Source organism: Sphingomonas sp. GC_Shp_5, from assembly GCF_026540855.1.
In the GTDB taxonomy this organism is placed as follows: Bacteria; Pseudomonadota; Alphaproteobacteria; order Sphingomonadales; family Sphingomonadaceae; genus Sphingomonas.
Map to the genome: position 1 here is coordinate 1 of NZ_JALNUP010000005.1, position 110,998 is coordinate 110,998.

The 110,998-nt window shown below is 68.2% G+C and carries 117 protein-coding genes (1 of these 117 cut by a window edge); 59 read left to right on the top strand and 58 right to left on the bottom strand.

Features of this window, described 5'->3' with window-relative positions:
- Positions 1 to 222 precede the first annotated feature (222 nt).
- On the top strand, positions 223 to 1,716 hold the full coding sequence (locus tag OXR60_RS05145) for a lipopolysaccharide biosynthesis protein (RefSeq protein WP_267394700.1): 1,494 nt from the start codon (positions 223 to 225) through the stop codon (positions 1,714 to 1,716).
- Between the two features lie 27 nt (positions 1,717 to 1,743).
- Here the strand turns inward: OXR60_RS05145 and OXR60_RS05150 are convergent, their stop codons facing one another.
- From OXR60_RS05150 to hisS, 5 genes are all read right to left on the bottom strand, one after another.
- Entirely contained in the window at positions 1,744 to 2,172 is a 429-nt protein-coding gene (locus OXR60_RS05150; protein ID WP_267394701.1) for a CBS domain-containing protein, read from the bottom strand.
- Positions 2,173 to 2,329: 157 nt separating this feature from the next.
- The gene (locus OXR60_RS05155) at positions 2,330 to 3,403 is read right to left on the bottom strand and encodes a DUF4167 domain-containing protein (RefSeq protein WP_267394702.1); all 1,074 of its coding nucleotides are present in this window, start codon (positions 3,401 to 3,403) and stop codon (positions 2,330 to 2,332) included.
- Positions 3,404 to 3,666: 263 nt separating this feature from the next.
- Entirely contained in the window at positions 3,667 to 4,500 is an 834-nt protein-coding gene (gene prmC, locus OXR60_RS05160) for a peptide chain release factor N(5)-glutamine methyltransferase (protein ID WP_267394703.1), read from the bottom strand.
- 17 nt (positions 4,501 to 4,517) lie between these two features.
- Entirely contained in the window at positions 4,518 to 5,594 is a 1,077-nt protein-coding gene (gene prfA / locus OXR60_RS05165; RefSeq protein WP_267394704.1) for a peptide chain release factor 1, read from the bottom strand.
- Positions 5,591 to 6,841 (bottom strand): histidine--tRNA ligase, encoded by a 1,251-nt coding sequence (gene hisS, locus OXR60_RS05170; RefSeq protein ID WP_267394705.1) that lies wholly within the window; start codon positions 6,839 to 6,841, stop codon positions 5,591 to 5,593. The genes prfA and hisS overlap by 4 nt, the downstream gene beginning before the upstream one ends.
- A 51-nt stretch (positions 6,842 to 6,892) precedes the next feature.
- On the opposite strand from hisS, the gene OXR60_RS05175 reads away from it, so the two are divergent.
- From OXR60_RS05175 to OXR60_RS05190, 4 genes are all read left to right on the top strand, one after another.
- Positions 6,893 to 7,540, top strand: coding sequence for a DUF1345 domain-containing protein (locus tag OXR60_RS05175; RefSeq protein WP_267394706.1), 648 nt, complete (start codon positions 6,893 to 6,895; stop codon positions 7,538 to 7,540).
- A gap of 77 nt (positions 7,541 to 7,617) precedes the next feature.
- Positions 7,618 to 9,549, top strand: a complete 1,932-nt coding sequence (locus tag OXR60_RS05180; protein WP_267394707.1) for a peptidase M61 — start codon at positions 7,618 to 7,620, stop codon at positions 9,547 to 9,549.
- A gap of 21 nt (positions 9,550 to 9,570) precedes the next feature.
- Positions 9,571 to 10,149 (top strand): inorganic diphosphatase, encoded by a 579-nt coding sequence (ppa, locus tag OXR60_RS05185; protein ID WP_267394708.1) that lies wholly within the window; start codon positions 9,571 to 9,573, stop codon positions 10,147 to 10,149.
- 27 nt (positions 10,150 to 10,176) lie between these two features.
- Entirely contained in the window at positions 10,177 to 10,860 is a 684-nt protein-coding gene (locus OXR60_RS05190) for a TIGR02466 family protein (RefSeq protein ID WP_267394709.1), read from the top strand.
- A gap of 9 nt (positions 10,861 to 10,869) precedes the next feature.
- Here OXR60_RS05190 and OXR60_RS05195 read toward each other — a convergent pair whose 3' ends face one another.
- From OXR60_RS05195 to ispG, 3 genes are all read right to left on the bottom strand, one after another.
- Complete coding sequence (locus OXR60_RS05195; protein WP_267394710.1) at positions 10,870 to 11,340, bottom strand: GNAT family N-acetyltransferase; 471 nt, start codon at positions 11,338 to 11,340, stop codon at positions 10,870 to 10,872.
- Complete coding sequence (locus OXR60_RS05200) at positions 11,337 to 12,224, bottom strand: DMT family transporter (protein WP_267394711.1); 888 nt, start codon at positions 12,222 to 12,224, stop codon at positions 11,337 to 11,339. The genes OXR60_RS05195 and OXR60_RS05200 overlap by 4 nt, the downstream gene beginning before the upstream one ends.
- A gap of 200 nt (positions 12,225 to 12,424) precedes the next feature.
- On the bottom strand, positions 12,425 to 13,567 hold the full coding sequence (ispG, locus tag OXR60_RS05205; protein ID WP_267394712.1) for a flavodoxin-dependent (E)-4-hydroxy-3-methylbut-2-enyl-diphosphate synthase: 1,143 nt from the start codon (positions 13,565 to 13,567) through the stop codon (positions 12,425 to 12,427).
- Positions 13,568 to 13,629: 62 nt separating this feature from the next.
- Between ispG and OXR60_RS05210 the strand changes: the two genes are divergently transcribed.
- The 3 genes from OXR60_RS05210 to OXR60_RS05220 all read left to right on the top strand — a co-directional run bounded on the left by OXR60_RS05210 (position 13,630) and on the right by OXR60_RS05220 (position 16,706).
- The gene (locus tag OXR60_RS05210; protein WP_267394713.1) at positions 13,630 to 14,787 is read left to right on the top strand and encodes an acyltransferase; all 1,158 of its coding nucleotides are present in this window, start codon (positions 13,630 to 13,632) and stop codon (positions 14,785 to 14,787) included.
- A 16-nt stretch (positions 14,788 to 14,803) separates the two neighbouring features.
- Entirely contained in the window at positions 14,804 to 15,733 is a 930-nt protein-coding gene (locus OXR60_RS05215; protein ID WP_267394714.1) for an isoaspartyl peptidase/L-asparaginase, read from the top strand.
- Between the two features lie 100 nt (positions 15,734 to 15,833).
- A complete protein-coding gene (locus OXR60_RS05220; protein WP_267394715.1) occupies positions 15,834 to 16,706 on the top strand; it encodes a S1/P1 nuclease in 873 nt (290 codons plus the stop codon).
- A 127-nt stretch (positions 16,707 to 16,833) separates the two neighbouring features.
- Here the strand turns inward: OXR60_RS05220 and OXR60_RS05225 are convergent, their stop codons facing one another.
- From OXR60_RS05225 to ybgC, 9 genes are all read right to left on the bottom strand, one after another.
- Positions 16,834 to 17,076 (bottom strand): hypothetical protein, encoded by a 243-nt coding sequence (locus OXR60_RS05225; RefSeq protein WP_267394716.1) that lies wholly within the window; start codon positions 17,074 to 17,076, stop codon positions 16,834 to 16,836.
- A complete protein-coding gene (locus tag OXR60_RS05230; protein ID WP_267394717.1) occupies positions 17,069 to 17,278 on the bottom strand; it encodes a toxin-antitoxin system HicB family antitoxin in 210 nt (69 codons plus the stop codon). The genes OXR60_RS05225 and OXR60_RS05230 overlap by 8 nt, the downstream gene beginning before the upstream one ends.
- A 4-nt stretch (positions 17,279 to 17,282) precedes the next feature.
- On the bottom strand, positions 17,283 to 18,188 hold the full coding sequence (locus OXR60_RS05235) for an SPFH domain-containing protein (protein ID WP_267394718.1): 906 nt from the start codon (positions 18,186 to 18,188) through the stop codon (positions 17,283 to 17,285).
- Positions 18,189 to 18,365: 177 nt separating this feature from the next.
- Positions 18,366 to 18,887, bottom strand: a complete 522-nt coding sequence (gene pal, locus OXR60_RS05240) for a peptidoglycan-associated lipoprotein Pal (RefSeq protein WP_267394719.1) — start codon at positions 18,885 to 18,887, stop codon at positions 18,366 to 18,368.
- A 53-nt stretch (positions 18,888 to 18,940) separates the two neighbouring features.
- Positions 18,941 to 20,329 (bottom strand): Tol-Pal system beta propeller repeat protein TolB, encoded by a 1,389-nt coding sequence (gene tolB, locus OXR60_RS05245; protein ID WP_267394720.1) that lies wholly within the window; start codon positions 20,327 to 20,329, stop codon positions 18,941 to 18,943.
- Between the two features lie 49 nt (positions 20,330 to 20,378).
- Positions 20,379 to 21,404 carry a cell envelope biogenesis protein TolA gene (locus tag OXR60_RS05250; protein ID WP_267394721.1) on the bottom strand — a complete coding sequence of 342 codons (1,026 nt, stop codon included), beginning with the start codon at positions 21,402 to 21,404 and terminating at the stop codon, positions 20,379 to 20,381.
- Positions 21,404 to 21,865 carry a protein TolR gene (gene tolR / locus OXR60_RS05255; RefSeq protein WP_267394722.1) on the bottom strand — a complete coding sequence of 154 codons (462 nt, stop codon included), beginning with the start codon at positions 21,863 to 21,865 and terminating at the stop codon, positions 21,404 to 21,406. The genes OXR60_RS05250 and tolR overlap by 1 nt, the downstream gene beginning before the upstream one ends.
- A gap of 1 nt (position 21,866) precedes the next feature.
- On the bottom strand, positions 21,867 to 22,559 hold the full coding sequence (gene tolQ / locus OXR60_RS05260; protein ID WP_267394723.1) for a protein TolQ: 693 nt from the start codon (positions 22,557 to 22,559) through the stop codon (positions 21,867 to 21,869).
- Positions 22,556 to 23,041: a tol-pal system-associated acyl-CoA thioesterase gene (gene ybgC / locus OXR60_RS05265; RefSeq protein WP_267394724.1), complete on the bottom strand. Its 486-nt coding sequence runs from the start codon at positions 23,039 to 23,041 to the stop codon at positions 22,556 to 22,558. Before ybgC ends, tolQ begins: the two co-directional genes overlap by 4 nt.
- 96 nt (positions 23,042 to 23,137) lie before the next feature.
- Here ybgC and OXR60_RS05270 point away from each other — a divergent pair, with 96 nt between their 5' ends.
- Both OXR60_RS05270 and OXR60_RS05275 read left to right on the top strand, forming a co-directional pair.
- Entirely contained in the window at positions 23,138 to 23,572 is a 435-nt protein-coding gene (locus OXR60_RS05270; protein ID WP_267394725.1) for a hypothetical protein, read from the top strand.
- Positions 23,569 to 23,778, top strand: coding sequence for a helix-turn-helix domain-containing protein (locus tag OXR60_RS05275; RefSeq protein ID WP_267394726.1), 210 nt, complete (start codon positions 23,569 to 23,571; stop codon positions 23,776 to 23,778). Before OXR60_RS05270 ends, OXR60_RS05275 begins: the two co-directional genes overlap by 4 nt.
- A 169-nt stretch (positions 23,779 to 23,947) precedes the next feature.
- Here OXR60_RS05275 and OXR60_RS05280 read toward each other — a convergent pair whose 3' ends face one another.
- From OXR60_RS05280 to OXR60_RS05290, 3 genes are all read right to left on the bottom strand, one after another.
- On the bottom strand, positions 23,948 to 24,724 hold the full coding sequence (locus tag OXR60_RS05280) for a hypothetical protein (RefSeq protein WP_267394727.1): 777 nt from the start codon (positions 24,722 to 24,724) through the stop codon (positions 23,948 to 23,950).
- 285 nt (positions 24,725 to 25,009) lie between these two features.
- On the bottom strand, positions 25,010 to 26,029 hold the full coding sequence (locus OXR60_RS05285) for a nitronate monooxygenase (RefSeq protein ID WP_267394728.1): 1,020 nt from the start codon (positions 26,027 to 26,029) through the stop codon (positions 25,010 to 25,012).
- The gene (locus OXR60_RS05290) at positions 26,026 to 27,288 is read right to left on the bottom strand and encodes an aspartate kinase (protein WP_267394729.1); all 1,263 of its coding nucleotides are present in this window, start codon (positions 27,286 to 27,288) and stop codon (positions 26,026 to 26,028) included. Before OXR60_RS05290 ends, OXR60_RS05285 begins: the two co-directional genes overlap by 4 nt.
- 52 nt (positions 27,289 to 27,340) lie before the next feature.
- Between OXR60_RS05290 and ubiG the strand changes: the two genes are divergently transcribed.
- From ubiG to OXR60_RS05305, 3 genes are read left to right on the top strand one after another with little or no spacing between them, the layout of a single operon-like run.
- Entirely contained in the window at positions 27,341 to 28,066 is a 726-nt protein-coding gene (gene ubiG, locus OXR60_RS05295) for a bifunctional 2-polyprenyl-6-hydroxyphenol methylase/3-demethylubiquinol 3-O-methyltransferase UbiG (RefSeq protein ID WP_267394730.1), read from the top strand.
- A 58-nt stretch (positions 28,067 to 28,124) separates the two neighbouring features.
- The gene (locus tag OXR60_RS05300; protein ID WP_267394731.1) at positions 28,125 to 29,540 is read left to right on the top strand and encodes a hypothetical protein; all 1,416 of its coding nucleotides are present in this window, start codon (positions 28,125 to 28,127) and stop codon (positions 29,538 to 29,540) included.
- Positions 29,537 to 30,253, top strand: a complete 717-nt coding sequence (locus OXR60_RS05305; protein ID WP_267394732.1) for a polysaccharide deacetylase family protein — start codon at positions 29,537 to 29,539, stop codon at positions 30,251 to 30,253. The genes OXR60_RS05300 and OXR60_RS05305 overlap by 4 nt, the downstream gene beginning before the upstream one ends.
- Here the strand turns inward: OXR60_RS05305 and OXR60_RS05310 are convergent.
- Genes OXR60_RS05310 through OXR60_RS05320 form a run of 3 tightly spaced genes read right to left on the bottom strand, consistent with a single transcriptional unit; the run spans position 30,232 to position 32,866 of the window.
- A complete protein-coding gene (locus OXR60_RS05310) occupies positions 30,232 to 31,428 on the bottom strand; it encodes a glycosyltransferase (RefSeq protein ID WP_267394733.1) in 1,197 nt (398 codons plus the stop codon). The two genes, OXR60_RS05305 and OXR60_RS05310, sit on opposite strands and share 22 nt — an antisense overlap.
- The gene (locus OXR60_RS05315; RefSeq protein WP_267394734.1) at positions 31,428 to 31,931 is read right to left on the bottom strand and encodes a DUF2141 domain-containing protein; all 504 of its coding nucleotides are present in this window, start codon (positions 31,929 to 31,931) and stop codon (positions 31,428 to 31,430) included. Before OXR60_RS05315 ends, OXR60_RS05310 begins: the two co-directional genes overlap by 1 nt.
- A complete protein-coding gene (locus OXR60_RS05320) occupies positions 31,928 to 32,866 on the bottom strand; it encodes a hypothetical protein (RefSeq protein ID WP_267394735.1) in 939 nt (312 codons plus the stop codon). The genes OXR60_RS05315 and OXR60_RS05320 overlap by 4 nt, the downstream gene beginning before the upstream one ends.
- A gap of 174 nt (positions 32,867 to 33,040) precedes the next feature.
- Between OXR60_RS05320 and OXR60_RS05325 the strand changes: the two genes are divergently transcribed.
- Positions 33,041 to 34,072: a glycosyltransferase gene (locus OXR60_RS05325; RefSeq protein ID WP_267394736.1), complete on the top strand. Its 1,032-nt coding sequence runs from the start codon at positions 33,041 to 33,043 to the stop codon at positions 34,070 to 34,072.
- Here the strand turns inward: OXR60_RS05325 and OXR60_RS05330 are convergent.
- From OXR60_RS05330 to pyrE, 5 genes are all read right to left on the bottom strand, one after another.
- Positions 34,052 to 35,128: an AI-2E family transporter gene (locus OXR60_RS05330; protein ID WP_267394737.1), complete on the bottom strand. Its 1,077-nt coding sequence runs from the start codon at positions 35,126 to 35,128 to the stop codon at positions 34,052 to 34,054. The two genes, OXR60_RS05325 and OXR60_RS05330, sit on opposite strands and share 21 nt — an antisense overlap.
- Positions 35,129 to 36,094: a signal peptidase I gene (gene lepB, locus OXR60_RS05335; RefSeq protein WP_267394738.1), complete on the bottom strand. Its 966-nt coding sequence runs from the start codon at positions 36,092 to 36,094 to the stop codon at positions 35,129 to 35,131. It abuts the gene before it with no gap.
- On the bottom strand, positions 36,091 to 36,501 hold the full coding sequence (gene acpS, locus OXR60_RS05340) for a holo-ACP synthase (protein ID WP_267394739.1): 411 nt from the start codon (positions 36,499 to 36,501) through the stop codon (positions 36,091 to 36,093). Before acpS ends, lepB begins: the two co-directional genes overlap by 4 nt.
- A 61-nt stretch (positions 36,502 to 36,562) precedes the next feature.
- Positions 36,563 to 37,291 (bottom strand): pyridoxine 5'-phosphate synthase, encoded by a 729-nt coding sequence (locus OXR60_RS05345; RefSeq protein WP_267394740.1) that lies wholly within the window; start codon positions 37,289 to 37,291, stop codon positions 36,563 to 36,565.
- On the bottom strand, positions 37,288 to 37,872 hold the full coding sequence (gene pyrE / locus OXR60_RS05350) for an orotate phosphoribosyltransferase (RefSeq protein ID WP_267394741.1): 585 nt from the start codon (positions 37,870 to 37,872) through the stop codon (positions 37,288 to 37,290). The genes OXR60_RS05345 and pyrE overlap by 4 nt, the downstream gene beginning before the upstream one ends.
- A 207-nt stretch (positions 37,873 to 38,079) precedes the next feature.
- Between pyrE and coxB the strand changes: the two genes are divergently transcribed.
- From coxB to OXR60_RS05400, 10 genes are all read left to right on the top strand, one after another.
- Complete coding sequence (gene coxB, locus OXR60_RS05355) at positions 38,080 to 39,207, top strand: cytochrome c oxidase subunit II (RefSeq protein ID WP_267394742.1); 1,128 nt, start codon at positions 38,080 to 38,082, stop codon at positions 39,205 to 39,207.
- A 1-nt stretch (position 39,208) separates the two neighbouring features.
- Positions 39,209 to 40,888: a cytochrome c oxidase subunit I gene (gene ctaD, locus OXR60_RS05360; RefSeq protein WP_267394743.1), complete on the top strand. Its 1,680-nt coding sequence runs from the start codon at positions 39,209 to 39,211 to the stop codon at positions 40,886 to 40,888.
- 90 nt (positions 40,889 to 40,978) lie between these two features.
- Complete coding sequence (locus OXR60_RS05365; protein ID WP_267394744.1) at positions 40,979 to 41,881, top strand: heme o synthase; 903 nt, start codon at positions 40,979 to 40,981, stop codon at positions 41,879 to 41,881.
- Complete coding sequence (locus tag OXR60_RS05370) at positions 41,878 to 42,012, top strand: hypothetical protein (protein WP_267394745.1); 135 nt, start codon at positions 41,878 to 41,880, stop codon at positions 42,010 to 42,012. Before OXR60_RS05365 ends, OXR60_RS05370 begins: the two co-directional genes overlap by 4 nt.
- Positions 42,009 to 42,557, top strand: a complete 549-nt coding sequence (locus OXR60_RS05375) for a cytochrome c oxidase assembly protein (RefSeq protein WP_267394746.1) — start codon at positions 42,009 to 42,011, stop codon at positions 42,555 to 42,557. Before OXR60_RS05370 ends, OXR60_RS05375 begins: the two co-directional genes overlap by 4 nt.
- A gap of 48 nt (positions 42,558 to 42,605) precedes the next feature.
- Complete coding sequence (locus tag OXR60_RS05380) at positions 42,606 to 43,538, top strand: cytochrome c oxidase subunit 3 (protein WP_267394747.1); 933 nt, start codon at positions 42,606 to 42,608, stop codon at positions 43,536 to 43,538.
- Entirely contained in the window at positions 43,498 to 43,908 is a 411-nt protein-coding gene (locus OXR60_RS05385; RefSeq protein WP_267394748.1) for a DUF983 domain-containing protein, read from the top strand. Before OXR60_RS05380 ends, OXR60_RS05385 begins: the two co-directional genes overlap by 41 nt.
- On the top strand, positions 43,905 to 44,507 hold the full coding sequence (locus tag OXR60_RS05390) for an SURF1 family cytochrome oxidase biogenesis protein (protein ID WP_267394749.1): 603 nt from the start codon (positions 43,905 to 43,907) through the stop codon (positions 44,505 to 44,507). Before OXR60_RS05385 ends, OXR60_RS05390 begins: the two co-directional genes overlap by 4 nt.
- A complete protein-coding gene (thrC, locus tag OXR60_RS05395) occupies positions 44,507 to 45,898 on the top strand; it encodes a threonine synthase (protein WP_267394750.1) in 1,392 nt (463 codons plus the stop codon). Before OXR60_RS05390 ends, thrC begins: the two co-directional genes overlap by 1 nt.
- Positions 45,895 to 46,776, top strand: coding sequence for a class I SAM-dependent methyltransferase (locus tag OXR60_RS05400; protein ID WP_267394751.1), 882 nt, complete (start codon positions 45,895 to 45,897; stop codon positions 46,774 to 46,776). The genes thrC and OXR60_RS05400 overlap by 4 nt, the downstream gene beginning before the upstream one ends.
- Before the next feature lie 182 nt (positions 46,777 to 46,958).
- Here the strand turns inward: OXR60_RS05400 and OXR60_RS05405 are convergent, their stop codons facing one another.
- The 3 genes from OXR60_RS05405 to OXR60_RS05415 are packed head-to-tail and all read right to left on the bottom strand — an operon-like array spanning position 46,959 to position 48,582.
- A complete protein-coding gene (locus tag OXR60_RS05405) occupies positions 46,959 to 47,600 on the bottom strand; it encodes a heme exporter protein CcmB (RefSeq protein ID WP_267394752.1) in 642 nt (213 codons plus the stop codon).
- On the bottom strand, positions 47,597 to 48,169 hold the full coding sequence (ccmA, locus tag OXR60_RS05410; protein WP_267394753.1) for a heme ABC exporter ATP-binding protein CcmA: 573 nt from the start codon (positions 48,167 to 48,169) through the stop codon (positions 47,597 to 47,599). Before ccmA ends, OXR60_RS05405 begins: the two co-directional genes overlap by 4 nt.
- Positions 48,166 to 48,582, bottom strand: coding sequence for a metallopeptidase family protein (locus tag OXR60_RS05415; protein ID WP_267394754.1), 417 nt, complete (start codon positions 48,580 to 48,582; stop codon positions 48,166 to 48,168). Before OXR60_RS05415 ends, ccmA begins: the two co-directional genes overlap by 4 nt.
- Positions 48,583 to 48,628: 46 nt before the next feature.
- Between OXR60_RS05415 and OXR60_RS05420 the strand changes: the two genes are divergently transcribed.
- Positions 48,629 to 48,922, top strand: coding sequence for a 4a-hydroxytetrahydrobiopterin dehydratase (locus tag OXR60_RS05420; protein ID WP_267394755.1), 294 nt, complete (start codon positions 48,629 to 48,631; stop codon positions 48,920 to 48,922).
- Between the two features lie 5 nt (positions 48,923 to 48,927).
- Here the strand turns inward: OXR60_RS05420 and OXR60_RS05425 are convergent, their stop codons facing one another.
- Positions 48,928 to 49,200 carry a hypothetical protein gene (locus tag OXR60_RS05425; RefSeq protein ID WP_267394756.1) on the bottom strand — a complete coding sequence of 91 codons (273 nt, stop codon included), beginning with the start codon at positions 49,198 to 49,200 and terminating at the stop codon, positions 48,928 to 48,930.
- On the bottom strand, positions 49,197 to 49,985 hold the full coding sequence (locus OXR60_RS05430) for an SDR family oxidoreductase (RefSeq protein WP_267394757.1): 789 nt from the start codon (positions 49,983 to 49,985) through the stop codon (positions 49,197 to 49,199). The genes OXR60_RS05425 and OXR60_RS05430 overlap by 4 nt, the downstream gene beginning before the upstream one ends.
- A 66-nt stretch (positions 49,986 to 50,051) precedes the next feature.
- Here OXR60_RS05430 and OXR60_RS05435 point away from each other — a divergent pair, with 66 nt between their 5' ends.
- From OXR60_RS05435 to OXR60_RS05445, 3 genes are all read left to right on the top strand, one after another.
- A complete protein-coding gene (locus OXR60_RS05435; RefSeq protein WP_267394758.1) occupies positions 50,052 to 50,816 on the top strand; it encodes an ATP-binding cassette domain-containing protein in 765 nt (254 codons plus the stop codon).
- Positions 50,813 to 52,351 (top strand): ABC transporter permease/substrate-binding protein, encoded by a 1,539-nt coding sequence (locus OXR60_RS05440; protein ID WP_267394759.1) that lies wholly within the window; start codon positions 50,813 to 50,815, stop codon positions 52,349 to 52,351. Before OXR60_RS05435 ends, OXR60_RS05440 begins: the two co-directional genes overlap by 4 nt.
- Before the next feature lie 99 nt (positions 52,352 to 52,450).
- Positions 52,451 to 54,145: an FAD-dependent oxidoreductase gene (locus tag OXR60_RS05445; RefSeq protein WP_267394760.1), complete on the top strand. Its 1,695-nt coding sequence runs from the start codon at positions 52,451 to 52,453 to the stop codon at positions 54,143 to 54,145.
- A gap of 31 nt (positions 54,146 to 54,176) precedes the next feature.
- On the opposite strand, the gene OXR60_RS05450 is transcribed toward OXR60_RS05445, so the two are convergent.
- On the bottom strand, positions 54,177 to 54,992 hold the full coding sequence (locus OXR60_RS05450; protein WP_267394761.1) for a shikimate 5-dehydrogenase: 816 nt from the start codon (positions 54,990 to 54,992) through the stop codon (positions 54,177 to 54,179).
- An 86-nt stretch (positions 54,993 to 55,078) separates the two neighbouring features.
- Complete coding sequence (locus OXR60_RS05455; RefSeq protein WP_267394762.1) at positions 55,079 to 56,407, bottom strand: MFS transporter; 1,329 nt, start codon at positions 56,405 to 56,407, stop codon at positions 55,079 to 55,081.
- Positions 56,408 to 56,521: 114 nt separating this feature from the next.
- On the opposite strand from OXR60_RS05455, the gene cyoA reads away from it, so the two are divergent.
- The 11 genes from cyoA (at position 56,522) to OXR60_RS05510 (ending at position 67,280) form a co-directional block, all read left to right on the top strand.
- Complete coding sequence (cyoA, locus tag OXR60_RS05460) at positions 56,522 to 57,664, top strand: ubiquinol oxidase subunit II (RefSeq protein WP_267394763.1); 1,143 nt, start codon at positions 56,522 to 56,524, stop codon at positions 57,662 to 57,664.
- Between the two features lie 15 nt (positions 57,665 to 57,679).
- A complete protein-coding gene (cyoB, locus tag OXR60_RS05465; RefSeq protein WP_267394764.1) occupies positions 57,680 to 59,680 on the top strand; it encodes a cytochrome o ubiquinol oxidase subunit I in 2,001 nt (666 codons plus the stop codon).
- 4 nt (positions 59,681 to 59,684) lie between these two features.
- The gene (gene cyoC / locus OXR60_RS05470) at positions 59,685 to 60,317 is read left to right on the top strand and encodes a cytochrome o ubiquinol oxidase subunit III (RefSeq protein WP_267394765.1); all 633 of its coding nucleotides are present in this window, start codon (positions 59,685 to 59,687) and stop codon (positions 60,315 to 60,317) included.
- Entirely contained in the window at positions 60,314 to 60,745 is a 432-nt protein-coding gene (cyoD, locus tag OXR60_RS05475; protein WP_267394766.1) for a cytochrome o ubiquinol oxidase subunit IV, read from the top strand. The genes cyoC and cyoD overlap by 4 nt, the downstream gene beginning before the upstream one ends.
- Positions 60,746 to 60,767: 22 nt before the next feature.
- Entirely contained in the window at positions 60,768 to 61,457 is a 690-nt protein-coding gene (locus OXR60_RS05480; RefSeq protein WP_267394767.1) for an SURF1 family protein, read from the top strand.
- Between the two features lie 75 nt (positions 61,458 to 61,532).
- Entirely contained in the window at positions 61,533 to 62,831 is a 1,299-nt protein-coding gene (locus OXR60_RS05485) for an ATP-binding protein (RefSeq protein ID WP_267394768.1), read from the top strand.
- A complete protein-coding gene (locus OXR60_RS05490; protein WP_267394769.1) occupies positions 62,828 to 63,391 on the top strand; it encodes a response regulator transcription factor in 564 nt (187 codons plus the stop codon). The genes OXR60_RS05485 and OXR60_RS05490 overlap by 4 nt, the downstream gene beginning before the upstream one ends.
- 58 nt (positions 63,392 to 63,449) lie before the next feature.
- Positions 63,450 to 64,793 carry an FAD/NAD(P)-binding protein gene (locus OXR60_RS05495; RefSeq protein ID WP_267394770.1) on the top strand — a complete coding sequence of 448 codons (1,344 nt, stop codon included), beginning with the start codon at positions 63,450 to 63,452 and terminating at the stop codon, positions 64,791 to 64,793.
- Positions 64,794 to 64,868: 75 nt separating this feature from the next.
- Positions 64,869 to 65,483, top strand: a complete 615-nt coding sequence (locus tag OXR60_RS05500) for a TetR/AcrR family transcriptional regulator (RefSeq protein ID WP_267394771.1) — start codon at positions 64,869 to 64,871, stop codon at positions 65,481 to 65,483.
- Between the two features lie 307 nt (positions 65,484 to 65,790).
- Positions 65,791 to 66,183, top strand: a complete 393-nt coding sequence (locus OXR60_RS05505; protein ID WP_267394772.1) for a hypothetical protein — start codon at positions 65,791 to 65,793, stop codon at positions 66,181 to 66,183.
- Positions 66,184 to 66,266: 83 nt separating this feature from the next.
- Positions 66,267 to 67,280: a family 43 glycosylhydrolase gene (locus OXR60_RS05510; RefSeq protein WP_267394773.1), complete on the top strand. Its 1,014-nt coding sequence runs from the start codon at positions 66,267 to 66,269 to the stop codon at positions 67,278 to 67,280.
- A gap of 24 nt (positions 67,281 to 67,304) precedes the next feature.
- Here the strand turns inward: OXR60_RS05510 and OXR60_RS05515 are convergent, their stop codons facing one another.
- Entirely contained in the window at positions 67,305 to 67,937 is a 633-nt protein-coding gene (locus OXR60_RS05515; RefSeq protein WP_267394774.1) for a 2-dehydro-3-deoxy-6-phosphogalactonate aldolase, read from the bottom strand.
- A complete protein-coding gene (locus tag OXR60_RS05520) occupies positions 67,934 to 68,806 on the bottom strand; it encodes a 2-dehydro-3-deoxygalactonokinase (protein ID WP_267394775.1) in 873 nt (290 codons plus the stop codon). Before OXR60_RS05520 ends, OXR60_RS05515 begins: the two co-directional genes overlap by 4 nt.
- Positions 68,807 to 69,024: 218 nt before the next feature.
- Between OXR60_RS05520 and OXR60_RS05525 the strand changes: the two genes are divergently transcribed.
- A complete protein-coding gene (locus OXR60_RS05525) occupies positions 69,025 to 69,879 on the top strand; it encodes a manganese catalase family protein (protein WP_267394776.1) in 855 nt (284 codons plus the stop codon).
- A 115-nt stretch (positions 69,880 to 69,994) separates the two neighbouring features.
- Positions 69,995 to 70,513 (top strand): ferritin-like domain-containing protein, encoded by a 519-nt coding sequence (locus tag OXR60_RS05530; RefSeq protein WP_267394777.1) that lies wholly within the window; start codon positions 69,995 to 69,997, stop codon positions 70,511 to 70,513.
- Positions 70,514 to 70,535: 22 nt separating this feature from the next.
- On the opposite strand, the gene OXR60_RS05535 is transcribed toward OXR60_RS05530, so the two are convergent.
- The 3 genes from OXR60_RS05535 to OXR60_RS05545 all read right to left on the bottom strand — a co-directional run bounded on the left by OXR60_RS05535 (position 70,536) and on the right by OXR60_RS05545 (position 73,060).
- Complete coding sequence (locus tag OXR60_RS05535; protein ID WP_267394778.1) at positions 70,536 to 71,921, bottom strand: hypothetical protein; 1,386 nt, start codon at positions 71,919 to 71,921, stop codon at positions 70,536 to 70,538.
- A 113-nt stretch (positions 71,922 to 72,034) separates the two neighbouring features.
- Positions 72,035 to 72,871: an MBL fold metallo-hydrolase gene (locus tag OXR60_RS05540; RefSeq protein WP_267394779.1), complete on the bottom strand. Its 837-nt coding sequence runs from the start codon at positions 72,869 to 72,871 to the stop codon at positions 72,035 to 72,037.
- A gap of 21 nt (positions 72,872 to 72,892) precedes the next feature.
- Positions 72,893 to 73,060, bottom strand: coding sequence for a hypothetical protein (locus OXR60_RS05545; RefSeq protein WP_267394780.1), 168 nt, complete (start codon positions 73,058 to 73,060; stop codon positions 72,893 to 72,895).
- Between the two features lie 175 nt (positions 73,061 to 73,235).
- On the opposite strand from OXR60_RS05545, the gene OXR60_RS05550 reads away from it, so the two are divergent.
- Genes OXR60_RS05550 through egtD form a run of 4 tightly spaced genes read left to right on the top strand, consistent with a single transcriptional unit; the run spans position 73,236 to position 76,311 of the window.
- On the top strand, positions 73,236 to 73,466 hold the full coding sequence (locus OXR60_RS05550) for a twin transmembrane helix small protein (RefSeq protein WP_267394781.1): 231 nt from the start codon (positions 73,236 to 73,238) through the stop codon (positions 73,464 to 73,466).
- 4 nt (positions 73,467 to 73,470) lie between these two features.
- Complete coding sequence (locus tag OXR60_RS05555; protein ID WP_267394896.1) at positions 73,471 to 74,034, top strand: cob(I)yrinic acid a,c-diamide adenosyltransferase; 564 nt, start codon at positions 73,471 to 73,473, stop codon at positions 74,032 to 74,034.
- Between the two features lie 49 nt (positions 74,035 to 74,083).
- Positions 74,084 to 75,334 (top strand): ergothioneine biosynthesis protein EgtB, encoded by a 1,251-nt coding sequence (gene egtB, locus OXR60_RS05560; protein ID WP_267394782.1) that lies wholly within the window; start codon positions 74,084 to 74,086, stop codon positions 75,332 to 75,334.
- Complete coding sequence (egtD, locus tag OXR60_RS05565; protein ID WP_267394783.1) at positions 75,334 to 76,311, top strand: L-histidine N(alpha)-methyltransferase; 978 nt, start codon at positions 75,334 to 75,336, stop codon at positions 76,309 to 76,311. Before egtB ends, egtD begins: the two co-directional genes overlap by 1 nt.
- 28 nt (positions 76,312 to 76,339) lie before the next feature.
- On the opposite strand, the gene OXR60_RS05570 is transcribed toward egtD, so the two are convergent.
- The gene (locus tag OXR60_RS05570) at positions 76,340 to 77,203 is read right to left on the bottom strand and encodes a type II CAAX endopeptidase family protein (RefSeq protein WP_267394784.1); all 864 of its coding nucleotides are present in this window, start codon (positions 77,201 to 77,203) and stop codon (positions 76,340 to 76,342) included.
- A gap of 122 nt (positions 77,204 to 77,325) precedes the next feature.
- Between OXR60_RS05570 and OXR60_RS05575 the strand changes: the two genes are divergently transcribed.
- Together OXR60_RS05575 and OXR60_RS05580 are read left to right on the top strand one after the other, a co-directional pair.
- Positions 77,326 to 78,195 carry a 3-hydroxybutyryl-CoA dehydrogenase gene (locus OXR60_RS05575; RefSeq protein WP_267394785.1) on the top strand — a complete coding sequence of 290 codons (870 nt, stop codon included), beginning with the start codon at positions 77,326 to 77,328 and terminating at the stop codon, positions 78,193 to 78,195.
- Between the two features lie 11 nt (positions 78,196 to 78,206).
- Positions 78,207 to 78,356 (top strand): hypothetical protein, encoded by a 150-nt coding sequence (locus tag OXR60_RS05580; protein WP_267394786.1) that lies wholly within the window; start codon positions 78,207 to 78,209, stop codon positions 78,354 to 78,356.
- A 150-nt stretch (positions 78,357 to 78,506) separates the two neighbouring features.
- On the opposite strand, the gene OXR60_RS05585 is transcribed toward OXR60_RS05580, so the two are convergent.
- Positions 78,507 to 79,766 (bottom strand): NupC/NupG family nucleoside CNT transporter, encoded by a 1,260-nt coding sequence (locus OXR60_RS05585; RefSeq protein ID WP_267394787.1) that lies wholly within the window; start codon positions 79,764 to 79,766, stop codon positions 78,507 to 78,509.
- A gap of 117 nt (positions 79,767 to 79,883) precedes the next feature.
- Here OXR60_RS05585 and OXR60_RS05590 point away from each other — a divergent pair, with 117 nt between their 5' ends.
- The 5 genes from OXR60_RS05590 to OXR60_RS05610 all read left to right on the top strand — a co-directional run bounded on the left by OXR60_RS05590 (position 79,884) and on the right by OXR60_RS05610 (position 83,515).
- Positions 79,884 to 80,519 carry a queuosine precursor transporter gene (locus tag OXR60_RS05590; protein WP_267394788.1) on the top strand — a complete coding sequence of 212 codons (636 nt, stop codon included), beginning with the start codon at positions 79,884 to 79,886 and terminating at the stop codon, positions 80,517 to 80,519.
- Between the two features lie 141 nt (positions 80,520 to 80,660).
- Positions 80,661 to 81,560 (top strand): acetylglutamate kinase, encoded by a 900-nt coding sequence (gene argB / locus OXR60_RS05595; protein WP_267394789.1) that lies wholly within the window; start codon positions 80,661 to 80,663, stop codon positions 81,558 to 81,560.
- 64 nt (positions 81,561 to 81,624) lie between these two features.
- The gene (locus OXR60_RS05600; RefSeq protein WP_267394790.1) at positions 81,625 to 81,933 is read left to right on the top strand and encodes a YggT family protein; all 309 of its coding nucleotides are present in this window, start codon (positions 81,625 to 81,627) and stop codon (positions 81,931 to 81,933) included.
- A gap of 86 nt (positions 81,934 to 82,019) precedes the next feature.
- Positions 82,020 to 82,898 carry a bifunctional methylenetetrahydrofolate dehydrogenase/methenyltetrahydrofolate cyclohydrolase FolD gene (folD, locus tag OXR60_RS05605; RefSeq protein ID WP_267394791.1) on the top strand — a complete coding sequence of 293 codons (879 nt, stop codon included), beginning with the start codon at positions 82,020 to 82,022 and terminating at the stop codon, positions 82,896 to 82,898.
- A complete protein-coding gene (locus OXR60_RS05610; protein WP_267394792.1) occupies positions 82,895 to 83,515 on the top strand; it encodes a MarC family protein in 621 nt (206 codons plus the stop codon). Before folD ends, OXR60_RS05610 begins: the two co-directional genes overlap by 4 nt.
- A gap of 7 nt (positions 83,516 to 83,522) precedes the next feature.
- On the opposite strand, the gene OXR60_RS05615 is transcribed toward OXR60_RS05610, so the two are convergent.
- Positions 83,523 to 85,304, bottom strand: coding sequence for an AcrB/AcrD/AcrF family protein (locus tag OXR60_RS05615; protein WP_267394793.1), 1,782 nt, complete (start codon positions 85,302 to 85,304; stop codon positions 83,523 to 83,525).
- Between the two features lie 58 nt (positions 85,305 to 85,362).
- Between OXR60_RS05615 and OXR60_RS05620 the strand changes: the two genes are divergently transcribed.
- Together OXR60_RS05620 and OXR60_RS05625 are read left to right on the top strand one after the other, a co-directional pair.
- Positions 85,363 to 85,809 (top strand): GtrA family protein, encoded by a 447-nt coding sequence (locus tag OXR60_RS05620; protein ID WP_267394794.1) that lies wholly within the window; start codon positions 85,363 to 85,365, stop codon positions 85,807 to 85,809.
- Complete coding sequence (locus OXR60_RS05625) at positions 85,809 to 86,540, top strand: class I SAM-dependent methyltransferase (RefSeq protein ID WP_267394795.1); 732 nt, start codon at positions 85,809 to 85,811, stop codon at positions 86,538 to 86,540. Before OXR60_RS05620 ends, OXR60_RS05625 begins: the two co-directional genes overlap by 1 nt.
- 114 nt (positions 86,541 to 86,654) lie before the next feature.
- Here the strand turns inward: OXR60_RS05625 and OXR60_RS05630 are convergent, their stop codons facing one another.
- The 7 genes from OXR60_RS05630 to OXR60_RS05660 form a co-directional block, all read right to left on the bottom strand.
- Positions 86,655 to 87,674 carry a glycosyltransferase family 2 protein gene (locus tag OXR60_RS05630; RefSeq protein ID WP_267394796.1) on the bottom strand — a complete coding sequence of 340 codons (1,020 nt, stop codon included), beginning with the start codon at positions 87,672 to 87,674 and terminating at the stop codon, positions 86,655 to 86,657.
- Positions 87,675 to 87,744: 70 nt separating this feature from the next.
- The gene (locus tag OXR60_RS05635) at positions 87,745 to 89,847 is read right to left on the bottom strand and encodes a bifunctional (p)ppGpp synthetase/guanosine-3',5'-bis(diphosphate) 3'-pyrophosphohydrolase (RefSeq protein WP_267394897.1); all 2,103 of its coding nucleotides are present in this window, start codon (positions 89,845 to 89,847) and stop codon (positions 87,745 to 87,747) included.
- Between the two features lie 170 nt (positions 89,848 to 90,017).
- A complete protein-coding gene (locus tag OXR60_RS05640; RefSeq protein ID WP_267394797.1) occupies positions 90,018 to 91,379 on the bottom strand; it encodes an ammonium transporter in 1,362 nt (453 codons plus the stop codon).
- Positions 91,380 to 91,389: 10 nt separating this feature from the next.
- Positions 91,390 to 91,728 (bottom strand): P-II family nitrogen regulator, encoded by a 339-nt coding sequence (locus tag OXR60_RS05645; protein WP_267394798.1) that lies wholly within the window; start codon positions 91,726 to 91,728, stop codon positions 91,390 to 91,392.
- 140 nt (positions 91,729 to 91,868) lie between these two features.
- Complete coding sequence (locus OXR60_RS05650; protein ID WP_267394799.1) at positions 91,869 to 92,069, bottom strand: DUF2007 domain-containing protein; 201 nt, start codon at positions 92,067 to 92,069, stop codon at positions 91,869 to 91,871.
- 162 nt (positions 92,070 to 92,231) lie between these two features.
- A complete protein-coding gene (gene tldD, locus OXR60_RS05655) occupies positions 92,232 to 93,659 on the bottom strand; it encodes a metalloprotease TldD (protein ID WP_267394800.1) in 1,428 nt (475 codons plus the stop codon).
- 73 nt (positions 93,660 to 93,732) lie between these two features.
- Positions 93,733 to 93,972: a zinc-finger domain-containing protein gene (locus OXR60_RS05660; RefSeq protein ID WP_267394801.1), complete on the bottom strand. Its 240-nt coding sequence runs from the start codon at positions 93,970 to 93,972 to the stop codon at positions 93,733 to 93,735.
- A 93-nt stretch (positions 93,973 to 94,065) separates the two neighbouring features.
- Here OXR60_RS05660 and OXR60_RS05665 point away from each other — a divergent pair, with 93 nt between their 5' ends.
- Complete coding sequence (locus tag OXR60_RS05665) at positions 94,066 to 94,989, top strand: ABC transporter ATP-binding protein (RefSeq protein WP_267394802.1); 924 nt, start codon at positions 94,066 to 94,068, stop codon at positions 94,987 to 94,989.
- A gap of 21 nt (positions 94,990 to 95,010) precedes the next feature.
- Here the strand turns inward: OXR60_RS05665 and OXR60_RS05670 are convergent, their stop codons facing one another.
- Positions 95,011 to 95,547 (bottom strand): hypothetical protein, encoded by a 537-nt coding sequence (locus OXR60_RS05670; RefSeq protein WP_267394803.1) that lies wholly within the window; start codon positions 95,545 to 95,547, stop codon positions 95,011 to 95,013.
- A gap of 42 nt (positions 95,548 to 95,589) precedes the next feature.
- Positions 95,590 to 96,567 carry a hypothetical protein gene (locus tag OXR60_RS05675; RefSeq protein ID WP_267394804.1) on the bottom strand — a complete coding sequence of 326 codons (978 nt, stop codon included), beginning with the start codon at positions 96,565 to 96,567 and terminating at the stop codon, positions 95,590 to 95,592.
- Positions 96,568 to 96,879: 312 nt separating this feature from the next.
- Between OXR60_RS05675 and nadB the strand changes: the two genes are divergently transcribed.
- Positions 96,880 to 98,463, top strand: a complete 1,584-nt coding sequence (gene nadB / locus OXR60_RS05680; protein WP_267394805.1) for an L-aspartate oxidase — start codon at positions 96,880 to 96,882, stop codon at positions 98,461 to 98,463.
- Between the two features lie 34 nt (positions 98,464 to 98,497).
- Here nadB and OXR60_RS05685 read toward each other — a convergent pair whose 3' ends face one another.
- A complete protein-coding gene (locus OXR60_RS05685; RefSeq protein ID WP_267394806.1) occupies positions 98,498 to 98,944 on the bottom strand; it encodes a c-type cytochrome in 447 nt (148 codons plus the stop codon).
- Positions 98,941 to 100,725, bottom strand: a complete 1,785-nt coding sequence (locus OXR60_RS05690; RefSeq protein WP_267394807.1) for a thiamine pyrophosphate-requiring protein — start codon at positions 100,723 to 100,725, stop codon at positions 98,941 to 98,943. Before OXR60_RS05690 ends, OXR60_RS05685 begins: the two co-directional genes overlap by 4 nt.
- Positions 100,726 to 100,910: 185 nt before the next feature.
- On the opposite strand from OXR60_RS05690, the gene OXR60_RS05695 reads away from it, so the two are divergent.
- The 3 genes from OXR60_RS05695 to OXR60_RS05705 all read left to right on the top strand — a co-directional run bounded on the left by OXR60_RS05695 (position 100,911) and on the right by OXR60_RS05705 (position 106,606).
- A complete protein-coding gene (locus OXR60_RS05695; RefSeq protein ID WP_267394808.1) occupies positions 100,911 to 102,017 on the top strand; it encodes a serine hydrolase in 1,107 nt (368 codons plus the stop codon).
- 208 nt (positions 102,018 to 102,225) lie between these two features.
- Positions 102,226 to 104,979 (top strand): DNA polymerase I, encoded by a 2,754-nt coding sequence (gene polA / locus OXR60_RS05700; protein WP_267394809.1) that lies wholly within the window; start codon positions 102,226 to 102,228, stop codon positions 104,977 to 104,979.
- Between the two features lie 109 nt (positions 104,980 to 105,088).
- On the top strand, positions 105,089 to 106,606 hold the full coding sequence (locus tag OXR60_RS05705; RefSeq protein ID WP_267394810.1) for an oligosaccharide flippase family protein: 1,518 nt from the start codon (positions 105,089 to 105,091) through the stop codon (positions 106,604 to 106,606).
- Positions 106,607 to 106,720: 114 nt separating this feature from the next.
- Here the strand turns inward: OXR60_RS05705 and purH are convergent, their stop codons facing one another.
- The 4 genes from purH to rpe form a co-directional block, all read right to left on the bottom strand.
- Positions 106,721 to 108,283, bottom strand: coding sequence for a bifunctional phosphoribosylaminoimidazolecarboxamide formyltransferase/IMP cyclohydrolase (gene purH / locus OXR60_RS05710; RefSeq protein ID WP_267394811.1), 1,563 nt, complete (start codon positions 108,281 to 108,283; stop codon positions 106,721 to 106,723).
- Positions 108,284 to 108,388: 105 nt separating this feature from the next.
- A complete protein-coding gene (locus OXR60_RS05715) occupies positions 108,389 to 108,673 on the bottom strand; it encodes a CsbD family protein (protein ID WP_267394812.1) in 285 nt (94 codons plus the stop codon).
- Between the two features lie 80 nt (positions 108,674 to 108,753).
- Positions 108,754 to 110,490: a heparinase II/III family protein gene (locus tag OXR60_RS05720; protein WP_267394813.1), complete on the bottom strand. Its 1,737-nt coding sequence runs from the start codon at positions 110,488 to 110,490 to the stop codon at positions 108,754 to 108,756.
- Positions 110,487 to 110,998, bottom strand: the 3' portion of a protein-coding gene (gene rpe, locus OXR60_RS05725) for a ribulose-phosphate 3-epimerase (protein WP_267394814.1). 151 nt of this gene lie beyond the right edge of the window; only the last 512 of its 663 coding nucleotides appear in the window; the start codon falls outside the window, past its right edge — the gene reads right to left on this strand; it ends in the stop codon at positions 110,487 to 110,489. Before rpe ends, OXR60_RS05720 begins: the two co-directional genes overlap by 4 nt.

The window sequence follows — 110,998 nt, forward strand, 5'->3', positions numbered from 1 at the left end:
CCGACGCTCTATCCAACCCTCCTTGCTAGAAGGGCGATCAGAGCGCCTTATCTGTGGTGACCGAGAAGCGAGCCGTGTGGTCCGTCGCTGCGGTGACGTCCCTCTAGGGGGGTGATCCAAAGCCGTCAAACGCTTTTTGGCAGATTTCTGACATCAGCCGAAAAATCCGCGGTTTTCTGCGGCTTTACGGGTTGTGAACAGCTGGCCCCTATCGCCGTGCCGGTGAACAGCACGACGAATCACGCCGGCCGACCGGCAGAATCGCTGACCAGCCAGGTACGCCGGGCCGTGATCTGGCGCTCCGGCAGCCAGATCCTTGCCCAGAGCGTACAATGGGTAGCGACCTTCCTGGTGATCCGCATCCTCAACCCGCAAGATTATGGCCTCTATGCCATGACCGGCGTGGTGCTGGTGTTCCTCAACATGCTCAATGGCTATGGGCTCGCGAGCGGCCTGATCCGCGACGAGACGGTGACGCCGCTTCACATCCGGCAGTTGTTCGGCATGCTCATTGTCGTCAACGGCGGGCTGGCGCTGGCGCAATTGCTGCTCGCCCCGCTCGCCGCGGCCTATTACCGCCAGCCCGAGGTGGCGCAGCTGCTGCGCGTCCAGGCACTGCTGTACGCGACGACGCCATTTTCGGCGCTGTCTTATGCCCTGCTCAGCCGGCGGATGGATTTTCGCCGCCAGGCCGCCGCCAACATCGCCGGGGCGATGGCCGGCGCGGCGACCGCGCTCACCGGCGCGCTGGCCGGTCTTGGCGTGTGGACCTTGGTGTTCGCGCCGCTCGCGCTCTACCTCGTGAGGGCGACCATGCTCACCTGGGGCGCGCGCGCATTGATGTGGCCGAGCTTCGATTTCCGCGGCACCCGCCACCTCGTCGGCTTCGGCGGGGCGATGGCGACCGGCCAATTCTTCTGGTTCCTGCAGAGCCAGGCCGATGTGTTCATCGCCGGACGCTGGTTCGATCCCCACCGGCTCGGCATCTACACCACCGCCTTGTTCCTCGCCCAGGTGTTCGTCTCCAAGATCGTGCCGCCGCTCAACGAGGTCGCGTTCAGCGCCTATGCGCGTATCCAGCACGACCAGCAGGCGATCGGCGCCGCCTTCGTGCGCGCGGTGCGGATCATCATGGTCGCGGCGATGCCCTTCTATCTTGGCCTGGCCGCCACCGCCGAGCCGCTGGTGCTGACCATGCTCGGCACCAAATGGGCGGACGCGGTGCCAGTGGTTTGGCTGCTCGCGCTCGCCATGCCGTTCATGACGCTGCAGGTGCTCTACTCGCCCGCGTGCGACGCGCAGGGGCGCCCCGGCATCGCCGCGCGCAACGGCGCCGGCGGCGCCGCGATCCTGGCGACAGCGTTCCTGGTAGGGGTGCGCTGGGGCCCCGAGGGCCTCGCCTGGAGCTGGCTGGCCGCCTATCCGCTCTATCTCGCGATCAGCAGCTGGCGGTCGCTGCCGGTGATCGGGGCGAGCCCGCGCGCGCTGGCGGCGGCGATCGCCCCCGCGGTGGGCGCGGCCTTGGTGATGGGCGTCATCGTCCACCTCGCCGATCTCGCGCTGGTGGCCGCGGTGCCCGCCATCCCGCCGCCGCTGCGGCTCGCCGTTCTCGTCGCGATCGGCGCCGTGGTCTATGGCGGCTGGATGCTGCTGCTGGCGCGCGCGACCATGCGCGAGCTGATCAAGGTGATCCGCAAGCAGCCGCTGCCGGGCTGAGCAGCCCGCCAGCGCCGTGCCGCCCGATCAACTGCCCTGGATATAGTCGCGCATCGCCGCCGCATCGGCCTCGATCTGGTCGATGCGAAATTTGACGAGGTCGCCGATCGAGACGACGCCGACCAGCCGCTCCTCCACTACCACCGGCAGGTGACGGATCCGCCGCCGCGTCATCAGCGACAGCGCGCCGAGCACCGCATGGTCGGGCGCGACACTCTCCACCGGCGAGGTCATCACCGCGGACACCGGCATGGCGAGCGCATCGGCGCCCTTGGCCGCGAGGCAGTGGATGACGTCGCGTTCGGAGAAGATGCCGATTACCGCCTCGCCATCCAACACCGGCATCGCGCCGATCCGTCGCTCGGCGAGCAGCGCCACTGCCTGCGCCACCGTTGCCGCGCCGGTGAGCGATACCACCGCATCACCCTTGCCGCGCAGAATCGCTGCGATCGTCATCTCGACCTCTCCTTATGTTTGGGGAGATGAGATCATGTTTGCAGCGCCATGGCAAAGCCTTCGCGCGTCCAGGCCCTCCCCATGACAAAGGGCCGGCCCTTCGCAGGACCGGCCCTCTATCTAGGCGCAGGTGGCATCCGCGGATGCCGGCAGCGGATTACTCCGCCGCGGGTGCTTCCACGGTCGCGCGCGGGGTGCGGCGACGGCGCGGCTTGGGCGCTTCCTCGGCATCGTTGGCCGCGGCGATGTTGAGCGACGGCGGCAGGCGATCGGCCTCGAAGCCGTTGCTTTCGCCACCGGCATCGGTCGCCTGCGGCGCCGGCGCGCCGGCGTCGCCATCGGCCGCAACTACCGGCTGCGCATCACGCCGCGGCCGACCGCGACGGGGACGCTGCAGCGGCGCATCGGCTTCGAGCACGGTCTCGGCGCGGTCGACCAGCGACTCGCCTTCCGCGAGCGGATCCGACCGGCGCTGACCGGCGACCTCGACGGGCTGCTCCTGCTCGAACCGCGGGCGGCGCAGCGGGCGTTCTTCGCGGGGGCGGTCCTCACGGGGCCGATCCTCACGCGGGGCACGCTCGGCGCGCTCCTCGCGGGGACCACGCTCGTCACGGGCGACGCGATCCTCATGCGGCGCACGGTCCTCGCGGGGAGCCTCCCGGTTACCGCCTCGATCTTCCCAATTGCTTCGTGGCTGGCGCGGCTGGTCGCCGTCCTGCGCGGCGCGGCGCGGTGGCTGGCGATCCTGGCGGTCGTCGCGAGCCGGGCGGTCGTCGCGGGCCTGACGGTCATCCCGCGGGCGGTCATCGCGCGACTGGCGATCGTTGCGCTCCTGACGGTCGTCGCGGCTGTCGCCGTCCTGCTCGCCGGCGCGGATCGGCTCGCCTTCGTCGCCATAATCGTCGTCGCCATCGAGCTCGAACGGCTGCTGGCGGCGCGGCTGCTGGTCCTCGAACCGGCCACGCTGGTCGGCGATCACACGGAAATAGTGATCGGCGAACTGCAGATAATATTCGGTGTTGACCCGGTCGCCCTGACGCTGCGCATCGCTGGCGAGATTCTTGTACTTCTCGAACAGCTGATTGGCATTGCCGCGTGCGCGGCTGTCGATCCGGTTGCCATTGTCGGGACGACCCTGGCCGCCACCCTGACGCGGAGCGCCACCACCACCGTTATTATTATTGTTGCCGCCACGACCGCGACGACGGCCGTTCTGCCGATTGTTGATCAAGCTAATGTCCCATGATCAGAGTGTGTGGTGTTCAAAACCAAGTCTGGCCTTTTCCCGGTACCGCGGTGCAATCCTTCGGGCATCGCCTCAGGCGCCAAGCGCTTGCGGTCGAGCCTGCCGCGACCGCCGGGAGCAGCGGTTGCATGACAAAGGATGCGGGCCATCGCCCTTTATTCAACCAACAATGGTGAAGATGCGTGCCCCGTCTCATCATTAGCGGGCGGCGGGCCGGTCCGACAAGTGAAATATTGGGGTGCGGCGGTTCAATTGCAAGGTGTGGCGACAAGGCACCGGTTGCGCCCGCCGAAATCCTGGCGGACGGCGACGGCAAACCCCTCTGCCGCGAGCAGCGCGGTGACGCTGGCCGCCTGGGTGTGGCCGATCTCGATCGCCGCGCAGCCGCCCGGCGCGATCAGCCGGGCGAGTTGCGGCGCGAGCAGGCGATAGTCGTCGAGCCCGTCGGCGCCGGCAAACAGCGCGCCACCCGGCTCGTAGCGCGCGACCTCGGCCGGCAGGACTTCCGCCGTGCCGATATAGGGCGGGTTGGCGAGCACCAGATCGAAGCGCGCGTCGATCGCCGCGGCCCAGTGCCCGATCGCGACATGCGCCCGGCCTTGCAGGCCGAGCGCGGCGGCATTGGCGCGGGCATAGCCCAGCGCCGCGGCGGAGCGGTCGATGCCAAGCCCGATCGCGGCGGGCCATTCGTCGAGCGCGGCGAGCAGCAGCGTGCCGGGGCCGGTGCCGAGATCGAGCACGCTTGCCGGCGCACCGCTGCCGAAATGCGCGGCGGCAGCGATCAGCAGGGTCTCGCTGTCGGCACGCGGCACCAGCGCGCCGGGGCCGACCGCAAGGTCGATGCTCCAGAAGCCGCGGCTGCCGGTGATATAGGCAATCGGCTCGTGCGCCTCCCGGCGCGCGACCAGCGCCGCGAACCCGGGCGGCACCGGGCGATCGAGATCGAGCAGCAGCCGATTTCGCACGATGCCGAGCGCGTGTGCCATCAGCAGCTCGGCATCGAGCCGGGGCGTGGCGGAGAAGCCGAACCGCGCGGCAGCCTCGGCCAGCGCGGCGTGGAGGGTCACGGGGTCCGGTGCCACGATCCTGTCACTGCCCCTCAGGCATCGAGGCTGGCCAGCCGCTCCGCCTCATCCTCGGCGATCAGCGCGCCGATCAGTTCGCCCATCTCGCCCTGCATGATCTCGGGCAGCCGGTGCAGCGTCAGGTTGATGCGGTGATCGGTGACGCGGCCTTGCGGGAAATTATAGGTGCGGATCCGCTCCGAGCGGTCGCCCGAGCCGACCATCGACTTGCGCGCGCCCGCCCGCTCCGAGGCGAGCCGCTCGCGCTCGGCCTCGTACAGCCGGGTGCGCAGCACCTTCATCGCCTTGGCCTTGTTCTTGTGCTGCGATTTCTCATCCTGCTGGATCACCACCAGCCCGCTCGGCAGGTGGGTGATGCGCACCGCGCTGTCGGTGGTGTTGACCGACTGGCCGCCGGGCCCGGACGAGCGATAGACGTCGATGCGCAGGTCCTTGTCCTCGATGCGGACATCGACCTCCTCGGCCTCGGGCAGCACCGCCACCGTCGCCGCCGAGGTGTGGATCCGCCCGCCCGCTTCGGTCGCCGGCACGCGCTGGACGCGATGGACGCCGGATTCGAACTTCAGCCGCGCGAACACGCCCTGGCCAGTCACGCTCGCCACCGCTTCCTTGAACCCGCCCGCATCCGATGACGACGACGAGATCAGCTCGACCCGCCAGCCCTGCCCTTCCGCATAGCGCTGGTACATGCGGAACAGGTCGCCGGCGAACAGCGCCGCCTCGTCGCCGCCGGTGCCGGCGCGAATCTCGAGCATCGCGGCGCGCTCGTCGGCGGCGTCACGCGGCAGCAGCGCGAGCGCGAGCCGGCGGTCCGCCGCCTCGAGCGCGGCGCGATTGTCGTGCAGCTCCTCGGCCGCCATCGCGCGCAGTTCATCGTCGTCGGCATCCTCGGCCATATAGGCGAGGCTGTCGGCCTCCTGGCGCAGCCGCCGCACCTCGCCCGCCGCCTGCGCGACCGGCTCGAGCTCGGCATATTCCTTCGAGACCTGAACAAAGCGGTCGGACGGCAGCTCGCCGGTCGCCATCAGCGCCTGCAGCTCGTCGCGGCGCGCCTCGATCTGGGCGATGCGATCGGGGGAGATGGCGGTCATGCGCCAGCCAGCAGCGGCTCGATGATCGCGGCGACGCGATCGATCTCCGCAGTCTCCGTGCCATAGCCCCTCTGCGAGAATCCGATCACGTCGTCCGCCTGCCTGAGCGTTACGATCTGCCGTGGCGCCAGCTTCAGCGCGCGATCGAACCGCTTTCGCGGGCTGCCAGTGACGACGACTTCCGCCCTCAGTCCCGCGCGCCGCAGGGCCGCCGTCGTTGCCATCGCCGATTGGCTCGTTGCAGCATCCTCGGCAATCACCGCCACGTCGAGGATCTCGACTGCTGGCTCGTCGATCAGCATCGCCAGCCGCTCGACCCCGGCCGCCCAGCCGACCCCGGGCGTTTCCGCGCCGCCGAGCGAGCCGATCAGCCCGTCATAGCGGCCGCCGGCGAGCACCGTACCCTGCGCGCCGAGCCGGTCGGTGACGAACTCGAACGCGGTGTGGCGGTAATAATCGAGCCCGCGCACCAGCCGCGCGTTGCGCGTCCAGGCGACGCCGGCGGCGTCGAGCCCGGCGGTGACGGCATCGAAGAAGGCGCGCGCCTCGGGCGTCAGATAGGCATCGATGTCCGGCGCGGCATCGGCGATCGGCCGGTCGCGCGGGTCCTTGGAATCGAGGATCCGCATCGGATTCTTCTCGAGCCGGGTCAGGCTGTCCTCGGACAAGTCGGCCCGATGGCTCTCGAAATGCGCCACCAGCGCATCGCGCCACGCGTCGCGCGTCGCGGCATCGCCCAGCGTGTTGAGCTGCAGCGTCACGCCGTCGGCAATGCCGAGCTCGCGCAGCAGCTGATCCGCCATCACCAGCAATTCGACATCGGCGGCGGGCTCGGCGGCACCGATCACCTCGGCATCGATCTGGTGGAACTGGCGATAGCGGCCCTTCTGCGGCCGCTCGTAGCGGAACACCGCGCCGCTGGTGGCGATCTTCATCGGTGCATGCTGCTGCCAGCCCTCGGTGAGGAAGGCGCGGGCGATGCCGGCGGTGAATTCGGGCCGCAGCGTGAGCATGTCGCCGCCGCGATCGGGGAAGGTGTACATCTCCTTGGAGACGACATCGGTGGTCTCGCCGATCGAGCGCGCGAACACGTCGGTCGATTCGAACACCGGCACGTCGACGCGCGCGAAACAGTAGAGCGCGCGAACCCGCTCGAACGTGGCGAGCACGTGCGCGAAGCGACGCTGCTCGTCGCCAACAATATCCTGGGTGCCGCGCACGCGCCGCGGGGTCTCTATTCGGGCCATAAGTGGCGGGTATCTAGGCGAGGTGCGCCCGAAGCGCTAGCGCTAGCCGCCATGACCACACAGCAACGTTTCTGGGGTATCGGCAAGCGCATCGCGCCCCCGCGGTTCGTGATGTTTGCGCTGCTCTTCGCCGCAGGGCTGGCTGGGCTGATCCCGCTGCTCGGCAAGGGCCGCGGCACGATGACCGCGTTCGACATCGCCGCCTTCATCTTCCTGGTGTCGCTCGCCACGCTGTTCCGCCACGGCGAGGCGGAGAAGATGCGCCGCACCGCGCGCGGCAACGACGCCAATCGCGCGGTGCTGCTCGGCATCACCGGGGTGACGATGATCGTGATCCTCGTCGCGGTCGCGGCCGAGCTCAAGGGCAAGAACGATGCAATCGCGATCGGGCTGGTGATCGCCACCCTCGCGCTCGCCTGGCTGTTCTCCAACATGGTCTATGCGCTGCATTACGCGCATTTGTTCTACAGCGAGGCAGACGGCAAGGATGCCGCCGGGCTCGACTTCCCCGAGTGCGACGAGCCCGATTACTGGGACTTCCTCTATTTCAGCTACACGCTGGGGATGACCTTCCAGACCTCGGACGTGTCGATCAAGACCCGCCAGCTGCGCCGGGTGGCGATCGGGCAATGCCTGGCGGCGTTCGTGTTCAACCTCGGCGTGCTCGCCTTCACCATCAACGTCATCGGCGGCGGCTGAACGCGACGGCAAAGGGCTGGACGACTGCCCTTTCTGCCGCTCTAACACCTGCGCATTCTCTTGACCGAAAGCCTTCCATGACCGCCAAGCTGTTCGTCGCGTCCTTGCTCGTGTCCGCTGCATCCCCTGCCCTCGCCCAGGTGCCCGCCGGCAACACCGCCCCCCAGCCGGTGCCGTTCGTCGACACCATTCCCGAGGCCCAGGACGTCGCCTATCCCGGCGGCACGATCCGGCTCGACGTCGACGCCACCGACACCGAGCGGGGCATCTTCCAGGTCAAGGAAACGATCCCCGTCGCCAAGAGCGGGCCGATGGCGCTGCTCTTCCCCAAGTGGCTGCCCGGCAACCATTCGCCCACCGGCCAGATCGAGAAGGTCGCCGGGCTGGTGGTCCGCGCCAATGGCCGCGTGGTGCCGTGGACGCGCGATCCGGTCGACGTGTTCGCCTTCCACGTCGACGTGCCCGCCGGCGCCAAGCGGCTCGACGTTTCCTTCCAGTTCATCTCCGCCACCAAGGGCGACCAGGGGCGGATCACGATGACCCCCAATCTGGTCAGCCTCCAGCCCAATTCGGTGAGCCTGTATCCGGCCGGCTATTTCACCCGCCAGATCCCGATCCAGATGACGGCGACCTTCCCGGCGGGCTTCACCGCCGCCGGCGCGGTGCCGGCCAAGCACAGCCAGAGCGCGGCGGGCTCGGTCTACACCTACGACACCACCAATTACGAGATACTGGTCGATTCGCCGGTGCTCGCCGGCCGCTACGGCAAGGTCTGGCCGCTCAGCCCCAAGGTCAATCTCGACGTCTTCGCCGACAGCCCCGAGCAGCTCGCCGCGACGCCCGAGCAGATCGATGCGCACAAGCGCCTGGTCGACCAGGCGGTGAAGACCTTCGGCGCCCAGCATTACGACCATTACGACTTCCTGGTCTCGCTGTCCGACCAGCTCGGCGGCATCGGCCTCGAGCATCACCGCAGCTCGGAAGACGGCAGCCGCCCCAATTACTTCACCGAATGGGACCAGAACGCGCCGGCGCGCAACCTGCTGCCGCACGAGTTCACCCATAGCTGGGACGGCAAGTTCCGCCGCGGCGCCGATCTGTGGACGCCCGACTTCCGCGCGCCGATGCGCGATTCGCTGCTGTGGGTCTACGAAGGCCAGACCCAGTTTTGGGGCTATGTGCTCCAGGCGCGCTCGGGGCTCGTCTCCAAGCAGGACACGCTCGACGCTTATGCCGCGATCGCCGGCAATTACGACAATGCGCCGGCCCGCCAGTGGCGCGACCTGGTCGACACCACCAACGATCCGATCATCTCGCAGCGCCGGCCCAAGGGCTGGACCAGCTGGCAGCGCTCCGAGGATTATTACAACGAGGGCCTGATGGTGTGGATGGAGGTGGACGCCATGCTCCGCCAGAAGTCCGGCGGCACCAAGTCGATCGACGATTTCGCCCGCGCCTTCTTCGGCGTGCGCGACGGCGACTATGGCGAGCTCACCTATACGTTCGACGATGTCGCCGCGACGCTCAACGGCATCGTGTCGTACGACTGGGCCGGCTTCCTCAACCGCCGGCTGACCGAGACCGGCCAGCCCGCACCGGTCAACGGCTTCGCGATGAACGGCTACAAGCTCGTCTACACCGCCGAACCCACCAAATACTTCACCGGCCTCGAGAAGACCCGCGGCACCGACGTGACCTATTCGCTCGGCCTGATGATCAACAAGGAAGGCGAGGTCTCGGCCTCGATCTGGGATTCGCCTGCGTTCAAGGCGGGGATCGATATCGGCACCCAGATCCAGGGCGTCAACGGCGAGGCGTTCAGCCCGGAGCGGATCAAGGCAGCGATCCTCGCGGCCAAGACCTCCAAGGAGCCGATCCATCTATTGGTCAAGAATGGAACACGCTTCCGCGACCTTGCCATCGACTATCATGGCGGCCCCCGCTATCCGCGCCTCCAGAAGGTAGGGAACGGTGATGGCGGCCTCGACAAGCTGCTAATGCCGCGCTGATTTCGTGAACAGGAACCAACTATGCGCATTGATCTGATTCCCACGGGCAAGAATCCGCCCGACGACCTCAACGTGGTGATCGAAGTTCCCACCGGCGGCGAGCCAGTGAAATACGAGTTCGACAAGGCCAGCGGCGCGCTGTTCGTCGATCGCATCCTGCACACGCCGATGCGTTACCCGGCGAACTATGGCTTCGTGCCGCACACGCTGTCACCCGACGGCGACCCGCTCGACGCGCTGGTGATCGCCCGCTCGCCGTTCATCCCGGGCTGCGTCGTCCGCGCCCGGCCGATCGCGGTGCTCAACCTCGAGGACGAGGCCGGCGGCGACGAGAAATTGGTGTGCGTGCCGGTCGACGCGGTATTCCCTTATTATTCGAACGTCGGTGGCCGCGGCGACGTGCCGGAGATCGTGTTCGAGCAGATCGAGCACTTCTTCACCCACTATAAGGACCTCGAGAAGAAGAAGTGGGTCCGCGTCGGCAAGTGGGGCGATGCCGCGGAAGCACGGCAGATCACCATCGAGGCGATCGAGCGCTACAATGCCGAAAAGGCCAAGGGCGACGATCCGATGAACAAGGACGACATGGCGGGTCGCTGAGGCACGCCCCCGGTGGGGAATGAGTCGATGACCAACGCCCCTGCCGCCTCTACCCCCGACCTGCGCGGCGCTGGATGCGATCCGCGTCCGCGCCGCGCAGGTCGGGATGTTCGAAACCCCGATCCTCCATGGCCAGCTCAGCCACGCCGAGGGCATGACCGCGGCGCTCGCCGCGCGATCCGCACCCGCGCCGCTGCCGACACCGGCCTCAACCGCTCCAACGTCGGCGGCTGGCATAGCGCCACCGACATGCTCGACTGGGGCGGCCCCGCCGCCGCCAAGCTTGCCGATCTCGCGATCAAGGCCGCCAAGCGGCTGTCGCATTTCGAAGATCGCGATCCCGCCACGGTGGAATGGACGATCCGGATGTGGGCCAATGTCTCGCCGCCGGGCGCGCTCAACATGAGCCACGCCCATCCCGGCGTGCTGTGGGCGGCGGTCTATTACGTCGACATGGGATCGCCACCCGCGGACGGCGATCCCGGCGGCGAACTGTTCTTCGAGGATCCGCGCTTTCCCGTACCGCTGATGCGGCTCCCAGGCTTTCGGCTCAAAGGGGTGGATGGCCAGCCGCAGCCGGTCGAGCAGCGCCTGCTCACCCGCGCCGGTGACCTCGTCCTCTTCCCCGCCTGGGTGCGCCACGGCGTCCGCCCGCATCATGGCACCGGGGACCGCATCTCGATCGCGATGAACATCGACGTGAAGGGCTGAACGGACCGCCTAGTCGCGTCCCGCAAGCCGCGCGAGCGCAACGCCCTCGACACGCTGGACCGTCCATTCCTCCTGCCCCACCGCGCCCATCGCCCGGTAGAAAGCGATTGCATCGGCGTTCCAGTCGAGCACGGACCATTCGAAGCGGCCGCAATCGCGGTCCACCGCGATCCCTGCCAAATGGCGCAGCAGCGCCGTGCCGACGCCGCGCCCGCGCGTCGCGGGAGTCACGTAGAGATCCTCCAGATACAGCCCGCGCTTGCCCGTCCAGGTCGAGAAATTGTGGAAGAACAAGGCGAAACCCAGCGGCGCGCCATCCTCGGCGATCACCGCCTCGGCCGCCGGCCGGTCGCCGAACAGCGCCGCGTGCAGGCTCGCCTCGGTCGCCTTTTCCGCATCGGGCTCACGCTCGAAGGCGGCGAGATCGCGGATGAAGCCGAGGATCACCGGCACGTCGCTTGGGGTCGCGGCGCGGATCATGCCCCGGCCTCCGTCTGCGGCCCCGGCCCGGGATCGCGCACCGCGATCACGCAGCCGCCGATGATCAGCGCCGCGCCGGCGGTAGTGAACAGCGACACATGCTCGCCGAACACCAGAAAGCCGAACAGGGCCGACCAGACGAAGGCGGTATATTCCACCGGCGCCAGCACCTGCGCCTCGGCGTGGCGATAAGCCCAGGCCAGCGCCAGCGCCGAGATCGAGCCGAGCACGGCGGCACCGAGGATCGCCGGGATCTGCGCCGTCGTCGGCAGGCTGCCGAGCCACGGCGCGCCGAGCAGCATCAGCCCCGCCAGCACCACGCTGGTAAACAGCGCCACCTCCAGCGGGTCGGCGGCCTGCGCCTGGCGCCTGAGTAGGATCAGGCTGCCGGCGTAGAGCACCGAGGCGACGAGGATGGCGAGGCTGCCGAGCACCACCTCGTCCGACGCCCGCGCCCGGACCTCGCCCGCGGCGATCGCCAGCACGCCGAGGCTGGCGACCAGCGAGCCGCCGATCGCGCCGCGGCGGATGCGCTCGCCAAGCGTCGCCGCGGCGAGGAACAGCGCGATCAGCGGCGCGAGAAAGGTCAGCGCCACGCCTTGCGCCATCGGCACGCGGACCAGCCCCCAGAAGAACAGCAGCACCGAGGCGCCGCCGGTCGCGCCCCGCGCGAGGTGCAGCTTGAGCGCCGCACGGCCGGGCCACGGCCGTCGCTGCAGCAGGAATACCGGCGCCATCAGCGCCACGCCCGCAAGCGAGCGCCACAGCACCGCATCATAGGCGCCGCTCGCGATCGACAGCCCCTTCATGATCGCGTCCATCGCCGAATAGATCGCGATTCCCACGGCGGCGACGGCAAAGGCGAGGCGGGCGGAAGGACGCATGCGAGCGGGCTTAGCGGCCTGCGGCGGCCAGGTCACCTGTGGCGGACGCCTATCGCCGGGATCTCATCCTACCCGTCACCCCAGCGAAAGCTGGGGTCTCAAGCGGCTCTGTCCCTGCGCGCCCCACCAAGATCCCAGCTTTGGCTAGGATGACGGACAGCGATGAGATCTGGGGAGGGAGTTCTCAAGCCCGCCCCGCCTCACTCCGCCGCGACCGCCTCCGGTGCCACCGCGGCCAGCGCCTGGTCGGCCGCCTCGATCTCGGCCGCCTTGGCCTCGACCAGATTGACGATGTGATCGATCATCCCGGCGTCCTGGACGTGATGGTCGGTAACGCCCGACAGATAAACCATGTGCTTGCCGTTGCCGCCGCCGGTGATGCCGATGTCGGTCTCGCGGGCTTCGCCCGGGCCGTTGACGACGCAGCCGAGCACGCTGAGGCTCATCGGCGTGCGGATGTGCTGGAGCCGCTCCTCGAGCGCCTGAACGGTGCGGATCACGTCGAAGCCCTGGCGCGCGCATGACGGGCAGGAGACGACGCGGACGCCGCGGTTGCGGATGCCGAGCGCTTTGAGGATCTCGAAGCCGACGCGGACCTCGTCCTCGGGCTCGGCGGACAGCGACACGCGGATGGTGTCGCCGATGCCGTACCATAGCAGGCTGCCCATCCCGATCGCCGACTTGACCGTGCCGCCGACGAACCCGCCCGCCTCGGTGATACCGAGGTGGAGCGGGCAATCGACCTGCTCGGCGAGCTGCTGATAGGCCGCCACCGCGAGGAACAGGTCGGAGGCCTTCACCGCGACCTTGAACTCGTGGAAGTCGTGATCCTGGAGCAGCTTGATGTGATCCATCGCGCTCTCGACCAGCGCATCGGGGCACGGCTCGCCATATTTCTCGAGCAGATGCTTCTCGAGGCTGCCGCCGTTGACGCCGATGCGGATCGCGCAGCCATTGGCCTTGGCGGCGTCCACCACTTCCTTGACCCGCGCCGCCGAGCCGATGTTGCCCGGGTTGATTCGCAGGCACGCCGCGCCGGCATCCGCCGCTTCCAGCGCGCGCTTGTAGTGAAAATGGATGTCGGCGACGATCGGCACGCGGGAGGCGCGCACGATCTGCTTGAGCGCCGCGGTCGATTCGACGTCGGGGCAGGAGACGCGGATGATGTCCACGCCCGCCTCCTCGCAGCGGCGGATCTGGTCCACCGTCGCGCGCACGTCCTCGGTGGGCGTGTTGGTCATGGTCTGGACGGTGACCGGCGCACCCCCGCCGACGGGAACGTTGCCGACCATGATCTGGCGGCTCGGGCGGCGGACGATATCGCGCCAAGGACGAAGTGACATGAACTAACCCTCTACAGCGCCAGCCCTATACAACGCCAACGTGGCAGTTCAAAGGCACCGCGATGGCCCGGCACTATGGCATGGACTGGCTGCGGATCGGCGCCTTCGCGCTGCTGATCCTCTACCATATCGGCATGGTGTTCGTGCCATGGAATTTCCACGTCAAATCCGTGCATGTCGAACAATGGGCGACGGTGCCGATGCTCGCCACCAACGCCTGGCGCCTCAGCCTGCTGTTCGTCGTCTCGGGCTATGCCAGCCGCGCGCTGCTGCGCCGGTCGAGCGGCACCGCGGGCTTCTTCCGCAACCGCAGCTACCGCCTGCTGGTGCCGCTGGCGTTCGGCGTTGCGGTGGTGGTGCCGCCGCAGCCCTGGGTGGAGCTGGTCACCAAGCGCGGCTATGCCGGCGGCTACTGGCCGTTCTGGACGCATGACTTCTTCAGCTTCGGCACGCTCGGCGGGATCGGCCTGCCGACCTGGAACCATCTGTGGTTCGTCGGCTATCTGTGGATCTACACCGCGTTGCTGGCGCTCGGCACCGTTACCATCCGCCTGCCGGCGCTGCAGCGCGGCTTCGACCGGCTGTTCGGCACCGCGGCGGTGCTGTGGCTGCCGATCGGCTATCTTGTCTGCGTCCACGCCCGCTGGTTTCCGATGGTCGGCGAGACCCATGCGTTGCTCGACGACTGGATCGCGCACATCACCTATTTCCCCGCCTTCCTGTTCGGCTTCGGGCTTGCCCGTTCCGAGCCCGCAATGGCGGCGATCGGCCGCTGGTGGCCGCTCGCTGCGGGGCTCGCCCTGCTCGGCTATGGCTTCATCGCCGCGGTCGAGCTCGGCTGGCCGGCGACACCCACGCCGCGCTGGGTCTACGGCTATTACGGCGCCGCCCATGCCACCCAGCAATGGGCGGGGATCGTCGCGCTGATCGGCATCGCCGAACGCTGGTGGAACCGCGACCATCGTTGGCGACCGATGCTCACTGAGGCCATCTTCCCCTTCTACATGATCCACCAGACCGTGATCGTGGTGGTGATGTGGGCGCTGCTCCCCGCCGCGTTGCCCGCCGCGGCCGAGTTCGCGATCCTGGTCGCGAGCACGGTGGCGGGCTGCTGGCTGTTTTATCTCGTCGGCCGCGCGATCCGGCCGCTGCGGCCGCTGATCGGCCTGCGTGGCGACGCCCCGGCGAAGCGCGCGGCGAATACCCCTTCCACCATCTGACGTGCTGGACATCCTCATGCCCCCTTCCCCCGGCTGGTCCCTGATGATCCACGGCGGCGCCGGCGCGCTGCTCCGCGCGCGCACGACGCCGGAGGCCGACGCCGGGGCCCGTGCCGCACTGGGCGCCGCGCTCGATGCCGGCACCGTGCTGCTCGCCGCCGGCGGCATCGCGCTCGATGCGGTCGAGGCGGCGGTGCGCGTGCTCGAGGACGATCCCCATTTCAACGCCGGGCGCGGCGCCTGCTTCACCCATGGCGGCACCAATGAGCTCGACGCCGCGATCATGGACGGCCGCGGCCGCGACGCCGGCGCGGTCGCCGGGGTGAGCCGCACCCGCCATCCGGTCAGCCTCGCGCGTGCGGTGATGGCGGCGAGCCCGCACGTGCTGCTGATCGGCGCCGGCGCCGACGCCTTCTCGCTGGAGCAGCGGCTCGAACAGGCCGACCCCGCCTGGTTCGCCACGCCCGAGCGCCGCCGCCAGCTCGACGAGTTGCAGGCCGGCGGCAAGGCCACGTTCGACGTCGACATGGAATATGGCACCGTCGGCGCGGTCGCCTGCGATGCCGCCGGCCACCTCGCCGCCGCCACCTCCACCGGCGGCGTCACCGGCAAGCGCTGGGGGCGGGTAGGCGATTCGCCGCTGATCGGCGCGGGCACCTATGCCGACGATCGCGCCTGTGCGGTCTCCGCCACTGGCTCGGGCGAGTTCTTCATCCGCGCCGGCGCCGGCCACGAGATCGCCGCGCGGATCCGCTTGCTCGGCGAATCGCCGGCAACCGCGGCGGCGGCGGTGATGGCGGACATCCAGGCGCTCGGCGGCACCGGCGGCGTCATCGTCGCCGCGCCCGGCATCGCGCCGGTGTGGCACTTCACCACCCCCGGCATGTACCGCGGCCTGGCTACCGCCGAGGGCGCACGGCAGGTAGCGATTTACGGCGACGAATAGCACGGCGCTTCTGCCCACAGGCACTTGGCCGCGGCAGATGACAGGAAAGTCATCCGGCCGGCCCGTTGGCGGCGGCCAGGCCAGCCGCTAAGGCGCGGGCATGAAGTTGCTTTCCCGGCTTGCCGCCGCCGCCGTCACCAGCGCTGCCGCGCTGATCGTTGCTTCCCCCGCCCAGGCCTATTGGGAGTTCGGCCACGAGACGGTGGCGCAAATCGCCATGGCCAATGTCCGCCCCGCCACCCGTGTCGCGGTGCAGCGCCTGCTCGCGCAGAGCGGCCAGCTCGACACCCCGAGCTGCCCGGCGACGACGATCGAGGGCGCGAGCACCTGGGCCGATTGCGTCAAGCCGCTCAAGAACGCCGACGGCAAATCGCGCTTTGGCTATGCCTATAACTGGCACTTCCAGGACGTGAACATCTGCCAGCCGTTCACGCTCGCCGACGCCTGCAAGGACGGCAATTGCGTCTCCGCGCAGATCACCCGCGATCTGGCGCTGCTCAAGAACAAGCACACGCCCACCAAGGAACGCGTCCAGGCGCTGGTGTTCCTGATCCACTTCGTCGGCGATCTTCACCAGCCGCTTCACGCCGGCGAGAAGGGCGACAAGGGCGGCAATGACGTCGCCGCCGCTTATGGCGACTACAGCCCGCGCCGCTTCAATCTCCACTCGATCTGGGATGGCACGCTCGCCGAGCGCGCGATCACCACCGGGCCGAGCCTGGTGCGACGCTACCCCGCAGGCGTGAAGGCCAAGATCGCCGCCGGCACCGTCGCCGACTGGAGCCGCGAATCCTGGCAGGTCGCGCGTGACGTCACCTACGCGAGCGCGCTCAAGGGCGATCCGTGCGGCCCGACGCCGGCCAAGGTGACGCTCGACGAAGCGACGATCGAGCGCATTGTCCCGGTCGCGCGGCTCGAAGTCGAGCGCGGCGGCCTGCGTCTCGCCAAGCTGCTCGATCAGGCGTTCGGCTGAACCCACCGGTCCCGCTACGCCAAGGCCGATACCGTTCGTGCTGAGCCTGTCGAAGCACGGTGAGACTCATGCCCTTCGACAAGCTCAGCGCGAACGGTGAGATGGTTCAGATCGGTCGCTGACGCCGTCACTCCCCGCCCCAGCGCCATCGCCAGCCGCCGCGGGTATGCTGGGCGGCAATCGCGATCAGCGCGAGGGTGACGAACACCATCACCGCCCCGAACGCCGCCGGGTGCCGCGGCGCCAGCCAGCGCGCACCGGCAGCGACGATGGCAAGGTAGCCGCCGAGCAGCACCCAGCCCTGCCAGGCGATCGGCAGCCCTGCCCCCAGCCCGAACATCTTGGACGCGAACCATTGTCCATCACTCATCGCCATCCTCCTTGGGTGGCCGGCCGCGCCGCGCGCGCGCCGGGGGATCGAGCGTCACGCCGCGCCGCCCCAGCGCCTCGCGCAGCAGGCATTCGACCTGGGCGTTGACGCTGCGCAGGTCGCTCGCCGCCGCCCGCTCGATCGCGGCGTAGAGCGCGGGATCAAGACGCAGTGGAAAGGCCTTGCGCGGGGGTGTCGTCACGACGCTATTGGTAGAGCGTGCCGGTGTTGACCACAGGCTGGGTATCGCGCTCGCCGCACAGCACCACCATCAGGTTCGACACCATCGCCGCGCGACGCTCGTCGTCGAGCTCCACCACCTGGCGCGCGGAGAGCTGCTCCAGCGCCATCTCCACCATCCCCACCGCGCCGGCGACCAGCGTCTGCCGCGCCGCGACCACCGCCTGGGCCTGCTGGCGGCGGAGCATCGATTGCGCGATCTCGGGCGCATAAGCGAGATGGGTGAAGCCGCATTCGTCGACGGTGATGCCGGCGACCACCAGCCGCGCGATCAGCTCGGTGCGCAGCTCGGCCGCGACCTGCTCGTGATGGCCGCGCAGCGTCACCTCGAGATGCTCGATATCGTCATAGGCGTAGCGCGACCCGATCGTCCGCACCGCCGCCTCGATCTGCACCAGCACGAAGGCGCGATAATCGTCGACGTCGAACAAGGCCTGCGCGGTGTCGATGATCCGCCACACCACCTGCGCCGCGATCTCGATCGGATTGCCGCGCAGGTCGTTGACCTTGATTCGCTCGGAGATGATGTTGTTGGCGCGTACCGAGACCTTGCGGCGGGCGAGCCACGGCAGCACCCAGCGCAGCCCGGTGCGACGGTCGGTGCCCTTGTAGCTGCCGAACAGCGTGATCGCCGCGGCCTGGTTGGGTTGAAGCATGTAGAAGCCCGGCGCGATCAGCGCGATCGCGAGCACGCCCGCGATCAGCAACAACACGCCCATGACCGGCGCGCGATCGATACTGGCGATGCCGATGCCGCCCACCACGGCCGCCGCCACGATGCCGAGCAGCAAGGGATAGCCGCTCGCCGTCGTTGCCCCCCGCTCGCCCGACCTGCTGAGCCCGTTCACGCCGCCAATTTCCGCGTTCGTCATCTCACCCTCCGTAGGGAAGTGATATCACATTTATATCGGATTGGAGCCCGTCGCAAGGGGCTCGGCAACAAGCTAGCCGCGATCATCCAAACACCCCGTCACCCGGAACGTATCCGGGCGACGACGGCATCGGGCAGGCGCATCCTGCCGGACGCAGGATCGCCCGCCCGCGTCAGCTCAGTTGAGTACCACCGTCACGGCGCGACGGTTCTGTGCCCAGCTGCTGTCGTCCGAGCCCATCGCCACCGGGCGTTCCTTGCCATAGCTGATCGTGGTCAGCCGCGAAGGATCGATGCCCTTGGCAACGAGGTAGTTCTTGGCAGCGTTGGCGCGGCGATCGCCGAGCGCGAGATTGTACTCGCGGGTGCCGCGCTCGTCGCAATGGCCCTCCACGGTGGCGCGGACGTTGGGGTAGCGCTGCAGCCACTGCGCCTGGCTGTCGAGGATCGCCCGCGCGGTCGGGTCGATGTCATAGACGTCGACGTCGAAGTTGACGGTGTTGGAGCTCACCGAGCGGCGGAAATCGGCGTCGGAGCCAGGGACGATCGCGCCGCCGGTATTGCCGGTGGAGGCGCTGCTGTCGGGCAGCGGCTGGCTGTTGTCGACCGGCGGCGGCGGCAGCTGCTTGGGCTTGTGCGCACAGGCCGCGAGCGAGGCAAGCGCCGCGGCGGTCAGCAAGGTGGTGGTAAGCTTGGCCATCATCATATCTCCCGTAGTGATCGTTTCGCCCCCGAAACCCTGGTGTAACGCGCTCAAGGCCGCAGCGGGCCCCACGCCGGATCCGACCCGTCGAGCGGAGTCGGTATCTTGCGCTCGACCTGACCGGTGAGATCCACCGCCCACAGATCCGCCTTGCCCGAACCGCCCTGCCCCGAGCGGAAGAAGGTGATCACGCGGCCGTTGGGCGACCAGCTCGGCCCCTCGTCTTGCCAGGCGTTGGTGAGCAGCTTCTCGTTGCCGCCGGACGACGACATGGTGCCGATCCGGAACGCGCCGGCGATCTTGGTGAAGGCGATGAGGTCGCCGCGCGGGCTCCACACCGGGGTCGCATAGCGGCCCCCGCCGAAGCTGATCCGCTGCTGGTTCGAGCCATCGGCGTTCATCACATAAAGCTGCTGCCCGCCCGAGCGATCGCTCTCGAAGACGATGCGGTTGCCGTCGGGCGAATAGCTGCCGCCGGTGTCGATCCCCGGCGAGGTGGTCAGCCGCTGCGGCGTGCCACCCTGGCTGGAGACGCGGTAGAGATCGGTGTTGCCGTTCTGCGCCATCGAGAACAGGATCCAGCGGCCGTCGGGCGAGAAGCGCGGCGCGAACGTCAGGCTGGCATTCTGCACCACCCGGCGCGGGCGCCCCGAGCCGAGATCGTAGACGTAGATCGACGGCCGGTTGTTCTCATAGCTCATGTAGACGATCGACTGCTGGTTCGGCGCGAACCGCGGCGTCAGCACGATCGACTGGCCGTTGGTAAGGAAGCGGTGGTTGGCGCCGTCCTGGTCCATGATCGCCAGCCGCTTGACCCGCTTGGCCTTGGGGCCGGTTTCCGAGACATAGACGACGCGGCTGTCGAAATAAGGGCCCTCGCCGGTCAGCCGCGCGTAGACCATGTCGGCGCATTTGTGCCCGGCGCGGCGCCAGTCCGACGGCGGCACCACGAAGCCCTGGCGGGTCAGCTCCACCTTGGACGAGACGTCGTACAAATAGCAGCCGACCGTCAGATTGCCGTCGCCGCCAGCGCGGATATAGCCCTGGACCAGCGCCTGCGCACCGGTGCCGCCCCAATAGTCGAACGCCGGCGCGTTGACCTCGGGGAAGCCGACGGGGCGCAGCTGGCCGGCGCCGAGCGGCGTGAACAGCCCCGAGTTGCGCAGGTCGTTGCCGATGATGTCGGCGAGCTGGCGGCCGAGCGCGTCGGTCGAGCCCGCCGCGGTGGAGACGACCTGCGCGGTCGGCATCGCGGGAATCGCGATCGGCATCGGCGCCGAGACGCCGCCGGTCACCGACACCTCGAGCGGCGCCGGCCCCTGGTCCTGCGGCGTCGTCGCCTGGCCTGCGCCGGACGCCGGCGGCGGCGCTTCCTGCGCGAGCGCCGGCATGGCGACGGTGACGCTCAGCGCGACAAGCAACGACCGGATCATACGCATCCTCCCAAATCCTTTTCGCACGGCGACGGCCGCAGCCGGGTCGCCGCGATCACTGCAGCTTCCACTGGAAATTGATGTTGTTCCAGCCGCCCGAGGGCGTCGAATAATATTCCGCCGGCAGCTTGAGCGGCGAACAGCCCTTGAACGCGGCGACGCCGAGATCGACCACGCGCTGGCGGTAGCGATCGTTCTCGTCGTCCACCCCGGACTGGCGCACCATCTTCGGCGTCGCCGCCAGCGTGCCGTCCTGGTTGAGGCGCAGGTTGAGCGTGGTGACGATCTGATTGGCGCCCGGCCCCGGATTGACCTGGCGATCGGCGCACGGCTGGATCTGCCGCGCGATCGCCTGAACGATCGAGGCCATCGCCCGCGCGTCGATCTTGGCCGCAACCGGCGCGGTCGAGGTGCTGGTCGAGGGCTTGTCGGTCAGCCCTTTGAGGAAATCGGCGCCGAGGCGCGAGCCACGCGGCTTGGCGGTGGTCGCGGTCTCGCTGCTGCCGCTGCCCTTGCTCGTTGCGGGCTTCGCCGCCGAGGCCTTGGCCGGGGTCGCTTTCGCCGGTGCTGCCTTGGCGGGCGACGCCGCCGCGGTCTGCTTGCTCGGCGTCGGCTTGGCAGGCGCGGTCTTGGCCGGGGCGGCGGGCGCCGGGCGAGGCTTGACCGGTGCGGGCTTGGGCGCAGGCGCCGCCTTGGGCTGAGGCTTTGGTGGCGCCGGCTTCGGCGGGGCCGGCTTCACCGGCTCAGGCTTGGGCTGCGGCTTGGGCGGCGCTGGCTTGGGCTGCGGCGCCGGGGGGGCGGGCTTGGGTGCGGGTGCCGGCTCTGCCGCGGGCGTGTCCTCGGCCGGCGGCGCGGCATCCTCGGGCTCGCCCTGGTCAGGCGCGACCGACGGCGCGGGCGGGGTCACCGCCTGCGGCGCGGTCGCCTCGAGCGCGACCTCCTTGACCAGGCTCACCTCGACCGGCTGCTGCTTCAGGTTCGCCGGATTGGGGGTGGCGAGAAAGCCGACCGACAGCAGGCCGAACAGCACGACGTGCCCGGCCAGCGCGACGCCAAAGCCGATCTTCTCCGCGCGATCCATCAGCGGTTGGCTGCCCCACTGGCCTCGGCGCCATGGCCTTCCACCGTCACCAGCGCCACCCGGTTGAGCCCGGCGCGGTTGAGCTCGCCCATCACCGCCATCACCCGGCCGTAGTCGAGGCCGCGGTCGGCGCGCAGGAACACCTGCGGCGGCTGCCCGCCCGCCTGGACCGCGGCGATCTGCTCCAGCCGCTGCGGCAGCGCCGCCTCGGTCACCTCATCCTTGTCGATGTACAGCCGCCCCTCGCCGTCGAGCGACAGCTGCACCGGCTTCTGGTCCTGGTCGAGCGCCTTGGCGCGGCTGTCGGGCAGCTGCACCGGCACGCCGGCGGTCAGCAGCGGTGCGGTGACCATGAAAATGATCAGCAGCACCAGCATCACGTCCACCAGCGGCGTGACGTTGATGTCCGCCATCGGCGTGCGCCGCCCGCGGCCCCGGTTGGAGGGCAGGTTCATCGCCATCTCAGCGCGAACCGTCCAGCTGGCGGCTCAAGGTGGTGTGGAAGCCGTCGGCGAAGCGATTGAGGCTCGCCTCGATCCGATTCACGCCATGGCTGAAGCGATTGTAGGCGATCACCGCGGGGATCGCGGCGAACAATCCGATCGCGGTCGCGAACAGCGCCTCGGCGATGCCCGGGGCGACCACGGCGAGCGACGAATTCTGCGCCTGGGCGATGCCGGTAAAGCTGCGCATGATCCCCCACACCGTGCCGAACAGCCCGACGAACGGCGCCACCGAGCCGATCGTCGCGAGGATGTTGAGCTTGTCGGAAATCCGGTCGATCTCGCCGGCCACCGCCGCCGCCATCGTCGTCGCCAGCCGCTCGCGCGTCCCGCTCTTGTCGATGTTGCCGCCAGCCGTGGAGCGGCGCCATTCCTTGACGCCGGCGGAGAACACCCGCGCCGAGGGCCATTCCTTGTCGCCTTCGGCCTTGTGGAAGGCATCGATATCCTCGGCCTTCCAGAAATCACGCTCGAACCGCACCGATTCCTTGCGAATCGTGCCGAGCCGTCGCCAGAAGGCGACGATCAGCGCCCAGGTCCAGACGCTGGCGAGCAGCAGCCCGGCCATCACGATCTTCACCACCCAGTCAGCCTGGAGGAAGAGCGCGACCGGCGACAGCGTCGCCGCATCCATGTTGAACACCGGATTCATTCAGTCTCCCCTGCCGCTGTCGGCACGTCAGCCCGGTCGACCAGGCGTTGGTAGATTTCCGTCCAGGCGCGCGGCTGACGCCTGGGCCGCCCTGACGGCGAGACCAGCGCCGCCGTCACGTCGGCCTCGCTGAGAACAAGCGAACCGCGCCTGACTGTTTGATGAATGACGACGCTGGCGGCGCGCACCGCGGTGACGCGGCTCACCACCAGCAGCGCATCCTCCAGCCGCGCCGGCGCAAGGTAGCGGATCGCCACCTCGGCGACGGCATAGGCGCCCTCGCCCGCTTCGAACACCGCGCGCTGATCGATCCCGGCGACCCGCAGCATGTCCGATCGCGCCCGCTCCATGTAGCGCAGGTAATTGGCATGGTAGACGACGCCCGACAGATCGGTGTCCTCGAAATAGACGCGCACCGGAAACCGGTGCTCGGCTCCCTCGAAGCGTCCCTGCTGGGGCTGGTCGACGCCGTCGTCCCTCATGAGCCTGCCGTTAACCGAATGACGCGGCGGGTGAAACCCTGTTGACACGCGTAACCTGTGGGTTACATGTCACCTACAGGTTACAGGAGAAGCGCAGTGAACGACATCGAACGCGGGGAGCGCAAGAGCCGGCAGCGGGCCATCATCTTCTATCTTCTCACGGGGGTGCTGATCGTCAACGCGGTGATCGGCTTCCTGCCGCTGCCCGCCGATCCGGATCCTGCCTCGCCGCGGATCGTGCTCGGCTTCTGGTTGGTCATGGTGATGCTGGTGGTGCTCAATCTGCTGCCGACCAGCCGCTGGAGAAGCGGCCGGATCGCCGCGCTGCTGGATGATGAATCGACCCGCGAGCATCGTCGCGACGGCTTCACCGCCGGCTTCTGGGCCGCGATTATTTGCGCCGGCATGCTCGCGATCCTGACCAGCTTCCACCCGCTGCCGGCGACTGATGTCGCGAAGATCGTGATCACGGCCGCGCTGGCGGCGGCATTGACCTGTTTCGCCACGCTGGAACTGCGCGCCGCGCGATGAGCGACAGCCTGCTCAACACGCTGAAGGACGAGCGCGAGCGGCTCGGGCTGACCCAGGCGGCGCTCGCCGAGATGATCGGGGTCAGCCGCAAGACCATCAACACCGTCGAGAACGGCGTGTTCGTCCCCTCGACCATCCTCGCGCTCAAGCTCGCCGCGGCGCTGGACCGCCCGGTCGAGGCGCTGTTCATCCTGGCGGAGGCGTGAGCGCCCCGCCCTGCGTCGCGCTGGGGTGGTGCTGGGGCCTGGCCAGGGAATGCCGCACGTCATTCGGCAGGATGACGTGCGACTAACCCGTTCGTGCTGAGCTTGTCGAAGCACCGTGAGACTCATGCCCTCCGACAAGCTCAGGGCGAACGGAACGGGCGGATCGGCCTCAATGGGCGACCGCGGTGTCCGCCACCACCTTGGTATCGAGATCGAGCTGCGGCCGCAGGTACGGCTGGGCCGCCGGCACCGGCTGCACCACCATCGGCCGGCTCGCCGGCGCCGCGGTCATCATCGCGGCCGGCATCGGCCCCACCGACGCCATCTGGCTCGCGGCGGCGCGCTGCCGGCGCCAGCTGTCGAACGCCGCGTAGAAATCGGTGAACGGCTGTTCCAGCACGGCGAGCCGCGTCGCGGCGAACGCCGGAAACGCGGCCGCATCCACCGTCGTGCTGTCAGCCAGCGTCGTCGCCGCCGCCGCGCAGAAACCGTCGCGGGCGGGCGATTGCGAGAAGAAGTTGTACAGCCGCGTCATCTGGTCGTCGTAGCGATCCTGCCAGTCGCCGCCGCCGACCTTATACTCGGCGGCATAGCTGGTCTGGGCGAGCGCCAGCGGCGCCTTCTCGCGCGCCAGCAGCGCATTGTAGCCGGCGATGATCGCCGCCTCGTCAGTGCCGCGGCAGGCGAGCGCGGCGACGTTGAGCGCGGCGCGCAGGTGCCACACCGATCCGGCGGCGGAGAGATTGCGGTTGGGCGTCGCATAATGGCCATCGGCGAGCAGCGCCGGGATCGCCATGCCCGGATAGGCGCCGCGCGGCATCGCCACGGTGACCGGCGGTGGCGGCGCGGGCGGCGGCGGCGCGATCGCCACCTCCTTGGGGGTGGACGCGCAGCCCGCGAGCAGCGTCAGCGCGAGAGCGGACAGGGCGGTGGAACGACGCAACACGGCAAAACCTCCTGCCCCCCGGCAGCGACGGTTATGCGGATCCGATAGTTAACGTTCCGTAAGCCACGGCGCCGCGCCGGGGGCTGTCCTACAACCACCCGGCCATGATAAACCGAGTCGCCGGGACAGCACCGGCGATGCTCTTTGACCGTGCCGGTAATCGCCGCGAACGCCTTGCGCACGGCACCGAGGCCCCTCGGCTCACCCTCGCGTAGGTGTGACTTTCGTGAGACCTTCGGCGGTTTTCCGCCATTCTTGCATCGGTGTCGGAGCCCGCGTGCCGCCTCAGGCGGCGCGCTGCTTGAGCGCTTCGGCCGCCTCGTTCATCAGGGTCGCGATGATCTCGGCGATAGGCTCTTCCTTGGAGACCATGCCGACCGATTGGCCCGCCATTACGCTGCCATGCTCGACATCGCCGTCGATTACCGCGCGGCGCAGCGCGCCCGCCCAATAATGCTCGATCTGGAGCTGCGCCTCGCCCATCACGACGCGGCCCTCGTCGAGGTGCGCGGCGACCTCGCGCTGCTTGGCGGTGAACAGCTCGCCGCCGGCGTTCTTGAGCGCGCGCACCGGGATCACCGGCAGCCGTGGATCGATCTGCACGCTGGCAACCGCATCGCGCGCCGAGGCGCGGATGAACGCCCGCTTGAAATTGGGGTGGGCGATAGACTCGGTCGCGCACACGAAGCGCGTGCCGAGCTGGACGCCCGCCGCGCCCATGTCGAGATAGCCCGCGATCGCCTCGCCGCGACCGATGCCGCCGGCGACGAACACCGGGACCTGATCGGCGATCTCGGGCAGCATCTCCTGCGCGAGCACGCTGGTCGACACCGGGCCGATATGGCCGCCGGCCTCCATCCCCTCGATCACCAGCGCGTCGACGCCCGAGCGGATCAGCTTCTTGGCGAGCGCCAGGGTCGGCGCGAAGCAGATCAGCTTGGCGCCCGCGGCTTTGATCGCCTCGAGGCTGCCCTTGGGCGGCAGCCCGCCGGCGAGCACGACATGGCCCACCCCGTGCCGCGCGCAGACCGCGATCAGCTCGGTCAGCGCCGGGTGCATGGTGATCAGATTGACGCCGAACGGCTTGGTCGTCAGCGCCTTGGTCGCGGCAATTTCGGCATCGAGCAGCTCGGGGGTCATCGCGCCGCAGGCGATCACGCCAAAGCCGCCGGCGTTGGACATCGCGCTGACGAGATTGCGCTCGCTGACCCACGACATTGCGCCGGCCATGATCGCTACCTCGCTGCCGAGGAAGGCGGCGCCCCGCGCCATCCGCCGCTGCAGGCGCTCCTGGCCAACGGTCATGCCGCGGCGTCCACGGCGTCGAGGCCATAAGCGGTGTGGAGCACGCGCACCGCCAGCTCAGTCTCGTCCTCGTGGATCAGCACGCTGACCTTGATCTCGCTGGTCGAGATCGCCTGGATGTTGATCCCGCGGGCGCCGAGCGTGGTGAACATCGTCGAGGCGACGCCGGCGTGGCTGCGCATGCCGACGCCGACCACCGATACCTTGGCGACGCGGGTGTCGTGGACCAGCTCGCCAAAGCCGATCGCGTCGCGGCCCTGGTTGAGCGCCTCGATCGAGCGGGCGAGATCGGCGGCGGGCACGGTGAAGGTGACGTCGGTCGAGCCGTGGTTGTGCGCGATGTTCTGGATGATCATGTCGACGTTGATGTTCGCCGCGGCGAGCGGTGCGAAGATCGCGGAGACGGCGCCGGGCTTGTCGGGCACGCCGGTCAGCGTGATCTTGGCCTCGTTCTTGTCATGCGCGATGCCGGTGATGAGCTGGCGTTCCACGTCGTCGATCTCCTCTTCCCCGACGATCATCGTCCCGGGCAATGTGTCCGCCATCGGAGCATCTTCGCCGGTGAACGACGACAGCACCTGGACGCGGACCTGTTCCTTCATCGCCAGCCCCACCGAGCGGGTCTGCAGCACCTTGGCGCCGACGCTCGCGAGTTCCAGCATTTCCTCATAGGTCACTTTGGCGAGCTTCCTCGCCCGCGGCACGATCCGCGGGTCGGTGGTATAGACGCCGTCGACATCGGTATAGATGTCGCATCGGTCCGCCTTCATCGCCGCCGCCACCGCGACCGCCGAGGTGTCGGAGCCGCCGCGGCCAAGCGTGGTCACCCGCCCGTCCTCGGTCGCGCCCTGGAAGCCGGGGATCACCGCCACCTCGCCGGCGGTTAGGCTGGCGTCGAGCCCGGCGGTGTCGATCGTTCCGATCCGCGCCTTGGCGAAAGCATCGTCGGTATGGATCGGCAGCTGCCAGCCCATCCATGAGCGCGCCGGGACGCCGATTGCCTGGAGCGCGATCGCGAGCAGCCCGCTGGTGATCTGCTCGCCCGCCGAGACGACGACGTCATATTCGCGCGGATCGTACAGCGCCGAGGCTTCGCGGCAGAAGCCGACCAGCCGGTCGGTCTCGCCCGCCATCGCCGATACCACCACCGCGACCTGGTTGCCCGCTTCCACCTCGCGCTTGACCCGCGCGGCGACGCTCCGGATGCGCTCGATCCCGGCCATCGACGTGCCGCCGAACTTCATCACGATCCGTGCCATCGCTGCGGCCAAACTCCTTGGGGTAGAAGGGCCGTCCTGATAGGTAGCCGCCATGGTGATAGCAAGCAGCACGATCGACCCGCGCGAGGCCGCGCATTTCGGCGCCATGGCCAAGGATTGGTGGGACCCCAACCGCTCGTCGGCGATGCTCCACAAGCTCAATCCGGCGCGGTTGCGCTACATCCGCGAGGCGGTGGACCTGCACTGGGACGGGGACGACACCAGCTTCGCGCCCCTGCGCGGCAAGACCGTGCTCGATGTCGGCTGCGGCGCCGGGCTGCTCTGCGAGCCGCTCGCCCGGCTTGGTGGTACCGTCACCGGCGTCGACGCTGCGGCGGAGAACATCGCCGTCGCCAGCGCCCATGCCGAGCGCAGCGGCCTGGCGATCACCTATCGGGCGATCGGCGTCGAGGAGGTCTCCACCCGCTTCGATCTCGTCACCAGCCTCGAGGTGATCGAGCATGTCAGCAATCCCGCCGGCTTCGTGCGCGGCCTTGCCGACGTGCTGGCCGATGGCGGGCTGCTGATCCTCTCCACCCCCAATCGCACGCCGCTCTCCCGCCTGGCGCTGATCGGCCTCGCCGAAGGCACCGGCCGCATTCCCCGCGGCACCCATGACTGGAACAAGTTCCTGCGCCCCGAGGAGCTCACCGCGCTGCTGACCGACGCCGGTCTTGAGGTCACCGACACCCGCGGCCTCGGCTTCTCGCCGGCGACCGGCTTCACCCTCACCAGCTCCACCGGCCTCGATTATCTGGTGACGGCACGAAAGGCCTGACGGGCGGGCGACGCGGCGGAAATCGCGCTGTAACACCTGCGCTCTAAGGCTGCCCGCAATGTATGCTCGTTCCGGCTCGCGCCGCCAATTCCTGTTGATCCTGCTGGTCGCGCTCGCGGCACGGGCGATCACCTTCGGCAACCCCGTGCTGCATGTCGACGAGGAGTTCTATTACTTCGTCGGCAATGCGATGTGGCATGGCGCGCTGCCCTTCGTCGACGTGTGGGACCGCAAGCCGGTCGGGCTGTTCCTGCTCTACGCGGTGCCCGCCGCGCTCGGCTACCCTGCCGGCATCTGGACCTATCAGGCGCTGGCGCTCGCCTCGGTGGTGTTCACCGCGCTGATGATCGCGCGGCTGGCGACCCGGGCCGGCTTCGCCCGCGGCGCCACCCTTGCCGCAATTGCCTATATCCTGTGGCTCGATCTGCTCGGCGGCCAAGGCGGTCAGGCACCCGTCTTCTACAATTCGCTGATGATCCTCGCCGCGGCGCTGATCCTGCGGGGCGGGCGGTGGCGCGGTGCCGCGGCGATGGCGCTCGTCGGTGTCGCGCTGCAGATCAAATATTCTGTGGTGTTCGAAGGCATCTTCTTCGGCCTGTGGCTGCTGGCGGCCGATTACCGCCGCGCCGGCAGCGTCGTCCGCACGGCCGCTTATGGCCTTGGCCTGATCGCGCTGGCTCTGCTGCCGACCCTCGCGGCGGCGGCTTATTATGCGTTCCATGGCGAGTGGCAGGCCTTCCTCTACGCCAATTTCCTCTCGATCTTCGCCCGCAAGACCAGCGACCATCGTGAGTCGCTCGTCAACGCGGCGCAGCTGATCCTGATCGTCTCGCCGCTGGTCGCCATGGCCTGGGCATCGTTCCGCGGCGGTCGGGGCGAGCACCAGCCGGCGCGCCGGTTCGTTGGGTTCTGGCTGGTCGCGGCGATCATCGGCGTGGCGCTGTTTCCGCCGTGGTTCGATCATTATGCGCTGCCGTTGCTGGTGCCGGCGTGCATCGCCGCGGCCGGCTTCCTCGGCGCCGGCCATGGCCGCGGCAAGGCCAGCCTCGCCATCCTGCTGGTCGTCGCACTCGGCGGCCAGATCCTGCTGACGGCGCTTCGAGCCGGGCGCGGCACCCCGGCACAGTTCGCCGCGCTGGCGGCGAGCGTCGGGCGGGGGCCTGGCTGCCTCTACGTCTATTCGGGCAACACCATGCTCTATGTCGTCACCGGCCGCTGCACCCTGTCGCGCTATATCGTCCCCGCGCATCTCGGCCGGACCCGCGAGGTCGGCGCGATCGGGGTGGACCAGGAGACCGAGATCCGCCGCATCTTGGCGCGGCACCCGGCGGTGGTGGTGATGCGGCCGCCCTATACTGGCGAGCGGCCGCAGTCGCATGCCATCGTCGAGCAGGCGATGAAGGCTGATTATGTGGTGGCGGATCGACGCCCGATGGGCAGCGAGATGATCTCGGTCTATCGGTTGAATCGATGAAACGCCTGCTCGCTTCGATCCACGACGTGTCGCCACGCTTCGAGAGCGAGGTGGACCGGCTGCTCGACCACCTCGCTCCCCATGTCGGCCGGCGCCTAGCGATGCTGGTCGTGCCCGACCACTGGAGCAGCGCGCCGATAACCCCGGCGTTTGCGGCGCGGCTGCGTGGCTGGTCGGACGAGGGCGTCGAGATGTTCGTCCACGGCTGGACCCATCGCGACGATGCCGATCACCAGGGCGGTGCCGCGCTCAAGGCCCGGCACATGACCGCGGGCGAAGGCGAGTTCCTCGGCCTGTCGCGTGCCGAGGCGCTGGCACGGATGCAGCGCGGCAAGGCGCTGGTCGAGGAGATCACCGGCCGTCCCGCGACGGGCTTCATCGCCCCGGCCTGGCTCTATTCGGCCGGCGCGCGCGAGGCGCTGGCGGACGCGGGCTTCGCGCTCGCCGAAGATCACCTGCGGGTGTGGGCGCCCGGTGGCGCGATCGTGGCACGCGGTCCGGTGATCACCTGGGCGAGCCGCTCGATACCGCGGCAGCTGAGTTCGCTCGCCGCCGCCGCGACGCTACGGCGCGTGCTGCAGCCGATGCCAACGGTGCGCATCGCGGTCCACCCCGGCGACACCGGCGTGCCAGCCCTGCTCGCCAGCATCACCCGGACCTTTACCGCGTTCGGGCGGCACCAGCCGTCGCGCTACGCGGACTTTGCCACCTGACCGCGCGCCGCGATCACCCCGGCATAATGGCTGATCAGATCGGCGACATGCTCGTGATCGGTGCGCACCCGGCCCGCGGCGACGGCGGCGGCGCGGCGCACGATGGGGCGATCGCGCCCGACCATGCGCAGGATCGCATCGGCGCAGGAGCGCACGTCGCGCGGTTCGTAGCGCTCGGCATATAGCGGGTCATACATTTCGCCCGCACCGCCGCCATCCGGCACGATCAGTGGCGCGCCCGAGGCCAGCGCCTCGGCCGGCACCAACCCGAACGTCTCGGTGCAGCAGCCATGGATATAGGCATCGGCGCTGGCGAAGATCGTCGCCAGCCGGTGGCGATCGTAGACCGGCGAGAACAAGCGGATATGCGGGTTGTCGCGGATATGCCGCTCCAGCACCTTGGTATCCATGCCCTGGCCGAGGATCGCCAGCCCGACCGGCGCCTGCGCACCGGCGCGCTGGACGGCATCGATCACCATCGGCCAGCGCTTTTCGGGATGATGGCGGCCGACCCCGAGCAGCAGATGCCCTTCGGGCGGCAGGCCGCATTGCGCCAGCATCGCCACGCGCAGTTGTTCGTCGCGCAACGCCGGCGAGAAATGCACCCGCTCGATCCCGAGCGCCATGGTCGCATCCACCCGCACGCCGCGTCCGGCCAGCCGCCGGGTGAGCGCAGGGCCGTTGGTCACCACCGTGTCGAACCGATCGAGGAATTTGCCGAGGTAGCGATCGTACCAGGAGAAGGCGCGCTCGATCCGCTCGGACGAGGCGAGATGCTGGAACCAGCGCTTGGCATAGGCCTCGACATTGTCGTTATGCATGAAGAACGACTTGATCGCACCGGCGGGCCGCCGATCCTGCCAGTCGGCGACGATCCAGGCCGGCCGCCACGGCGAGCAATTCTCGACGACGTCGGGCGCGAGCCGGTCGAGCAGCGCGTGGATCGGCTCGGGCTCCCAGAACAGCCCGTAATTGGCGTCGAACGGCATCCCCGCCGACTTGATGTAATGGACCGCGCCGCCGCCGGGCCGCTCGTCCACCCGGTCCTCTCGGCCGGGCGCGATCACGATCAGCTCGTGGCCGAGCTCCGCCATGATCGAGATCTTGCGATCGACATAGGTGCGCACCCCGCCGCCGGTGGGCGAATAGATCTCGTTGACGTCGACGATGCGCATCAGCGTGCCTCGACGGGGGCGAAACCGCTGAGGCCGTGCAGATACTGGATCCGCACCGTCGTGGCGGTGACGCCGGCGCCGACGTCGATCACCGCTTGGGCGAGCTTGGGCCGTGACATGCCGAGCTTGGCGTTGCTCGGAAAGCCGGCGCCGTCCTGGAAGAAGTTGAACTTGTTCTTGCCGTCGCGGTCATGGGTGACGAGCAGCGCATAGCGGCCGGGGTGCGGCGCGCGGATGCACATCTCGACCGGCCCTGCCGGCGGGGTTGGCGCCCATACCCGGCGGAAGAACTTGCCTTCCTTGATCAGGTCGCGGTCATCCTCGAGGAAATCGTCCTCGGTGGCGGGGTAAAGCTCCAGCTTCATCCGGCCCTTGCGGTCCTTGAGTCCGAGCGCCGTGACCAAGATCGCCGGTCCGCTCCCGGCGCACGCGGTCGCGTCGGTGCCAATCACCGGCGCTCCCGCCACTCCCGCGAGCAGCGCTGCCGCCGCCAACACCATCATGCCTGTTCCCTCGTCATCAGCGCGTGGATCCCGAACATCGTGATCAGCAGAACATGCAGCAGCAATACCGAAGCCGCGGTGAACGCGATCAGTTCCGAGAGGGCCTGATCCTGGCCGATCACCAGGATCGCGAAATTGGCGAACAACAGATCCTTGTTGGGCAGCAGCGGCAGCCGCGAGAACAGCAGCCGCCCCGCCGACAGGAACACCCAGGTGCCCAGCGTCACCGACGGCAGCGCCAGCGCCCAGGCACCGGCGAGCAGCAGCGCGCCGAGGATCAGCCGAGTGCAGTGGATCGCGAACACGGCCCACAGGTCGCGCCGCGGCAGCGAGAATACCCGCCGCGAGAAGATCAGGAACGGCAGCGAGGTGCCGAAGATCACCGCAAGCGAACCGTGCACGTAGCGCAGCATCTCAGGCGGGATCAGCCGCCCGCCGAGCGGCAGCGCCACTGCGATCATCAACAAGGTGATCGCATTGCCGGCGATCGCAGACAAGATGGAGACATCCTTGACCGCGCCGAACGGCGCCGCGACCAGATGCGCGCGCTGCCGCGCCCAGGCATAAAAGTAGGCTTCGCCTGAATAGCCCATCACCACGTCGTTCGCGATCCGCTTCTTGACCAGCGCGATCAGCCCGGCGGGCGGGATTCGCCACAGCCGGCGAAAGATGGCGTAATCGGCGAGCGGCGGCACCACGTACATGATCAGGAAGATCACATAGTAAAGCGGGTTGCGCGGCACCGCCTTGCTGAGCCCGGCGAGGCCCGAGCCGAACAGCTCGCGCCCCAGCCCGACCAGCATCGCCGCCGTCAGCACCCCGCCGATGATCGTCGGCCAACGGCTCTTGATGGTCTGCAGCGGCTCCAGCCCGACCAGGTCGGCAGGCGGGATGATCCCGGCATGTTGCCGGCCCTGAATCTGATCGATTTGCACCCGCTGATCCGAACCGTGGACGTCACGCGCCCTTAGCGACAAGCCACATGTCTTGCACGTGAATAGAGTTTAACACGGCGGCGTCAGGGATGTGTCAGCCTGCTCCCGAACGGGACAACTTGGCCTGATCGCAGCCCTGTGCCACGGCCAGCGCGCATGACTGCCCAGCACATTATGACTTATGCCCAAGACCTATCAGGTGGTGGCGTCGAACGCGCACAACTACGACTCGCCCGCGCCTGGATCGCGGCCGGCCGCCGGGTGACGCTGGTGATCGGCGACCCCGGCGGACCGCTTGCGGCGGAACTGCCCGACGGCATTGAGCTCGTCCGACTCGACGATCCTAGCTACCGCGCGCAGTTCAGGCTGCCGGGCATCGTCACGCGGCTGTCGCCCGACGTGATCTTCTGCGCCGGCAGTTTCTACACCAGCATCGCCGCCTGGACCCGCCTACGCCTTGGCCGCCGCTGCCCGCCGATCGTCGCCAAGCTCTCCAATGCGATCGAGCGTGGCGATCATGGCCGCATCGTCGATGCCGGCCATCGCGCCTGGCTCAGGCTGCACGGCCGCTTTCTCGACCACCTGGTGGCGATGACCCCGGCAACCGCGACGGTCGCGGCACGGGCGATGGGGATGGCAGGAAGGACCAGCGTCATCCCCAACCCGCCCGCGCCGCGCGTGCCCGATGCCGCCCCCGTCGCGCTGCCTGCCGGCCGCTACATCCTCGGCGTCGGTCGGCTGGTGCTGCAGAAGCGCTGGGATCGCCTGATCGACGCGCTGCCCGCGCTGCCCGCCGATGTCGCGCTGGTGATCCTCGGCGAGGGCGAGCTGCGCCCCGCGCTCGAGCGTCAGGTTGCGGCCCGAAATCTGGCCGGCCGCGTCCACCTGCCGGGCCACGCCGGCGATCCGCTGCCGGCGATGCAAGGCGCTGCTTTGGTCGCGCTGACTTCAACCTATGAGGGCGTCCCCGGCGTGCTGCGCGAGGCGCTGTCGGTCGGCACGCCGGTGGTGACGACCGAGTCGAGCCCGTCGATCGCAGAGATCGTCACGGCGCCCGCGCTCGGCAGCGTCATCGGCCAGGACGATGCCGCCGGGCTGGCCGCGGCGCTGACCGACTGGCTGAGCCGTCCGCGCCCCGCGGCCGTTCCCCAGCCGGGCAGCGATTCCGCGGCGCGCTACCTCGCCTTATTCGACGGCCTGATCTGATTCTTTCTCGTCGCGCTCGGCCTCGCGTTCGGCGCTACGCTCGAGCGCCGTCTTGGCCATCGCCGTCATCGGGTCGGCCAGCATCAGCCCGAGGATCCCGAACAGCGCACTGGCGAGGATCTGGGTGCCGAGGGTCAGCGCCGGCGGCAGGTCGACGGTGCGCTTGGCGACCATCGGCACCACCACATAGCCGTCGAAGGTCTGCACCACGAGATAGGTGCCGATCGCCCAGATACCGGTCTCGGAGCCGGCGCTGAAGCCGACCGCAACCATCAGCACGCCGGTGACGATCGCGCCGATGTTGGGAATGAAGGCGAGGATGCCGGCGATGATCCCGAGCAGCAGCGCCATCGGCACGCCGCCGATCATCAGCGCGATCCCCGTCAGCACACCCTCGAACGCCATGCCGATCAGCCGCCCGGCGAGCAGCTTGCGCAAGGTGACGCCCATCCGCTCGACGGTGTGGGCGAACTCCGCGCGCGAATCGGTCGGCACCAGCCATTGCAGCCCGCGCTCATAGGCGCGCGGGTCCATCGCCAGGAACAGCCCGAGGACGAGAATCATGAACACCGTGGTGATCACGCCGATCGCAGTGCCCACCCAAGAGGTAACGCGCCCCACCGAGCCGAGCGCCTGGCGGATGATGCTGTTGACGTCGGAGGCACCGGGCATCAGCCCCTTGCTGGTCAGGAAGCCGGTGAAGCGATTGGCCTGGGTCTCCAGCGTCGAGCGCAGCTGCATCACCTGTTCGGTGACCTGCACCCCGGTGAGATAGAAGGTGCCGAACAGGAAAGCGAGCACCAGCACCACCACGATCAGCAGCCGCCAGCCGCGGCCGATCGGCAGCACCTTGCCGAGCAGGCGCACGCCGCCGTCGAGCATCGCGGCAAAGACGATCCCGGTGAAGATGATCAGCAGCGGCTGGATCAGCACCACAGTGAGCGCGATCGCACAGGCTAGGCCGAGCCAGATCGAGGCGCGCTTCAGCTCGCGGCGGGTGAAGGGATCGCGCAGCTCGTTGGGGCTGGATTCCTGCACGAGATGCGGATCGGCCATTTACTGTCCTTGGGCTGGGTGCAGCGACACGCCGGCGCGGCCGCCACGCAGCGAACCCCACCAGCTCAGCGGGTTGAGCGAGGCATCCCCATCGAGGCTGAAGGTGATGAACTCGGCACGGCCACCGAGGTTCTCGTACGGCACCGGTCCGCCGAGACCGAGCTGGCTCAGTTCGAACCGGCTGTCGGCCGAGCGATCGCGGTTGTCGCCCATCAGGAACACGTGGTTGGCGGGGATGCGGATCGGGCCGTAATCGTCGCCGGGGCTCCAGCCGAGCTCGACGGTGTCATAATGCCGGCCCTCGGGCAGCGTCTCGGTGATGATCGGCAGGTGGCAGATCTCGGCCCCGCCGGCGCCGCGGATCCGCGCGCCGGGATATTCGCTGTCGCTGCACGGGCTGTTGGTGTCGACCGGGATGTCGACATAATGCAGCGGGCCACGCACCACTGCCTTGCCGTTGAGGATCACCGTGCCGGCGCGCACCTCCAGCGTGTCGCCGGGCAGGCCGATCACGCGCTTGATATAGTCGTTGTGGGTGCCGGGCGGGGTGACGATCACCACGTCGCCACGGCTCGGCAGCCGGCCGAGCAGGCGGCCGTGCATGAACGGCAAGCCGACGCTCCAGCTGTCCTCGGGCTTGCGCAGCACCACACTGTCGAAGATCGCCACCGGATCCGGGATGGTCGGCGACACGAACGACCATCCATAGGCGAATTTGCTCACCACCAGCCGGTCACCGATCCTGAGCCCCGGCAGCATGGATTCGGAGGGAATGTAGAAAGGCTTGGCGACGAAGCTGTGGAAGCCGAGCACGATCACGATCAGCCAGAAGATGCCCTTGACCTCGCCCCACCAGTCGGTGCCGCGGCGGGTCGGCGGTGCGGTCGCCGCCACATGCTCTACTGGGGGTGGCGGGCCCTCGTGCAACTCGGGCGCCTGGTTGCCGTCCAACACCGCTTCCTTCATCCGTTCGTGTCCGGGATTGCCTCGATGATCACAAAGGCCTGGGCCCAGGGATGATCGTCGGTCATGGTCAAATGTACTTGGGCGCGGTGGCCCTCGGGCGTCAACGCGTCAAGCCTCGCCTTGGCCCCACCGGTCAGCGCCAGGGTCGGCACGCCCGAGGCGGCATTGACCACGCCGATGTCCTTCATGAACACCCCCGCGGCAAAGCCGGTGCCGACAGCCTTGGAAAACGCCTCCTTGGCGGCGAACCGCTTGGCGAGGGTGCCGGCTTTGGTGAACGGCCGCCGCGCCGCCTTGGCACGCTCCACCTCGGTGAACACCCGCGCCTCGAACCGCTCGCCGAACCGCTCGATCGACGCGGTGATCCGCTCGATATTGCAGAGGTCGGAGCCGAGGCCGATGATCATCCCGATTGTCCCCACCGTCCGTCAGCCCAGCGTCCGCCGGGGTGACGACTATACCGCTTGCTCACCGCGCCGCATCCATCGCTGCGCGCATCCGCCGGACCGACTCTGCCAGCCCCACGAACAACGCCTCGCCAATCAGGAAGTGGCCGATGTTGAGCTCGCGGATCTGCGGGATAGCCGCGATCGGCGCGACATTGTCATAGGTCAGGCCATGGCCTGCATGGACCTCGATGCCGTTCTTCGCCGCCAGTGCGGCGGCGTCGGCGATCCGCCCCAGCTCGGCGGTGCGGGCATCGCCCTCGAGCTCACAATAGCGGCCGGTGTGCAGCTCCACCACCGGCGCGCCGAGCCGCAGCGCCGCGTCGATCTGCGCCGCCGCCGGCTCGATGAACAGCGAGACCCGCGTGCCGGCCGCGCCGAGCGCCTCGACCAGCGGCCGCAATCGCTCGAACTGCCCCGCGGCGTCGAGCCCACCCTCGGTGGTCAGTTCCTCGCGTTTCTCGGGGACGATGCAGGCGGCATGCGGCCGATGGCGCAGCGCGATCGAAAGCATCTCTTCGGTCGCCGCCATCTCCAGGTTGAGCGGCACCGTCAGCTCGGCCGACAGCCGCGCAATATCGGCATCGGTGATGTGGCGGCGATCCTCGCGCAGATGCGCAGTGATGCCGTCGGCGCCGGCCTCGGCAGCCAGCAACGCGGCGCGCACCGGATCGGGGTAGCCGGCGCCGCGCGCGTTGCGGACGGTGGCGACATGGTCGATGTTGACCCCGAGGCGCAGCGCCTCGGTCATGCTGCCGCCCGGCTTCCGGGCTTGATCGCGGGGATAGCCGCCAGTTCGGGCGGCAGGGCGTCGAGCTGGTAGGTCGGCACCTCCAACTCGATCAGCGGGAAGAAGGGCACGCCGAGATCGGCGCTGCCGCCAGAGCGGTCGATCAGCGCCGCCGCCGCAACCGTCTCGCCGCCGGCGCGCGCGATTGCCGCGATCGCCTCGCGCGACGAGAGACCGGTGGTGACGACGTCCTCCATCATCAACACCTGCTGGCCGGGCTGCAGCCGGAAGCCGCGGCGCAGCTCGAAAATGCCGTCGGGACGCTCGAGGAACATCGCCTCGACGCCGAGCGCACGCGCCATCTCATGCCCCGCGATTACCCCGCCCATCGCCGGCGACACCACCGCGCTGATCCGCGCCTTGAGCTCGGCGGGCAGCTTGGCCGCCAGTGCCGCGGCGAGCCGCGCGCCGCGCGCCGGGTCCATCAGCACCCGTGCGCATTGCAGGTAGCGCGGGGAACGCAGCCCGGATGACAGGATGAAATGCCCTTCGAGCAGCGCATCGGCGGCGCGGAATTCGGCAAGGACGTCGTCGTCGGTCATCGGCTCTCTCGATCGGGGCCACCGGCCTTCATCGACAACGGCGGATTGCCCGCTCTTAGGTATTCCACGCCGCCTCGCCAAGCAGCGTCCGCGCTAATTCTGCCGTTTCGCTTGAGGCCGGCGGAACCGCCGCCTATACCCTTCTGCAAAAGGGCGCGGGTTCGCGCTGCACAGACCTGCACCGGCAGGCAAAGGGGGCCGAACGGGATGACCGCACGAATGCTCACTGGATTGAAGGGGATGATGCTGGCAGCGGGCCTCGCGATGGCCGCGGCGAACGCCGGCGCGGTCGCGCCGGCTTCCGCGACGGCGGCACCCACCGCGCCTGCCCCGGCCGCACCCGCGGCAGCGACCTCGCCCGAACTGGCGATGGACGGCGCCCCGGCGATGATCGCCGCGCGCGAGGTCGGCCACCCCATCAGCGGCCGGATCGGCATCCAGCCGCAGGTCACCGCCAATGGCCGGTTCGCGCACTGGATGCACGATTCGATCCTGCTGCCGCTGATCATCGGCATCTGCCTGTTCGTGCTCGCGCTGCTCGCCTGGGTGGTGTTCCGCTATCGCCGCGCCGCGCATCCGGTGCCGTCGCGGACCAGCCACAACACGATCATCGAGGTCGCCTGGACGCTCATTCCGGTCGTGATCCTGGTGCTGATCGCGATCCCCTCGATCGGCCTCCTCCAGGCCCAGTTCAAGCCGGCTCCGGCGGGCGCGGTGACGCTGAAGGCGATCGGCAACCAATGGTATTGGAGCTACCAATATCCCGACAATGGCGGGTTCGAGATCACTGCCAACATGCTGAAAGAGCGTGATCAGGTCGGCAAGGGCGAGCGGTTCCGCACCGACGCCGATGGCCCGCGGCTGCTCGCCGCTGACAATCGCATCGTGCTCCCGGTCGGCGTGCCGATCCGGCTGATCACCACCTCGCAGGACGTGATCCACAGCTGGGCGGTGCCGGCGTTCTGGATCAAGCTCGATGCGGTGCCCGGCCGCCTCAACGAGACCAGCTTCACCATCGAGAAGCCCGGCCTCTATTTCGGCCAATGCTCCGAGCTGTGCGGCGCGCGCCACGCGTTCATGCCGATCGCGGTGGAGGCGGTGCCACCGGCGCAGTTCGCCGCCTGGGTCCGCGCCAAGGGCGGCACCATGCCGCGCCCCGGCACGGCGTCGACCAAGGTGATCCCGCAGCCCGGCGCCGAAGGCTCGGCCGCCAAGCAGTCGGAGGGCAACGCCGCCGACGCCGCGACCGGCCCGACCGAGAATGTCACGGTGGTCGCCCCCACCTCCCCCCAGGGCGCGACCGCCAACCCGGCCGCCGGCAACGCGGGACAATAAGATGACTGATACCGCCCTCCATCCCTCCGCCCCCCACTCGTCCGCCTTCGTGGCCCACGGCGATGCCGCGCATCACGGCGAGGCCGAGCACAAGCCCGCCTTCTTCGCGCGCTGGTTCATGTCCACCAACCACAAGGACATCGGCACGCTCTATCTGATCTTCGCGATCTGCGCAGGGATCATCGGCGGTGCGATCTCGGGGCTGATGCGCGCCGAGCTGATGCATCCGGGGATCCAGTATCTCACCGGCTGGGCGGCGTGGCTGCCGGGCGGCGATGGCGGGCTCGATCACGCGCTTCACCTGTGGAACGTGCTGATCACCGCGCACGGGCTGATCATGGTGTTCTTCATGGTGATGCCGGCGATGATCGGCGGCTTTGGCAATTGGTTCGTGCCGATCATGATCGGTGCGCCCGACATGGCGTTCCCGCGCATGAACAACGTGTCGTTCTGGCTGCTGATTCCCGCCTTCTCCCTCCTGCTCGCCTCCCCCTTCTTCGGCGGCGCCGGCACCGGCTGGACGGTTTATGCCCCGCTTTCGACCTATGGCGAGCCGGGGCCGTCGGTGGACATGGCGATCCTGTCGCTCCACCTCGCGGGCGCCTCGTCGATCCTCGGCGCGATCAACTTCATCACCACCATCTTCAACATGCGCGCGCCGGGCATGACGCTGCACAAGATGCCGCTGTTCGTCTGGTCGGTGCTGGTCACCGCCTTCCTGCTGCTGCTCGCGCTGCCGGTGCTCGCCGCGGCGATCACCATGCTGCTCACCGACCGCAACTTCGGCACCACCTTCTTCGACCCGGCTGGCGGCGGCGACCCGATCCTCTACCAGCATCTGTTCTGGTTCTTCGGCCACCCCGAAGTCTACATCATGATCCTGCCGGGGTTCGGCATCGTCAGCCAGGTGATCGCCACCTTCAGCCGCAAGCCGGTGTTCGGCTATCTCGGCATGGCCTATGCCATGGTCGCGATCGGCGTGGTCGGCTTCGTCGTCTGGGCGCACCACATGTTCGTCACCGGCCTGTCGGTGAACGTGAAAATGTACTTCACCGCGGCGACGATGATCATCGCGGTGCCGACCGGCATCAAGATCTTCAGCTGGATCGCGACCATGTGGGGCGGCAGCCTCAGCTTCAAGACGCCGATGGTCTGGGCGATCGGCTTCATCTTCATGTTCACCGTCGGCGGCGTCACCGGCGTGGTGCTCGCCAATGGCGGCATCGACGATTACATGCAGGACACCTATTATGTCGTCGCGCACTTCCACTATGTGCTCAGCCTCGGCGCGGTGTTCGGGCTGTTCGCCGGCTTCTATTACTGGTTCCCGAAGATGTTCGGCAAGATGTACAGCGAGCTGCTCGGCCAGCTGCACTTCTGGATCTTCTTCGTTGGCGTCAACGTGATGTTCTTCCCGATGCACTTCCTCGGCCTGCAGGGCATGCCGCGGCGCTATCCGGATTATCCGGACGCCTATGCGCATTGGAACACGGTGGCGACGATCGGCTACATGATCATGGCGAGCAGCATGGCGATCTTCTTCGTCAACGTGATCTGGTCGCTGATCGCCGGCAAGAAGGCGCCCGACAATCCCTGGGGCGAAGGCGCGACGACGCTGGAGTGGACCTTGTCCTCGCCGCCGCCCTACCACCAGTTCGAGACGCTGCCGAAGATCGATTGAGCCGCTGACGCAGCAGCAAAGCGGGGAGGCGAGGGCAGGTGCCGCCAAGCCTTCCCCCTATCCGCCGCTAGGCCTATACCGCCGCTGATCATGACCACCGCCACGCCCTTGTTGCCCCCCGCCGAATGGCGCGATTTTCTCGCGCTTACCAAGCCGCGGGTGATGACGCTGGTGGTGTTCACCGGCCTGTGCGGCATGCTCGCCGCGCCGGTTTCCGTGCCGGTGGTGATCGGCTTCACCGCCATCCTGTGCATCGCGCTTGGTGCCGGTGCGGCAGGCGCGCTCAACCAATGGTATGAGGCCGATCTCGATGCGCTGATGCGGCGTACCCAGAAGCGGCCGCTACCGGACGGGCGGATGGACCGCCAGTCGGCGCTGCACTTCGGGGTCGGGCTTGGCGCCTTTTCGGTGATCCTGATGGGCTTTGCGGTGAACCTCGCCGCCGCGGCGATCCTCACCGTCTCCATCCTCTTCTACGTGCTGGTCTACACCGTCTGGCTCAAGCGCCGGACTCCGCAGAACATCGTCATCGGCGGCGCGGCGGGCGCCTTCCCGCCGCTGATCGGTTGGGCTGCCGCGACCGGCGAGGTCGCGCTGCTGCCGCTCTTGCTGTTCATGCTCGTCTTCCTGTGGACGCCGCCGCATTTCTGGGCGCTCGCGCTGTTCGTGAAGACCGATTACGCCAACGCCGGTGTGCCGATGCTCCCGGTGGTCGCGGGCGAGGTAGTGACGCGACGCCAGATCGGCCTCTACACCATTCCGATGGCGATCGCCGCGATCGCGCCCTGGCCGCTGGGGTTGACCGGCGCGATCTACGGCGGCGTCGCCAGCGTGATCACCGTCGTCTTCGCTGCGCTCGCTTTGCGGGTTGCCACCCGGCGCACCATGGCAGAGGATGCGATGAAGCCGGAGAAGCGCTTGTTCAGCTATTCGATCCTCTATCTGTTCGTGATCTTCGGCGCGCTGGTCGTCGATCGCTGGCTGCTGGCATGACGCCGGACGAACAGGATCTGGTCCGCCGCCGCCAGCGCTCGCGCGCGATTGTCACCGCGCTGCTGCTCGGCGCCTTGGTGATCCTGATATTCGGCATCGCCATCACCAAGATCCGGCAGGGCATGGCGTGAACCGCCAGCTGCGCACCGCCGGGTTCGCGGTGCTCGGCATCTGTTTCATGACTGGGCTCGCCTGGGCGAGCGTGCCGCTCTACCGCTTGTTCTGCCAGGTGACCGGGCTCAACGGCACCACCCAGCGCGGGCTGCGCGCACCTGGCGGGGTCAACCGCCAGATCGGCATCGACTTCGACGCCAACGTCAGCCCCAAGCTCGCCTGGAGCTTTCGGCCCGAAAATCCGCACGAGACGGTCGACATCGGTGCCCGCGACATGGTGTTCTTCACCGCCACCAACCATGCGGCGACGCCGATCACCGGCACCGCGACTTTCAACGTCACGCCGAGCCAAGCCGGCAAGTATTTCACCAAGATCCAATGCTTCTGCTTCACCCAGCAGACGCTGAAGCCCGGCGAAACCGCGCGGATGCCGGTGATCTTCTATGTCGACCCCAAGATCCTCACCGATCCCGACGCGGCGGACGTCGAGACCATCACCCTCTCCTACACCTTCTATCCGGTCAGTCCGTCGAGGGTGGATTCCGCCAAGACCGCGAGCTAGACTGCCGCGAAGAACAAGACCCAATAAGGTCAGACCAGGGAGACGAGCATGGCCGGCGCCAAGAACCATGACTACCATATCCTGCCGCCGAGCATCTGGCCCCTGTTCGGATCGATGTCGGCGCTGGTGATGGCGGCAGGCGCGATCGCCTGGATGCACGGCGGCCATCTGGCGGCAGACAAGGCCAATGGCGGCGGCTGGATCTTCCTTGCCGGGCTCGGCGGCGTGCTCTTCACCATGTACAGCTGGTGGGCGGACGTGATCGCCGAGGCGCATCACGGCGATCATACCCCGGTGGTCCAGCTCCACTTCCGCTACGGCATGATCCTGTTCATCGCCTCGGAAGTCATGTTCTTCGTCGGCTGGTTTTGGGCGTTCTTCGATTTCGCGCTATTCCCCACCGCGATGAGCTTTGTCGATGGGCAGGTGGAGCGGGCGCAGGAGGGCGCGGCGGCGATCGCGGCGACTTGGCCGCCCAAGGGCCTCACCGTGATCAACGCCTTCGAGCTGCCGCTGCTCAACACGCTGATCCTGCTCACCTCGGGCACCACCGTCACCTGGGCGCACCACGCGCTGATCCACAATCAGCGCGGCGGGGTGAAGCGCGGCTTCTGGGGGATGCTCGGCGTCGGCGACCAGGACGGCGTGCTAAAAGGGTTGTGGCTGACGGTGGTGCTCGGGCTTCTGTTCAGCTCGATCCAGGCCTATGAATACATGCACGCGCCCTTCCCGTTCAAGGGCATCAACTATGGCGCGTCCTTCTTCATGGCGACCGGCTTCCACGGCTTCCACGTCCTGATCGGGACGATCTTCCTGATCGTCTGCCTCGCGCGCGCTTATCGCGGCGACTTCACCCCACGCCAGCACTTCGGCTTTGAGGCGGCTGCCTGGTATTGGCATTTCGTCGACGTTGTCTGGCTGTTCCTGTTCGTCACCATCTATGTCTGGGGCGGCTGGGGCGCGCCGGTCCACGGCGGATGAGCTGACCGCCCCACCCTCCATCACGCAGGTCGCGCTCAAGGGCCTGTGCCCGCGGTGCGGCCGGCCGACGCTGTTCGCCGGCTGGCTCACCTTCGCCGACCGCTGCCCCGCCTGCGGGCTCGATTTCGCCCAGTTCAACGTCGGCGACGGGCCAGCGGCGTTCCTGACGCTGATCCTCGGCGCGGTGGTCGTCACCCTGGCGATCACCCTCGAACTCAGCCTGCACCCGCCCTGGTGGGTCCATGCACTGATCTGGATCCCGTTCACGCTGGCGGGGGTGATTGCATCGCTGAGGCTTGCTAAGGGCGCGCTGATGTCCGCCGAATACCGCAACGCCGCCCGCGAGGGACGTATCGACCCGCGACCATGAAGCGCGTCCCTGTCATCCCCACCATCGTCGTCGCGCTCGCGGTCGCGGCGATGATCGGCCTCGGCCTGTGGCAGCTGCTCGACCGCGCGCCCAAGAAAAATGCCTATCTCGCCCAGCTCGCCGCCAACCCGCGGTTGCCGGCAATCGCCTTTCCGCGCTTCCCCGATGATACGCTGCTGTTCCGCCGTGCCGGCGGCTTCTGCCTGCAACCGGTCAGCCAGACGCTGGTCGGCGCCGGCGCCGCCGGCTTCCGGGTCATCGCCGATTGCCGAACCGGTGCCGAAGGCCCAGGAATGCTGGTCCAGATCGGCACCACGCGTGACCCCAAGTTCATCTCGACCTGGCGCGGCGGCAAGGTGTCGGGCTTCATCAGCCACGCGCCCGATGCGCGGCCGTTGATCGCCGGGCTTGCCGACCACCGCCCGCAGCGGCTGATGCTGGTCAGCGACAAGCCCGGCCCCGGCCTCGCCGCCAACGGCAAGCCCGAGCTGTCGTCGATTCCCAACAACCACGTCTCCTATGCGGTACAGTGGTTCTTCTTCGCCGCGATCGCCGCGGTGATCTACGCCATCGCGGTTCGACGCCGCTGGAGTCATTGATGCGCTATGTGAGTACCCGCGGGGCCGCGCCCTCGCTCGATTTTCGCGCGGTGACGCTCGCCGGTCTCGCCAGTGACGGCGGGCTCTACCTGCCCGAGCGTTGGCCGACGCTGTCGCGCGACGAGATCGCCGCGCTCGCCAACCTCTCCTATGTCGATACCGCTGTCGCGGTAATGCTGCCGTTCGTCGGCGACGCGCTCACCCGCGCCGAGCTGACCGAGTTGTGCGAGGCCGCTTATGGCCGCTTCGCCCATGCCGCGGTGACGCCACTGGTGCAGCTCGATCACGATCAATGGCTGCTCGAGCTGTTCCACGGCCCGACGCTGGCGTTCAAGGACGTCGCGCTGCAGTTGCTCGGCCTCTTGTTCGAGAAGTTCCTGGCAGGCAGCACCAGCCACGTCACCGTGATCGGCGCGACCAGCGGCGACACCGGCTCGGCGGCGATCGATGCGCTGGCGGGGCGCGAGGGCGTCGATATCTTCATGCTCCACCCGCTCGGCCGGGTGTCCGACGTCCAGCGCCGGCAGATGACGACGGTGCTGGCGCCGAACGTCCACAACATCGCGATCGAGGGCGATTTCGACACCGCCCAGGCGCTGGTGAAGCAGATGTTCAACGATCCCGGCTTCTCGGGGCGCTATGCGCTGTCGGCGGTTAATTCGATCAACTGGGCGCGGCTGATGGCGCAGGTGGTCTATTATTTCTACGCCGCCGTGCGCCTCGGCGCACCCGAGCGGACGGTCGCCTTCTCGGTGCCGACCGGCAATTTCGGCGACGTCTTTGCCGGCTATGTCGCGGCGCAGATGGGGCTGCCGATCGCCAAGCTGATCGTCGCCACCAACGTCAACGACATCCTCCACCGCGCGATCTCGGCGGGCGATTATTCCAAAGGCACGGTCCAGCAGACGCCGACGCCGTCGATGGATATCCAGGTCTCGTCCAATTTCGAGCGGCTGCTGTTCGATCTCGGCGCGCGCGATGGCGCATCGCTCTCCGCGCAGATGCAGGGGTTCGAATCGTCGGGCGCGATGCGGCTCACCGACGGGCAGCACAAGGGCGCGGCGCTGTTCGCCAGCGATCGTATCGATCTCGACGAGATGACCATGGCGATGCGCTGGGCGCATGAGCATGCCGGCGAGGTAATCGACCCGCACACCGCAATCGCGCTCGCCGCCGCGCGCCGCCACCAGAGCGACGTGCCCGTCGTCACCCTCGCCACCGCGCATCCCGCCAAGTTCCGCGACGCGGTGGAACGGGCGACGGGGATGCGGCCGACGCTGCCGTCGCGGCTCGGCGACCTGTTCGAGCGCGAGGAGCGCTACGCCACCCTGCCCGCAACCTTTGCGGCGATCACCGCCTATATTGCCGAGCGCGCCACCCCAGCATCATGACCCAAGACCTTAATGTTTCGACCCTGATCGGCGAACCCTGGGCCGATTACGGCCTGATCGACTCGGGCCACGGCCGCAAGCTCGAGCGCTACGGCGCCTATCGCTTCATCCGCCCCGAGCCCCAGGCGATGTGGGCACCGGCGCAGCCGCAGTGGGACGCGCATGGCGAGTTCGTGCCCGGCTCCGACGAGGACGGCGGCGGCCGCTGGAACCTCACCCGCCCGGTGCCGCGCGAGGGCTGGCCGCTAACCTGGAACGAGGTGCGCTTCACCGCCCAGAACACGCCGTTCCGCCACCTCGGCTTCTTCCCGGACATGGCGCCGGTGTGGGACTGGATGCGCGGGCGGATCGCCGGGATGGACAGCCCTGAATGCATGAACCTGTTCGGCTACACCGGGGTCGGCACGCTGGCGCTCGCGGCCAAGGGCGCGCGCATGACCCATGTCGATGCCTCGAAGAAATCGGTCGCCGAGGCCAAGGCCAATGCCGCGCTGTCCGGCATGGACGACAAGCCGGTGCGCTGGATGATCGACGATGCCGCCAAGTTCGTCGGCCGCGAGGTGCGGCGCGGCAAGCGCTATGACGGGATCATCCTCGATCCGCCCAAATGGGGCCGCGGCCCCAATGGCGAGGTGTGGAAGCTCGAGGAGGGCCTGCCGGCGCTGATCGCCGACTGCCGGCAGTTGCTCGACGCCGACAGCCGCTTCCTGTTCCTCACCGTCTATGCGGTGCGGATGAGCGCGCTGGCGATCGGCGAACTGGTCCGCCAGCAATTCGCCGACCTGCCGGGCCGGGTGGAATGCGGCGAGCTCGGCGTGCGCGAGGAGGCCCGCGGGCTGGTGCTGCCGACCGCGATCTGGGCGCGCTGGTCGCGCTGACGACGCGACGGCGCGTGACAAGTTGAGGAAGTTGTCACGTCTGACGAAACCTCATGGGGTCATCGTTTCTGTTTTGGCGACAATGGCAAAGAGCGTCGATCCGGGTTGAGCTGACGATATCAAGGACGGCGCGTGTAGGACAGCGCGCGCCCGTGTAGCTACGCAGCCCACGGTGCCCGGCCTCAATCCCGCCCCGCGCGGATCGCCGCCGCCGCCACGAACGGCGCGCCGGCGAGCAGCAACAGCGACACCGCGGCGAGCAGCTTGAACGCGGCGGGGGCGCCATCCAGCGAGCCGGCGCCGAAGATCAGCAGCGGCACCGCGAGCGGCAGCATGACGAGCCCCGCCACCGCGCCGGCGCCGCGCAGCCCGGCGACCAGCGCGGCGGTGGCGACCGCGAGCGCGGCGAGCCCCGGCGTGCCGATCAGCAGGCCAAGCTCGACCCGCCCCAGCGTCACCGCGGACAGATCGAGCAGCCCGGCGGCGATCACCGCGGCGAGCATCAGCGGCGGCGCGAAGCCGAGCCAGTGCGCGACGATGCGGGCGAGCGCGACCAGCGCCATCGGCACGCCGCGCACGCCAAGCTGATCGAGCACGCCTGCCTCCAGATCGGGCGCGATCAGCCGCTCCACCGGCAGCAGCGCCGCGAGCAGCGCCGCCGCCCAGATCACGCCGCCGCCGATGCGGGCGAGCAGCGCCCCGTCCGGGCCGACCGCGAAGGGAAACAGCGTCGCCACCAGCAGGAAAAAGGCGATCGGCCACCAGCCGCCGCCGCCGAGCCAGGCACGGCGCAGGTCGCGGCGTACGAGATCGATCAGGATCATCCGCCGAGCGCCACCAGGCGCGCGCCGGGCAGCGCGATCGGCAGGTGCGTCGCCACCAGCGCGATCCCGCCCGCGGCCCGATGGTCGGCGATCAGCGTATCGAGCAGGCGGACGCCGTCGGCGTCGAGCCCGTTGGCGGGTTCGTCGAGCAGCCAGATCGGCGCCGCGGCGGCGACCACCCGGGCGAGCCCGGCGCGGCGGCGCTGGCCGGTGGAGAGCAGCCGCACCGGCAGCGCGGCAAGAGCGGCGATGTTGAGCGCCTGCATCGCCGCGGGCAGCGCCGGCAGCGTGCCGTCGATTCGCGCCCAGAATCCGAGCGCGGCGGCGAGTGGCTGCTCGGGATCGAGCGCCGGTGCCTCGACGAGCAGCGCCATCGCGCCGTCGCGCACGACGCGCCCCACCGCCGGCGCCAGCAGGCCAGCGGCGATCCGGATCAGGCTCGACTTGCCGACGCCATTGGCGCCGGTGACCAGCGCCGCGTCCCCCGCGGCAAGCGCCAGCGACAGGTCGGCGACCAGGCAGCGCGTGCCGCGGGTGCAGGTCACGCCGTCCAGCACCAGCGCGGTCAATCGCCCTCCCCCACCGCATCCTCGAGCGCGTGCATGGCGTCGTCCGACAGCCCGAAATGATGGCCGATCTCGTGGATGGTGACATGGGCGACGAGATCGTCGAGGCGGACTCCCGTCTCGATCCATTCATCCAGGATCGCGCGGCGATAGAGATGGATGCGATCGGGTAGCGCACCACTGTCGCCGGAGGATTTCTCGCCGAACGGCCGGCCATGGTAGAGCCCGGTAAGGTCGAGCGGATGATCGAGGCCGAGCGCCGCCAGCGTCTCGTCATCGGCCTCTTCCTCGACGAGCAGCACGATCGCGCCGAGATGGGCGCGGAACGCGGCAGGCAGGCGCTCGATGGTCGCGCGGGCGTGGCGCTCGATCGCATCGGCGTCGGGCGCCACGCCGAAGACCTCTTGCTCGCTCATGGCTCTCGCCATACCCGTGGGCGATCCATCCCGGCAAGGAACACCGATGATCGAGCCCCTCAGCGAGACCGACCGCGCCGACGCGCTCGATGCCCTGCCGGACTGGGATTATGACGAGGCCCGCGATGCGATCACCCGCTCGATCGTGTTCGCCGACTTCGTCGAGGCGTTCGGCTTCATGACCCAGGTGGCGCTGATGGCCGAGCGTGCCAATCACCACCCCGAGTGGAAGAACGTCTACAATCGGGTGGAAATCCTGCTCACCACGCATGATGCCGGCGGCCTGTCGGGTCGGGACATCGAGCTCGCCGAGGCGATCGACGCGATCGTCGACGAATAGCGGGTCTAGCGCCGCGGCGTTCGCGCCGCGCGCACGATCACCGCGGTCGACAGCAGGATAGACGACACCAGCACCGCGATCGAGAGCATCCCGGTCGCGGTCCATTCGGCCTCGGCGCTCATCCCGGCATGGCGCGTGATCATCAGCGACGCACGGGCGCGCTGGCGGTCGGCCGCCTTGGATGATGCGTGTTTGATCTTGCCCATGATGTGACTGTCCGGCTGGTCGAGTGGCTGGAGATACCCGTCACCCGCGGCGTTGTTCCGGGGCGCGGTCATCGCAGCGGCCGCCGCATCGTCTTGCGCAGGCTGCCCGGCATCCACCGCGCCGCGAACCGCAAACGCTGCGCGGTCTTGCCGACATAGGTATGGACCGCCTCGCCATGGACCGCCGCCCAGGCCGCCTCGGCGACGACTTCGACCGGGGTGAGTTCCAGCCCGGCGCCGGTGACGCTCTCGCGGATGGTGCGGTTGGAGCCGGTGGCGACGCCATCGAGCAGCGGCGTCTCGATGAAGCTCGGCAGCAGGCAGCGGACGCGGATGCCGTCGCGGTGCCATTCGCCGTCGAGCGCTTCGGAAAGGCCCCGGACCGCGAACTTGGTGGCGGAATAGGTGGCGAGACCCGACGAGCCGTAGATGCCGGATGCCGACGAGGTGTTGAGCAGCACCGATCCCGGCGTGCGCGCGAGATAGGCGTGACCGATCCGGGCGCCGTTGACGACGCCGGTGAAGTTGATCGCGATCAGCCGGTCGAGATCGTCCATGCTCGCCTCGGCGATCGGCCCGCCGGTGCCGATCCCGGCATTGTTGAACAGGACGTCGAGCCGCCCGCCGCTGCCATGCGTGAACGCATCGAGGCTGACGCGCCACGCATCGCGATCGCGCACGTCCATGACATAGCTGTCGTTCGGCGCGCCGGAGAGCATCGCCGCGGTGTCGGCAAGGCCTGCTTCGTCGACATCGGCAAGCCCGATCCGCCAGCCGCGGCTCGCGAACAGCCGCGCGGTGGCCCGGCCGATCCCCGATCCTCCGCCGGTGATGAAGATGGCGCGCAGCTCGCTCATTGATCCTCTCCCTTGCGATGCCGCTCTGTTTGACGGCTGCCCCGGCATCCCGCATCGTGCGCGGCGATGCCAGCGGAAAAGCTACGCTTCGATGGGGTGACCAGGCGGTTCGGCAGCACGCTGGCGGTGGACGACGTGTCGCTGGGCATCGCCGCGGGCAGCTTCGTGGCGCTGGTCGGCACCTCGGGCTCGGGCAAGTCGACGCTGCTCAAGATGGTCAACCGGCTCGTCGAGCCGAGCGATGGCCGGGTGCTGATCGACGGCGAGGATGTCGCCGCAGGCCCGGCGCCGCTGCTGCGCCGGCGGATCGGCTATGTGTTCCAGAGCATCGGCCTGTTCCCGCACATGAGCGTCGGCGACAATATCGCGATCGGGCCGCGCATCGCCGGCACTGCCGCGGCGGACGTCGGCGAGCTGCTCGATCTCGTCGCGCTGCCGCGCGAGATGGCGGCGCGGATGCCGGACGCGCTGTCCGGCGGGCAGCGGCAGCGGGTGGCGATCGCCCGCGCGCTGGCGCCGGGGGCCACGCTGCTGCTGCTCGACGAGGCGCTCGGCGCGCTCGATCCGGTGACGCGCGACACGCTCGGCGCCGAGATCCGGCGGCTGCACGACCGGCTGGGGCTGACCACCATCCTGGTGACCCACGACATGGCCGAGGCGCTGCTGCTCGCCGACCGGGTGCTGGTGATGAGCGCGGGGCGGATCGTCGCCGATGCGACACCGGCGGCACTTGCGCGCGGCGATGGTGGCGCGGCGGCGCAGGCGCTGATGGCGGTGCCGCGCCACCAGGCCGAGCGGCTGCGCGCGCTCGCCGCCGACGACGCCGCATGAGCGCCTTCCTCGAGGCACTCGGCCGGGTGCCGCCGCTGCTCGCCAGCCATGTGCTGCTGTCCGCCGCGGCGCTGGCGCTCGGGCTGGCGATCAGCCTGCCGCTGGCGATCGTCGCCAGCCGGCGGCCGGCGATCGGCCGGGTCGCGCTCGCCTTCGCCAGCTTGGTGCAGACGGTGCCGAGCCTGGCGCTGCTCGCGCTATTCTACCCGCTGCTGCTGTGGCTGTCGGCGCTGGTCGGCGGCGGCATCCCGGCGCTCGGCTTTCTGCCGTCGCTGATCGCCCTCACGCTGTACGCATTGCTGCCGATCCTGCGTAACGCGGTGGCGGGGCTGGCGGGGCTCGACCCGGCGGTGACCCAGGCCGCCGATGCGGTGGGGATGACGCCGGGGCAGAAGCTGCGGCTGGTGGAGGCGCCGTTGGTGGCGCCGGTGCTGATCGCCGGGATCCGCACCGCCGCGGTATGGACGATCGGCGCGGCGACGCTGTCCACCACCGTTGGCCAGCCAAGCCTCGGCGACCTGATCTTCGCCGGGTTGCAGACCCAGAACTGGGCGTTGGTGCTGGCGGGCTGCTGCGCAGCCGCCGCGTTGGCGCTGGTGGTCGATGCGCTGATCGGCCTGATCGAGCGCGGCATCGCGACGCGGCGGCGCGGGCTGTGGCTGGCCGCCGCCGGCCTTCTGCTCGCCGGCACCGCCGCGGCGACGGTGCCACTGTGGCCGCGCGGCGGCCAGGACCGGACGGTGGTGATCGGTGCCAAGAACTTCTCGGAGCAATATATCCTGGCGCGGCTGATTGGCGATCGGCTGGAGCGCGCCGGCTATCGCGTCAGCTATCGCGACGGGCTCGGCTCGGCGGTGATCTTCGGGGCGCTTTCGAGCAACGATATCGACGTCTATGTCGATTATGCCGGGACGATCTGGGCCAATGAGATGAAGCGCCGCGACGTACCCACGCGCGCGGCGATGGTCGATGCCATCGGCCGCTGGGCGGCGGCGGATCGCCACGTCCGGCTAGTCGGCGCCCTGGGCTTCGAAAACGCCTATGCCTTCGCGATGCGCGGCGCCGATGCCAAGGCGCAGGGCATCGCGACCTTGGCGGATCTAGCGCCAGCGTCGCCGCGGCTGCGGCTCGGCAGCGACCTCGAATTCCTCGAACGGCCGGAATGGGCGGCGGTGCGCCGCGCCTACCCGCTGCGCTTTGCCGCGGCGACGCCGTACAGCCCGACCTTCATGTACCGGGCGCTGGCGAGCGGCCAGGTCGACGTGATCTCCGCCTTTTCGTCGGATGGTCGGATCGCCGCCGACGGCCTCACCGTGCTCGGCGATCCGCGCCACGCGATCCCCGGCTATGATGCGATCCTGATGGTGGCACCGGGCCATGCGGGTGACCGGCGGCTGCTTGAGGCGCTGGCGCCGCTTGCCGGCCGCATCCCGGTCGCGGCGATGCGCGAGGCCAATTACATGGTCGATCGCGACACGGCCAAGCGCACGCCCGAACAGGCGGCCCGCTGGCTGGCGCGGCGAATCGGGCTGTAGGCTCGCCGGGTCCGTTTCGGACCGGCTGGCCAGCCGCGACAAAGCGTGCCAGCATCGGCCGCAGCCAGTCAGACTGTTCGGTGGCCGGGGACTAGGACGATGCAGCAGACACTCGAAGCACCGATCGGCGATCCCTTCACGCCACCGCCACGCGCCGACGATCCCTATGCCCGCACCGCGCAGGTGTTTCCGGTGCTCGAACCCGAGATGATCGCACGGATCGGTCGCTATGGCGACGAGGAAGCCCTCGCAGAAGGTGACACCTTGTTTTCGCGCGGTGATCGCGGCGCCGATTTCTTCCTGGTGCTCGACGGCGAGATCGGCATCTTCAACACCGACCAGGATCGCGGCGAAGACCGGTTGCTGACCACCCATCGTCACGGCCAGTTCACCGGCGAGCTCAACCATGTCAGCGCGCGCGCCTTGCTCGTCACCGCGCGGGCGCTTGGGGACGCGCGGGTGATCCGCGTTCATGCCGCCGATTTCCGCCGCATGCTCGCCGCCGAGCCCGACATCGCCGAGCTGGTGATCCGTGCCTTCATCCTGCGGCGGATGGGCTTCCTCCATCATGGCGAGGCGGGGATCACGCTGATCGGCGCGGCGGCACAGGGCGATACACTCCGGCTGGAACGGTTCGCGATCCGCAACGGCTATCCGCTGCGGCTGATCGACACGGCGACGGATCCCCAGGCCGCCGACCTGATGGTGCAGCTCAGGCTGGAGCCGCGCGACCTGCCGGCGGTGATCACCCCCGATCGCGCCGTGCTGCGCAATCCCACCACGCCGGAGTTCGCCGACCGGCTGGGGCTGACCGAGCGGTTCGATCCCGATGACATTTGGGACGTCGCGGTGGTCGGCGCCGGCCCGTCCGGGTTGGCGGCGGCGACCTATGCCGCGTCCGAAGGGCTGAAGACGGTGGTGATCGAGGCGCTGGCGCCTGGTGGCCAGGCCGGCACCAGCAGCCGCATCGAGAATTACCTCGGTTTCCCTACCGGGATTTCCGGGCAGGCGCTCGCCGGCCGCGCGCAGGTGCAGGCGCAGAAGTTCGGCGCGCGGATTGCAGTATCGCGGATGGCGACGTCGCTCGATTGCTCGGCCGCGCCGCACCGGATCGAGCTCGAGGACGGGCAGGTGGTCCAGGCGCGCGCGGTGGTGGTCGCCTCGGGCGCGCGCTACCGCCGGCTGTCGGTGCCGGGTTATGACCAATATGAGGGCGCGGGCGTGCAATATGCCGCCACCGCGATGGAAGCCTCGCTGTGCCAGAACCAGCAGGTGGTGGTGGTGGGCGGCGGCAATTCCGCCGGCCAGGCCGCGGTGTTCCTGTCGCGCCACGCCGCCCATGTCCATGTGCTGGTGCGCAAGGCGGGGCTTGCCGAGACGATGTCCGATTATCTGGTGCAGCGGATCGCCTTGTCGCCGCAGATCACGCTGCATCCCTATAGCGAGATCACCGCGCTTGCCGGCGACACGGTGTTGCGCGAGGTGACATGGCGCGACGTGCGCGGCGGCGAGACCACCACGGTAGCCGCAGGCAACCTGTTCGTGATGATCGGTGCCGAGCCCAACACCATGTGGCTGCGCGAATGCCTGGATCTCGATGCGGCGGGCTTCGTGCTGACCGGCCGGGATGCCGACGGGCAGCCGCTCGACTCGCCCTATGCGACCGCCAAACCGGGAATCTATGCGGTCGGCGATGTCCGCGCCGGTTCGGTCAAGCGGGTCGCCGCCGGCGTGGGCGAGGGATCGGTGGTGGTGCAGGCGATCCACCGCTTCCTCGAAGGAGAAGCGGTGTAGGGGTGCTGATGCGCGGTACCGGCTTGGCGGATCAGCCGCGGGCGAAGTCTGCAGCGATCGCCACCTGTTCGTCGCTCGGCGTTACACCGGTGTAGAGCACGAACTGCTCGAGCGCCTGGAGCATCGCGACCTCGGCGCCGGTGATGCGCTGCTTGCCGGCTGCCGCGGCGGCGCGGAGGAACGGGGTTTCGGCGGGCAAAGCGACCACATCGAAGGCGATGGCGCAGGCCTCGATCGCGGCCGGGGGAAAGGCGAGCGCTTCGGCGTCGGCGCCGGCCATGCCAAGCGGGGTGACGTTGATTAGCAGCGGCGCCGTGAGGTCGCCGGGCTCGGCCTGCCAGGCAAAGCCATAGCTGTCCGCAAGTGCGCGACCCCTGCCCTCGTCGCGCGCGACGATCGTGCCGTGACGATGACCGCGATCGCGCAAGCCCGCGGCAACAGCCTTGGCCATGCCGCCCGACCCGCGCAGCACGAAGGCGGTGCCGGGATCGACGTCACCGCTGTCGAGCAGCGCGCGCACCGCGCTGTAATCGGTGTTGTAGCCGGTCAGCGTGCCGGCCTCGTTGACGATGGTGTTGACGCTGTCGATCGCCGCGGCGGAGCCGGCGAGCCCGTCGAGCAGCGGGATCACCGCTTCCTTGAACGGCATCGAGATCGCGCAGCCGCGGATGCCGAGCGCGCGGATGCCGCCGATCGCGCCGGGCAGATCCTGCGTGGTGAACGCCTTGTAGACATAATCGAGCCCGAGCAGCTCGTAGAGGCGGTTGTGGAAGCGGGTGCCGAAGGTGCCGGGCCGCGCCGCAAGCGACATGCACAGCAGGGTGTCGCGGCTGATCGCGGGCTTCATGACGGGCCTCCTTCGACGGCTGCTTGGCCATCCCGGGTCGAGCCCGGGATGGCGGGGGAGAGCCAACCACCCCTCCCCCAGTCAGATCAATCCAGCCGGCGGGCCAGTTCCTTGTTGAGGCCGAGCGCCACCAGCGTGCCGACCGCACCCGAGAGCAGGTACAAACCGGCCGCGACCAGCCCGAAGGTGTCGGCAAGCAGCAGCGCCGCGAGCGGCGCAAAGCCGGCGCCGAACAGCCAGGCAAGGTCCGAGGTCAGCGCCGCGCCGGTGTAGCGCGCGCCCTTGGGGAAATTGCTGGTGACCGCGCCCGACGATTGGCCGAACGACAGGCCGAGCAGGACGAAGCCAACGATCATGAACGCGAGCTCGCCCTTGTCGCCACCGTTGAGCAGCAGCGGCGCGACGAAGCCGAACACCGCAATGCCCGCGGCGGTGTAGCCGAGCAGCGAGCGGCGGCCGATCCGGTCGGCGAGCATCCCCGAGACGACGATCGCGCCGAGGCCGAACAGCGCGCCGACCATCTCGATCAGCAGGAAGCGGGTCGGGTCCTCGCGGGTGAACAGGTTGATCCACGACAGCGGGAACACCGTGACCATGTGGAACAGGGCAAAGCTGGCGAGCGGCGCGAAGGCACCGATCACGATGTTGCTCCACTGCGACTTGATCGTCGCGCCGACCGGCGACGGGGTCAGCTCGCGGGTCTTGAACAGCTGGGTATATTCGGGCGTCACGACGATGCGCAGGCGGGCGAACAGCGCCACCACGTTGAGCGCGAAGGCGACGAAGAACGGGTAGCGCCAGCCCCAATACAGGAAGTCGGCCGGCGGCAGCAGGCCGTGAAAGAACGCGAACAGGCCGCTCGCGACAAGCAGGCCGAGCGGGGCGCCGAGCTGCGGCACCATCGCATACCAGCCACGCTTGCCCTCGGGCGCGTTGAGCGCGAGCAGCGAGGCAAGGCCGTCCCACGCGCCGCCGAGCGCGAGGCCCTGGCCGATGCGCAGCAGCGCCAGCACCACCGCGGAGGCGTGGCCGATCTGGCCGTAGGTCGGCAGGAAGGCGAGCGACACGGTGGAGGTGCCGAGCAGGAACAGCGCGATCGTCAGCTTGGTGCCGCGGCCGTGCTTGCGATCGATCGCCATGAAGATCTGGGTGCCGATCGGGCGGGCGATGAACGCCAGCGGGAACAAGGCGAACGACCACAGCGTGCCGGTCACCCGATCGAGATAGGGGAACACCACCTGCGGGAACACCAGCACCGAGGCGATGGCGTAGACGAAGAAGTCGAAGAACTCGGACGTGCGACCGATGATCACGCCGATCGCGATCTCGCCGGGACGGACGTCACGGTGGCCATCGGCATACATCGAGCGGACATCCTGCTCCGCCGTGGCGGACGAGGCGATGGCCTGGTTCATAAAAACATACTTCTCCGATCGTTCCGCTTTGCCTCTAGAAGCGGTAGGAGGACGACGGGATAGGACAAATTGTCCTATTTCGCACTTGCACAACGGACCGTAGCTCGCCGCGACATGCCCCGATTCTTTGACCCTCGCCGCGCGCTCGCGGCAACCGCCCTGGCCGCCCCGCTGATGCTGGGCGGCTGCAACTGGGTGGTGATGAACCCAGCCGGCGACGTCGCCCGCCAGCAGGCCGACCTCATCCTGTGGTCGACCGCGCTGATGCTGCTGATCGTCATTCCCGTGCTGATCATGACCGGGGTGTTCGCCTGGCGCTACCGCGCCGGCAACAAGGAAGCCGAGTATCAGCCCGACTGGGACCATTCCACTGGCCTCGAGCTGGTGATCTGGTCGATGCCGCTGCTGATCATCATCGCGCTCGGCGCGCTGACCTGGCTCGCGACCCACACGCTCGATCCCTATCGCCCGCTGTCGCGCACCGGCCCCGGCAAGCTCGTCGCCGCCGGCGTCAAGCCGCTCGAGGTCGATGTCGTCTCGCTCGACTGGAAGTGGCTGTTCATCTACCCCGAGCAGGGCATCGCCACCGTCAATTCGCTGGTGCTGCCGGTGGATCGCCCGGTGCACTTCCGGATGTCGTCGTCGTCGGTGATGAACGCCTTCTACATCCCCGCGATGGCAGGGATGGTCTACACCATGCCCGGCATGGAGACGCAGCTGCATGCGGTGATCAACAAGGCCGGCCGTTATGAGGGTCTGTCGTCCAACTACAGCGGCGCCGGCTTCTCGGGCATGCACTTCTGGACCGACGCGGTCGACGACGCCGGCTTCAACGCCTGGGTGGAGCGGGTGCGCGGCACCCCGGGTCGCCTCACCGCCGACGACTACCTCGAATTGTCCAAGCCGAGCGAAAATGCGCCGGTGATCAACTACGCCACCGTCGAGCCGACGCTGTTCAAGAAGATCGTCGAGCAGTGCGTGCGCCCGGGCCAGACCTGCATGAGCCAGACCATGGCGCATGACATGAAGGACATGGGCAGCCACGCGCCGGTCAACGACAGTGCGGTTCGCCCCGGCGAAGCCAAGGGTGCGATTAACAAGACGCCCGCGGAAAAGGGCAGCAGCCCGCACCGCAACGCACCGCACGACCTTAACAACGCTCCCGGCAGCACCAATCCCGGCGACGCCGCCAACCGCAACATGTCGAGCCTCGACCGTCCGGCCCTGCCCGGCACGGTCGCGACCGCCCGCTCGTAAGGGCCGAACCAGATCATGTCCGATACCTTGCTAAAGACCATCTTCGGGCGAATGACGCTCGAAAGCTTCCCGATCCACGAGCCGATCCTCATCGCCACCTTCGCCGGTGTCGCGGTGGGTGGCGTCGCGCTGCTCGGGCTGCTCACCTATTTCCGCGTTTGGGGCTATCTCTGGAAGGAATGGTTCACCAGCGTCGATCACAAGCGGATCGGCGCGATGTACATGGTGCTCGGCATCGTCATGCTGTTGCGCGGCTTTGCCGACGCACTGATGATGCGCGCCCAGCAATCGATGGCGTTCGGTGACAACCAGGGCTTCCTGCCCGCGCATCACTATGACCAGGTGTTCACCGCCCATGGCGTGATCATGATCTTTTTCGTGGCGATGCCGCTGGTCACCGGCCTGATGAACTTCGTGGTGCCGCTGCAGATCGGCGCACGCGACGTCTCCTTCCCGTTCCTCAACAACTTCAGCTTCTGGATGACGGTCGCCGGCGCGATGCTGGTGATGGCGAGCCTGTTCATCGGCGAGTTCGCGCGCACCGGCTGGCTGGCGATGGCTCCCCTCTCGGGGCTCGATTACTCGCCCGATGTGGGTGTCGACTATTACATCTGGGCGCTGCAGATCGCGGGCGTCGGCACGCTGCTGTCGGGCGTCAACCTGCTCGCCACCATCGTCAAGATGCGCGCGCCGGGCATGACCCTGATGAAGATGCCGATTTTCACCTGGGCCGCGCTCACCACCAACGTGCTGATCGTCGCCGCCTTCCCGATCCTCACCGCGGTGCTGGCGATGCTCAGCCTCGATCGGTACGTCGGCACCAACTTCTTCACCAACACCCTTGGTGGCAACCCGATGATGTACACCAACATGATCTGGATCTGGGGCCATCCGGAAGTGTACATCCTGATCCTGCCGGCGTTCGGCGTGTTCTCGGAAGTCGTCTCCACCTTCTCCAGCAAGCGGCTCTTCGGCTATACGTCGATGGTCTACGCGCTGCTGGTGATCTGCATCCTCTCCTACCTCGTCTGGCTGCACCACTTCTTCACCATGGGCTCGGGCGCGAGCGTGAACTCGTTCTTCGGGATCACGACGATGATCATCTCCATCCCCACGGGGGCGAAGATCTTCAACTGGCTGTTCACCATGTACAAGGGGCGGATTCGCTACGAGCTGCCGATGATGTGGGCCGTCGCCTTCATCTTCACCTTCGCGATCGGCGGCATGACCGGCGTGATGCTCGCAGTGCCGCCAGCCGACTTCGTGCTCCACAACTCGCTGTTCCTCGTCGCGCACTTCCACAACGTGATCATCGGCGGCGTGGTGTTCGGCATGTTCGCCGGGATCAACTACTGGTTCCCCAAGGCGTTCGGCTTCAAGCTCGACAAGTTCTGGGGCACGATCAGCTTCTGGTGCTGGGTGGTCGGCTTCTGGGTCGCGTTCACGCCGCTCTACATCCTGGGCTTCATGGGGGTGACGCGCCGTCTGCGCCACTTCGACGATCCCAGCCTGCAGATCTGGTTCATCATCGCCGCGCTTGGCGCGTTGATCATCGCCGCCGGCATCGGTGCCTTCCTGATGCAGCTGTTCGTCAGCATCAAGAACCGCGACAAGCTCCGCGACTTCACCGGCGATCCCTGGGGCGGGCGCACGCTGGAATGGGCGACCTCGTCGCCGCCGCCGGCCTATAACTTCGCGTTCACGCCCATCGTCCACGATCTGGACGCCTGGGACGACATGAAGCAGCGCGGCCACACCCGCCCGCTGGAAGGCTATCGCGCCATCCACATGCCGCGCAACACCGGCACCGGCGTGATCCTCGCCGGCCTGTCGATGGTGATCGGCATGGCGATGATCTGGTACATGTGGTGGCTCGCCATCCTCGGCTTCGTCGCGCTGCTCGTCGTCGCGATCGGCCACACCTTCAACTACGACCGCGATTTCTACATCCCGGCCGAGGAGGTGACCGACACCGAAAACCGTCGCACCGCCATGCTGGCAGCGGCAGGAGTCTGACCCGATGAGCGCCACTGCGATCACGCCGCCCGGTGCCGAGGCACCGATGTTCTACGAACTCGACGAGCACCATCACGACGCCGGCGGCAGCACCATGCTGGGCTTCTGGCTGTACCTGATGAGCGACTGCCTGATCTTCGCCATGCTGTTCGCAGCCTATGGCGTCTACGGCAGCAGCTACGCCGGCGGGCCTAATCCGAAGGAGATCTTCGAGCTGCCGCTGGTCGCGGTGAACACCGCGATGCTGCTGTTCTCGTCGATCACCTATGGCTTCGCGATGATCTCGGCCGACGAGGGCAAGGTCCGCTCGACGCAGGGCTGGCTCGCGATCACCGCGGTGTTCGGCCTGTGCTTCCTCGGCATCGAGCTCTACGAATTCTCCAACCTGATCCATGAGGGCGCCGGCCCGCAGCGCTCGGCGTTCCTGTCGTCCTTCTTCACCCTGGTCGCCACCCACGGGCTCCACGTCACCTTCGGCCTGATCTGGCTGACGACGCTGATGGTCCAGGTCGGCCGCAAGGGGCTGATCGACGCCAACAAGCGCCGGCTGCAGTGCCTGTCGTTGTTCTGGCATTTCCTCGACGTCATCTGGATCGGCGTCTTCACCGTCGTTTACCTGCTCGGAGTGCTGCGATGAGCGCTGATACACCTGCCGTCCATGGCACCCACATCCGCGACGACAGCAAGGCTGGCCACGGTCACGGGCACGACGATCACGCCCATGGCGACGGTCACGCTCATGGCAGCCGCAAGAGCTATCTGATTGGCTTCGGCCTGTCGGTGATCCTCACCGCCATCCCGTTCGGGCTGGTGATGAGCGGGGCGATCGCCAACCACACGCTCGCCGCCGGCATCTGCATGGCGTTCGCGCTGGTGCAGATCGTCGTCCACATGATCTACTTCCTGCACATGAACTCCAAGTCGGAGCAGGGCTGGACGCTGATGGCGCTGATCTTCACGATCATCATCGTCGTGATCGCGCTCAGCGGATCGCTGTGGGTGATGTACCACATGAACCAGAACATGATGCCGGGCTCGGTCGCCGCGACCGACAGCGGCATGTAGCCGACAGGCGAGGGTCGAGACGATGGCGCGGAAACTGGCCGCGGCGCTCACCCTCGCCGTCTTTCTCCTGCTGGTCGCGCTCGGCGTCTGGCAGGTCCAGCGGCTCGGCTGGAAGCGGGCGCTGATCGCGCAGACCGAGCGCCGCCTTGCCGCGGCACCGGTCCCCGCTCCCGGGCCCGCCGCCTGGCCCCGCGTGACCCGCGACGACGTCTACACCCGGGTCACCGTGACCGGCCGTTATCGCACCGGCGCCGACACCTTCACCCAGGCGGTGACCGAATTTGGCGGTGGCTTCTGGGTGATGACCCCGCTCGTCACCGATCGCTTCACCGTTCTCGTCAACCGCGGCTTCGTGCCGCCCGACCGGCGCAACGCGGTTGCCGCGCCCGCCGGGCCGGTGACCGTCACCGGGCTGTTGCGGATCACCGAGCCCAAAGGCGGTTTCCTGCGCAGCAACGATCCCGCCGCCGGCCGCTGGTATTCGCGCGACGTGCCCGCGATCGCCGCGGCGCGCGGGCTGGGCCGGGTCGCGCCCTATTTCATCGATGCCGCCAGGGCGCCGGGCGCCACGGCCGATACCCTGCCCCGTGCAGGGCTGACGGTGGTGAGCTTCCCCAACAACCATCTCGTCTATGCGCTGACCTGGTTCGGCATGGCGGCGCTGCTCGCGTTCATGGCGCTGCGCGCGATCCGGACCCGGGCGAAGAATTAACCCCGCCGGCCGATCATTCCGCGGCAAGGTGGTGGCGGGATGACGCCGTGACGGCCTTGCTCTAAGAGCCCTCCGATGAGGCCGATCGCCGCCCTTGCCGCCGCCGGATCGAACCCGATCGATGCCGGGCGGCGCAACCTGCTTCTGCTGATCCAGTTGCGCTGGCTGGCGGTGGGTGGCCAGCTTGCCGCGATCCTCGCGGTGCGCTTCGGCCTCGGCATCGCGCTGCCGATCGGGCCGATGCTGCTGCCGCTGGCGCTGCTGGTCGCGCTCAACGTGCTCGCGACGATCGCGCTCAGCCGGCCGCCGATCACCAATGTCCAGCTGTTCGCCTCGCTGCTGGTCGATGTCGGCTGCCTCACCGCGCAACTGTTCCTGAGCGGCGGGGTCACCAACCCGTTCGTCACGCTCTACCTGCTCCAGGTGGTGCTCGGCGCGGTGCTGCTCGAGGCATGGTCGAGCTGGGCATTGGTGGTGCTGACCAGCGCGATCTTCGCGGGTCTTGCGGTCGTCAACCTGCCACTGCCGCTGCCGCCCCACCTCGCCACCATCCTGTCCGGCCCCTATGTGTTCGGCAGCTGGTTCAACTTCACCCTGGCCGCGGTGCTACTGGTGCTGTTCGTTACCCGGGTTGCGCACAATTTGCGCGCGCGCGACGCGCATGTCGCCGCGCTGCGCCAGCAGGCTGCCGAAGAGGAGCATATCGTCCGCATGGGGCTACTCGCGAGCGGCGCCGCGCATGAGCTGGCAACGCCGCTCGCCTCGCTGTCGGTGATCCTTGGTGATTGGCGCAACGAGCCCGCGGTGGCGGGCACGCCGCATCTCGCCGCCGAGGTGGATGAGATGCGCACCGAGGTGGCGCGATGCAAGGAGATCCTCGGCGGCATCCTGTTCGCCGCCGGCGAGGTGACCGGCGAGGCGCCGGCGCGCACGACGCTGCAGCGGTTCATCGCCAATCTCGTCACCACCTGGCGCCGGACCCACCCCGATGCGGTGCGGGTCGAAGACCGGATCGGCACCGATCTGCCGATCGTCGCCGATCGCGCGCTCGAGCAGGCGCTCACCAACCTGCTCGACAATGCGCTCGAGGCGGCGGCGGACCGGATCGTCCTGGTCGTCGAGCGCGACGGCGGCACGCTGGTGCTCACCGTCCATGACAATGGCTCGGGCTTCGCCGACACCATCCTCGCCAATCTCGGCAAGCCGTATCAAAGCAGCAAGCAGCGCCGCGGCGCCGGGCTTGGCTTGTTCCTGTCCACCAACGTGCTGCGCACGCTCGGCGGCACGCTGTCGGCACGCAATCTCGCCGCGGGCGGCGCCGAGGTGCAGATGCGCGTGCCGCTCGCCACCATCGCCCCGGATGACGCCCGATGACCGATGACACTGCGCTCCCGCCTGTCGCCGAGCCCCCGCGCCGCCTGCTGGTGATCGAGGATGACGCCGTGCTCGCCCGCACCCTGGCGCGCTCGTTCGAACGACGCGGCTATACGGTCGAGATGCTGCCCAGTCCCGAGCGTTTGGCCGCTGTTGCGCACGATTTTGCCCCCCAATTCGCGGTGGTCGACCTCCGTCTCGGCGGCGCCTCCGGCCTAACCTGCGTCGAACTCCTCCACGCCGCTGACCCGGCGATGTGCATCGTCGTACTGACCGGTTTTGCCAGCATCGCCACCGCGGTGGAGGCGATCAAGCTCGGCGCGACCAACTATCTTACCAAGCCCGCCAACACCGACGATATCGAGGCCGCGTTCGCGCGCGTCGAGGGTGATGCCGACGCTCAGCTGTCGCTGCAGCCCACCTCGATCAAGACGCTGGAATGGGAGCATATCCACCAGACGCTGGCGGACACCGGCTTCAACATCTCCGAGGCGGCGCGCCGGCTGGGGATGCACCGGCGCACCCTCGCGCGCAAACTCGACAAGCGGCACATGTCGTGACCGCCCACGGAAAGACACGCATGACTCCGTTGTCCGCCCTCTTGCCGGCCACCGCGCGATGATCCGCCACGTCGCGATCATCGGCGCCGGTTTCTCGGGCACGCTCCAGGCGATCAACCTGCTCCGCCACGACGGGCCGAGCGCGACGCTCATCGAATGCGGCCCGACGCCCGGCAAAGGGTTGGCTTATGGCGCCGCCCACCCCAGCCACCTCCTCAACGTCCGCGCCGCCAACATGAGCGCCTTCCCCGACGATCCGGCGCATTTCGTCCGCTGGCTCGAGGCACGCGGCGTTGCCGAGGCCGCGAGCGCATTCGTGCCGCGGATGATTTATGGCGAGTATCTGAGCGAGTTGCTTGCGGCCGCGCAGGCGCGCTGGAGCAGCCGGCTAGAGCTGGTGCGCGGCGAGGCGGTGGATATCGGCCCGGGCGAAGAGGTGAGGCTCGCCGACGGTCGGCGCATCGCCGCCGACGCGATCGTGCTCGCGGTCGGCAACCTGCCGCCGCACGATCCGCCCGGCCTCGACGCCGCAGCGCTGTCGCCGACCCGCTACAAGGGGGACCCCTGGGCGACGGATGTCGCCGACGGGCTTGGCGCAGACGACACGGTGCTGGTGATCGGCACCGGGCTGACCATGGTCGACGTCACGCTGATGCTCGACGCGCGCGGCTTTGCCGGCCGGATCGTCGCGCTGTCGCGGCGCGGGCTGCTGCCGCGGCGGCACGCGCCGGCGGCACCCTGGCACAAGATCGCCGAGCGGCCGGCGACGGTCGCCTCGGCGTTGGTGCACTCCGTACGCGCACGCAGCGAGGCAGTGGGGTGGCGCAACGCCGTCGACGAACTGCGCTCCTATACCCAGGCGATGTGGGCCAATGCCACTGAAGGGGAACGCGCCCGCTTTCTGCGTCACCTGCGACCGTGGTGGGATGTCCATCGCCACCGGCTCGCACCCGCCGTCGCCGACCGGCTCGACGCGATGACCGCAAACGGCCGCCTCGACGTGGTCGCCGGCAAGACGCTGTCCTTCACCGAGCAGCCCGACGGCGTCGACATCGCCTGGCGCCCGCGCGGCGCCGAGTCTGCGGCGCGGATGAAGGTCACGCGGATCATCAACTGCACCGGGCCCCAGGGGGATCTGATGCGCACCACCGCGCCGCTGCTGCGCGCGCTCGCCACCCGCGGCATCATCCGCCCCGATGCCGCACATCTCGGCATCGACGTCACCGGCGATGCCCAGGTGATCGGCACCGATGGCACCGCCAGCGCCTGCGTGTTCGCGCTGGGGCCGATGACCCGCGGCGGTTTCTGGGAGATCGTCGCGGTGCCCGACATCCGCACCCAGACCTGGAATGTTGCACGGCGCCTGTCCAACGCGCATTGGGTGGAGGGCGAGGGACTCTAGGCCGGACTCAGCGACTTAGGCTAAGCCCGCGCCGCAACTGGACTTTTCGCGCGCTGCCACTATGTACCGTTCAGTATGGATAGCGTTTGTGCCACCGCTGCTCCTCGCGGCCGACCCCGCGAGTTCGATCCCGACGACGCCCTGGCGGCGGCGCTGCGGGTGTTCTGGCGCAACGGCTATGAGGCGGCGTCCATGGCGGAACTGACCGCCGAGATGGGCATCACCAAGCCCAGCCTCTATGCCGCGTTCGGCAACAAGGAAGCCTTGTTCCACAAGGCACTCGACCTCTACGAGCGCGAAAAGCTCGCCTATATGCGATCGGCGCTCGAGGCGCCGACGGCGCGCGGCGTCGCCGAGCGGCTGCTGCGCGGCTCGCTTGCGGTGCAGTCCAGCAGCTGCGATCCCAAGGGCTGCCTCGGCGTGATCAGCACCACCGCCTGCGGTGTCGAAGCCGAGCCGATCAAGGCCGAGGTGATGAAGCGCCGCGCATCGTCGCAGGAGGCGCTGATCGCCCGTTTCCAGCAGGCGGTCGACGCCGGCGAGGTGCCGGACCATCTCACCGCCACGGCGCTGGCGCGCTATCTGTTTGCGCTGCTGCAGGGGCTTGCGATCCAGGGCGGCTCGGGCGCGACCTGCGCCGAACTTGGCCAGCTGGTCGAAACCAGCCTCGCGGTGTGGCCGACCAAATAATCTTTGCAGGAAAATACCGACCGGTATAGAAACCGGTTGACGGAAGGGCCGGTCCTTTTATATACCGCTTGGTATCGAAGCCGGATCCGAGGTGGAGCCGACAGTGGCAGGGGAACCCCGCCCATGAAGCAACCGACCGTCTGATCCGGATCGTGCGGCGCTGCCCTGCACCTTCCTACGCTCAACACACCGACTGCAGCGGCCGCGATGGCAGCTGGTCGTCGGCGACACAACTCACCGACGACCGGCGGACCGCAGGCGAGGGCCAGCGACAGGAGCCGTGCGTTCAAGCAATTGGGGACTTTGCATGGCCTATCTCGATCTCGACAACATGTTTGCCGCGCCCGCCGGCAGCCGCAGCGGCGTCGCCGCCAAGGTGCAGACCGGCTTTTCGGCGCTGGAGTGGAGCGTGATCGCGCTCGCCAAGCGCGACGGGCTCGGCAGCCTTGGCCAGCCGGGCAAGATGTCACGGGCGATCCGCAGCCTGTTCGGGATCGGCACTGCCTCGCGCCTCGCCGACCAGCGGCTCGAGGCGTTGCGTCGTCTCGCCGTCCACGCCTGGCACCGTGGCTTTGCGCTGCCGACCACCGAGATCCACCGCTTCATCGCCGCAGGCTTCAGCGAGGCGCAGATCGAGACGCTGGTGGTCAGCGTCACCGGCCTGCGCGCCGGCGGGTCGCAGCGCAGCACCGCCGCCTAACGCCCGCAAGGTTGCCGATTGTAACCTCTCGGCCGCGTCACTAGAGCTCTCCACAAAAGGGAGAGAAGAGGATGCGTCGAGCCATGTTGGGCGTCACTGCGCTGGTGATGCTGTCGTCATCGTTGGCGGCCGCCGATCGGCCGGTTGCCCGCGGCGCGCACAACCCGGTATTCGCCGGCGCCGATCCGCATATCGCTATCGCCTGCGGCCGCTATTGGATCTACCCGACCAATGCGGTGGATCCCGGCAACGGCTTCGTCGCCAGCCGCTTCTATGCCTATTCGTCCGCCGATCTCCAGCGCTGGACCCGGTCCGCGCCGCTGATCGATATCGCCTCGATCAAGTGGATCGGCGACGACGGCGCGCGCGAACATTTCCTGTGGGCACCGGGGCTGGCGGTGCGGAATGGCCGCTATTTCCTCTATTATTCGGTCGGGCCGCAGAACCCGACCCCGAGTCGGCTGGGTGTGGCCGTGAGCAAGTCGCCCGCCGGCCCGTTCGTCGACAGCGGGGCGCCGCTGCTGACCGGTGGCAACGGCTTCGAGGCGATCGACCCGATGACCTTCGTCGATCCGGCGAGCGGCAAGGCCTATCTCTATGCCGGCGGCAGCGCCGGCGCGACGCTGCGGGTGTTCGAGCTCACGCCCGACATGGTCCACATCGCTCGCGAAATCCCGGTGCAGACGCCGCCGGGCTTCACCGAAGGCGCGTTCATGCACGTGCGCAAGGGCGTTTATTATCTCTCATACAGCCACGGCCGCTGGAACGATGCGACCTATTCGGTGCGCTACGCCACTGCGCCCTCACCGACCGGTCCATGGCGCTATCGCGGCGCGATCCTCACCAGTGATGCCACCCATCAGGGCCCGGGGCATCATTCCTTCGCGCAGGATCCAGCCAACGGTGCCTGGATCATCGCTTATCACCGCTGGGAACAACGCGATCGCACCGGGCCGTTCACCGGCGTCCGCCAGACCGCGGTGCAGACGATCAGTTACGGGCGCGATGGCTCGATCCGGCCGATCCGCATCAGCGATACCATTCCGCCGCCGATGCCGCTGCCGGCGGCCCGGCCGGGGGAACATTGCCCCGGCTGAGTGCGGTGATGCGGCTGCCCAGCTTCAGCCCTGCGGCTGATCTTTAAGCGCAGCGACAAAGGCGCGCGCCGCCTCACCCACTTGGGCAGCGGTGGCGCCGACCTTGTACAACGCCGAGCCGAGCCCGAAGCCGTTGGCGCCCGCCGCCAGCCACGGCGTCATATTGGTGGGGGCAACACCGCCGACGATCAGGATCGGCATGTCCTTGGGCAGCACCGCGCGCTGCGCCTTGAGCACGCCGGGAGTTGCCGCCTCGGCCGGGAACAGCTTGAGCGCGGTGGCACCCGCGGCGATCGCGGCGAAACCCTCGGACGGGGTGAAATAGCCCGGCATCGAGATCATGCCCGCGGCCGCGGTGGCGGCGATCACCTCGATATTGGTATTGGGCGAGATCACCAATTGGCCGCCGACGCCCTGCACCCGCGCCACATCCTCCACCCGCAACACCGTGCCGGCGCCGATCAGCGCGCGGCCGCCATGCCGCTTCTCCAGCTTTTCGATGCTCGCGAACGGATCGGGCGAGTTGAGCGGCACCTCGATCAGAGTGAAACCTGCCTCGACCAGCTCGTCGCCGATCGCCTCCACCTCGTCGGGACGGACCCCGCGCAGGATCGCGACCAGCGGGCAGGCGGCAAAGGCAGTGGCGAAATCGATCATCGGGCAAGCTCCCACAAACGGGTAATTCCAGCGAGGAAGGCGGCGTGGCTGTCGACCAGCGTCGACCTGCCCCCTGCCTCCTCGATCGCCGCGGCATAAAGGCTGCCGAGCATCGGGTCGGCCAGCAGATGGACATGGCCGCCGCCGCTCGCAAGCCGGGCGCGGCAATCACTGCCGATCAGCAGGCCACTGACGTAAGCGGCGGCATCGGCATCGTCGCGCAGGCCCAGCAGGCTTGCCGGCCGCACCCCGAACAGTTGCGCGAGCAGATCGCTTTTCGCGGAATCGGCGACGCCATCGCGGAACGCCGCGCCGTCCGCCACCGTGCCGGTCATCGCCGCGCCGATCAGCGCATGACGCTGGAGCAGCGCGAACATCTCGCCGGTCATCGCGGTGGTGAAATCGACCAGGACGCCGTCGTCGATCTGCGCCCATTTGTTGTGGGTGCCGGGCTGGCAGAGCAGCCCGTCCGCGGGCACCAGCCCGCCCGCCACCGCGCCGAGAAACTGCACCTCCTCACCGCGCATCACGTCGCCGCGGCCGTCGGCGATACGGCTGACGCCGGGCGCGATGGCGACACCGTCGATCGGCCGCACCAGCTGCGCGGCGAGCGCCTCCAGCGTCGCCGGGCAGCGGACATAGCCCGCATCCACCCAGCCGCGGTTCGAGCCGACCATGCCGGCGAGCAGCATCGGTGCGCCCCCGAGCCGCGCCGCCAGCGCCTGCGCCTCGGCGGCGAAGCCACCGGCGGCGACGCTGAGGATGCCGAGCGCGTCGCGCTCGGTCCGGATCACGGCGCCATCCTCGATTAGATAGGCGCGGCGGTTGGTCGTACCCCAGTCGACCGCGATGAAAGGTTCGTTGCTCACCCCGCGCGCCTACAGCAGGTTGACGACCAGCACCATGTCCCGGTGCGGTGGCGATGAGCTTCGCGATGCCCGGCGGCGGCACCGTCGGTCGACCCCGCCCGCGACAATCTCATTGATCTGCGTTTACCATGTGCCGATTGTCGGAAAACAAGCGTGAAGCAACGCGTTGCAGCGCCATCACCATCCACGAGGTGATGGGCCAACTGCGGGAGTGCATCATGTATTATCACGACAAGAGGCTGCAATATCCGGTCCAGGTGACCGAACCCGATCCTGCGTTCGCGCGCATGCTGCAACAGGCAATTGGCGGTGTCGAGGGCGAGATCCGCGTCTGCATGCAATATTTCTTCCAGGCATGGGGCAATCGCGCGCCAACCACCAAATATCGTGACATGCTGCTCAACACGGCGACCGAGGAGATCGGCCACATCGAGATGCTGGCGACCGCGGTGGCGCTCAATCTCGACAAGGCACCCGCTCACCTCCAGGAAGAAGGCGTCAAGGACAGCATCGTCGGCGCGGTGATGGGCGGCGAGAACCCGCGGCACAGTATCGAAGGGATCATCCACAAGAATCTGTTGTCGGCCGGCATGGCCGCGATGCCGATGGATTCTGACGGCGTGCCGTTCAACATGAGCCACATCTATGCCAGCGGCAACGTCGCCGCCGACATGTATTGCAACGTCGCTGCCGAGAGCACCGGCCGCGTGCTCGCGGTGCGTCTGTTCAACGCCGCGCACGACGAGGGCATGAAGAAGATGCTCCATTACATGATCGCGCGTGACACCATGCACCAGCAGCAGTGGCTCGCGGTGATCGAGGAACTTGGCGCAGAAGCCGGCAACCTGCCGATCCCCAACAGCTTCCCGCAGGACATGGAAGACCAGCAGAACAACTACAACTTCTACGTCACCTCGATCGACGGTTCCTATCCCGAGGGCGCCTGGACCTCGGGCCCGACGCCGGACGGCAAGGGCGAGTTCAGCGTGTTCCGCAACGAGCCGCTCGCCGACGAACCGATCCTCGGGCCGGCACGCCCGGACAGCGGCGCGCAGACCCAGCAGATCGGCTGACCTGGCCATCGGGCGGGCGCATCGCCCGCCCCGCTTCATCGCCGCCGAGGCTCCCCCCCGCGGGAACCTCGGCGGCGTTCGTTCCTTGGCACAGTAGCAACGAGAGGAATTCCTTATGCCTAGCCAGAATGACGTGCTTCAGTCGGTGTTCGTAACCGGCCTCAAGAATGCCCATGGCGTCGAGCATCAGGCGCTCGCGCTGATCGACCGCCAGCTCGATCACCTCGCCAATTATCCCGAAGTCGCCGACATGCTCCGCCATCACCGCGGCGAGACCGAGCAGCAGATCCAACGGCTCGAGGAGATCCTCGCCGGCTTCGATGAAACCCATTCGACGCTGAAGGACATCGGACTGAGCCTGACCGGCAACCTCGCCGCCATTGCACACGTGTTCGCGCCCGACGAGATCCTCAAGAACAGCTTCGCCAACTTCGCGTTCGAGAATTTCGAGGCGGCGGCCTACAAGTCGCTGATCACCCTCGCCGATGCAGGCAGCTTCACCAAGTGGAGCCCGCTGCTGCAGACCTCGCTCAGCGAAGAGCAGGCGATGGCAGCCTGGATCGACGGGCACAATGCGGCGCTGACGCTGAAATATGTCGAGCGTCGGGCGGCGGGCGAGACCGCCAGCCACTGATCATGGTCTGAGCGGTGCGCGTTCAATCCTGCCGGCGCACCGCCAACGCCATGTCGCTGCGTACCGGCCCCACGGCCACACGCAGCGGCTCGCCTGCGGTGCCGGCCTCTGCCCGGCAGACCACCGTGCCATCACGGGTGTCGATCGCGGTAACGGCATAGCGGCCCGCGGCCAGGCCTGGGATCGACACCGTCATCGCCGGCGCATCGAGCCGTGGCACCAGCGTCCGATCTACGCCTTTCGCATCGGTGCGCACCGCCCAGGCTAGCGCCTGCGCCTCATCCCCGCAGCCGACGATGGCCACACCGGGATCGTCGCCAGCAATCGATCCCGACAGATTTACCCGTCGAAACTGAGCCCAGTCGATCAACGGCAGGAAATCGGCCAGCACCCTCTGCGCCGCGCGCATTCCGGTGGTGAGCACATGTGGATGCCGGTTGGGCCAGCGCATGCCGCCGCCGGCGCCGCCGCTCGCGAGATGCGCCCACTGGATGTGGCGGAAATATTCGTCGTCGAACGCCACTGGCAGCGTGCGCTTGCGATCCTTGAAGGCGTGGATCGGGCCGTGTTCGGAATCGAACACCGGCCGCCCCCTGCCCGCCTCGGCAACCGCGGCCTGCATCAGCCGCGCCACCGCCAGCGCCGGTGCGACGGTGTCTTTGGGATCGTCGATCGTGCCATGCTCGTAGAGATGGGTGTTGGCGATATCGAGGCCGGGGTGGCGGAAGATCGGCTCCACTAGCGCCGGATGGTTGATCAGTTCGGGCCCGAACACCGACACCGTCTGCAAATTGGCACGGCCATGACGCGCGATCTCATGCGCGCGCAGCCAGGCCGAGACATCGTCGATGAACGGCATCGCCGCCGCTGGATCGTTGCCGCCATGCGCCGGATGCATCTCGTTCCACAAATCCCAGGCGAACAGCGCCGGGCTGCCGCCCCAGCGATCGCTGGCGAACGCCAGCCGTCGCTTGATCGCCTCGCGCATCGCCGGGCAGGTGATCCAGGCGCGTCGGCTCGCGCACGGGCCGCCGTTCTTCTGGTTGTAGGGATGATCCTTCCAGCGGATCCACATGAAGAAGGTGTCGTAGGGCGTCAGCAGCACGCGCATCCCGACGCGTTCGAGCAGCACGAACAGATCGTCCCACAGTTGCACCATATTGGGCACGAACCGCCCCGCCGGCTTCTCAAGGTAGCGATGCTCGCCGTGGCAATATTCCAGCATCAGCCGGATACAGGTGACGCCATGATCCTTGAGCCACCACAGGTGCCGCTCCACGGCGCCGAGATCGCGGCGGCGAAACAGCGGCGCGAGATCGGGCCAGGTGATCGCATCATTGTGGCCGATCGGCGTCCACGGCTCGCCGGTGTCGGTGACGAAATAGGGCAGGCCAGGGCGGGTGAACACCCGGGGCAGGTGCGGCGGGGCGTGGGACGGATCGAACAGCACTAAGCGTGCGCGTATACGGCATCGCGGCGCGATTGCCATTGATTCAGGTGAAGCGCAGGGCCTGGCGCCGGTCAGCCGCCAACGAGCGCCTCGAACTCGACGATATCGTGCGCGCAGAAGATCCGCATCGCCGCGGCCTGGTCCACCGATAACCGTCGGAGCCGCGCCTGATTGTCGATCCGCGCGCGGCCGTCGACCTGCATCAGCTTCTGGTAACCGCGCAGCCCCGGCGGGCAATCGCGCTGCTCGGCCCCGACCTCGCCATGATGGAAATACGCATCTCCGGCGTAGAACAGCCAGCGCCCGTCGTCCTCCAATACGGCGACGCCGGCATGGCCCCAGGTATGACCAGCGAGCGGCACCATCAGGATCTCGGGTGGCAGTCCGGCGAGATCGCGCACCGCATCGAAACCGAACCAGCGTTCGCCGTCACCCAGCGGATAGAGCGACCAATTGGTGGCCTCGTCCCATTGCTGCGGCCGATAGCGCTTGCGCGACACGAAGGCACCGCCGCGGCGCTCGTCGGCGACCTCCTTTTCACGCGCGGTGACGTGGATGCGGGCATTCGGGAAATCCTCGATGCCCCCGGCATGATCGAAATCGAGGTGGGTGAGGACGATGTGGCGAACATCGGCCGGATCGAAGCCCAGTGCTCGAACTTGGGCAAGCGCAGTCTCGTCGGCCCGCAGCTGCGGGCGGTTGAGCGCGAGGAAGAAATCGGACAGGCGCTCGCGCGGCCTCGCCACATCCCGGCAACCATAGCCGGTATCGACCAGCACCAGCCCCGCGCTGGTCTCGATTAGCAGGCAGTGGCAGACGAGATGGGCTGCAGCGCCAGTGCTGTGACCATCGAACAGGCGCCCACCGGCGGGGCAGCAGGTGCCGCAATTCAGATGATGGATATGCATCGGGGATCCTTCTCTGCAGGGTCAGCCGCGCAGGCGCTGGCGCGTGCGCGCGTCGAGCGCCGGTTCGCGGGCGGCCCAGCGCGCCCACAGCACAGCGGCGACGCCGGCGAGCGCGAGGCCGGCAATGGCCGGCCGCGGCAGGCGCTTGGGGGACGGCGAACCGTCGTGAGGGGTAGGTCGATCGGTCACAGCCAGCTCCTTTGCCGCGGCGATAAACGCCTCGGGCAACGCTTAGAGCCACCGGAGTTACTGATTTTAGGGAGATTTCGCGCAATCCGCGTAGATAGACGCTGGCGGAGCGGCGGGGTCATGCGTGCTGTTTTGAGCCGTTGCCGGCAGACGCAGGGAGGCGTAGGATCCACTCATGAACACCTTCCTCGCCCTGCTCCTGATCGCGGCGATGATCGCCACGGTGGTCGCGCTGGTCCGCGGGATTGTCTCGTTCCTCCAGGAATCGACCGACCAGGTGAAGCAGGGCGAAGGCCCGAGCGCCGCCTCGCTGAAATCGAACCGCATGATGCAGATGCGGATCTTCTTCCAGGCGCTGGCAATCACCATCGTGGTGCTGATCATGTTCCTCGCCGGCCGGACCTGAGCCGCTGGTCAAGCTCACCAAAATCTACACCCGCACGGGCGATGCCGGCAGCACCGGGCTGGTCGATGGCTCGCGGCTGTCCAAGGCCGACACGCGGATGGCGGCGATCGGCGATGTCGACGAGGCCAATAGCGCGATCGGCGTCGCCGTGGTCGCGCTCGGCGGCGACCCGCTCGCCGCGGCGCTGCAGCGGATCCAGAGCGACCTGTTCGATCTCGGCGCCGATCTTGCCACCCCCGGCGGCGATTTCACCCCTTCGGCCACCGCGCTGCGGATCATCGCTGGCCAGGTCGAGCGGCTCGAGCGCGAGATCGACGTGATGAACGATGGCCTGCCGCCGCTGACCAGCTTCGTGCTGCCCGGCGGCGAACCCGCGGCCGCCGCGCTCCACCTCGCCCGCGCCATCACGCGCCGGGCGGAGCGTGCCGCGGTGGCGATGGAGGCGGCGCTCAACCCGCAAGCCTTGGCGTATCTCAATCGCTTGTCCGATTATCTGTTTGTCGCGGCGCGTCACGTGAACAAAACGGGGGCGGGCGACGTTCTGTGGGTGCCGGGGGCGACGCGCTAACGGCGCTCGGCTACCCGCCACTCGGGTCAACAAGCAGGAAGGAACCACGATGCTGAAGGCTGCCGCCGCGCAGGTCCCGATGATCGATCGGTTCGCCGCCGTTCGTAGGCTGAGCCTCGCGCTCGCCGCGCCATTGTCCGACGCCGATGCCACCGTGCAGTCGATGCCCGATGCGTCGCCGGCGAAATGGCACCTCGCCCATACGACCTGGTTCTTCGAAACCTTCGTGCTGCGCGATCATGTGCCCGGCTATGAGCTGCACGATCCGCGTTTTCCCTTCCTGTTCAACAGCTATTACGAGGCTGAAGGCCGTCGCCACGCCCGCCACCGCCGCGGCATGGTCACCCGCCCGACGCTCGACGAGGTCCGCGCCTATCGCGCCCATGTCGATGCCGCGCTGGCCGCGGCATGGCCCACCCTTCCCGCCGAGGCGCGGGCGCTGGTCGAGCTCGGCTGCCATCACGAGGAGCAGCATCAGGAGTTGCTCGTCACCGACATCCTCCATCTGTTCGCCGAGAACCCGCTGGAGCCCGCGCTCTACCCGGCCGCGCGGAAAGTGCCGGTGGCGATGCCGGCACCGATCGGCTGGATCGAGCGCGACGCCGGCATCGCCCAGATCGGCCATGCCGGCGACGGCTTCGCGTTCGACAGCGAGGGTCCGCGCCACGACACCCTACTCGTCCGCCACGCGCTCGCGAACCGCACCGTGACCAATGCGGAATGGGCCGGATTCATCGCCGCTGGCGGCTATCGCGAGCCGCGCTACTGGCTGTCGGATGGCTGGGCCTGGGTGAGGGCGCAGGGCATCGAGGCGCCGCTCTATTGGGAGCAGCAGGACGGCGGCTGGACCCGGATGGGGCTCGATGGACGGCGCGCGATCGATCCCGCCGCGCCGGTCACCCATGTCAGCTTTTACGAGGCGGATGCCTATGCGAGCTGGGCCGGCGCACGCCTGCCTACCGAGGCCGAATGGGAAGCGGCCGCTGCGGGCCACGATCCCGCCGGGGGCAACCAGATGGACATGGCCGGCCCGGTCGAACCCCGCCCCTCCAGCGGTGGCCCCGGCTTCTTCGGCGATGTCTGGGAATGGACCGGCAGCTCGTTCCGCCCCTACCCCGGCTTTCGCGCGGTCGAGGGCGCGGTCGGCGAATACAACGGCAAGTTCATGAACGGTCAGTTCGTGTTGCGCGGCGGCAGCTGCGCCACCCCGCGCGGCCATGCCCGGGCGAGCTACCGCAACTTCTTCTATCCGCACCAGCGCTGGCAGTTCACCGGCGTGCGGCTCGCAAAGGATCTTTGATGCTCAAGCCGGAGGCCGAGGACGGCCAAGCATCCCTCGCCGACCCGCAATTCCGCGCCGACGTGCTCGCCGGGCTGGAGCGCCGTCCGCGCGCCATCCCCGCGCGCTGGTTCTACGATCGCCGCGGCTCCGAATTGTTCGAGGCGATCACCGAATTGCCCGAATATTACCCCACCCGCACTGAGGCGGCAATCCTCGAGACCGCCTGCCCCGAGGTGGCGACGATCGCCGGCCGCGGCCGCGCGGTCGTCGAATTCGGTTCGGGCTCGTCGACCAAGACGCCGATCCTGCTGCACGCGGTGGCGCCATCGGCCTATGTGCCGATCGACATCTCCGGCGATTTCCTGCGCGAATCCTCGCGCGCGCTGTCGCAGTCCTTCCCCGAGCTGCTGGTGCTGCCGTTCGAGGCCGATTTCATGCGGCCGATGACCCTGCCGCAGACGATCGCCGAAGCCCCCAAGCTGGGCTTCTTCCCCGGCTCGACAATCGGCAACATGATCCCGCGCCAAGGCGTCGACCTGCTGCGCTCGATGCGCGACACGCTCGGCCTCGGCGCGATGCTGCTGATTGGGATGGATCGGATCAAGGACGAGGCGACGCTGGTCGCGGCGTATGACGATGCAAAAGGCGTCACTGCCGCGTTCAATCTCAACCTGATCGAGCGGATCAACCGCGAACTCGACGGCACAATGCCGCTCGACGCCTTTGCCCACCAGGCGATCTGGAACGACGATCGCGCGCGGATCGAGATGCACCTCGCCGCGACCCGCGACATCAGCTTCACCATCGACGGCCGGCCGTTCGACATGGCCGCGGGCGAGACCATTCACACCGAGAACAGCCACAAATATGGCGCGCGCGACGCCCGTATCCTGCTGCGCGCCGGCGGCTGGACGCCGATCGCCGAATGGACCGACCCCGACGGGCTGTTCGCGCTCTATCTCGCCGAGGCCCAGGCGGAGCGGCCGGCGCCCTGAGCCTGCGGCCACCAACGCGCGGCCGTGATCACCCGATCGCGGCCTGTCGCCGCCGCGCCGCGGCCATGACGACGACGAAGACGACCACCCCGACCAGCATCGCCGACAGTGACGCCTCCGGCCCGAACGGCCCGCCGCTGACGACATCGGGCACGCCCGGCACCGGCGCGCTGACGAACAGGCTGCCGCTGCCGCCCTGCCCCGACACCCGCGCGCCGAAGATCGCGCCTTGCGCAAAATTCCACGCGGCATGGACCCCCACCGACATCCAGATCCGCCCGGTGAGCAGATAGAAGGCCGCGAGCATCAGCCCCGCCTCCACCGCGATCGCCAGCGCCGCGACATAGGTGGCGTTGGGGTTGGCGAGATGCCCCGCGCCGAACAACAGCGCCGATCCCGCCAGCGCCGGCCAGATGCCGACGGCGCGCATCAGCAGGCGAAAGATCACCAGCCGCGCGATCAGTTCCTCGACGAAGCCGGTGCCGAGCGTCTCGCGCAGATCGTGGCCGACGTCGTTCCAGTCGCCGGGCGCCAGCGTGTAGGCGCCGAGCAACCGCAGGCTGGCAAACACCAGCGTGAACATGCCGAGGCCGATCGCGATGCCGAGCAGCAGATCGCGCGGCAACGCGCGCAGCGCGAGCTCGGCGGGCACCCGCCGTTCACCCCAGCGCACCAGCCCTGCATAGAGCAGATAGGCGATCACCGCCGAGGCCACCGCGACGCCCTTGAGCACCGCCTCGGGCGGGTGCAGCACCGCCTTGGTCGCGGCCTGCAGCGACATGGCGGCGAGGCAGGCGAGGAACAGCACCACCATCCAGCCGAGCGCGCGCAGCCAGCGCCACCGTCCCGGTGCCAACACCCCCGCCTCGCCCAGCTCGATCATCGCCGTCATCTTCACCCCCACAGTGTATTGCCTTGGCGGTACACCAGCTTTGCCGGCGGCTGGCAACCATCCGCCCGCTTGGCCTCGTGCCCGCCGGCACCTAAGAGAGCCTCAAAATACAGGAGCGGATGATGGACACGGTCGGCGTAATCGGGGCGGGGCAGATGGGCGCGGGGATCGCGCAGGTGTCGGCGGCGGCGGGCTATCGCACGCTGCTGAGCGACGTCTCGCTCGAGCGGGCCGAGGCCGGCAAGGCGGGGATCGCCCGCCAGCTCGCCCGCCAGGTCGACAAGGAAAAGATCGACGCCGCCACCCGCGACGCGATCCTCCGCCGGATCGAACCGGTCGAAAGCCTTGGCACGATGGCGGCGGCGTCGCTGGTGATCGAGGCGGCGACCGAGCGCGAGGAGATCAAGCGCGCGATCTTCAAGGAGGTCGGCGCGGTGCTGGCGCCCGACGCGGTGCTCGCCTCCAACACCTCGTCGATCCCGATCACCCGCCTCGCCCAGGCAACGCCCGATCCCGCGCGCTTCATCGGCGTGCATTTTTTCAATCCGGTGCCGGTGATGGGGCTGATCGAGGTGATCCGCGGCCTCGCCACGACAGACGCGACGGTGGCGACCATCGAGGCGTTTGCCGACCGGCTCGGCAAGGCAGTGGTGCGCGCCAACGACGCGCCGGGCTTCATCGTCAACCGCGTGCTGATGCCGATGATCAACGAGGCGATCTTCGCGCTCGGCGAGGGCGTGGCGACGATCCGCGACATCGATCTCGCCTGCCAATTGGGCCTCAACCACCCGATGGGGCCGCTGACGCTCGCCGACTTCATCGGCCTCGACACCTGCCTGGAGATCATTCGGGTGTTGTTCGAGGGCACCGGCGATCCCAAGTTCCGGCCCGCCCCGCTGCTGGTCAAATATGTCGAGGCCGGCTGGTACGGCCGCAAGACCGGTCGCGGCTTCTACGATTATGCCGGCGCCGAGCCGGTGCCGACCCGCTGAGGAGCGCCGCCATGAGCCTGGACGATACCATCGTCGACACCCCCGAAGGCCCGATGACCTACAAGGAGTGGAAGAAGAAGAACCCGGTGCAGCTCCCCTCGCGCCGCACCAAGGGCAAGGACCTGCCCAACAAGGTGAAGCTGCGCACCGACGAGGAATAAGCGCCCGGGGGAACACCTCGCGCCGCTTAGGACCGAGCCTCGCCTCCATCCATGGTCATCCATCCAGGGCCCAGCGCTCGCCCCAGACGGCACGGGCCGGTGATGGATGCGGAAACGAGTTCAGCATGACGAAGAGCAGAACTCGGACGCTTAGCCGATCAGCAGCCCCGCCAGCGCCGCGCTCATGAGGTTGGCGAGGCTGCCTGCCGCCAGCGCGCGCAGGCCGAGCTTGGCGATCATCGGCCGCTGGTTGGGCGCGAGGCTGCCGGTCACCGCCATCTGGATCGCGATCGACGAGAAATTGGCAAAGCCACACAGCGCGAAGGTAATCACCGCGACGGTGCGCGGGCTCAGCGCCGCGGCCTGCTTGCCGAGATCGATATAGGCGACGAACTCGTTGAGCACGATCTTCTCGCCGAACAGCCCGCCGGCGATCCCCGCCTCGTTCCACGGCACGTTGAGGAGGAACATCACCGGCTGGAACAGATAGCCGAGCATCCCCTGGAAGCTCAGGTTCTGAATCCCGAACCAGTGGCCGATGCCGCCGAGCAGGCCGTTGGCGAGCGCCACCAGCGCGACGAAGGCAAGCACCATCGCGCCGACCGCGACCGCGAGGCGGACGCCGGTCTGCGCGCCCTGCGCGGCGGCCATGATGATGTTGGCGGGCTTTTCCTCGTCATGGCTCGCCTCGGCGATTGCTACCGCGGCGTCCTCGGGATGATCGCCGAGCGCCAGCTCGCCCTGCGGCAGATCGCGCCGATCCGGCATGATGATCTTGGCCATCAGGATGCCGCCCGGCGCGGCCATGAAGCTTGCCGCGAGCAGATATTCGATGCGGATCCCCATCGAGGCATAGGCCGCGAGGATGGTGCCGGCGACGCCGGCCATGCCGCTGGTCATCACCGTGAACAGCTGCGCGGGGGTGAGGCCGGCGAGATAGGGGCGGATCACCAGCGGCGATTCGCTTTGGCCGACGAAGATGTTGGCGGCCGCGCACAGCGATTCCACCTTGGAGGCGCCGATCACCCATTCGAGCGCGCCGCCGAGCCAGCGCACCACCAATTGCATGATGCCGAGGTGGTAAAGGATCGAGACCAGCGCCGCGAAGAAGATGATCACCGGCAGCGCCTGGATCGCGAAATTCTTGCCGAGCGGGTTGGCGGCGAGTTCACCGAACAGGAAGCTGGTGCCGGCATTGGCATAGCCGAGCAGGTTGGCGACCCCGCCCGACATCCATTCGAGCACGAACTTGCCCGCGGGCACATAGAGCACCAGCACCGCGATGCCGGCCTGCAGCGCGAACGCGGCACCGACGATCCGCGGGCGGATCGCCCGCCGATCCGACGACAGCAGCACGGCGATGCCGAGAATGACGAGGATGCCGGCAAGGCCGATCAGGATGCGATTCATGAACTATCCGCGGTTAAGCTGCGACGCGGCCCCCCGCCTGCGACGGCGCACCATACACTGGCGTGGCGACCGAGCTAGTGGTTTGACGAGGCGGCGAAACCCGCTAGCGTCGCATCGATGGACACTCAAGCGCCCGTCATCCCCCGTGCCCTCTTCGTCTTCTCGGTCCTCTATGGCGGGATGGTCTGCATCGCCGGCGTGCTCGGGGTAAAGCAGGTCGCGCTCGGCCCGCTGGCGGTGGAAGCCGGGATCTTCGCCTTTCTGATCCTGGTCGCGCTGTCGAGCGCGGTTGCCGAACTGTTCGGCCAGCGCACCGCGACCTCGCTGGTCCGCCTGGGCTTCGTGCCGCTGCTGGTCTCCGCCGCGCTGATCCAGATCGTCGTCGCGCTGCCGCATGATCCCGGCATGTACCCGCCGGCGATCGACGCCTTCCCGGTGGTGGTCGGCCAGGGCGCGCGGATGATGATCGCGGGGCTGATCTCCTACGGCATCTCGCAGTCGCTGAACGTGCTGATCTTCTCCAAGCTGTCGCGTGGCGAGGGCCGCGGCGTGTGGCTGCGCGGGATCATCGCCAGCGTGATCAGCCAGATCATCGACACGCTGCTGTTCATCTCCATCTCGTTCTTCGGCGAGCGCCCGATCCTCGGGCTGATGGCCGGGCAGATGCTGACCAAGGTGATCCTGTCGGTGGTGCTGATGCCGTTCCTGATCACCGCGCTGGTCGCGCTTGGGCGGCGACTCGACCGGGCATAAGCCGTCACCCCAGCGTAAGCTGGGGTCTTTGGCGATGGCGGGACGAGAGCCGCGGGAGACCCCAGCTTGCGCTGGGGTGACCGTTTGTGTGCGCCATCGTGACGGGTGACGGTTCATCATGCGCCCGCTAAAGGCGCGGACATGACCGACTATGCTCCCAATGCCGCGCTGCTCGCCAAGGCCGAGACCCTCACCGAGGCGCTGCCCTATCTGCAGCGCTACGCGGGCCAGACCTTCGTGGTCAAATATGGCGGCCACGCGATGGGCGACCCCGAACTGGCGCGCGATTTCGCCGAGGACGTGGTGCTGCTGAAAGCGGTCGGGATCAACCCGGTGGTGGTCCATGGCGGCGGCCCGCAGATCGGCGCGATGCTCAAGCGCCTCGGCGTCGAGTCGCGCTTCGTCGACGGCCTGCGCGTCACCGACAAGGAGACGGCGCAGATCGCCGAAATGGTCCTCGCCGGCTCGATCAACAAGGAGATCGTCGGCTGGATCGGGCAGGCCGGCGGCCGCGCGGTCGGCATCTCGGGCAAGGACGCCGGGCTGGTCACCGCCGAAAAGGTCAAGCGCGAGGCGCCCGACAAGCTCCAGGGAATCGAGCGCCATGTCGATCTCGGCTTCGTCGGCGAGCCGGTCGCGGTTGATCGCCGGATCCTCGACTCGCTGAGCGCCGACGGCATCATCCCGGTGGTCGCGCCGATCGCGATCGGCGCCGACGGCGAGACCTACAACATCAACGCCGACACCATGGCCGGCGCGATCGCCGCGGCGCTCGGCGCATCGCGCTTCTTCCTGCTCACCGACGTCGCCGGCGTGCTCGACAAGAACAAGGAACTGCTCACCGACCTCGATCCGCGCCGGATCGCCGCACTCAAGGCCGATGGCACGATCTCGGGCGGGATGATCCCCAAGGTGGAGACCTGCGTCGCCGCGGTCAGCGCCGGGGTGGATGCCGCGGTGATCCTCGACGGCCGGGTGCCGCATGCGATGCTGCTGGAGATCTTCACCTCGGCCGGCGCGGGCACGCTGGTCCACGCCTGAGCCGCCCCTGTCCACACCGGCCGGAACCGGCTAGGCGTGGTATCGTCAATTTCGGAGACCCCGCGTGATCGCGCTGACCATCATCCAGATTCTCCAGGTGCTGCTCGACGTGGTGTGGTGGATCATCTTCGTCCAGTTCATCCTGTCGCTGCTGATCACCTTCAACGTCATCAACACCTCCAACCAGTTCGTCCGCGCGCTGTACGACGGGCTCGAGCGGCTCACCGAGCCGATGTACCGGCCGCTGCGCCGGGTGCTGCCGAGCGCCGGCGGGCTCGATCTGTCGCCGATGGTGGTGCTGATCATCATCGCCATCCTCGATATCGTGCTGCGCAACCTCGCGATCAGCATCGTCACCGGCGGCGCGGTCTGAGCCGCTAGCGGCTACCGCCGCCGCTCGGCGCGAGAGGGAGCCGCAACGCTGGCGAAAATGGCCGTCAGCCGTTATGCGCCTCGGGCATGACCGCCACGATCATCGACGGCAAGGCGCATGCCGCCCGCCTCCGCGCCCGCGTCGCCGACGCCGTTGCCGCGTTCCGCACCGCCACCGGCCGCGCGCCCGGGCTTGCCGTGGTGCTGGTCGGCGAGGATCCGGCGTCGGCGGTTTACGTTCGCTCCAAGGGCAAGGCGACCCGCGAGGCCGGGATGGCGGGCTTCGAGCACCGTCTGCCGGTCGAGACCACGTCCGACGCGCTGCTCGCGCTCGTCGCCAGGTTCAACGCCGATCCCGCGGTGGACGGCATCCTCGTCCAGCTGCCGCTCCCGGCGCACATCGATGCCCAGGCGGTGCTGCTCGCGATCGATCCCGACAAGGACGTCGATGGCTTCCACCCGGTCAACGCCGGCCGCCTTGCGATCGGCGCCGACGGCTTCGTGCCGTGCACGCCCTTGGGCTGCCTGATGCTGCTGCAGGACATCCACCCCCGCCTGTCGGGCATGGAGGCGGTGGTGGTCGGCCGTTCCAACATCGTCGGCAAGCCGATGGCGCAATTGCTGCTCGGCCAGAGCTGCACGGTGACGGTGGTGCACAGCCGCACCCGCGACGTCCCCGCGCATGTCCGCGCCGCCGACATCGTCGTCGCCGCGGTCGGCATCCCCCAGTTCATCAAGGGCGACTGGATCAAGCCCGGCGCCACCGTGATCGACGTCGGCATCAACCGCATCGAGACCGGGCTGGTCGGCGACGTCGACTTCGCCGCGGCGGTCGAGGTCGCCGGCGCGATCACCCCGGTGCCGGGCGGGGTCGGGCCGATGACCATCGCGTGCCTGATCCGCAACACCTATGTCTCCGCCTGCCGGCGCGACGGCGTCGTTCCCGCGTTGGGCGACGGGGCGTGATCGAGCTCTATATCTCGACGCTGATCACCTTCTTCGTGGTGATCGATCCGCCCGGCTGCGCGCCGATCTACGCCGGGCTCTCGGCGAGCGCCTCGCCGGTGCAGAAGCGCAGCATGGCGATCCGCGCGGTGGTGGTCGCCTCGCTGATCCTGGTGGTGTTCGCCGCCTTCGGCGAGAGCCTGCTCCACGGCCTCGGCATCAACCTGGCGAGCTTCCGCATCGCCGGTGGCATCATGCTGTTCCTGATCGCGCTCGAGATGGTGTTCGAAAAGCGCACCCAGCGCCGCGAGGACCGCGCCGCCGAGGTCGCGGCCGATCCCGAGGCGGAGGACGTGTCGATCTTTCCGATGGCGATGCCGATGATCGCCGGCCCGGGCTCGATCGCCACGGTGATGCTGCTAATGGCGCGCACCAACGGCATCCAGGCGACGCTGGTGGTGCTCGCGGCGATGGGCACGATCCTGCTGCTCACCCTCGCCGCGCTGCTCGCCGCAGGGCCGCTGATGCGGCTGCTCGGCACCCGGATCGAGGCGGTGATCACCCGCGTGCTCGGCGTGCTGCTCGCCGCGCTCGCGGTGCAGTTCGTGATCGACGGGTTGCAGCTCAGCCTGCGCTGAAACCGACTCAATCCACCTTGAACAATCGCAGCGGCGACTCCGCCGGCAGCGGCAGCGGGGTCAGCCATGCCGGCACCTTGCCGTGCGCGAGCTGGTCATAGAAGCCACCAGGCGCGCGGGCGCGGTAGTTGGTCGATTCCGACATGTTGGGGCAGAGCAGCAGCATCGTCGCGCCATGGCGGCGGATGATGCCGTGCGCCTGATCGGCCGATCCCTGGAAGGCATGCTGGACATCGAGGATCGCGTCGCCGTTGCGATGATAAGGGCCGGCGATCGCGTCATGATGGGTGACGGTGATCAGCCGCGGGCTGAGATCGACGAAGGTGAAGATGGTCTGCGCCGGATAGCGGTCGAGTGCCTTCAGCACCGTGTAGCGCACGCAATTGCCCGACGCGCGGTTGACCCGCTTGGTATAGGCGTTGGGGCGGTCGACCGGCAGATATTTGATGATCAGCCCGGCGAACAGGCCGGAGACGAGCAGGAAACCGACCACCGTGCCGCCGATCCGCACCGCCATCAGCCGGTGGTTGGCGAACCAGGGCAGGATGATCCAGCCGAGCAGCGTCGCGCCGGGCACCGCGAGCAGCTGTGCCGCGGGGCCGGCGCGGATCTGCCACAGCAGCATCGCAGTGGCGAAGGCGACGAACAGCGCCACCGCGGTCCAGCCGATCAGCGCCGCGCCGCGCCGCGCTCGCCAGGTGCCGACGACGACCCCCAGCAAGCCGACGATCGGCAGCGCCGCGATCGGGAAGGCCAGCCGGAAGGGATGCTTGTAGATCGGCTTGGCCTCGCGGACATTGTCCAGCCAGTTCTTCTGCAGCTCGGGCGAGACGCCCTCGGGCCGGCCGAGGCATTGCGGGAAGAAATGCGCGAAGCCGGCGGCGATCACGACGCCGGCGACCGCGGCGAGGCCGAAGCGCACCGCGCGCGCCGCCGGGTTGATCCAGGCGAGCACGAACAGCAGCGCCCCCGCCGCGACCATCACGCTCAGCCATACCGGGGTGAGCGCATCGCACCGCATCTCGTAATTGGCATTGGACGCGAACGCCGCAAAGCCCAGCGCGCCGCCGCCGCCGAGGCTCAGCGCATAAGCCGACAGGCGCGGCGCCTCGGCGCGGTCCCACACCCAGCGCAGCGCGAGGATCGCGCCGGCCATCGCCGCATAAGGCAGCATCTCGAGCCCGATCGACAGCGACACCGCGCTCGCCAGCCCGACCATGATCCCGCCGCGCGCCCCGCGCCCGTCGCACAGGCCGGCGACGGTGAGGCTGAGCATCGCCAGCTGCCAGCCGTGGTGATCGATCCGCTCGGGGAGGAACATCAGCATCGTCGCCGCGGTGCCGAGCAGGAAGATCAGCGCCAGCGGCCACGCCAGCGGGTGGATCAGGCGGCGCACCGTGGCGGAGACGCCAAGCATGGTGATCGACAGCGGCAGCAGCGGCGCGATCCCGCACGCCAGCCGCTCGGCCCAGGCGTTTGAGGTGAACAGGCGGAAGAACAGGATCATCCCCGCGATCGGCAGGTCGACGATCCGGCTCCAGTGGATGTTGGCGCCCACCGGCGGGTTGAGCCGATATTGGCGCAGGTCGTACCAGCCCTGGCCACCGAGCCAGGCGCGGACCTGCATCAGGCGCATGTTGTCGTCGGTGTCGCCGAGCGACAGCCAGCGCACCATGTTCCAGTCGCTCCACACGTACCAGATCGTGACGCCGAGCCACGCCAGCAGCGTCAAGGCGATCCAGTGACGCTCGAGATCGCGGGTCCAGGTCCCGCGGGAGTAATTGTTCAAGCTGCTGACCTCGATTTGCCCGTTTCGCTCCCGGCGCATTGCCTTTAGGGCGAGCGCGATGGCGAGGGAAGCATCGGCAGGGCCGCAACGATCAAGACTGCAAGGTCTCCGCGACAGCGGCCTTCTCGGGCAGCTGATCCGCTTCGGCATCGCCGGCGGCATATCGACGCTGGTATATTCGGCGGTCTACCTGCCGCTCAGCCTCTATGTGTTCGAGCGCCGCCACGCCGTTTATGCGGTGCCCTTCGCCTTCGTGGTCGCGGTGACCGCGGGTTTCTTCCTGCACAGCCGCTGGAGCTTCAAGGGCCATGGCAGCCGCGAGCCGGGCGGCGTCCAGCAGGTAAAATTCGTGATGGTGCAGGCGACCGGCATGGCGTTGAACGCGCTGGTCACCTGGATCGGCACCGCCGGCTTCGGCCTGCCGCCCTGGGCGCCCTTGCTGCCCGCGGTCGCGCTTGCCACGATCGTCACCTTCATTCTCAACCGCTGGCTGGTGTTCGCATAATGGATCGCATCGTCTACGACCGCATGGCCGCACATGATTCCACCCATTGGTGGTATCGCGCGCGCCGCGACATCCTCAGCGATTATCTCACCCGCTACGCCGCGCTGCCCAAGCCGGCGCGGATCCTCGAGATCGGCTGCGGCACGGGGCACAACCTGCCGATGCTCGCCTCCTTCGGCGAGGTCGATGCGATCGAGATCGATCCCGCGGCGAGGCAGATCGCCAGCGAGCGACTCGGCCGACCGGTGGGCGACGCCCCGCTCCCGGCGCTGCCGGGGATCGAACGCGGCGCCTATGACCTGATCGCGGTGCTCGATGTGGTCGAGCATATCGATGACGATGTCGCCGCGTTGAAGGCGATGCGCGATTGCCTCAAGCCCGGCGGCAAGATCCTGATCGCGGTGCCTGCGCACCAGTGGCTGTGGAGCGCGCATGACGTGGTCAACCACCACCACCGCCGCTATTCCAAGGCGAGCCTCGCCACCGCGATCGAGGCCGCCGGCCTCCACCCGCGCAAGCTCACCTATTTCAACTCGCTGCTGTTCCCGCTCGCCGCCGCGGCGCGCATCGCCGGCCGGCTCACCGGGCGCGACGACAGCGACGATTCGCCCCCCGCCAAGCCGCTCAACACGCTGTTCGAGACGATCTTCCGCCTCGAACGCCATGCGGTTGGCCGGTTGCCGATGACGCCGGGGGTCTCGATCGTCACGTTGGCGGAGCCCAGGGGCTGATCACACCCTCCCGCGTCATGCTGAACTTGTTTCAGCATCCATGGCCAACGCGACCCGCGCATACCCGGTGCCTGATGGGCCATGGATCCTGAAACGAGTTCAGGATGACAGTGATTATTCCGCCGCCTGGCGCACCAGCACGTCATCGAACTCCGGCGAGGGCTCGGCGGCGTTGAACCCCAGGCTCGAGCGCCCCTTCACCGGACCGGCGATGTCCGCGACCAGATAGAGCGGCCGCCGCTTGGACTCGATGTAGAGCCGGCCGAGATATTCGCCGATCATCCCGAGCACGAACATCTGCACCGCCGAGAGCACCACGACGACGAGCATCGTCGAGGTCCAGCCCTGCACCGGCGAGCCTTCGAAATAGCCCCAGGCGATATAGATCAGCAGCAGCAGCGACAGGCCGGCGAGGATCACCGAGGCATGGCTGGCGAAGCGCAGCGGCGCGGTGGAGAAGCCGGTGACGGCATCGAACGCGAGGCGCACCATCTTGCCGAGCGGATAATTGGTCTCGCCGGCATGCCGCTCGGCGCGGTCATAGGGGAACGGCACCTGGCGGAAGCCCACCCAGGCGACCATGCCGCGGATAAAGCGCGCCTGCTCGGGCAGGCTGAGGAAGGCATCGAGCGCGCGGCGGCTCATCAGCCGGAAATCGCCGGTGTCGAGCGGGATCGGCGTATCGGTGACGCGATCGAGCACGCGATAGAACGCCGCAGCGGTCGCCTTCTTGAAGATCGTCTCGCCCTCGCGCTTGCGCCGCACCGCATAGACGACATCGGCGCCCTGCTCGCGCATCGCCACCCGCATCTCGGCGAGCAGCTCGGGAGGATCCTGCAGATCGGCATCGATGATCAGAATCTGCGCGCCCGAGCACAGGTCGAGCCCCGCGGTCAGCGCCAACTGGTGGCCGTGGTTGCGCGACAGATTGATCGCCACCACCCGCGGATCGGCGGCGCTGAGCCGCTGCATCACCGGCCAGCTGTCGTCGCGGCTGCCATCGTTGATCAGCACGATCTCATGGTCGTCGCCCACCGCGGCCTGCGCGGCGGCCGAGACGCGCGCGTGCAGCAGCTCGAGGCACGCGGCTTCATTGTAGCAGGGAATGACGACGGACAGCGCGGGGCGATGCATGGGGCGGTCTTAGCGGCTCGTCACGGCTTCGTCACCAATCTCGCGCTTGCGGCGCGAGCGGGCGCGTCGTTCACACCCGGTCCACCGCATTCACCGCGTCCGCCGCGCGAAGCGCTGCCATCAGCCGCATCAGCTGGTGCACGTCGTGCACCTCGACGTCGATCACGTTGGTGTGGAACATCGTGTCGCGCGTATCGAGCCGGAGCGCGATGATATTGGCTTTATGCGCGCCGATGATGGTGGAGACGATGCCGAGCGCACCCGGCTCGTTCTTAACCTGGACGGCGATCCGCGCCACCGCGCCATCGCTCTTGTCGCCCCAGTCGACATCCACCCAATCGGTCTCTTCGGTGCCGCGTTCGGCAAGCTCGGCGAGCACCGGGCAGTCGATCGCATGGACCTCGATCCCCGCATCGGGGCGGCGCAGGCCGACGATGCGGTCGCCGGGCACCGGATGGCAGCAATCGGCGAGATCGAAGGCGACGCCGGGGGTCAGCCCCTTGATCGAGATCGCGCTCGATTGCGGCGCCAGCATGCCGCTGTCCTCGCCCGCAGAGCCGGGCATGAGCGCCTCCATCACCGCGGCATCGGAGATCGTCCGCCGCGCGATCGCCGCCATCAGCGCCGGCTGGTCGGGCAGCTTGAGCCGTTGCAGCGCATGCTCCACCGCATCCGGCCCGATTGTCGCCGGCATGCGGATGACGATATTGTCGTAGAGCTTGCGCCCCAGCGCGATCAGCTCGTCGCGCTCGGCATGGCGCAGGTGGCGGCGGATGCCGGCGAGCGCCTTGCCGGTGATCGCGAAATTGAGCCAGCCGGGCTGCGGCACCTGGCCCTTGGAGCGCAGCACCTGCACCTGATCGCCATTGTCGATCACGGTGGAGAGCGGCACCACCCGGCCGTTGATCTTGGCGCCCACCGCCTGGTCGCCGAGATCGGTGTGCACCGCATAAGCGAAGTCGATCGGGGTCGCGCCCTTCGGCAGCTGGATCAGCTCGCCCTTGGGGGTGAAGGCGAAGATCCGATCCTGGTACATCGCCATGCGGGTGTGCTCGAGCAGCTCCTCGGGGCTGCCCGCGGTATCGAGGATCTCGACCAGGTCGGCGATCCAGCTGTGCTGGTTGTCCGGGCGGCCGTTGACCTGTTTGTAGGCCCAATGCGCGGCGAGCCCGAACTCGGCCTCGGCGTGCATCTCCGGCGTGCGGATCTGGATCTCGATCCGCGCATTGTCGGCATGGATCACCGAGGTGTGGAGCGAGCGATAGCCGTTGCGTTTGGGGGTGGAGATATAATCCTTGAACCGGCCCGGCACCATCGGCCAGCGCCGATGGATGATCCCCAGCGTCCGATAGCAATCCTCCACGGTCGGCACGATCGCGCGGAACGCCATCACGTCGGACAATTGCTCGAAGCTGATGTGGCGCTCGCTCATCTTGCGCCAGATCGAATAGGGATGCTTCTCGCGCCCCGACAGGTCCGCCTCCACCCCGGCGCGCGCCAGCAGCAGCTTCAACCCCGAGGCGATCTTGGCGATCCGGTCGCCGCCGCCTGATTTGAGCGATTCGAGCCGCTTGGAGATCGATTCATACGCTTCCGGCTCGAGTTGCTCGAAGGCGAGCGTCTGCATCTCCTTCATGAACTCGTACATCCCCACCCGCTCGGCGAGCGGCGCGTAGATATCCATCGTCTCCTTCGCGATCCGGCGGCGCTTCTCCGGCTTGGCGATATGATGGAGGGTGCGCATGTTGTGCAGCCGGTCGGCGAGCTTGACCAGCAGCACGCGGATGTCGTCGGACATCGCGAGCAGGAACTTGCGCAGGTTTTCCGCGGCGCGCTCGTTTTCGGTCTGCGCCTCGATCTTGGAGAGCTTGGTGACCCCGTCCACCAGCCGCGCGACATTCTCGCCAAACAGCCGGGTGATCTCCTCCGGCGTCGCCACCGTGTCCTCGATCGTGTCGTGGAGGATTGCGGTCGCGATCGTCTCGTCGTCGAGCCTCAGATCGGTGAGGATGCCCGCCACCTCGATCGGGTGGCTGAAATAGGGATCGCCGCTGGCGCGCTTCTGGCTGCCATGCGCCTGCATCGAGAACACATAGGCGCGGTTGAGCAGCGCCTCATCCGCATCGGGGTCATATTCAAGGACCCGGTCGACCAGTTCATATTGCCGCAGCACGCCTGCCACATGGGGCCGCATGCTGCTGCTTTGCAACAGATTGTTGGCCGAGGCGGCGCGGTCGCTGCCCCCGCCTACAAAAAGTGGCCCGATACGTTGCCGTATCGAGCCAAGGGTGTCCGCAGGAGGAACAACGTGGGGGAGCGGGCAATGGCCGCCCCCGAAATCAATCAGTTGTAGGCACGCTCGCCATGCTCGCCGAGGTCGAGACCCTCGAGCTCGACGTCCTGGCTGACCCTGAGGCCGGTGAGCGCCTTGGCGATGAAGATCGCGATCACGGTGCCGATCGCGGCCCAGACGATGGTCGCGGCGACCGCCTCGATCTGGACGAGCAGCTGGTGGCCCATCGCGAAGTCCGGCTTGCCGGGGCCGCCGAGCGACGGGGCGTAGACGATGCCGGTGCCGATCGCGCCGATCATGCCGCCGATGCCGTGGATGCCGAAGGCGTCGAGCGCGTCGTCATAGCCGAGCTTGGGCTTGAGCAGCGTCACCGCATAATAGCAGACCACCGAGGCGACCGCGCCGAGGATGATCGCGCCGAACGGGCCCGAATTGCCCGCCGCCGGGGTGACGGCGACGAGGCCGGCGATGATCCCCGAGCAGAAGCCGAGCGCCGAGCCCTTGTGGCCGTTGGCCCGCTCGATCAGCATCCAGGCAAGGCCGGCGGAGGCGGTGGCGACGAAGGTGTTGATCATGGCGAGCGCTGCCGAGCCATTGGCCTCGAGCGCCGAGCCGGCGTTGAAGCCGAACCAGCCCACCCAGAGCAGGCCGGTGCCGACGCCGGTCAGCGTCAGCGAGTGCGGCGCCATCCGCTCGGTGGGATAGCCGATGCGCTTGCCGAGGATCAGCGCCGCGACCAGCGCCGAGACGCCGGCGTTGATGTGAACCACGGTGCCGCCGGCGAAATCGAGCGCGCCCATCTTGAAGAACAGCCCGCCCGATGCCCACACCATGTGCGCCACTGGGAAATAGACGATGGTCAGCCACACCAGGCCGAACACCATCACTGCGGAGAATTTCATCCGCTCGACCACCGATCCCAGCACCAGCGCGATCGTGATCGCGGCAAAGGTCATCTGGAAGCAGATGAAGACATATTCGGGGATGGCGACGCCGGCGGTGAAGGTCGCCGCGGTGGATTCGCTGGTGATCCCCTTGAGGAATGCCTTGCCGAAGCCCGAGATGAAGTCGTTGCCGCCGTCGCCGAACGCCATGGTATAGCCGTACATCACCCAGATCAGCATCGCGAGGCAGGCCACCGCGCCGATCTGGGTCATGGTCGCGAGCATGTTCTTGGCGCGGGTGAGGCCGCCGTAGAACAAGGCGAGGCCGGGCAGGATCATCGCCAGCACCAGCACGGTGGAGGTCATCATCCAGGCGGTGTCGCCCTTGTTGACGACCGGCGGCGACGGGGCGGCGGCCGGCGCCTGGAGCGCGGCGTCCTGCGCCCAGGCCGGCAGCGCCGCATAGAGCGCCGCGACGACGGCAGCGCCGCCGACGACCTTGGCGCCAGTCTTGATTGCTTGGTTCATCTTACCCCCCTCAGAGTGCCGCATCGTCGGTCTCGCCGGTGCGGATGCGCACCGCCTGGCCGACATCGAGCACGAAGATCTTGCCGTCGCCGATCGCGCCGGTGTTGGCCGAGGCCTGGATTGCCTCCACCACGCGGGCTGCCAGATCGGTCGCGCAGACCACCTCGACCTTGATCTTGGGCACCATGTTGGTGCTGTATTCGGCGCCGCGATAGATTTCGGTCTGCCCCTTCTGCCGACCGAACCCCTTGACCTCGGTAACCGTCATCCCGGCCACGCCCAACGTGGTGAGCGCTTCGCGCACCTCGTCGAGCTTGAACGGCTTGATGATCGCAATGACCAGCTTCACCCGCGCCCCCTCTTTTATCCCGAAGGGTGCATCGCAATCATCGTGCCAGTCGCGATATGACGCGAAACTGTCATCGAGCGGCGTCGCGGCGGGTTAAGGAAGCGTAAAAAGCAGGGCGCTCGGGCGCCCCTGCTCGAAAATCAGGCAGGCGGGATGATGCCTCGTGCGGTAGCGAGATCGTCCTCGTCCACCATCACCCGCACCGGAATCAGAAAATAGCTGCCGTCGCCGATCGAGGCCTCGCCGTCGAACGCCAGCGCCGCAATGCCCTCGCTCTCCAGCCGACCGACCAGGATGTGCGCTTCGTTGCGCGAGAAGCGGCCGAGTTCGACGAGTGCCATCACGGGTGAGCGCATGAGCGGGCAGTCATGTTCCTGCTAAACCGTCACCCCAGCGAACGCTGGGGTCTTCGCGGGGCCGGGCATGCACCTGCGGCTAGATACCCCAGCTTTCGCTGGGGTGACGAGGAATGATGGAGAGAGGCAGATGCCCCGCCCCACCGGTCACATCGCGGTGCCGCCGACCGTCAGCCCGTCGACCAGCAGCGTCGGCTGGCCAACCCCGGCCGGCACGCTCTGCCCGCCCTTGCCGCACACGCCGATCCCCTCGTCGAGCGCGAAGTCGTTGCCGATCCCGGTTACCTTGGTGAGCACGGTCGGCCCGTCGCCGATCAGCGTCGCGCCCTTGATCGGCGCGCCGATCCGGCCATCCTCGATCAAATAGGCCTCGGTGCAGGAGAAGACGAACTTGCCCGAGACGATGTCGACCTGGCCGCCGCCGAACGACTTGGCGAAGATCCCCTTTTTGACCCGCGACAGCAGCTCGGCGGGCTCGTCCTTGCCGTCCTTCATGAAGGTGTTGGTCATGCGCGGCATCGGTGCATGCGCAAAGCTCTCGCGGCGGCCGTTGCCGGTCGCTGCCACGCCCATCAGCCGCGCGTTGAGGCGATCCTGCATATAGCCCTTGAGGATGCCGTCCTCGATCAACACCGTCTCGCCGGTCGGCGTGCCCTCGTCGTCGATCGACAGCGAGCCGCGGCGATCCTGGAGCGAGCCGTCGTCCACCACCGTCACCCCCGGCGCGGCGACCCGCTCGCCGATCCGGCCGGAGAAGGCGCTGGTGCCCTTGCGGTTGAAATCGCCCTCAAGGCCGTGGCCGATCGCCTCGTGGAGCAGTACCCCCGGCCAGCCCGGCCCGAGCAGCACGGTGAACTCGCCCGCCGGTGCCGCCACCGAATCGAGGTTGACCAGCGCCTGCGCCAGCGCCTCGTCGATCCCGCGGTTCCAGGTCGCGGGGTCGAACAGCCGGTCGTAGAGATAGCGGCCGCCGATCCCGAAGGTGCCGGTCTCGCGGCGGCCGTTCTGCTCGACGACGATCTGGATGTTGAGTCGCACCAGCGGCCGCACGTCGGTGGCGACGAAGCCGTCGGCGCGGACGATCTCGACCACACCCCAGGTACCCGACAGCCCGACCGAGACCTGCGCCACCCGCGGGTCGCGCGCGCGCGCCGCGGCGTCGATCGTCTGGCACAGGTTCACCTTGTCGGCGAACGGCACCAGATCGAGCGGGTCGGCGTCGGTGTAGAGGTGGCGGTTGGTCGCGCGCGGCGCCGCTGCCTTGGGCGCGGCGGAGGGATCGATCAGCGCCATTGTCTCGGCCGCGCGCTTGATCGCCGCCTCGCTCAGCTCGTTGGCATGGGCAAAGGCGGTCATCTCGCCCGACACCGCGCGCAGGCCGAAGCCGGCGTTGGTGTCGTAGCTCGCCGTCTTCAGCCGCCCGTCGTCGAAGCCGAACGCCTCGGACTTGCGATATTGCAGGTAGAGCTCGCCGTCATCGGCCTTGCCGAGCGCCGTCGCGGTCAGCGCCTGGGCGGCATCGGGCGACAGCGCGTCGCGGTACAGGAACGAGCGGGGGTCTGCGGCAATGGTCATCGCCTGGATATAGGCACGCCGCGCCGCAGGTAAATGGGCCCGCTCGCTCGCTTCTCCCGCGGGAGAAGGATTATCAGTGCGGCAGGCTCGCGCCCTCGGAGATGTCCGGCAGCGTCGACTGGTCCGCGCCATCGGCCGGGCCGCCGATCAGCACGAAACGCCGGTCGCAATAGCCGCAATCGACATAGCCATGCTCGTCGATCTGCAGATACACCCGCGGATGACCGAGCGCGGCCCCGCCGGGAATATCGGTGGCGCCGTCGCAGGCGACACGGCGGTGCGAGACACGGATGGTTTCTGGCGGCGCGATCATGGCGCACGCGTTAGCAAGCCGCGGGAAGACCATCAATCCTTCGTGAACGCCGAAGGATTGTCGCGGCGTCCGCACGAGCCTATCGCGCATGCCATGACCGAAGCCGCCATTCGCATCGAGGGACTCTGCAAGACCTACGCCGGAGGCAAGCGCGCGCTCGACGAGGTGACCTTCGACGTGCCACGCGGCCAGATCTTTGGCCTGCTCGGCCCCAATGGCGCCGGCAAGTCGACGCTGATCAACATTCTCGCCGGGCTGGTCAACAAGACCGGCGGCACCGCATCGATCTGGGGGTTCGACATCGACGCCCACCCGCGCAACGCCAAGGCCTCGATCGGCATCGTCAACCAGGAGATCCTGTTCGATCCCTTCTTCTCGCCGTTCGAGACGCTGGAGATCCAGGGCGGCCTTTATGGCGTGCCAAAGGGTGAGCGGCGCTCGATGGAGCTGCTGCGCGCCGTCCATCTCGAGGACAAGGCTAATGCTTATGCCCGCACCCTTTCGGGGGGCATGAAGCGGCGGCTGATGGTCGCCAAGGCGATGGTGCATTCGCCACCCGTGCTGGTGCTCGACGAGCCCACAGCTGGCGTTGACATCGAGCTGCGCCAGCAACTCTGGCGCTATGTCCGCGAGCTCAACGACCAGGGCGTGACGGTAGTGCTGACCACGCACTATCTCGAGGAAGCCGAGGAATTGTGCGACCGGATCGCGATCATCAACCAGGGCAAATTGATCGCCAACGAGCCGACCCGCGAGCTGGTCGGCAAGGCGCAGGAGAAGATCGTCGCGGTCACGGTGGACCGCGACGTTGTCGAGGTGCCGCAGGCGACCTGCTTCCAGAAGATCCAGCTGAAGGGCGCGCGGACGCTGGAGATCACCTACGCCAAGGATCGGGTCAACGCCGGCGAGGTGCTCGCCGCGGTCCAGGGCGGCGGCTTCGGCATCGTCGACGTCTCCACCAAGGAGCCCGATCTCGAAGACGTCTTCCTGTCGCTGACCCGCGCGGCGAACGCCTGACGGCCAACGCCGCGCGGCCACTCAGCTGGCAGGGGGATCGGCCAGCTTCTTCAGCGTCGCGAGGATCGCGTCAAACAGCTGTTCCACCGTCTTGAGATCGACCGCGGCGGTGTCGTCGGGCATCGGCATATGCTCAGCTTCGGGCAGAGCATCGCCGACACCGTAATCGATCCGCGCCATGATCTGCGCATCGGGCGCCAGCCGATTGCATTTGCGGAACGAGTAGGTGTCGCCGCGCGCCGCGGGATTGTCGAACCTGTAGCGCTCCGCGGTCGGCGCCGCCTGGCTGACCAGGATAACCGTGCCAGCCGCGCTGAGGGCGACGATCAGCCCGCAGCTGTTCCACAGGCGATCGTGCCAGCGCGGCTCGAACCGCGGCTGGTTGGGGTTGGTTAACCAGGACATGACCTCGCGGATCGGCGGGATCTTGTCGCCACCGTCCTCGCCATCGCCAAGGATGTCCATGAAACCATAGGCGGCGCCTACCGTCGTGGTGCCGTAGCGGAGGCCAAGGTTGTTGTTGAAGATGTATGATGCTTCGGCAGGAGTCAGCGGCATGATGGATCCTTGCTGGTCGGACGACGATCGGCGGCACTGCGATCAGGCGGCGAGCCGCTCCCGGGCGTAGCGCCGCGCGATCTCGGTCTCCCAGCCGTTGAACAGATGCTCCAGCCGGATGGCGTCGGCGCCGGGGGAAGGGCCGCCCACTTCGGTCAGGTCCAGCTGCTCGTACAGCCGGTCCACGGTGTCAGTGACGTCCTTGTATTTGGTATATTGCTCGAACACCTTGTCGCGATCGGCCTTGGTGTCGTCGAGCGCCAGATCATAGGCCGCCTTGGTGGATTGATAATCCTTCATGTCCTTCTTCATGATCTCCTTGAGGCTTGCCGCCTGGGCAGTACGCAGGCTGATGATGAGATCGTTGAGGATGGCCAATTCACGATCAGTAGTGGCGAGGATCTGCTGAAGGCCGATCATTCTCGCCTCGTCTGTGCTCATGTAGGTTTCGAACACGATCTGGAACGAGCCGATCATCTGATTGGTGAAGAATTCCGACGCCTTGTACACCTTGCCCGACGAGGCGAAGAACAGGTGCAGCCCGCCCGATAGCGGCAGGTCGCGCAGTTCGGATTTGCGGGTGACGTCGGACTTGACCGAGAATTGCGCGATCGTTCCCGAGATCAGCGCCTGCACGCGCGCGATGATGAGCGAATAATCGCCCGCGAACATGCCGAGGAATTCCTTGGCCTTCTCGATGGTCGACGGATCGGCCTCGTCGGAGCCTGGGACCTTCTTGGAGGGATAATCGCCAGCCTTCAGCGCGTCGCCGATCGAATTAATGATCGCGTTGACCCGGTCCAGCCCCCAGTCGCTGTAGTTCTGGTAATCGCTGCGCCGATCGCCGAACAGCCGCGCATGATCCCATTTGTTTCCTTCATAGTGCTTCTTCACCGATGTGGTGATGTCGCCCAACAGCGAACCCTCTTCTCGCTTGGACTCTTCGTCGAGCTTTTTCATGAATTCGCGAAATTCCCGATCCCGTTCTTCTTTGTCCTTGATCGTGTCGGTCTTGCCCATGTCATCAACTCCGTTGCGCGGCTGCGACATGGCTAGCGTGGGCCTCCAACAGAACAACCGCGTCATCGTCCGAAATGGCGCGAACGGCGCCCGGTGATGAGGATCGCGGCCGCTATTCGCTTGGTGGATGGCCATGGTGACGAGGCGCGACGTCACCGATACGGCGCAAGATGGCAACGCCACGGTGCCGGCCACGGCCGCCGCACCTGCCGCGTGACGCAGTCCGCAGCCGGTGCGCGATCACACGCAAGGCCTTCCCTCGATGGACGGGCATGCGCATAGGCATGCTCCTCGTTCCTTTGGGCGTTTGCGATGACCTCCACCACCGACATCCTCATCATCGGCTCCGGCGCCGCCGGCCTCACCGCGGCGCTCAACCTCGCGCCGCGCTTCAGGGTTACGGTGCTCGCCAAGGGTGCGCTCAACGAGGGGTCGACCGCCTGGGCGCAGGGCGGGATCGCCGCGGTGCTCGAGCCCGGCGACACCTTCGACAACCATGTCGAGGACACGATGATCGCCGGCGCCGGGCTCAACGATCGCGCCATTGTCGAGATGGTGGTGGAAGGCGCCCCCGCCGCGATCGAGCGGTTGCGCCAGCTCGGCGTGCCGTTCGCGATGGAGGGCGACACGCTCCACCTCACCCGCGAGGGCGGGCATTCGCACCGCCGCATCGTCCATGTCGCCGACGCGACCGGCTGGGCCGTCCAGGAGGCGTTGCAGAAGGCGGCCGAGGCGCATCCCAACATCACCCTGGTGCCCAATCAGGTCGCGATCGACCTCGCCACCAGCCGCCACGAGCAGCGTTACTCGGGCGCCGGTAACGTCTGGGGCGTCTATGCGGTCGATCGCGACACCGGCAAGGTCAACCTCCACACCGCGCGCGCGACCGTGCTCGCCACCGGCGGCGCGGGGCGCACCTATCTGTTCTCGACCGCGCCGCGCGGCGCCACCGGCGACGGCATCGCCATGGCGTGGCGCGCCGGTGCGCGCGTCTCCAACATGGAGATGATGCAGTTCCACCCGACCTGCCTCTACAATCTCGAGGTCAAGAACTTCCTGATCACCGAGGCGGTGCGCGGCGAAGGCGGGCGGCTGATCAATCCCGCGACCGGCAAGCGCTTCATGCCTTATTACGACGCCGAGCGGCTCGAGCTCGCGCCGCGCGACGTGGTGGCGCGCGCGATCGACGCCGAGATCAAGCGCTACGGGCTCGACTATGTCCATCTCGACATCAGCCACCAGCCCGCCGATTTCATCCGCGGCCATTTCCCTAACATCCACGAGAAGTTGCTCGGGCTCGGCATCGACATGACCAGCCAGCCGATCCCGGTGGTGCCGGCGCAGCATTATACCTGCGGCGGCGTGGTGATCGATTCCGGCGGCCGCACCGATCTGCCTGGCCTTTATGCGGCGGGAGAGTGCACCGAGAGCGGTCTCCACGGCGCCAACCGCCTCGCCTCCAACTCCCTTCTCGAATGCTTCGTGTTCGGCGAGGCGGTGGCGACCAGCATCGCCGCGGCATGGGACGATCTGCCGCCGGTGCCGAGCATCCGGCCGTGGGACGAGAGCCGGGTCACCGATTCCGACGAGGAAGTGGTGATCAAGCAGAATTGGACCGAGATCCGCCGCTTCATGTGGAATTACGTCGGCATCGTCCGCACCACCAAGCGGCTGGAGCGCGCGCAGCACCGCATCCAGATGCTCACCGAGGAAGTGGCGGATTATTACGGCCATTTCCGCGTGACGCCGGACCTGATCGAGCTACGCAACCTGCTGCAGACCGCCGAACTGATCGTCCGCTCCGCGCTCCACCGCCACGAAAGCCGCGGGCTGCACTATACCCTGGATTATCCCGAGACACTGGCCGAGGCGGTCGACACGGTGCTGGTACCCTAGCCGCTCGCCGGCGCTCGGCTTCGCCGGCGCTCGGCTATGGCTTGGCGGCCTCCGGGCTGTTCGCCTGCAGATAGGCGATCACGTCCGCCCGATCGACGCCATTGGGCAGCCCGGGGAACAGCATCTGCGTCCCCGGCGCGAACCGCTGCGGGCTGCGCAGCCAGGCATCGAGCTTGTCCGGGGTCCAATTGCCCGGCACCTTGAGCAACGCCGCCGAATAGCTGTAGCGACCGCTGCCATGCGCGATGCGCCGGCCGACCACCCCATGCAACGCCGGCCCGTCGCGATCCCCGGCGCCGTCACCGATGGTGTGGCAGGCCGCACATTGCCGGAACAGCAATGCGCCCACGGCGGCATCGGCGCTGGCCAGTCGCTGGGCGAGCGGCGCCCGCGCCCGATCGTCGCTGCGCCGACCACTGGGGGCCGGGCTCGAACAGGCGGCGACCAGCCCCGCCAGCAGCACCGCCGCGCCGGCCTTCAACCCGTCACTTCCTTGATCAGCTGCCGCGCGGTGTCGGCGATTACCTGCCCGGCAGCGCGATCGCCCTTGGCCATCGACGACAGGAAGCCCTTGGCCTCGGCGAGGGTGACGTGCGGCGGCAGCGGCGCCACCGAGGGATCGGTCTTCACCTCGAGGATCACCGGGCGATCGGATGCGAGCGCGTCTGCCCAGGCACCGGCGAGCGCGTCGGGCGTGTCGACATAGATGCCCTTCAGCCCGATCAGCTCGGCGAACTTGGCATAAGGCACGTTGGGCAGCGCCTGGGTGGTCTCGAATCGCGGGTTGCCCTCCATGATCCGCTGTTCCCAGGTCACCTCGTTGAGATCCTCGTTGTTGAACACGCAGACGATGAACCGCGGATCGGCCCAGCGCTGCCAGTATTTCTGCACAGTGATCATCTCGGCGAGGTTGTTCATCTGCATCGCGCCATCGCCGACCAGCGCCACCACCGGCCGCTCGGGATAGGCGAACTTCGCCGCGATCGCATAGGGCACCGCCGCGCCCATCGAGGCGAGCCCGCCCGACAAGGACGAGCGCTGGCCCTGCTTGAGCTTGAAATCACGCGCATACCAATTGGCGCAACTGCCGGAATCGGAGGTGACGATGGCATCGGCGGGCAATTGCGGCGACATCTCCCATACCACCCGCTGTGGGTTGACCGGATGCGCCTCGGCATGCGCGCGCCGCTCGAGCGTTTGCCACCAGTCGGCGACGCCCGCCTCGATCTCCTCGCGCCAGCCGCGATCCGCCTTGGTGTGGAGCAGCGGCAACAGCGCCTCCAGCGTCTCCTTCGCCCCGCCATGGAGGTTGACCTCGGTCGGGTAGCGCAGGCCGAGCATGCCGGCGTCGATGTCGATCTGCACCGCGCGGCACTTGCCGTCGGCGGGAAGGAACTCGGCCCAGGGGAAGCCGGTGCCGATCATCAGCAGCGTGTCGCAGCCCTGCATCAGGTCCCAGCTCGGCTTGGTGCCGAGCAGGCCGATCGCGCCGGTCACCCCCGGCACGTCGTCGCCGAGCACGTCCTTGCCGAGCAGCGCCTTGGCGATGCCCGCGCCGAGCCGCTCGGCAACCTCGACCACCGCCGCCGCGCCCGCGCGCGCGCCGGCGCCGATCAGGATCGCGACCTTTTCGCCGGCATTGAGCAGTTCGGCGGCGCGGGCGAGATCGGCCGGCTGCGGCACGACCAGCGGCCGCGTGTAGCCGGTCCCTGAGCGGGTGAAGCCATGCTGCACCGGCGGCTCCTGATAGGGCTCGTCCTGCACGTCCTTGGGCAGCACCACCACGCCGACGCCGTTGCCGGCAGTGGCGATGCGGATGCCGCGATCGGTGACGTGGCGGATCTGCGCCGGCGCGGTCACCTCCTGGACGTAATCGGCGACGTCGGCGAAAATCCGGTCGAGGTTGAGCTCCTGCTGATAGCTGGCGCCGCGCACCGTCGTCTCGGCCTGACCGGCGATCGCGAACACCGGCGCGTGATCGAGCTTGGCATCGTAGAGCCCGGTGAGCAGATGGGTCGCGCCGGGGCCGCCGGTCGACAGGCACACGCCGAGCTCGCCGGTGAATTTGGCATGCGCGGTTGCCATGAATGCCGCCATTTCCTCGTGGCGGACCTGGATGAAGTCGATGCCCTCACCGTTCTTCTCGGCACGCTGCAGCGCGCCGAGCACGCCGTTGATGCCATCGCCCGAATAACCGAAGATGCGGGTGACGCCCCAGGCTTTCAGCCGCGCCACGAAAAAGTCGCTGGTCTGCTCAGCCATGTCGCTATCCTTCGAAATAGAGGTTTGCGCGTTCAACGGCGCCGGCGCCGCAATGTTGCGCCGCACCCCCGCGCAACTCGCCGCGTGTCAGCCGCGGTTCATCGCAGCGCGTCTATGTCTCTGTTTCGTCCGATGAATCAGCAGCTAATGATTCGAGCCTTGGGTAGCGGGGCGTTTACCACAGCATGAACACCGGCCGATTGGTCCGATTGATCGCCGTTACCGGCAGCGTCGCCGCCTTGGCAGCTTGCGGCTCCACGTCGCGGCCCGGCGCCAGCGGCGTCGCGCCCACGGTGCCACCGCCGGTGGGCGTCTCGATCCCCGTGCCCGCCGCCGCCCCGCCCGCGCGCCACGCGGCGCCACCGCAGCTCACCGGCGCGATCGACGGCATCGCGCGCAATTTCGAGGGCAAGTTCGGCATTGCCATCCGCGCGGTGGACGAGGGCTGGACCGTCACCTCGCCCGGCGCGCGCACCCGCCTGCCCCAGCAATCGGTGAGCAAGCTCTGGGTCGCGCTGACGCTGATGGACCTGCGCGACCAAGGCAAGGCCAAGCTCGATGACCCGATCCTCGTCCGCCCCGAGGATCTCACCCTGTTCCACCAGCCGATCGCGATGCTGGTGAAGGGTGCCGGCTACCAGACGACCGTCGGCGATCTGCTCACCCGCGCGCTGACGCACAGCGACAACACCGCCAACGATCGCCTGCTCACCTATGTCGGCGGCCCGCGCGCGGTGCGCGCGATGATCGAGCGCAAGCAATTGGGCGACATCCGCTTCGGTCCCGGCGAGCGCTTGCTCCAGTCGAAGACCGCGGGGCTGACCTGGAACCAGTCATATGCCGCCGGCGGTGCCTTCGAGGCGGCACGGTCGCGGCTGGCGCCAGAAGCGCGCACCGCGGCGCTCGACGCCTATATTGCCGATCCGCCGGACGGCGCCGCGCCGATCGCCATTGCCGATTCGATCGCGCGGCTCGCGCGCGGCGAACTGCTTTCGGAAACCTCCACCCGCATCCTGATCGACACCATGGGTGCCTCGGTCACCGGCCGCGCCCGCCTGCGCGCCGCGCTGCCAGCAGGTTGGACGATCGCGCACAAGACCGGCACCGGCCAGGATCTCGGCGGCCGCAACGCCGGGTTCAACGATGTCGGGCTGCTCACCTGCCCGGATGGCCGCCGCTATGCGATCGCGGTGATGATCGGCGACACCCAGCGCTCGATGCGCGAGCGCCAGGAGCTGATCCAGTCGGTCGCCGCCGCGGTCGCGAGCTATGTGGGGTCGTCGCGCGGGTAAGTTCCTACGACCGTTCGCCCTGGGCCTGTCGAAGGGCATGAGTCTCATCGTGCTTCGACAAGCTCAGCACGAACGGGGGTAAAGGTGCCCGTCGCACGGTACCAATAGGGAGGGAAGTGTCGCGGCCGGGGCACACCGCCGCCACATTCCTGCCGCAAGAGTTGATTGTCTTGGTGCCCCCCGCCTGATCCGCTACACGCCGATCACGATGCCCCATCTCTATCTCGTCGACGGCTCCGGCTATATTTTCCGGGCCTATCATCGCCTGCCGCCGCTCACCAACAAGCATGGCGAGCCGGTGGGTGCGGTCTATGGCTATACCACCATGCTCTGGCGGCTCGCCGACGACCTGCACAAGGCCGAGGGGCCGACCCATATGGCGGTGATCCTCGACAAATCGTCGAGCACCTTCCGCAACCAGATGTACGATCAGTACAAGGCGCAGCGGCCCCCGCCCCCCGAAGACCTCAAGCCGCAATTCCCGATGATCCGCGACGCCACCCGCGCCTTCTCGCTGCCGTGCATCGAGGAGGAAGGCTGGGAAGCGGACGATCTGATCGCGAGCTATGCCAAGGCGGCGCTTGCGCAGGGCTGGCAGGTGACGATCGTCTCGTCCGACAAGGATCTGATGCAGCTGATCGAGCCCGGGCTCGACATGCTCGACACCATGAACAACCGCCGCCTCAGCGACGAGGCGGTGATCGAGAAGTTCGGCGTGCCGCCCAAGCAATTGGGCGAGGTGCTCGCGCTGATGGGCGATTCGGTCGACAACGTTCCCGGCGTCCCCGGCGTCGGGCCCAAGACCGCGGCCAAGCTGATCCTCGAGCATGGCGACGTCGAAGGCGTGCTCGCCGCCGCGCCCGAGATGAAGAAGGGCAAGCTGCGCGACAATCTGATCGAGCATGCCGAGATGGCGCGCCTGTCGCGCAAGCTGGTGACGCTCGCCTGCGATATCCCGCTCGAGCATCCGCTCGAGGAGCTGGGTCTGCAGGGCATTCCCGATGCGCCGTTGCGCGCCTTTCTCGAGCATCACGGCTTCAAGTCGCTGCTCGCGCGGCTCGGCCAGGTCGCCGACGCGCCGACGCCCGAGCCGGCCTCGGTGCCGTTCGCCGAGGATCCGCCGTGCGACCACGACGGCTATGAGACGGTGGTCGACGCCGACACGCTGTCCCGCTGGATCGCCGAGGCGCGCCACCAAGGCTGGCTCGCGATCGACACCGAGACCACCGGCACCGATGCCACCCGCGCCGACCTCGTCGGGATCAGCCTGGCGCTGAGGCCCAACCGCGCCTGCTACATCCCGCTCGGCCATGGCACCACCGACCTGCTCGCCGAGAGCCCGGTGCAGATCGACCGCGCCGCGGCGCTGGCGCTGCTCAAGCCATTGTTCGAGGATCCGGCGGTGCTCAAGATCGGGCACAACCTCAAGTTCGACATGATCATGCTCGGCCTCGCCGGCATCGACGTGGCGCCGCACGACGACACGATCGTGATGAGCTTCGATCTCGACGCCGGGCTTCACGGCCATGGCATGGACGAGCTCGCCGCCACCCATCTGTCGCACAGCTGCATCGCCTTCAAGGACGTGGTCGGCACCGGCAAGTCACAGCGCGGCTTCCACGAGATCGATCTCAAATCCGCCACCCGCTATGCGGCCGAAGACGCCGACGTCACTTACCGGCTGTGGAAGCGGTTCAAGGCGCGGCTGCCCGCCGAGGGCTCGACCCGCGTTTACGAGATGGTCGATCGCCCGCTGGTGCCGGTGATCGCGCGGATGGAAACGCGCGGGATCAAGGTCGATCGCGAGCGTCTGTCAGGCCTGTCGGCGGAGTTCAGCGGCCAGATCGTGGGGCTCGAGACGGTGATCCACGGCCTCGCCGGGACGCCGTTCACGATCGGCAGCCCCAAGCAATTGGGCGACGTATTGTTCGAGCAGATGGGCATCAAGGGCGGCCGCAAGGGCAAGTCCGGCGTCTATTCCACCGACGTCACCGAGCTCGAGCGGATCGCCGCCGACAAGGATTCACCCGGTGCCGAGATCGCCGCGCGGGTGCTCGACTGGCGCCAGCTGACCAAGCTCAAGAACACCTATACCGACGCGCTGCAGAACGAGATCAACCCGCGCACCGGCCGCGTCCACACCTCTTATTCGCTGACTGGCGCCCAGACCGGGCGGCTGTCGTCGACCGAACCTAATCTCCAGAATATCCCGATCCGCAGCGAAGTGGGCCGCCAGATCCGCGACGCGTTCGTCGCCGAGCCGGGCAACGTCATCCTCGCCGCCGATTATTCGCAGATCGAGCTGCGGCTCGCCGCGCATATGGCCGACGTGCCGCAGCTCAAGGAAGCCTTCGCGCGCGGCGACGACATCCACAGCATGACCGCGCAGGAATTGTTCGGCGAGGTGACCCGCGACACGCGGGCGAGCGCCAAGACGATTAATTTCGCGATCCTCTACGGGATCAGCCGCTGGGGCCTCGCAGGCCGGCTCGACATCGCTGCCGACCAGGCCCAGGCGATGATCGACCGCTATTTCGAGCGCTTCCCCGGCATCAACAACTATATCGCCGAGACCACGCAGAGCGTGCGCGAGCGCGGCTTCACGACGACGCTGTTCGGGCGCAAGACCCACTTCCCGCGAATCAAGAGCAAGGTCCAGCACGAGCGCCAGGGTGCCGAGCGCGCCGCGATCAACGCACCGATCCAGGGCACGTCCGCGGACATCATCAAGCGCGCAATGGTGCGGATGGAGCCGGCGCTGCTCGCCGCCGGGCTGCCGAACGTGAAGATGCTGCTCCAGGTTCACGACGAACTGGTGTTCGAACTGCCCGAGGGCGACGTCGCCGCGGCGCGGCCGGTGATCGAGCGGGTGATGGCGACCGCTGCCGAGCCCGCGGTGGTGCTCGACGTGCCGCTCGCGATCGAGATCGGCACCGGGATCAGCTGGGGAGCGGCGCATTGACCGCGCCCCGGTCACGCTCACCCTTGCGCGACTCGGCCGCTCCCTCCCGCCTCCAGGCGGCGAGGGCCGAGCCGGCCCGGCCGGCGAACGGCGAAGGTGAGCGCGCCGCATGACCGCCGCCACCAAGGACATCGATACCCTCGCCAAGGGCGGCCGCACCAATATCGCCGGTTTCGTGCTGCGCCTCGCCGCGCGCATCCCGTTCCTGTTCATCGCCGGCCGGCTGTATGGCGCCGATCTCGTCGGCCGTTTCGCGCTCGCGGTGGTGGTGGTCGAGCTGGCCGCGCTGCTCGCGACGCTCGGCCTCAAGCGCGGGCTCGCCCAGGCGCTGAGCAGCTCGGAGCGCCCGCACGTTTGCGTCGTCTGGGATGCGCTCGCGGTCGCCTTCATCGCCTCGATCGTCGCCAGCAGTGTGCTGATCGCCTTTCCTGAGGTGATGTACGCCAACTCCCAGGTCACCGGGCTCGATCGCTTCTTCCCATGCATCATCGTCGCGGTCGCCTGGTCCGACGTCAGCCTCGCCGCGCTCGCCTATCGGCTCAACGTCAAGGCCGCGGTGACGGCGCGCGCGGTGGTGGAGCCGTGGACGATCTCGATCGCCGCTTATGTGTTCTCCTTCTTCACCATCAAGGACGGGCTGGTCCTCTCCTATGTCGCCTCGATGGTGGCGGCGCTGATCGCGAGCATGGTGCCGTTCCTCAGGAGCTACGGCCTGCCGCGCGGCTGGTCGCCCAATCTCGGCGGGCTGTTCGCGCTCGCGCGCGCCAATGCGCCGCTCGCCGGCGCCGACGCGCTCGAATGGGGCAGCCGCAACGTCGATCGCTTCATCCTCGGCGTGATGTTCGAGCCCAAGATCGTCGGCATCTATTACATGGCGCAGCAGGTCGCGTCGCTGCCGCAGAAGCTCAAGACCAGCTTCGATCCGATCCTGGGGCCCGTGATCACCCAGAGCCTCGCGGTCAACGATCGCCTCGCGATCGCTAACCAGGTCCGCCAGGTGGCGTTCTGGATCATGGCCGCGCAGGGCGGGCTTGCCCTGATGGGCTCGATCCCCGGCGAGGCGGTGATGGGCGTGGTCGGCCCGCAGTTCGTTGCCGGTGCCGCGGCACTCGGCTTCCTGCTCACCGCCGAGGTGCTCGCCTCCACCGGCGCAGTGTGCGAATCGGCGCTGGTCTATACCGCGCGGCACCGCAATCTGGTCATCTCGGTGGTGATGCTCTGCGTCCAGATCGGGCTCAGCCTGGCGCTGATCCTGCTCATGCGCCGGCTCGGCTGGCCGACCAACTATCAGGCGGCAGGACCGGCGATCGCACTGATGCTCAGCGTCGGCCTTACCTCGGTGATCAAGGCGCGGCTGCTCAGCCGCATCCTCGCCGCGCCGGTATCGCCGTGGCGCTGGCCGCTGATCGGCGCCGCGGCGGCGGCGATCGTGGTCGGTTCGCTGTTCACTGCCTTGCCGCACCGGCTGGAATGGGCCGAGCTGCTGCTCGGCGAGCCGGCGATCGCCTGCACCTATCTGTTCATCCTGTGGAAGTGGGCATTCGGCCCGGCCGATCGCGCGCTGTTCGGCAAGATGCCACGCGCGGAGGAAGCGACGCTGCCCAACGTCGGCTCGCCGGTCGGCTGAGCCGGACTACACCCTCATCCCGGCGAAAGCCGGGATCTCCTGCGGCTCTATCCCTGGTTCAACAACGTCGAGATGCCAGCTTTCGCTGCCATACGGTCGAGGAGATGGCCGGCCTCAGTGCCGGAAGTGGCGCATCCCGGTAAACACCATCGCCAGCCCCGCCGCGTCGGCCGCGGCGATCACCTCATCGTCGCGGATCGAACCGCCCGGCTGGATCACCGCGGTCGCGCCCGCTTCCACCGCCGCGAGCAGCCCGTCGGCGAAGGGGAAAAAGGCATCGGAAGCGACCGCCGAGCCGATCGTCCGCGGTGCGGCCCAGCCCGCCTTGTCGGCGGCATCTCTCGCCTTCCACGCCGCGATCCGCGCCGACTCCAGCCGATTCATCTGCCCGGCGCCGATGCCGGCGGTGGCGCGGTCCTTGGCATAGACGATCGCGTTGGACTTGACGTGCTTGGCCACCGTCCAGGCGAAGCGGCAATCGTCCAGCTCCTGCGCGGTCGGCGCACGCTGGGTGACGACCTTGAGCTCGCCCGGCGTGCCAGCGTCGCGACCCTGCACCAGCCAGCCGCCGGCGATCGACTTGGCGAACAGGCCGCTGCGGGCGGGATCGGGCAAGTCGCCGGTCAGCAGCAGCCGCAGGTTCTTCTTGGCCGCGAACAGCGCCAGCACCTCGTCGTCGGCGTCGGGCGCCACCACCACTTCGGTGAAGATCCCGGTGATCGCCTTGGCGGTGGCGACGTCGAGCGGGCGGTTGACCGCGATGATCCCGCCGAACGCCGAGACGGTGTCGCAGGCGAAGGCCTCGGCATAGGCCTGTTCGAGGCTGCCTGCGGTGGCGACGCCGCACGGGTTGGCGTGCTTGACGATCACGCAGGTCGGCGCCGCGTCGCGGAACTCGGCGACCAGCTCCAGCGCCGCATCGGCGTCGTTGAGATTGTTGTAGCTCAGCTCCTTGCCCTGCACCTGGCGGGCCTGGCCGATGCCGCGGACGCCGTCGGTCGCGGTGTAGAAGGCGGCCGACTGGTGCGGGTTTTCCCCGTAGCGCAGGGTGGCGCCACGCGTGAGGGTGAGCGGCAGCACCGGCGGGAACTGCTCGGCCTGGTCGACGGTGCCGAACCAGCGCGCGATCGCGCCGTCATAGGCGGCGGTAGCGGCAAAAGCCTTGGCGGCGAACACCTTGCGCTGGTCGAGCGTGGTCGCGCCGGTCGCGACGATCGGGTAATCGGCGGGATCGGTAACGATCGCCACATAATGATGGTTCTTTGCCGCCGAGCGGACCATCGACGGGCCGCCGATGTCGATATTCTCGATCACCGTGTCGCGATCGGCGCCTCGGGCGACGGTGGCTTCGAACGGGTAAAGATTGACGACGACCAAGTCGATCGCGCCGATGCCGTGGGCCTGCATGGCGGCGGCATGCTCGGGATCGTCGCGCACCGCGAGCAGGCCGCCATGGACCATCGGGTGCAGCGTCTTGACCCGGCCGTCCATCATCTCCGGAAAACCGGTGAGATCGGCGACGTCGCGCACCTCCAGCCCCGCGTCGCGGAGCGCCTTGGCGGTGCCGCCGGTGGAGACGAGCTCGACGCCCTGGCTGGCGAGAGCGCGGGCAAGGTCGACGACCCCCGTCTTGTCGGAGACGGAGAGGAGCGCGCGGCGGATCGGGATGCTGGTCATGCGCGGCGCTTTGTCGCGTTCGGGCCAGGGATTCAAGCGTTGGCGGGCATCGGCCGCAAACCGTCATCCCGGGTCAAGCCCGGAATGACGGTGTGGTCGTCGGGCTTACTTGCCGCGCAGCGTGTTGAGCACCGCCAGGCCGATCACGCTCGCCAGCGCTGCGGTCGCATAAGGGCGCGCCTTGGCGAAGTTCTTGGCCTTGTCCGCCGCCGGGCCGACGCCGCCGCCGAGCGCATCCTTGGCGACGCCGACGGTCTTGTTGAACGCGCCGGTCAGCTGATCGGCGAGGCCCTCGCCCTGCAGCAACTCATTGCCGGTCGCCTTGCCGGCACCTTCCTTGACCTTGCCGGTGATGTCCTGGGCGTCGCCTTTGAGCGTGGTGGTGTTCATCGCACTGTTCCTTGGCTGATTAACCCTCCTGCCGAGGGCTACAGCGCCCTAACGGACGAATCGCGGCTTGGTTCAGCCGGTCAGATCGCGCGCTTCATCGCCCAGCTGATATTGGCACCACCGGCTGCCGCTTCGCCGCTCACCACCAATTGCTGAGTCGCGCTCGGATAGCCTTCGCCGTCGATCCACAGCGAATCCTCGATCATCAGTGCGCCGCCGCGGCAGCGGAACTGCCACAGCGCACCGCCCGGCAGCCGCATGATCGCCGCGAGACCGTCCGCAGTGGGCGAGGCCTGGACGCCGGCGCCGAGATGAAAGCGCAGCGAGAACGGCGTGTTGCCCGAGCGGCGCTTGCGCCCCTGCGGCAGCAGCGCATCCTCGCCGCGCAGCTCGCGGCCGTCGCCGGTAAGCATCAGCTGGCGGCGGTGGATGAAGCCCCAGCGCCGGACATAGCCGTCGTGGCTCGCCTCGATGCGGCTGGCGACATCCGATTCCTGGCGGCTCAGTTCGACCTCGCCGACGCCGCGGCCGAGCGTGCCGTCGACATGGATCGCGGTGGAGTTGGAATCGCCCACCACCAGCGTCGAATGCGCCGCGGTGGTGCGCAGCCCCTCGGCAAAGGCGCTCGGCAGTTGCGCCACCGCGGCGCGGGCGCCGCCGCAGTTGACGATCAGCCGCACCGGGCCATCGGAAAATTCGAACGCGAGCGTCGAGGCGCAGCCGCCCTCCACCAGCCGTGCGATCGGCGGCGGCGCGGCATCGACCACCAGCACCGCGCTGCCCGCGGCGAGTCGCTGATAGCCCCAGTCGCGCGCCTGGCGGAGTGGCCGGGTGCGCACCCCGCTTGCCTCGATCACCGCGGCGACATGCTCGGGCGTGCCGGGGCCGCAGCCCTGCCAGCTCGAAAGCGCGCGATCTCCGTGCATCACGCCGAGCAGCGCCGGCACCGCCGCCGCCAGCGCCGCCTGCACCGTGCCTGGCAGTTCCTCGCCCCGGGCGGCATAGACCTCGCGGAGCATGGCGAGCAGCATCACCGTGTCGACCAGCATCGCCGGGCTGCGCGACACCGATCCGCCGTCGTCACCGAGCCCGCTCGCCAGCGCGCGCGCCAGCCCGGCCTCGCCAAAGCTGCGCCGCGGCTCGCCGCCGGGGATCAGCAGCCCCGCGGCGATCACCCCGCACCAGGCAGCGATGCGCTGCGCACCGGCCGGCACCTTGTCGGCGCTGCGATCGAGATGCCGGGCGCCGCGCGCCAGCGCGTTGAGCACGCTGGAACGATAGACCAGGTCGGTCGACGACAGGATCAGCGGCGCATGCGCGGTCCAGAACAGGATGCGCCGGCCCCACAGGTCCGGCCGCCAGGCGAGCGCATCGACCTTGTCGGCATAGGCGCCGATCCAGCGCGCCATCAGGCCTTCCGCGATCGGCGCGCCCTGCGCCCGGGTCGCTACCGTGGAGAGATCACGCAGCCAGGCGAAGCTGTGGACATATTCGGCGAACGGCTTGCCCCAGTCGCGCCGGGCGAAGTTGAGCGCATCGAGCTCGCGCGCCTCGCCGCGGAACACGATCTCGCCGCGCAGCAGCGCCTGGCCGCGCTTGACGTCGCCGATCACGGGATCGTCGGGCACTGCCACCAGCTTGAGCGGATAACGACCCTTCAGGCGCATGCCGTGGATCGGCGTGCGCCAGGTCATCATCTGCAGCCGTTCCGACAAGCGCTCGGCAAGGCTCAGCCCCTTGTCGCCGCCGACACGCATCAGGCGCTTGCCTTCCTCGATGCCGTCCTGCGCGGCGATGTCGCCGGGTTCCGCGTTCATCCGCGCAGCGCCGCGATATTGGCGGCATAGGCGTCCGGGCCGCCGCGGAACACCGAGGTGCCGGCGACCAGGGCATCAGCACCGGCCTCGATGCAGCGCTTGGCCTGCACCGCATCGACGCCGCCATCCACTTCGAGGTCGATCGCGCGCCCGCTCATGTCGATCATCTTGCGGATCGCGGCGATCTTCTTGAGCTGGCCGTCGATGAAATGCTGGCCGCCGAAGCCGGGATTGACGCTCATCACCAGCACCAGGTCGACCATGTCGATCAAGTAATCGAGCATCTTGGCGGGCGTGCCGGGATTGATCACCACGCCGGCGCGCTTGCCCAGGCCCTTGATGTGCTGGAGCGTACGATGGATGTGCGGCCCCGCCTCATAATGCACCGTCAGCGTGTCCGCCCCCGCCTCGGCAAAGGCGTCGAGATAGCGATCGACCGGCGCGATCATCAGATGAACGTCGAACAGCTTGGCGGTGTGCGGGCGCAGCGCCTTCACCACCGCCGGGC

Coding starts and splice junctions, on each gene's coding strand:
- OXR60_RS05150 (WP_267394701.1), bottom strand. CDS start 2,172: ATGACGATCGCAGCGATTCTGCGCGGCAAGGGTGATGCGGTGGTATCG.
- prfA (WP_267394704.1), bottom strand. CDS start 5,594: ATGACCGCCATCTCCCCCGATCGCATCGCCCAGATCGAGGCGCGCCGC.
- hisS (WP_267394705.1), bottom strand. CDS start 6,841: ATGGCCCGAATAGAGACCCCGCGGCGCGTGCGCGGCACCCAGGATATT.
- OXR60_RS05175 (WP_267394706.1), top strand. CDS start 6,893: ATGACCACACAGCAACGTTTCTGGGGTATCGGCAAGCGCATCGCGCCC.
- OXR60_RS05180 (WP_267394707.1), top strand. CDS start 7,618: ATGACCGCCAAGCTGTTCGTCGCGTCCTTGCTCGTGTCCGCTGCATCC.
- ppa (WP_267394708.1), top strand. CDS start 9,571: ATGCGCATTGATCTGATTCCCACGGGCAAGAATCCGCCCGACGACCTC.
- OXR60_RS05190 (WP_267394709.1), top strand. CDS start 10,177: ATGACCAACGCCCCTGCCGCCTCTACCCCCGACCTGCGCGGCGCTGGA.
- OXR60_RS05195 (WP_267394710.1), bottom strand. CDS start 11,340: ATGATCCGCGCCGCGACCCCAAGCGACGTGCCGGTGATCCTCGGCTTC.
- OXR60_RS05200 (WP_267394711.1), bottom strand. CDS start 12,224: ATGCGTCCTTCCGCCCGCCTCGCCTTTGCCGTCGCCGCCGTGGGAATC.
- ispG (WP_267394712.1), bottom strand. CDS start 13,567: ATGTCACTTCGTCCTTGGCGCGATATCGTCCGCCGCCCGAGCCGCCAG.
- OXR60_RS05210 (WP_267394713.1), top strand. CDS start 13,630: ATGGCCCGGCACTATGGCATGGACTGGCTGCGGATCGGCGCCTTCGCG.
- OXR60_RS05215 (WP_267394714.1), top strand. CDS start 14,804: ATGCCCCCTTCCCCCGGCTGGTCCCTGATGATCCACGGCGGCGCCGGC.
- OXR60_RS05220 (WP_267394715.1), top strand. CDS start 15,834: ATGAAGTTGCTTTCCCGGCTTGCCGCCGCCGCCGTCACCAGCGCTGCC.
- OXR60_RS05225 (WP_267394716.1), bottom strand. CDS start 17,076: ATGAGTGATGGACAATGGTTCGCGTCCAAGATGTTCGGGCTGGGGGCA.
- OXR60_RS05235 (WP_267394718.1), bottom strand. CDS start 18,188: ATGACGAACGCGGAAATTGGCGGCGTGAACGGGCTCAGCAGGTCGGGC.
- pal (WP_267394719.1), bottom strand. CDS start 18,887: ATGGCCAAGCTTACCACCACCTTGCTGACCGCCGCGGCGCTTGCCTCG.
- tolB (WP_267394720.1), bottom strand. CDS start 20,329: ATGCGTATGATCCGGTCGTTGCTTGTCGCGCTGAGCGTCACCGTCGCC.
- OXR60_RS05250 (WP_267394721.1), bottom strand. CDS start 21,404: ATGGATCGCGCGGAGAAGATCGGCTTTGGCGTCGCGCTGGCCGGGCAC.
- tolR (WP_267394722.1), bottom strand. CDS start 21,865: ATGGCGATGAACCTGCCCTCCAACCGGGGCCGCGGGCGGCGCACGCCG.
- tolQ (WP_267394723.1), bottom strand. CDS start 22,559: ATGAATCCGGTGTTCAACATGGATGCGGCGACGCTGTCGCCGGTCGCG.
- ybgC (WP_267394724.1), bottom strand. CDS start 23,041: ATGAGGGACGACGGCGTCGACCAGCCCCAGCAGGGACGCTTCGAGGGA.
- OXR60_RS05275 (WP_267394726.1), top strand. CDS start 23,569: ATGAGCGACAGCCTGCTCAACACGCTGAAGGACGAGCGCGAGCGGCTC.
- OXR60_RS05285 (WP_267394728.1), bottom strand. CDS start 26,029: ATGACCGTTGGCCAGGAGCGCCTGCAGCGGCGGATGGCGCGGGGCGCC.
- OXR60_RS05290 (WP_267394729.1), bottom strand. CDS start 27,288: ATGGCACGGATCGTGATGAAGTTCGGCGGCACGTCGATGGCCGGGATC.
- ubiG (WP_267394730.1), top strand. CDS start 27,341: ATGGTGATAGCAAGCAGCACGATCGACCCGCGCGAGGCCGCGCATTTC.
- OXR60_RS05300 (WP_267394731.1), top strand. CDS start 28,125: ATGTATGCTCGTTCCGGCTCGCGCCGCCAATTCCTGTTGATCCTGCTG.
- OXR60_RS05305 (WP_267394732.1), top strand. CDS start 29,537: ATGAAACGCCTGCTCGCTTCGATCCACGACGTGTCGCCACGCTTCGAG.
- OXR60_RS05310 (WP_267394733.1), bottom strand. CDS start 31,428: ATGCGCATCGTCGACGTCAACGAGATCTATTCGCCCACCGGCGGCGGG.
- OXR60_RS05315 (WP_267394734.1), bottom strand. CDS start 31,931: ATGATGGTGTTGGCGGCGGCAGCGCTGCTCGCGGGAGTGGCGGGAGCG.
- OXR60_RS05325 (WP_267394736.1), top strand. CDS start 33,041: ATGACTTATGCCCAAGACCTATCAGGTGGTGGCGTCGAACGCGCACAA.
- OXR60_RS05330 (WP_267394737.1), bottom strand. CDS start 35,128: ATGGCCGATCCGCATCTCGTGCAGGAATCCAGCCCCAACGAGCTGCGC.
- lepB (WP_267394738.1), bottom strand. CDS start 36,094: ATGAAGGAAGCGGTGTTGGACGGCAACCAGGCGCCCGAGTTGCACGAG.
- acpS (WP_267394739.1), bottom strand. CDS start 36,501: ATGATCATCGGCCTCGGCTCCGACCTCTGCAATATCGAGCGGATCACC.
- OXR60_RS05345 (WP_267394740.1), bottom strand. CDS start 37,291: ATGACCGAGGCGCTGCGCCTCGGGGTCAACATCGACCATGTCGCCACC.
- pyrE (WP_267394741.1), bottom strand. CDS start 37,872: ATGACCGACGACGACGTCCTTGCCGAATTCCGCGCCGCCGATGCGCTG.
- coxB (WP_267394742.1), top strand. CDS start 38,080: ATGACCGCACGAATGCTCACTGGATTGAAGGGGATGATGCTGGCAGCG.
- ctaD (WP_267394743.1), top strand. CDS start 39,209: ATGACTGATACCGCCCTCCATCCCTCCGCCCCCCACTCGTCCGCCTTC.
- OXR60_RS05365 (WP_267394744.1), top strand. CDS start 40,979: ATGACCACCGCCACGCCCTTGTTGCCCCCCGCCGAATGGCGCGATTTT.
- OXR60_RS05370 (WP_267394745.1), top strand. CDS start 41,878: ATGACGCCGGACGAACAGGATCTGGTCCGCCGCCGCCAGCGCTCGCGC.
- OXR60_RS05380 (WP_267394747.1), top strand. CDS start 42,606: ATGGCCGGCGCCAAGAACCATGACTACCATATCCTGCCGCCGAGCATC.
- OXR60_RS05385 (WP_267394748.1), top strand. CDS start 43,498: ATGTCTGGGGCGGCTGGGGCGCGCCGGTCCACGGCGGATGAGCTGACC.
- OXR60_RS05390 (WP_267394749.1), top strand. CDS start 43,905: ATGAAGCGCGTCCCTGTCATCCCCACCATCGTCGTCGCGCTCGCGGTC.
- thrC (WP_267394750.1), top strand. CDS start 44,507: ATGCGCTATGTGAGTACCCGCGGGGCCGCGCCCTCGCTCGATTTTCGC.
- OXR60_RS05400 (WP_267394751.1), top strand. CDS start 45,895: ATGACCCAAGACCTTAATGTTTCGACCCTGATCGGCGAACCCTGGGCC.
- OXR60_RS05405 (WP_267394752.1), bottom strand. CDS start 47,600: ATGATCCTGATCGATCTCGTACGCCGCGACCTGCGCCGTGCCTGGCTC.
- OXR60_RS05415 (WP_267394754.1), bottom strand. CDS start 48,582: ATGAGCGAGCAAGAGGTCTTCGGCGTGGCGCCCGACGCCGATGCGATC.
- OXR60_RS05420 (WP_267394755.1), top strand. CDS start 48,629: ATGATCGAGCCCCTCAGCGAGACCGACCGCGCCGACGCGCTCGATGCC.
- OXR60_RS05425 (WP_267394756.1), bottom strand. CDS start 49,200: ATGACCGCGCCCCGGAACAACGCCGCGGGTGACGGGTATCTCCAGCCA.
- OXR60_RS05430 (WP_267394757.1), bottom strand. CDS start 49,985: ATGAGCGAGCTGCGCGCCATCTTCATCACCGGCGGAGGATCGGGGATC.
- OXR60_RS05435 (WP_267394758.1), top strand. CDS start 50,052: ATGCCAGCGGAAAAGCTACGCTTCGATGGGGTGACCAGGCGGTTCGGC.
- OXR60_RS05440 (WP_267394759.1), top strand. CDS start 50,813: ATGAGCGCCTTCCTCGAGGCACTCGGCCGGGTGCCGCCGCTGCTCGCC.
- OXR60_RS05445 (WP_267394760.1), top strand. CDS start 52,451: ATGCAGCAGACACTCGAAGCACCGATCGGCGATCCCTTCACGCCACCG.
- OXR60_RS05450 (WP_267394761.1), bottom strand. CDS start 54,992: ATGAAGCCCGCGATCAGCCGCGACACCCTGCTGTGCATGTCGCTTGCG.
- OXR60_RS05455 (WP_267394762.1), bottom strand. CDS start 56,407: ATGAACCAGGCCATCGCCTCGTCCGCCACGGCGGAGCAGGATGTCCGC.
- cyoA (WP_267394763.1), top strand. CDS start 56,522: ATGCCCCGATTCTTTGACCCTCGCCGCGCGCTCGCGGCAACCGCCCTG.
- cyoB (WP_267394764.1), top strand. CDS start 57,680: ATGTCCGATACCTTGCTAAAGACCATCTTCGGGCGAATGACGCTCGAA.
- cyoC (WP_267394765.1), top strand. CDS start 59,685: ATGAGCGCCACTGCGATCACGCCGCCCGGTGCCGAGGCACCGATGTTC.
- cyoD (WP_267394766.1), top strand. CDS start 60,314: ATGAGCGCTGATACACCTGCCGTCCATGGCACCCACATCCGCGACGAC.
- OXR60_RS05480 (WP_267394767.1), top strand. CDS start 60,768: ATGGCGCGGAAACTGGCCGCGGCGCTCACCCTCGCCGTCTTTCTCCTG.
- OXR60_RS05485 (WP_267394768.1), top strand. CDS start 61,533: ATGAGGCCGATCGCCGCCCTTGCCGCCGCCGGATCGAACCCGATCGAT.
- OXR60_RS05490 (WP_267394769.1), top strand. CDS start 62,828: ATGACCGATGACACTGCGCTCCCGCCTGTCGCCGAGCCCCCGCGCCGC.
- OXR60_RS05495 (WP_267394770.1), top strand. CDS start 63,450: ATGATCCGCCACGTCGCGATCATCGGCGCCGGTTTCTCGGGCACGCTC.
- OXR60_RS05500 (WP_267394771.1), top strand. CDS start 64,869: ATGGATAGCGTTTGTGCCACCGCTGCTCCTCGCGGCCGACCCCGCGAG.
- OXR60_RS05505 (WP_267394772.1), top strand. CDS start 65,791: ATGGCCTATCTCGATCTCGACAACATGTTTGCCGCGCCCGCCGGCAGC.
- OXR60_RS05510 (WP_267394773.1), top strand. CDS start 66,267: ATGTTGGGCGTCACTGCGCTGGTGATGCTGTCGTCATCGTTGGCGGCC.
- OXR60_RS05515 (WP_267394774.1), bottom strand. CDS start 67,937: ATGATCGATTTCGCCACTGCCTTTGCCGCCTGCCCGCTGGTCGCGATC.
- OXR60_RS05525 (WP_267394776.1), top strand. CDS start 69,025: ATGTATTATCACGACAAGAGGCTGCAATATCCGGTCCAGGTGACCGAA.
- OXR60_RS05530 (WP_267394777.1), top strand. CDS start 69,995: ATGCCTAGCCAGAATGACGTGCTTCAGTCGGTGTTCGTAACCGGCCTC.
- OXR60_RS05540 (WP_267394779.1), bottom strand. CDS start 72,871: ATGCATATCCATCATCTGAATTGCGGCACCTGCTGCCCCGCCGGTGGG.
- OXR60_RS05550 (WP_267394781.1), top strand. CDS start 73,236: ATGAACACCTTCCTCGCCCTGCTCCTGATCGCGGCGATGATCGCCACG.
- egtB (WP_267394782.1), top strand. CDS start 74,084: ATGCTGAAGGCTGCCGCCGCGCAGGTCCCGATGATCGATCGGTTCGCC.
- egtD (WP_267394783.1), top strand. CDS start 75,334: ATGCTCAAGCCGGAGGCCGAGGACGGCCAAGCATCCCTCGCCGACCCG.
- OXR60_RS05570 (WP_267394784.1), bottom strand. CDS start 77,203: ATGACGGCGATGATCGAGCTGGGCGAGGCGGGGGTGTTGGCACCGGGA.
- OXR60_RS05575 (WP_267394785.1), top strand. CDS start 77,326: ATGGACACGGTCGGCGTAATCGGGGCGGGGCAGATGGGCGCGGGGATC.
- OXR60_RS05580 (WP_267394786.1), top strand. CDS start 78,207: ATGAGCCTGGACGATACCATCGTCGACACCCCCGAAGGCCCGATGACC.
- OXR60_RS05585 (WP_267394787.1), bottom strand. CDS start 79,766: ATGAATCGCATCCTGATCGGCCTTGCCGGCATCCTCGTCATTCTCGGC.
- OXR60_RS05590 (WP_267394788.1), top strand. CDS start 79,884: ATGGACACTCAAGCGCCCGTCATCCCCCGTGCCCTCTTCGTCTTCTCG.
- argB (WP_267394789.1), top strand. CDS start 80,661: ATGACCGACTATGCTCCCAATGCCGCGCTGCTCGCCAAGGCCGAGACC.
- folD (WP_267394791.1), top strand. CDS start 82,020: ATGACCGCCACGATCATCGACGGCAAGGCGCATGCCGCCCGCCTCCGC.
- OXR60_RS05620 (WP_267394794.1), top strand. CDS start 85,363: ATGGCGAGGGAAGCATCGGCAGGGCCGCAACGATCAAGACTGCAAGGT.
- OXR60_RS05625 (WP_267394795.1), top strand. CDS start 85,809: ATGGATCGCATCGTCTACGACCGCATGGCCGCACATGATTCCACCCAT.
- OXR60_RS05630 (WP_267394796.1), bottom strand. CDS start 87,674: ATGCATCGCCCCGCGCTGTCCGTCGTCATTCCCTGCTACAATGAAGCC.
- OXR60_RS05640 (WP_267394797.1), bottom strand. CDS start 91,379: ATGAACCAAGCAATCAAGACTGGCGCCAAGGTCGTCGGCGGCGCTGCC.
- OXR60_RS05650 (WP_267394799.1), bottom strand. CDS start 92,069: ATGGCACTCGTCGAACTCGGCCGCTTCTCGCGCAACGAAGCGCACATC.
- tldD (WP_267394800.1), bottom strand. CDS start 93,659: ATGACCATTGCCGCAGACCCCCGCTCGTTCCTGTACCGCGACGCGCTG.
- OXR60_RS05660 (WP_267394801.1), bottom strand. CDS start 93,972: ATGATCGCGCCGCCAGAAACCATCCGTGTCTCGCACCGCCGTGTCGCC.
- OXR60_RS05665 (WP_267394802.1), top strand. CDS start 94,066: ATGACCGAAGCCGCCATTCGCATCGAGGGACTCTGCAAGACCTACGCC.
- OXR60_RS05670 (WP_267394803.1), bottom strand. CDS start 95,547: ATGCCGCTGACTCCTGCCGAAGCATCATACATCTTCAACAACAACCTT.
- OXR60_RS05675 (WP_267394804.1), bottom strand. CDS start 96,567: ATGGGCAAGACCGACACGATCAAGGACAAAGAAGAACGGGATCGGGAA.
- nadB (WP_267394805.1), top strand. CDS start 96,880: ATGACCTCCACCACCGACATCCTCATCATCGGCTCCGGCGCCGCCGGC.
- OXR60_RS05690 (WP_267394807.1), bottom strand. CDS start 100,725: ATGGCTGAGCAGACCAGCGACTTTTTCGTGGCGCGGCTGAAAGCCTGG.
- OXR60_RS05695 (WP_267394808.1), top strand. CDS start 100,911: ATGAACACCGGCCGATTGGTCCGATTGATCGCCGTTACCGGCAGCGTC.
- polA (WP_267394809.1), top strand. CDS start 102,226: ATGCCCCATCTCTATCTCGTCGACGGCTCCGGCTATATTTTCCGGGCC.
- OXR60_RS05705 (WP_267394810.1), top strand. CDS start 105,089: ATGACCGCCGCCACCAAGGACATCGATACCCTCGCCAAGGGCGGCCGC.
- purH (WP_267394811.1), bottom strand. CDS start 108,283: ATGACCAGCATCCCGATCCGCCGCGCGCTCCTCTCCGTCTCCGACAAG.
- OXR60_RS05715 (WP_267394812.1), bottom strand. CDS start 108,673: ATGAACACCACCACGCTCAAAGGCGACGCCCAGGACATCACCGGCAAG.
- OXR60_RS05720 (WP_267394813.1), bottom strand. CDS start 110,490: ATGAACGCGGAACCCGGCGACATCGCCGCGCAGGACGGCATCGAGGAA.